The sequence below is a fragment of the Bacillus sp. ISL-45 genome (assembly GCF_018613195.1).
In the GTDB taxonomy this organism is placed as follows: domain Bacteria; phylum Bacillota; class Bacilli; order Bacillales; family Cytobacillaceae; genus Mesobacillus.
Genome location: NZ_JAGGQQ010000019.1, coordinates 57,672 through 173,014, shown reverse-complemented (window position 1 = coordinate 173,014; position 115,343 = coordinate 57,672). Strand labels below are relative to the sequence as shown.

General features: G+C 40.2%; 120 protein-coding genes, 1 pseudogene and 1 riboswitch (2 of these 122 cut by a window edge). Of the genes and pseudogenes, 24 read left to right on the top strand and 97 right to left on the bottom strand.

Annotated elements, in window-relative coordinates:
- The 9 genes from J7E35_RS20010 to J7E35_RS19970 all read right to left on the bottom strand — a co-directional run.
- On the bottom strand, positions 1-119 hold the beginning of the coding sequence (locus J7E35_RS20010) for a VOC family protein (RefSeq protein ID WP_214783065.1). Its footprint begins 301 nt before the window's first position; the window shows 119 of its 420 coding nt (coding positions 1-119); its start codon is at positions 117-119; its stop codon lies beyond the left edge, outside the window.
- Between the two features lie 262 nt (positions 120-381).
- Positions 382-846: a GNAT family N-acetyltransferase gene (locus J7E35_RS20005; RefSeq protein ID WP_214783645.1), complete on the bottom strand. Its 465-nt coding sequence runs from the start codon at positions 844-846 to the stop codon at positions 382-384.
- Positions 847-1,016: 170 nt separating this feature from the next.
- Positions 1,017-1,316, bottom strand: a complete 300-nt coding sequence (locus J7E35_RS20000; RefSeq protein ID WP_214783062.1) for a hypothetical protein — start codon at positions 1,314-1,316, stop codon at positions 1,017-1,019.
- 467 nt (positions 1,317-1,783) lie between these two features.
- Positions 1,784-2,197 carry a DUF4279 domain-containing protein gene (locus tag J7E35_RS19995; protein WP_214783060.1) on the bottom strand — a complete coding sequence of 138 codons (414 nt, stop codon included), beginning with the start codon at positions 2,195-2,197 and terminating at the stop codon, positions 1,784-1,786.
- A 98-nt stretch (positions 2,198-2,295) separates the two neighbouring features.
- Positions 2,296-2,763, bottom strand: coding sequence for a UPF0158 family protein (locus J7E35_RS19990; protein ID WP_214783057.1), 468 nt, complete (start codon positions 2,761-2,763; stop codon positions 2,296-2,298).
- A 123-nt stretch (positions 2,764-2,886) separates the two neighbouring features.
- Positions 2,887-3,327: a MarR family winged helix-turn-helix transcriptional regulator gene (locus J7E35_RS19985; RefSeq protein ID WP_214783054.1), complete on the bottom strand. Its 441-nt coding sequence runs from the start codon at positions 3,325-3,327 to the stop codon at positions 2,887-2,889.
- A gap of 19 nt (positions 3,328-3,346) precedes the next feature.
- Complete coding sequence (locus J7E35_RS19980) at positions 3,347-3,823, bottom strand: glutathione peroxidase (protein ID WP_214783051.1); 477 nt, start codon at positions 3,821-3,823, stop codon at positions 3,347-3,349.
- Between the two features lie 346 nt (positions 3,824-4,169).
- A complete protein-coding gene (locus tag J7E35_RS19975) occupies positions 4,170-4,985 on the bottom strand; it encodes a PP2C family serine/threonine-protein phosphatase (RefSeq protein ID WP_214783048.1) in 816 nt (271 codons plus the stop codon).
- The gene (locus tag J7E35_RS19970) at positions 4,978-5,430 is read right to left on the bottom strand and encodes an HIT family protein (protein WP_214783045.1); all 453 of its coding nucleotides are present in this window, start codon (positions 5,428-5,430) and stop codon (positions 4,978-4,980) included. The genes J7E35_RS19975 and J7E35_RS19970 overlap by 8 nt, the downstream gene beginning before the upstream one ends.
- A 100-nt stretch (positions 5,431-5,530) precedes the next feature.
- Here J7E35_RS19970 and J7E35_RS19965 point away from each other — a divergent pair, with 100 nt between their 5' ends.
- A complete protein-coding gene (locus tag J7E35_RS19965) occupies positions 5,531-6,055 on the top strand; it encodes an NUDIX hydrolase (protein ID WP_251041111.1) in 525 nt (174 codons plus the stop codon).
- A gap of 109 nt (positions 6,056-6,164) precedes the next feature.
- Here J7E35_RS19965 and J7E35_RS19960 read toward each other — a convergent pair whose 3' ends face one another.
- Positions 6,165-6,425, bottom strand: a complete 261-nt coding sequence (locus J7E35_RS19960) for a GNAT family N-acetyltransferase (RefSeq protein WP_214783042.1) — start codon at positions 6,423-6,425, stop codon at positions 6,165-6,167.
- 91 nt (positions 6,426-6,516) lie between these two features.
- A complete protein-coding gene (locus tag J7E35_RS19955; protein WP_251041169.1) occupies positions 6,517-7,599 on the bottom strand; it encodes a DUF2515 family protein in 1,083 nt (360 codons plus the stop codon).
- Position 7,600: 1 nt separating this feature from the next.
- On the opposite strand from J7E35_RS19955, the gene J7E35_RS19950 reads away from it, so the two are divergent.
- The 3 genes from J7E35_RS19950 to J7E35_RS19940 all read left to right on the top strand — a co-directional run bounded on the left by J7E35_RS19950 (position 7,601) and on the right by J7E35_RS19940 (position 10,328).
- Positions 7,601-7,750, top strand: coding sequence for a hypothetical protein (locus J7E35_RS19950; protein ID WP_214783693.1), 150 nt, complete (start codon positions 7,601-7,603; stop codon positions 7,748-7,750).
- Positions 7,751-7,769: 19 nt separating this feature from the next.
- A complete protein-coding gene (shc, locus tag J7E35_RS19945) occupies positions 7,770-9,656 on the top strand; it encodes a squalene--hopene cyclase (protein WP_214783039.1) in 1,887 nt (628 codons plus the stop codon).
- 126 nt (positions 9,657-9,782) lie between these two features.
- A complete protein-coding gene (locus J7E35_RS19940) occupies positions 9,783-10,328 on the top strand; it encodes an HXXEE domain-containing protein (RefSeq protein WP_214783036.1) in 546 nt (181 codons plus the stop codon).
- Positions 10,329-10,461: 133 nt separating this feature from the next.
- Here the strand turns inward: J7E35_RS19940 and J7E35_RS19935 are convergent, their stop codons facing one another.
- The 31 genes from J7E35_RS19935 to J7E35_RS23795 form a co-directional block, all read right to left on the bottom strand.
- Positions 10,462-11,241 carry an SDR family oxidoreductase gene (locus J7E35_RS19935; protein WP_214783033.1) on the bottom strand — a complete coding sequence of 260 codons (780 nt, stop codon included), beginning with the start codon at positions 11,239-11,241 and terminating at the stop codon, positions 10,462-10,464.
- 351 nt (positions 11,242-11,592) lie between these two features.
- The gene (locus tag J7E35_RS19930; protein ID WP_214783030.1) at positions 11,593-12,198 is read right to left on the bottom strand and encodes an FMN-binding negative transcriptional regulator; all 606 of its coding nucleotides are present in this window, start codon (positions 12,196-12,198) and stop codon (positions 11,593-11,595) included.
- 67 nt (positions 12,199-12,265) lie between these two features.
- Positions 12,266-13,915 carry an amidohydrolase gene (locus J7E35_RS19925; RefSeq protein WP_214783027.1) on the bottom strand — a complete coding sequence of 550 codons (1,650 nt, stop codon included), beginning with the start codon at positions 13,913-13,915 and terminating at the stop codon, positions 12,266-12,268.
- A 70-nt stretch (positions 13,916-13,985) separates the two neighbouring features.
- Entirely contained in the window at positions 13,986-15,452 is a 1,467-nt protein-coding gene (locus tag J7E35_RS19920) for a sodium:solute symporter family protein (protein WP_214783023.1), read from the bottom strand.
- Positions 15,452-15,673, bottom strand: coding sequence for a DUF3311 domain-containing protein (locus J7E35_RS19915; protein WP_214783020.1), 222 nt, complete (start codon positions 15,671-15,673; stop codon positions 15,452-15,454). Before J7E35_RS19915 ends, J7E35_RS19920 begins: the two co-directional genes overlap by 1 nt.
- A gap of 35 nt (positions 15,674-15,708) precedes the next feature.
- Positions 15,709-16,956 (bottom strand): M20 family metallo-hydrolase, encoded by a 1,248-nt coding sequence (locus J7E35_RS19910; protein WP_214783016.1) that lies wholly within the window; start codon positions 16,954-16,956, stop codon positions 15,709-15,711.
- Positions 16,957-17,097: 141 nt separating this feature from the next.
- Positions 17,098-18,453, bottom strand: a complete 1,356-nt coding sequence (locus J7E35_RS19905) for an aspartate aminotransferase family protein (protein WP_214783013.1) — start codon at positions 18,451-18,453, stop codon at positions 17,098-17,100.
- 39 nt (positions 18,454-18,492) lie between these two features.
- Positions 18,493-19,956: a CoA-acylating methylmalonate-semialdehyde dehydrogenase gene (locus J7E35_RS19900; protein ID WP_214783010.1), complete on the bottom strand. Its 1,464-nt coding sequence runs from the start codon at positions 19,954-19,956 to the stop codon at positions 18,493-18,495.
- Positions 19,957-20,097: 141 nt separating this feature from the next.
- Positions 20,098-21,717, bottom strand: coding sequence for a PucR family transcriptional regulator (locus J7E35_RS19895; protein ID WP_251041110.1), 1,620 nt, complete (start codon positions 21,715-21,717; stop codon positions 20,098-20,100).
- A gap of 524 nt (positions 21,718-22,241) precedes the next feature.
- Positions 22,242-23,639, bottom strand: coding sequence for an LVIVD repeat-containing protein (locus J7E35_RS19890; protein ID WP_214783004.1), 1,398 nt, complete (start codon positions 23,637-23,639; stop codon positions 22,242-22,244).
- A 464-nt stretch (positions 23,640-24,103) separates the two neighbouring features.
- Positions 24,104-24,712 carry a histidine phosphatase family protein gene (locus J7E35_RS19885; RefSeq protein WP_214783001.1) on the bottom strand — a complete coding sequence of 203 codons (609 nt, stop codon included), beginning with the start codon at positions 24,710-24,712 and terminating at the stop codon, positions 24,104-24,106.
- Between the two features lie 3 nt (positions 24,713-24,715).
- Positions 24,716-25,435, bottom strand: a complete 720-nt coding sequence (locus J7E35_RS19880; RefSeq protein WP_214782998.1) for an ATP-binding protein — start codon at positions 25,433-25,435, stop codon at positions 24,716-24,718.
- Between the two features lie 38 nt (positions 25,436-25,473).
- Positions 25,474-25,965, bottom strand: coding sequence for an ECF transporter S component (locus J7E35_RS19875; RefSeq protein WP_353050384.1), 492 nt, complete (start codon positions 25,963-25,965; stop codon positions 25,474-25,476).
- A complete protein-coding gene (locus J7E35_RS19870; protein ID WP_214782992.1) occupies positions 25,955-26,551 on the bottom strand; it encodes a cob(I)yrinic acid a,c-diamide adenosyltransferase in 597 nt (198 codons plus the stop codon). The genes J7E35_RS19875 and J7E35_RS19870 overlap by 11 nt, the downstream gene beginning before the upstream one ends.
- A gap of 12 nt (positions 26,552-26,563) precedes the next feature.
- Complete coding sequence (locus J7E35_RS19865; protein WP_214782989.1) at positions 26,564-26,992, bottom strand: bifunctional adenosylcobinamide kinase/adenosylcobinamide-phosphate guanylyltransferase; 429 nt, start codon at positions 26,990-26,992, stop codon at positions 26,564-26,566.
- Positions 26,926-27,555, bottom strand: a complete 630-nt coding sequence (locus J7E35_RS19860; protein WP_214782986.1) for a histidine phosphatase family protein — start codon at positions 27,553-27,555, stop codon at positions 26,926-26,928. The genes J7E35_RS19865 and J7E35_RS19860 overlap by 67 nt, the downstream gene beginning before the upstream one ends.
- Positions 27,513-28,298, bottom strand: a complete 786-nt coding sequence (cobS, locus tag J7E35_RS19855) for an adenosylcobinamide-GDP ribazoletransferase (RefSeq protein ID WP_214782983.1) — start codon at positions 28,296-28,298, stop codon at positions 27,513-27,515. The genes J7E35_RS19860 and cobS overlap by 43 nt, the downstream gene beginning before the upstream one ends.
- Positions 28,285-29,787, bottom strand: a complete 1,503-nt coding sequence (locus tag J7E35_RS19850; RefSeq protein WP_214782980.1) for a cobyric acid synthase — start codon at positions 29,785-29,787, stop codon at positions 28,285-28,287. The genes cobS and J7E35_RS19850 overlap by 14 nt, the downstream gene beginning before the upstream one ends.
- A complete protein-coding gene (locus J7E35_RS19845; protein WP_214782978.1) occupies positions 29,784-30,365 on the bottom strand; it encodes a bifunctional adenosylcobinamide kinase/adenosylcobinamide-phosphate guanylyltransferase in 582 nt (193 codons plus the stop codon). The genes J7E35_RS19850 and J7E35_RS19845 overlap by 4 nt, the downstream gene beginning before the upstream one ends.
- A complete protein-coding gene (cobD, locus tag J7E35_RS19840) occupies positions 30,344-31,420 on the bottom strand; it encodes a threonine-phosphate decarboxylase CobD (protein ID WP_214782975.1) in 1,077 nt (358 codons plus the stop codon). The genes J7E35_RS19845 and cobD overlap by 22 nt, the downstream gene beginning before the upstream one ends.
- The gene (gene cbiB, locus J7E35_RS19835; protein WP_214782972.1) at positions 31,377-32,360 is read right to left on the bottom strand and encodes an adenosylcobinamide-phosphate synthase CbiB; all 984 of its coding nucleotides are present in this window, start codon (positions 32,358-32,360) and stop codon (positions 31,377-31,379) included. Before cbiB ends, cobD begins: the two co-directional genes overlap by 44 nt.
- Positions 32,357-33,178 carry an adenosylcobinamide amidohydrolase gene (locus J7E35_RS19830; RefSeq protein ID WP_251041109.1) on the bottom strand — a complete coding sequence of 274 codons (822 nt, stop codon included), beginning with the start codon at positions 33,176-33,178 and terminating at the stop codon, positions 32,357-32,359. Before J7E35_RS19830 ends, cbiB begins: the two co-directional genes overlap by 4 nt.
- Positions 33,144-34,118 (bottom strand): ABC transporter substrate-binding protein, encoded by a 975-nt coding sequence (locus J7E35_RS19825; RefSeq protein WP_214782969.1) that lies wholly within the window; start codon positions 34,116-34,118, stop codon positions 33,144-33,146. The genes J7E35_RS19830 and J7E35_RS19825 overlap by 35 nt, the downstream gene beginning before the upstream one ends.
- Positions 34,119-34,288: 170 nt before the next feature.
- A riboswitch (cobalamin riboswitch) is annotated at positions 34,289-34,485 on the bottom strand.
- 284 nt (positions 34,486-34,769) lie between these two features.
- Positions 34,770-35,213 (bottom strand): hypothetical protein, encoded by a 444-nt coding sequence (locus J7E35_RS19820; protein WP_214782966.1) that lies wholly within the window; start codon positions 35,211-35,213, stop codon positions 34,770-34,772.
- 52 nt (positions 35,214-35,265) lie between these two features.
- A complete protein-coding gene (locus tag J7E35_RS19815; protein ID WP_214782963.1) occupies positions 35,266-35,463 on the bottom strand; it encodes a hypothetical protein in 198 nt (65 codons plus the stop codon).
- Positions 35,464-35,521: 58 nt separating this feature from the next.
- Positions 35,522-35,908, bottom strand: a complete 387-nt coding sequence (locus J7E35_RS19810) for a hypothetical protein (protein ID WP_251041107.1) — start codon at positions 35,906-35,908, stop codon at positions 35,522-35,524.
- Between the two features lie 10 nt (positions 35,909-35,918).
- Entirely contained in the window at positions 35,919-36,422 is a 504-nt protein-coding gene (locus J7E35_RS19805) for a PGN_0703 family putative restriction endonuclease (protein ID WP_483297670.1), read from the bottom strand.
- A 24-nt stretch (positions 36,423-36,446) separates the two neighbouring features.
- A complete protein-coding gene (locus J7E35_RS19800) occupies positions 36,447-36,815 on the bottom strand; it encodes a hypothetical protein (protein ID WP_214782957.1) in 369 nt (122 codons plus the stop codon).
- Positions 36,816-36,831: 16 nt separating this feature from the next.
- Entirely contained in the window at positions 36,832-37,878 is a 1,047-nt protein-coding gene (locus J7E35_RS19795; RefSeq protein WP_214782954.1) for a hypothetical protein, read from the bottom strand.
- A gap of 225 nt (positions 37,879-38,103) precedes the next feature.
- The gene (locus J7E35_RS19790; RefSeq protein WP_214782951.1) at positions 38,104-39,396 is read right to left on the bottom strand and encodes a hypothetical protein; all 1,293 of its coding nucleotides are present in this window, start codon (positions 39,394-39,396) and stop codon (positions 38,104-38,106) included.
- Between the two features lie 2 nt (positions 39,397-39,398).
- Positions 39,399-42,167: an AAA family ATPase gene (locus J7E35_RS23795; RefSeq protein ID WP_214782948.1), complete on the bottom strand. Its 2,769-nt coding sequence runs from the start codon at positions 42,165-42,167 to the stop codon at positions 39,399-39,401.
- A gap of 209 nt (positions 42,168-42,376) precedes the next feature.
- Here J7E35_RS23795 and J7E35_RS19780 point away from each other — a divergent pair, with 209 nt between their 5' ends.
- Together J7E35_RS19780 and J7E35_RS19775 are read left to right on the top strand one after the other, a co-directional pair.
- Positions 42,377-43,363 carry a hypothetical protein gene (locus J7E35_RS19780; protein WP_214782944.1) on the top strand — a complete coding sequence of 329 codons (987 nt, stop codon included), beginning with the start codon at positions 42,377-42,379 and terminating at the stop codon, positions 43,361-43,363.
- Between the two features lie 88 nt (positions 43,364-43,451).
- A complete protein-coding gene (locus tag J7E35_RS19775; protein WP_214782941.1) occupies positions 43,452-43,865 on the top strand; it encodes a (deoxy)nucleoside triphosphate pyrophosphohydrolase in 414 nt (137 codons plus the stop codon).
- A 5-nt stretch (positions 43,866-43,870) separates the two neighbouring features.
- Here the strand turns inward: J7E35_RS19775 and J7E35_RS23790 are convergent, their stop codons facing one another.
- From J7E35_RS23790 to J7E35_RS19745, 6 genes are all read right to left on the bottom strand, one after another.
- Positions 43,871-46,684, bottom strand: coding sequence for a DEAD/DEAH box helicase (locus J7E35_RS23790; RefSeq protein WP_214782938.1), 2,814 nt, complete (start codon positions 46,682-46,684; stop codon positions 43,871-43,873).
- 114 nt (positions 46,685-46,798) lie between these two features.
- On the bottom strand, positions 46,799-49,231 hold the full coding sequence (locus J7E35_RS19765) for a DEAD/DEAH box helicase family protein (protein ID WP_214782935.1): 2,433 nt from the start codon (positions 49,229-49,231) through the stop codon (positions 46,799-46,801).
- Entirely contained in the window at positions 49,224-49,550 is a 327-nt protein-coding gene (locus J7E35_RS19760; RefSeq protein WP_214782933.1) for a nucleoside triphosphate pyrophosphohydrolase, read from the bottom strand. Before J7E35_RS19760 ends, J7E35_RS19765 begins: the two co-directional genes overlap by 8 nt.
- A gap of 521 nt (positions 49,551-50,071) precedes the next feature.
- Positions 50,072-50,368 carry a hypothetical protein gene (locus J7E35_RS19755; RefSeq protein WP_214782930.1) on the bottom strand — a complete coding sequence of 99 codons (297 nt, stop codon included), beginning with the start codon at positions 50,366-50,368 and terminating at the stop codon, positions 50,072-50,074.
- A 38-nt stretch (positions 50,369-50,406) separates the two neighbouring features.
- Entirely contained in the window at positions 50,407-50,691 is a 285-nt protein-coding gene (locus J7E35_RS19750; protein ID WP_214782927.1) for a helix-turn-helix domain-containing protein, read from the bottom strand.
- A gap of 868 nt (positions 50,692-51,559) precedes the next feature.
- A complete protein-coding gene (locus tag J7E35_RS19745) occupies positions 51,560-55,669 on the bottom strand; it encodes a phosphodiester glycosidase family protein (RefSeq protein ID WP_214782924.1) in 4,110 nt (1,369 codons plus the stop codon).
- 289 nt (positions 55,670-55,958) lie between these two features.
- Between J7E35_RS19745 and J7E35_RS19740 the strand changes: the two genes are divergently transcribed.
- On the top strand, positions 55,959-56,600 hold the full coding sequence (locus J7E35_RS19740; RefSeq protein ID WP_214782921.1) for a pyridoxamine 5'-phosphate oxidase family protein: 642 nt from the start codon (positions 55,959-55,961) through the stop codon (positions 56,598-56,600).
- Between the two features lie 308 nt (positions 56,601-56,908).
- Here the strand turns inward: J7E35_RS19740 and J7E35_RS19735 are convergent, their stop codons facing one another.
- From J7E35_RS19735 to J7E35_RS19720, 4 genes are all read right to left on the bottom strand, one after another.
- Positions 56,909-57,817, bottom strand: a complete 909-nt coding sequence (locus J7E35_RS19735; RefSeq protein WP_353050383.1) for a proline dehydrogenase family protein — start codon at positions 57,815-57,817, stop codon at positions 56,909-56,911.
- Between the two features lie 318 nt (positions 57,818-58,135).
- Positions 58,136-58,720 carry a GNAT family N-acetyltransferase gene (locus J7E35_RS19730; RefSeq protein ID WP_214782918.1) on the bottom strand — a complete coding sequence of 195 codons (585 nt, stop codon included), beginning with the start codon at positions 58,718-58,720 and terminating at the stop codon, positions 58,136-58,138.
- 36 nt (positions 58,721-58,756) lie between these two features.
- Positions 58,757-59,395: a PAQR family membrane homeostasis protein TrhA gene (trhA, locus tag J7E35_RS19725; protein WP_214782914.1), complete on the bottom strand. Its 639-nt coding sequence runs from the start codon at positions 59,393-59,395 to the stop codon at positions 58,757-58,759.
- Between the two features lie 143 nt (positions 59,396-59,538).
- A complete protein-coding gene (locus tag J7E35_RS19720; protein ID WP_214782911.1) occupies positions 59,539-59,811 on the bottom strand; it encodes a hypothetical protein in 273 nt (90 codons plus the stop codon).
- 140 nt (positions 59,812-59,951) lie between these two features.
- Between J7E35_RS19720 and J7E35_RS19715 the strand changes: the two genes are divergently transcribed.
- Together J7E35_RS19715 and J7E35_RS19710 are read left to right on the top strand one after the other, a co-directional pair.
- Positions 59,952-60,302: a DUF2200 domain-containing protein gene (locus J7E35_RS19715; RefSeq protein WP_214782908.1), complete on the top strand. Its 351-nt coding sequence runs from the start codon at positions 59,952-59,954 to the stop codon at positions 60,300-60,302.
- Positions 60,303-60,435: 133 nt separating this feature from the next.
- The gene (locus J7E35_RS19710) at positions 60,436-60,867 is read left to right on the top strand and encodes a hypothetical protein (protein ID WP_251041105.1); all 432 of its coding nucleotides are present in this window, start codon (positions 60,436-60,438) and stop codon (positions 60,865-60,867) included.
- A gap of 104 nt (positions 60,868-60,971) precedes the next feature.
- Here J7E35_RS19710 and J7E35_RS19705 read toward each other — a convergent pair whose 3' ends face one another.
- The 14 genes and pseudogenes from J7E35_RS19705 to J7E35_RS19640 form a co-directional block, all read right to left on the bottom strand.
- Positions 60,972-61,835 (bottom strand): GNAT family N-acetyltransferase, encoded by an 864-nt coding sequence (locus J7E35_RS19705; RefSeq protein ID WP_214782905.1) that lies wholly within the window; start codon positions 61,833-61,835, stop codon positions 60,972-60,974.
- Positions 61,836-61,920: 85 nt separating this feature from the next.
- Positions 61,921-62,109, bottom strand: coding sequence for a hypothetical protein (locus J7E35_RS19700; protein WP_214782902.1), 189 nt, complete (start codon positions 62,107-62,109; stop codon positions 61,921-61,923).
- 79 nt (positions 62,110-62,188) lie between these two features.
- Positions 62,189-62,656, bottom strand: a pseudogene (locus J7E35_RS19695) (GNAT family N-acetyltransferase).
- 75 nt (positions 62,657-62,731) lie between these two features.
- Positions 62,732-63,157 (bottom strand): DUF3995 domain-containing protein, encoded by a 426-nt coding sequence (locus J7E35_RS19690; RefSeq protein ID WP_214782899.1) that lies wholly within the window; start codon positions 63,155-63,157, stop codon positions 62,732-62,734.
- 191 nt (positions 63,158-63,348) lie between these two features.
- The gene (locus J7E35_RS19685) at positions 63,349-63,825 is read right to left on the bottom strand and encodes a DinB family protein (RefSeq protein ID WP_214782896.1); all 477 of its coding nucleotides are present in this window, start codon (positions 63,823-63,825) and stop codon (positions 63,349-63,351) included.
- A 276-nt stretch (positions 63,826-64,101) separates the two neighbouring features.
- A complete protein-coding gene (locus J7E35_RS19680; RefSeq protein WP_214782893.1) occupies positions 64,102-65,574 on the bottom strand; it encodes an amidase family protein in 1,473 nt (490 codons plus the stop codon).
- 190 nt (positions 65,575-65,764) lie between these two features.
- The gene (locus J7E35_RS19675; protein ID WP_214782890.1) at positions 65,765-66,391 is read right to left on the bottom strand and encodes a class I SAM-dependent methyltransferase; all 627 of its coding nucleotides are present in this window, start codon (positions 66,389-66,391) and stop codon (positions 65,765-65,767) included.
- A 383-nt stretch (positions 66,392-66,774) separates the two neighbouring features.
- On the bottom strand, positions 66,775-67,425 hold the full coding sequence (locus J7E35_RS19670) for an HAD family hydrolase (RefSeq protein WP_214783624.1): 651 nt from the start codon (positions 67,423-67,425) through the stop codon (positions 66,775-66,777).
- Between the two features lie 186 nt (positions 67,426-67,611).
- Positions 67,612-68,178, bottom strand: a complete 567-nt coding sequence (locus J7E35_RS19665; RefSeq protein ID WP_214782887.1) for a histidine phosphatase family protein — start codon at positions 68,176-68,178, stop codon at positions 67,612-67,614.
- 185 nt (positions 68,179-68,363) lie between these two features.
- A complete protein-coding gene (locus J7E35_RS19660; protein WP_214782884.1) occupies positions 68,364-68,963 on the bottom strand; it encodes a hypothetical protein in 600 nt (199 codons plus the stop codon).
- 246 nt (positions 68,964-69,209) lie between these two features.
- Entirely contained in the window at positions 69,210-69,731 is a 522-nt protein-coding gene (locus J7E35_RS19655; RefSeq protein ID WP_214782881.1) for a hypothetical protein, read from the bottom strand.
- 158 nt (positions 69,732-69,889) lie between these two features.
- Positions 69,890-70,333, bottom strand: a complete 444-nt coding sequence (locus J7E35_RS19650) for a hypothetical protein (RefSeq protein ID WP_214782878.1) — start codon at positions 70,331-70,333, stop codon at positions 69,890-69,892.
- A 124-nt stretch (positions 70,334-70,457) separates the two neighbouring features.
- Positions 70,458-70,730, bottom strand: a complete 273-nt coding sequence (locus J7E35_RS19645; protein WP_214782875.1) for a hypothetical protein — start codon at positions 70,728-70,730, stop codon at positions 70,458-70,460.
- A gap of 76 nt (positions 70,731-70,806) precedes the next feature.
- Positions 70,807-71,418, bottom strand: coding sequence for a group-specific protein (locus J7E35_RS19640; RefSeq protein WP_214782872.1), 612 nt, complete (start codon positions 71,416-71,418; stop codon positions 70,807-70,809).
- Positions 71,419-71,808: 390 nt separating this feature from the next.
- On the opposite strand from J7E35_RS19640, the gene J7E35_RS19635 reads away from it, so the two are divergent.
- Genes J7E35_RS19635 through J7E35_RS19620 form a run of 4 tightly spaced genes read left to right on the top strand, consistent with a single transcriptional unit; the run spans position 71,809 to position 76,433 of the window.
- On the top strand, positions 71,809-73,929 hold the full coding sequence (locus J7E35_RS19635; protein WP_214782870.1) for an MMPL family transporter: 2,121 nt from the start codon (positions 71,809-71,811) through the stop codon (positions 73,927-73,929).
- 50 nt (positions 73,930-73,979) lie between these two features.
- The gene (locus tag J7E35_RS19630; protein ID WP_214782867.1) at positions 73,980-74,651 is read left to right on the top strand and encodes a response regulator transcription factor; all 672 of its coding nucleotides are present in this window, start codon (positions 73,980-73,982) and stop codon (positions 74,649-74,651) included.
- Positions 74,648-76,042 carry a sensor histidine kinase gene (locus tag J7E35_RS19625; protein WP_214782864.1) on the top strand — a complete coding sequence of 465 codons (1,395 nt, stop codon included), beginning with the start codon at positions 74,648-74,650 and terminating at the stop codon, positions 76,040-76,042. The genes J7E35_RS19630 and J7E35_RS19625 overlap by 4 nt, the downstream gene beginning before the upstream one ends.
- 4 nt (positions 76,043-76,046) lie before the next feature.
- Positions 76,047-76,433 (top strand): hypothetical protein, encoded by a 387-nt coding sequence (locus tag J7E35_RS19620; protein WP_214782861.1) that lies wholly within the window; start codon positions 76,047-76,049, stop codon positions 76,431-76,433.
- A gap of 736 nt (positions 76,434-77,169) precedes the next feature.
- Here J7E35_RS19620 and J7E35_RS23595 read toward each other — a convergent pair.
- From J7E35_RS23595 to J7E35_RS19580, 9 genes are all read right to left on the bottom strand, one after another.
- Positions 77,170-77,298 (bottom strand): hypothetical protein, encoded by a 129-nt coding sequence (locus J7E35_RS23595; protein ID WP_285290819.1) that lies wholly within the window; start codon positions 77,296-77,298, stop codon positions 77,170-77,172.
- Between the two features lie 26 nt (positions 77,299-77,324).
- Positions 77,325-78,059, bottom strand: coding sequence for a phosphatase PAP2 family protein (locus J7E35_RS19615; RefSeq protein ID WP_214782858.1), 735 nt, complete (start codon positions 78,057-78,059; stop codon positions 77,325-77,327).
- 302 nt (positions 78,060-78,361) lie between these two features.
- On the bottom strand, positions 78,362-79,384 hold the full coding sequence (locus J7E35_RS19610; protein ID WP_214782856.1) for a DUF3231 family protein: 1,023 nt from the start codon (positions 79,382-79,384) through the stop codon (positions 78,362-78,364).
- Between the two features lie 186 nt (positions 79,385-79,570).
- On the bottom strand, positions 79,571-80,077 hold the full coding sequence (locus J7E35_RS19605; protein WP_214782852.1) for a hypothetical protein: 507 nt from the start codon (positions 80,075-80,077) through the stop codon (positions 79,571-79,573).
- A gap of 149 nt (positions 80,078-80,226) precedes the next feature.
- Positions 80,227-81,054, bottom strand: coding sequence for an STAS domain-containing protein (locus tag J7E35_RS23785; protein ID WP_214782849.1), 828 nt, complete (start codon positions 81,052-81,054; stop codon positions 80,227-80,229).
- A 129-nt stretch (positions 81,055-81,183) separates the two neighbouring features.
- Positions 81,184-81,678, bottom strand: coding sequence for a DMT family transporter (locus tag J7E35_RS19595; protein WP_214782846.1), 495 nt, complete (start codon positions 81,676-81,678; stop codon positions 81,184-81,186).
- A gap of 18 nt (positions 81,679-81,696) precedes the next feature.
- Complete coding sequence (locus J7E35_RS19590) at positions 81,697-82,395, bottom strand: Crp/Fnr family transcriptional regulator (protein WP_214782843.1); 699 nt, start codon at positions 82,393-82,395, stop codon at positions 81,697-81,699.
- A gap of 26 nt (positions 82,396-82,421) precedes the next feature.
- Entirely contained in the window at positions 82,422-82,847 is a 426-nt protein-coding gene (locus J7E35_RS19585) for a DMT family transporter (protein ID WP_214782840.1), read from the bottom strand.
- A gap of 139 nt (positions 82,848-82,986) precedes the next feature.
- Positions 82,987-84,006 (bottom strand): STAS domain-containing protein, encoded by a 1,020-nt coding sequence (locus J7E35_RS19580; protein WP_214782837.1) that lies wholly within the window; start codon positions 84,004-84,006, stop codon positions 82,987-82,989.
- Between the two features lie 244 nt (positions 84,007-84,250).
- Here J7E35_RS19580 and J7E35_RS19575 point away from each other — a divergent pair, with 244 nt between their 5' ends.
- Positions 84,251-84,796: a CBO0543 family protein gene (locus J7E35_RS19575; protein WP_214782834.1), complete on the top strand. Its 546-nt coding sequence runs from the start codon at positions 84,251-84,253 to the stop codon at positions 84,794-84,796.
- A gap of 159 nt (positions 84,797-84,955) precedes the next feature.
- Here the strand turns inward: J7E35_RS19575 and J7E35_RS19570 are convergent, their stop codons facing one another.
- The 4 genes from J7E35_RS19570 to J7E35_RS19555 all read right to left on the bottom strand — a co-directional run bounded on the left by J7E35_RS19570 (position 84,956) and on the right by J7E35_RS19555 (position 88,747).
- Complete coding sequence (locus tag J7E35_RS19570; RefSeq protein WP_214782831.1) at positions 84,956-85,963, bottom strand: FecCD family ABC transporter permease; 1,008 nt, start codon at positions 85,961-85,963, stop codon at positions 84,956-84,958.
- Positions 85,960-86,940, bottom strand: coding sequence for a FecCD family ABC transporter permease (locus J7E35_RS19565; protein ID WP_251041103.1), 981 nt, complete (start codon positions 86,938-86,940; stop codon positions 85,960-85,962). The genes J7E35_RS19570 and J7E35_RS19565 overlap by 4 nt, the downstream gene beginning before the upstream one ends.
- A 90-nt stretch (positions 86,941-87,030) precedes the next feature.
- Positions 87,031-87,951: an iron-hydroxamate ABC transporter substrate-binding protein gene (locus J7E35_RS19560; protein ID WP_214782828.1), complete on the bottom strand. Its 921-nt coding sequence runs from the start codon at positions 87,949-87,951 to the stop codon at positions 87,031-87,033.
- A complete protein-coding gene (locus J7E35_RS19555; RefSeq protein WP_214782825.1) occupies positions 87,902-88,747 on the bottom strand; it encodes an ABC transporter ATP-binding protein in 846 nt (281 codons plus the stop codon). Before J7E35_RS19555 ends, J7E35_RS19560 begins: the two co-directional genes overlap by 50 nt.
- A 180-nt stretch (positions 88,748-88,927) precedes the next feature.
- On the opposite strand from J7E35_RS19555, the gene J7E35_RS19550 reads away from it, so the two are divergent.
- From J7E35_RS19550 to J7E35_RS19530, 5 genes are all read left to right on the top strand, one after another.
- Positions 88,928-89,974 carry an NAD(P)/FAD-dependent oxidoreductase gene (locus tag J7E35_RS19550; protein ID WP_214782822.1) on the top strand — a complete coding sequence of 349 codons (1,047 nt, stop codon included), beginning with the start codon at positions 88,928-88,930 and terminating at the stop codon, positions 89,972-89,974.
- 20 nt (positions 89,975-89,994) lie between these two features.
- Positions 89,995-90,762 carry a PD-(D/E)XK nuclease family protein gene (locus J7E35_RS19545; protein WP_214782820.1) on the top strand — a complete coding sequence of 256 codons (768 nt, stop codon included), beginning with the start codon at positions 89,995-89,997 and terminating at the stop codon, positions 90,760-90,762.
- 297 nt (positions 90,763-91,059) lie between these two features.
- Positions 91,060-91,806 carry an endonuclease I family protein gene (locus J7E35_RS19540; protein WP_251041101.1) on the top strand — a complete coding sequence of 249 codons (747 nt, stop codon included), beginning with the start codon at positions 91,060-91,062 and terminating at the stop codon, positions 91,804-91,806.
- Between the two features lie 796 nt (positions 91,807-92,602).
- Positions 92,603-93,907, top strand: a complete 1,305-nt coding sequence (locus J7E35_RS19535) for a DUF2254 domain-containing protein (RefSeq protein ID WP_214782817.1) — start codon at positions 92,603-92,605, stop codon at positions 93,905-93,907.
- A gap of 359 nt (positions 93,908-94,266) precedes the next feature.
- Positions 94,267-95,085, top strand: a complete 819-nt coding sequence (locus J7E35_RS19530) for an MBL fold metallo-hydrolase (RefSeq protein WP_214783615.1) — start codon at positions 94,267-94,269, stop codon at positions 95,083-95,085.
- Between the two features lie 59 nt (positions 95,086-95,144).
- Here the strand turns inward: J7E35_RS19530 and J7E35_RS19525 are convergent, their stop codons facing one another.
- Together J7E35_RS19525 and J7E35_RS19520 are read right to left on the bottom strand one after the other, a co-directional pair.
- On the bottom strand, positions 95,145-96,002 hold the full coding sequence (locus tag J7E35_RS19525) for an alpha/beta fold hydrolase (RefSeq protein ID WP_214782814.1): 858 nt from the start codon (positions 96,000-96,002) through the stop codon (positions 95,145-95,147).
- A gap of 94 nt (positions 96,003-96,096) precedes the next feature.
- Entirely contained in the window at positions 96,097-97,299 is a 1,203-nt protein-coding gene (locus J7E35_RS19520; RefSeq protein WP_214782812.1) for a translocation protein TolB, read from the bottom strand.
- A gap of 176 nt (positions 97,300-97,475) precedes the next feature.
- Between J7E35_RS19520 and J7E35_RS19515 the strand changes: the two genes are divergently transcribed.
- The gene (locus J7E35_RS19515; RefSeq protein WP_214782809.1) at positions 97,476-97,670 is read left to right on the top strand and encodes a hypothetical protein; all 195 of its coding nucleotides are present in this window, start codon (positions 97,476-97,478) and stop codon (positions 97,668-97,670) included.
- A 79-nt stretch (positions 97,671-97,749) separates the two neighbouring features.
- Positions 97,750-98,127, top strand: a complete 378-nt coding sequence (locus tag J7E35_RS19510) for a hypothetical protein (protein ID WP_214782806.1) — start codon at positions 97,750-97,752, stop codon at positions 98,125-98,127.
- Between the two features lie 62 nt (positions 98,128-98,189).
- Here J7E35_RS19510 and J7E35_RS19505 read toward each other — a convergent pair whose 3' ends face one another.
- Both J7E35_RS19505 and J7E35_RS19500 read right to left on the bottom strand, forming a co-directional pair.
- Positions 98,190-100,781, bottom strand: coding sequence for a polynucleotide kinase-phosphatase (locus tag J7E35_RS19505; protein WP_214782803.1), 2,592 nt, complete (start codon positions 100,779-100,781; stop codon positions 98,190-98,192).
- Positions 100,778-102,130 (bottom strand): 3' terminal RNA ribose 2'-O-methyltransferase Hen1, encoded by a 1,353-nt coding sequence (locus J7E35_RS19500; protein ID WP_214782801.1) that lies wholly within the window; start codon positions 102,128-102,130, stop codon positions 100,778-100,780. The genes J7E35_RS19505 and J7E35_RS19500 overlap by 4 nt, the downstream gene beginning before the upstream one ends.
- A 215-nt stretch (positions 102,131-102,345) precedes the next feature.
- Here J7E35_RS19500 and J7E35_RS19495 point away from each other — a divergent pair, with 215 nt between their 5' ends.
- Positions 102,346-103,119 (top strand): FixH family protein, encoded by a 774-nt coding sequence (locus J7E35_RS19495; protein ID WP_214782799.1) that lies wholly within the window; start codon positions 102,346-102,348, stop codon positions 103,117-103,119.
- A gap of 318 nt (positions 103,120-103,437) precedes the next feature.
- Here the strand turns inward: J7E35_RS19495 and J7E35_RS19490 are convergent, their stop codons facing one another.
- The 4 genes from J7E35_RS19490 to J7E35_RS19475 all read right to left on the bottom strand — a co-directional run bounded on the left by J7E35_RS19490 (position 103,438) and on the right by J7E35_RS19475 (position 106,573).
- A complete protein-coding gene (locus J7E35_RS19490) occupies positions 103,438-103,914 on the bottom strand; it encodes a hypothetical protein (protein WP_214782796.1) in 477 nt (158 codons plus the stop codon).
- A 144-nt stretch (positions 103,915-104,058) separates the two neighbouring features.
- A complete protein-coding gene (locus J7E35_RS19485) occupies positions 104,059-104,478 on the bottom strand; it encodes a hypothetical protein (protein WP_214782793.1) in 420 nt (139 codons plus the stop codon).
- Positions 104,479-104,557: 79 nt separating this feature from the next.
- The gene (locus J7E35_RS19480) at positions 104,558-105,103 is read right to left on the bottom strand and encodes a hypothetical protein (protein ID WP_214782790.1); all 546 of its coding nucleotides are present in this window, start codon (positions 105,101-105,103) and stop codon (positions 104,558-104,560) included.
- 777 nt (positions 105,104-105,880) lie between these two features.
- Positions 105,881-106,573, bottom strand: coding sequence for a DUF421 domain-containing protein (locus J7E35_RS19475; RefSeq protein ID WP_214782787.1), 693 nt, complete (start codon positions 106,571-106,573; stop codon positions 105,881-105,883).
- Between the two features lie 255 nt (positions 106,574-106,828).
- On the opposite strand from J7E35_RS19475, the gene J7E35_RS19470 reads away from it, so the two are divergent.
- Positions 106,829-107,578, top strand: a complete 750-nt coding sequence (locus J7E35_RS19470; RefSeq protein ID WP_214782784.1) for a L,D-transpeptidase family protein — start codon at positions 106,829-106,831, stop codon at positions 107,576-107,578.
- A gap of 51 nt (positions 107,579-107,629) precedes the next feature.
- Here the strand turns inward: J7E35_RS19470 and J7E35_RS19465 are convergent, their stop codons facing one another.
- From J7E35_RS19465 to spxA, 3 genes are all read right to left on the bottom strand, one after another.
- Positions 107,630-107,962, bottom strand: coding sequence for an IDEAL domain-containing protein (locus J7E35_RS19465; protein WP_214782781.1), 333 nt, complete (start codon positions 107,960-107,962; stop codon positions 107,630-107,632).
- Between the two features lie 73 nt (positions 107,963-108,035).
- Complete coding sequence (locus tag J7E35_RS19460; RefSeq protein ID WP_214782778.1) at positions 108,036-108,458, bottom strand: RrF2 family transcriptional regulator; 423 nt, start codon at positions 108,456-108,458, stop codon at positions 108,036-108,038.
- Positions 108,459-108,536: 78 nt separating this feature from the next.
- The gene (spxA, locus tag J7E35_RS19455; protein ID WP_214782775.1) at positions 108,537-108,932 is read right to left on the bottom strand and encodes a transcriptional regulator SpxA; all 396 of its coding nucleotides are present in this window, start codon (positions 108,930-108,932) and stop codon (positions 108,537-108,539) included.
- A gap of 234 nt (positions 108,933-109,166) precedes the next feature.
- On the opposite strand from spxA, the gene J7E35_RS19450 reads away from it, so the two are divergent.
- A complete protein-coding gene (locus J7E35_RS19450; RefSeq protein WP_214782772.1) occupies positions 109,167-110,042 on the top strand; it encodes a LysM peptidoglycan-binding domain-containing protein in 876 nt (291 codons plus the stop codon).
- Positions 110,043-110,326: 284 nt separating this feature from the next.
- Here J7E35_RS19450 and J7E35_RS19445 read toward each other — a convergent pair whose 3' ends face one another.
- The 7 genes from J7E35_RS19445 to J7E35_RS19415 form a co-directional block, all read right to left on the bottom strand.
- Positions 110,327-110,611 carry a hypothetical protein gene (locus J7E35_RS19445; protein WP_214782769.1) on the bottom strand — a complete coding sequence of 95 codons (285 nt, stop codon included), beginning with the start codon at positions 110,609-110,611 and terminating at the stop codon, positions 110,327-110,329.
- A 27-nt stretch (positions 110,612-110,638) separates the two neighbouring features.
- On the bottom strand, positions 110,639-111,136 hold the full coding sequence (locus J7E35_RS19440) for a glycine/sarcosine/betaine reductase selenoprotein B family protein (protein WP_214782766.1): 498 nt from the start codon (positions 111,134-111,136) through the stop codon (positions 110,639-110,641).
- Positions 111,120-111,410 carry a hypothetical protein gene (locus tag J7E35_RS19435; RefSeq protein ID WP_214782763.1) on the bottom strand — a complete coding sequence of 97 codons (291 nt, stop codon included), beginning with the start codon at positions 111,408-111,410 and terminating at the stop codon, positions 111,120-111,122. Before J7E35_RS19435 ends, J7E35_RS19440 begins: the two co-directional genes overlap by 17 nt.
- A gap of 261 nt (positions 111,411-111,671) precedes the next feature.
- On the bottom strand, positions 111,672-112,748 hold the full coding sequence (locus J7E35_RS19430; RefSeq protein ID WP_214782760.1) for a copper resistance D family protein: 1,077 nt from the start codon (positions 112,746-112,748) through the stop codon (positions 111,672-111,674).
- 1 nt (position 112,749) lies between these two features.
- Positions 112,750-113,292, bottom strand: a complete 543-nt coding sequence (locus tag J7E35_RS19425) for a copper resistance CopC family protein (protein WP_214782757.1) — start codon at positions 113,290-113,292, stop codon at positions 112,750-112,752.
- A 101-nt stretch (positions 113,293-113,393) separates the two neighbouring features.
- Positions 113,394-114,026 (bottom strand): class I SAM-dependent methyltransferase, encoded by a 633-nt coding sequence (locus J7E35_RS19420; protein WP_214782754.1) that lies wholly within the window; start codon positions 114,024-114,026, stop codon positions 113,394-113,396.
- Positions 114,027-114,068: 42 nt separating this feature from the next.
- Positions 114,069-115,343 carry the 3' portion of a heavy metal translocating P-type ATPase gene (locus tag J7E35_RS19415; protein ID WP_214783609.1) on the bottom strand. It continues 846 nt past the right edge of the window, so the window shows 1,275 of its 2,121 coding nt (coding positions 847-2,121); its start codon lies off the right edge, out of view; the stop codon is at positions 114,069-114,071.

Genomic DNA, 115,343 nt, shown 5'->3' with positions numbered 1-115,343 from the left:
CCTTTATCCTCGTTTTTATAACGTTCTAGCAATTTCCCTCCTAACACATTTATATAAAGATTAATACTGGCGTTCAAATTACGTACAGCTATTCCTATATGGTCTATTTTTTTATCCATTTTTTCACACCTTTCCATCCGACTCAAACTGAACATTTTTTTAGTTGTTACATAGCTTTCATCATCGTGTCAACAATAAACGGGGCAAAAATCAAGCATTCACTTGTTGAACTATTGCTTTAATTCGCTTTTCAATGTTCAAATAAAAACCCCTTTTAGTCTAATTGCTTATTGAGCTAATCTGCCTCGTTGAATAAGGAATTCAATAAAGAAGGTGGTTAATCCGTTTTAGCTCACCGCCCCCGTTGGCTGAAGAATAAAATTAACATTCATATGTCATTTTTAAGAATTCAAAGGTGCTACCATTTGTATCTTGCATAAAGGTTCCACCATCTCTAAATCCCGCTTTTCTATAAACTTTAATAGCTCTTTGATTAAATGTTGCTACTGATAACATAATTTTCGCAGGTCTATGCTCAGATTGGACAAAATCCAACACTGCCTTTAAGAATTCAAAACCCTTCCCTTTTCCGGTTATATCTGGTCTCATTCCTAAGCCGGTATCAAAAACACCATCATTTACCTTATTAACAGAAAAAAAAGCCATCAGTTCATCTTCTTTTGTTACAGCAAACGTAGAGTTACCTCTTTTGTCAGGGTCTAAAAATTCTTCAAAATCTTCTCTGTCAGCTTCAATATTATAAAACGAATACTCTCCGTCGTAATGCCAGTTAGTCGCAATATCTTCAGCCTGCTCTTGAGTCATAATAGTAAACTTATAAAGCATTTTAAACTCTTCCAAATCTAAAAACTCAATTCTCTACTTAAAAATAACTGCATCGTTATTCAATAAAAATGAAGCTGCCACAAGAACTCCTGGTCTTCAACTAATGTTCAAGCAGATTTTTTTCACAGACGAATTTCAGACCTAATCTGTTTAACCATCTCTGTTATTCATTAATCAGTTTTAATTTCATAATCTGTCACTCTGTCTTTATCGTCAAACCAAATGACCAGCCATTCACTGTCTATACTCATAAAACCTCGCTCGTCACCTAAATAATATACGATATTGTTTGGTTCCTTAAAATAAGCCCTTTCTTCTTCCTCGCCCAGAAGCTTTATAATCTCAGATTTAGTCTTTCCTTTTAACTCCACTTCTGAGAGCATACTATCCACCATACCAACTCTTTCCGCAGGCTTATTTATCCATTTCTCTTGGTTGAATTCATCAGGTGAAAATAACAAAAATAGCACATGAACTATTCCGCCTACAATAAGTAAGAGTGTTCCAAAAGTAAATGCGATGACTTTAATGGATTATTTCACTTAATTCCCCCGCAATTAAAACTTTAAATAAAAAAGGATTTTCTAAAAAAAGGCGTTAACCCCTTCTACATCTATGCACACAATTAGTTAAATTACAATATACTGATTATTCAAGAATCTTGGTAGTTATCAAATGTGATGCTATTAAAGAAAGTAGTATACATACTGGTTCAAATTCGTCAAATATCCCTTTAAATGAGATAGACTCAACAATAAGGTATATTGCAATTGCTAGAAATACCAAGGTAAAAAGATAAGTTAATTTACGCTTAATTTCCAAAATATCGCCTCCCCTAAAATTTTTTCTGCGCCTTACCCCTTTCGCTTCATAAGCATTTCAACAAAAAAGACACTTAATCCTGCCTGGCTCAACTCACCCAGTTTCAATAACCACTTTAAAAAGGATTAGCATATAAATCAAAGTCAATTTCAGCTTCAACGATTGAAGCAAATTTAATAAATTCCTTAGATAGATACAAAGCGGGTGTTTCTCCCGCCTCAATTTTAATGACAATAAAGAATTTACAATCTAGGGAGTATGCCTTCTTTAATTCATGAATATATAAGGATTTATTTTGCAGCTGCTCCATAATTTTTTGGAGCTGGTCATTTACATCCTCTGTTTCTTCGTACTCAGTACCATATTCCCAACACGTCTCTTTTCGGTAAAGCGTAGTTGAACGATTGGGAATTATATCGCCTTTTCTATGTGAATTAGTGGGTTGTATTTTGAGTTTATCCGTTACGTAACCGACTGGAAAGTCATCACCAAACAGGCTAAAACAAACCATTACTTTCGTTTGATCCAATTCCTTCTCTCCTTTATGTATTATTTATTAACCTGCTTTTTTTTCTTTAATAAGAAAAGGAGATTACCCATTTAATAAGTAATCACCCTCTATCATACCTATTCAGTATAGTTTATTTTATTTTTCTGACACCAATCAATCGCAATTGGCTTAAAACACTCGTCACAGTATGAAAACCATTGTTCTTCCATATCAAATTCTAATATTTTATCCTTGAACCTTCTAAAGGCACCCTTCCCTCTAATGGCCCTTAATAAAGGTTCCTGTTTCCGTTGATCACTGACTGTTAAGCAAAAGTTTTCCATAATTTGATATTCATCTCGTTCCCATTTAGTGGGTAACTCTATATAAATTTCAAAGTTTTCTACTACATCCATTGCAATCCTTCTATTTTCTTGTTCCCATTCAGGTAAATGATCAAATGGTTCTTCGTCTTCTGCAGCTCTTAAGTCCTCCGATGTTACTAACACGATTACGCCCGTTTTAATATTTAGTAATGAACGTGACTCTTCAAACTGTACTTCCATTTCCTCAATTATATCATTAAGTTTTATTGTTATATTCACTTTTAGATCACCTGTGTTTTGGCCTATTGCAGTCGTGTGTTTAAGAACATTCCTTCAAATAACATTACTTTTTACAAAATTGACTTTTGGAGCCCGAGCCCGTTAGTCGAATACCCGCGGTTTTTAAGGCCGGTTATACGTTTTCAATTTTTCCCGCAAAACGCTTAACTGCTTCATCAATTGTTCATACTCTTCATATTCAATATTGCATAGCTTTAGTTCTGCGGCAATTTTCTGTACGATCTTTTCCTTTTGCTCAACCGCTTTAGGAAGAAGGGTGATGGAAACCTTCCGTTCATCCTGTATCGAACGCTCCCTTTTCAGCCATCTATTGCTTTCCATCCGTTTGACCATCGGTGTCAAAGTCCCTGTACCGAGATTTAATCTATCACCCAGCTCTTTAAGCGTAAGCCCATCCTTTTCCCAAAGCGCCAATAACGCTAGATATTGCGGATAAGTAAGTCCGAATGAATCTAGTGCTTTTGTATAAAGCTTGGTAAACTGGCTTCCCGCGTCATAGACGGCAAAGCACAATTGGTTTTCCAATGTTAAAAAGTCGTTCAAGTAACTCATCCTTCAATGATTAGAGTAATTTAACAAGATCATTCTTGATTTTTTCCGGCTCAGTAGTTGGCGCATAGCGTTTAACTACCTGCCCATTTCGGTCAACAAGGAACTTAGTGAAATTCCATTTGATATCCTTCGTCAGCACTCCGCCTTTTTGTTCTTTTAAAAAAGTAAAAAGCGGATCAGCTTTCGCTCCATTCACATCAATCTTGGCGAACATCGGGAATGACACACCATAATTCAACTGGCAAAACTCAGTCGTCTCCTCGATGTTATCAAACTCCTGGTCATTGAACTGGCCGCATGGGAAACCTAAAATCTCCAACCCCTGCTCCTGGTATTCGTCATACATTTCCTGAAGCCCCTTAAACTGAGGAGTCAAACCGCATTTACTTGCAGTATTGACAATTAACATTGGTTTTCCTTCATAATCACTTAAACTTTGTTCCTGTCCATTTGGCTTCTTTACCGTAAAATCATATACATTTTTCATATATAGTCACTCCTCTTACTAATTAAATCGTGTACGATTAAATCGTAACAGATATTTATTTCATAAGCAAAGATGAAGGTTTTATACAGCTACTAATGTGAGAACGTGTATTAAATGATTTTTATTTAGATGGTTGCTTCCTGCACCACACAGTAAAAATATTGAAAGTGCAATAAAAAAAGACCTCATATAATAAGGTCAATTGCCTAAATATTCTGGTGGAACTATGCCTATAAAATACTCCACTTTCATTGTGCCTCCTTCCCTTTATGTCAATTTTTATTAACTATCCATCATCACGACAAAAGTTAATAAACGAAAGACGCATGACTATACCGAATTAAATCTATTGATCACTAGGCATGGTGGCTTCCTTGAATACATCCACATTCCAGGTAATGATAGTCGTGCTATCCCTCACTTGCTGATCCTTAATCGTTTCCAACATGGAAGTAATGATGCCTTCATCCGCTTGAGTGTCATTAAAGGAATGATATATGCTGGCAGGGTCTGCGTAAGGTTCATTTGGACATTCAATCAACCCATCTGTCGTAAGAAAAAGGCGGTTCTTCCCTGTTCTTAATTCCCTTACACCAACACTGTAACAAGGAACATCCAATTCAAACGTATTAACCTCGCCGATCCATTCATAGAATTGTCTTTGATTCAACTGATACTGGCCCATCGCAGCAAGTTCCTCATGGAATAAATAGAGCACACTATCACCAATCGAAAACCACCAAACATACTGACCCTTCCTGGCGACAATCAAACAAGCTGTTTCACCTGTAATATTTCGGCAAGCTGACAGAACTTCTTCTGCTAAAAATAGGCTTAATACCTTCTCCTCAATCTTTTTAAAAGTCAGATGTTTTGCCGGCAGAGACAAGAGATGTTTTATTTCAGATTCCGCAATTTCGAATAGCTTAATAACTAACTCTGCACTTTCCGCTGTATTATGAGCGTCAAGAAGAATAGCAAACTCCCAATCTTGCTGCTCATTCAACCATACCAAACACCCATCTTCATTTTTATACGAGCCAGAGCTCGAGTTACCACCGTAACGCCCAACCACAATCTCACCAAGCTTAACAGTATTCAGTTGGTCAACGAAGTTTACCTGACTCCCTACCCAGCTAAACTCCTGGCTGCGCTTATTCATCTGCATGATTCTCCAGATATGTCTGGATACGGGTACAAAGTGCAACCACATCATCGTTGTCACCCATTGGCGCACCTTCCCAGTCATACACAGCATTCGGTCCCCAATATTCCTTTGGAGTGCCCGGATAGCGCGGAACCAGGTGCATATGAAGATGTGGCACGGCATCCCCCAACACATAGGAATAGATATGCTCAGCACCCTCACTTACCATGAGAGCCTTACCCACTTTGGCCATCATCATGCCAAACACTTTTGCTTCCTCCATGTTCAGGTCACCAAGTGTCGGTACATGCCTTTTTAAGTCAATCATAATATGGCCTAAATAGTTCGGATCCCCATTCCGGTCAATATGGCCGACATACACATAATCATCCTCGTAAATCGTCACACCGGAAGTTTGGATAGTACCAGCATGTTTATTACAGATAAAACAATCGTTCACAGGAACCCCACCTTTTTTGATATTTTTAAAAGTATAATATATTTATATAAAAATTGGTATAATTTTCTAAAGGGAATTAAACAGTGGAAGGATGCTTTAAATGAAAACCATGAACTTCAATATGACAATAGGCGAACCCAACAGGATTAGCTATAAGAATACCATCGAGAGAATAGCAGTAAGAGCGGTTATTATAAAGAATCATCACATTCTGCTAGTTCAATCAAATAGAGGAGATTTTAAATTTCCCGGTGGCGGAGTAGAAAAGAATGAAAGCTATGAGGAATGTCTAAAACGAGAAGTAAGAGAAGAAACCGGCTATATTGATTGTGTTGTAATGGACAAGGTCGGGAGAATTATTGAACGGAAAAAGGACGAGTCCGAAGAAGATACATTATTTCAAATGACTTCACACTACTACCTTTGTGATCTGGCAACAGAAGAAAAAGACGGGCTCCAATTGGATGAATACGAGGCCGAGCTGGACTTCACTCCCAAATGGGTTACACTCGACGAAGCCATATTTCAAAATGAAAGCCTAATTGACACATTTGAGCATAATAGCTGGTTAAAGCGCGAAGCTTATGTGTTAAAACAGTTAAAAGAAATGGAGTCTTTCTATTGAAAAACTGAAAGATCCCCTCAGAAGCACGTCTGCTTCCGAGGGGATTAAATAATAATCTAATAGCATTTAGGGCTGCTCATTTCTCAAATGACTATAAACAATCAAATCCTCATAATGATCGTATAAGACTCTTTAAGCTGATTGTGATGATCCCTTTACCTTCACTATTCTTTGAAATAAAATAACCAATGCTCTCAGTCCGATTTCCCCAATCAAACTGGACGCCAATCATGCCAACAAGCTCACCATTATGCCTGATTCCAACATCGAACCCTTGGTTATTAGCAAGGTTTTCTAACCAATACCTAAACACCGGCATCATATCTTCTGCCGTTTTCCGTTTATCAACCCACAGCAGCAAATTGTACACAAATCGAATAATAGATATTAGGACTATATTTTTTGGCAATTTATTACCCTGGCATTATTTTAACAGTATCAGGACCTCCGCTCGTTATTGATTATTCTTCTTCTCGTAGCAGAAGGGCTTCCTTCGCCATAACCGCAAGTTCGATTCTTTCAATGGTTTTGCAATAATTATTTAAAATCTCTCCATCCAAACTGACTTCTTTATGAAAATAATCCAGCACATGCCAATCCTCAAACCAATCTCCGCTCTCCGCCTTTTCATGAGGGGTATTCGGCCAGGCGTATTTTAAAGGCGGGCTGTACAGCCGCTCGGCACCCTTTCTCAACTCGCAATTCTTCACCCGTCGCTTATAAAGGGACCGGGGAAAAGATTCATTTATATCATTAAACAAATCTGGCCAATAATCTTTTCGTGAGCCGGTGTGAGGGTGTTCATGGGCCCATTTCAAGACCCCAGATAGAATCTTTTCCTGCTGAAAAAGAAGCGAATACAATTTTTTTCCGAATAAAATTCTTTCGTGAAGAGAAGTGAAATACCGTAAGGCGGCGCCGGCAAGCGAGGCTTTCTCCCTCTTATCCCCTGTGCCATAGGGAAAAATAGTGTTATTGAGGTTCAAAAAATCATACATCTTAAAGCTGACCGTACCTGTTACGATTTTTTTATAATGAGGATTTTGAATCAATCTTTTTTCCAAATAGCTTTGTTCATTTATAACCATCGCAATCGCCAATGCAGATTGATCCCCACTGTTCCAAAAATACCGCCACATCGTCTCCATGAAGGTCGAAGTGTGAAAATGAGGTAAAAGATGAAACATTTCTTGCCTGCTCCTCACACTCAGTTCATATATCAAAAATTGTGGAAACACATCTTGAAAAATCAACCAGCTGCCGCGTTCCAAAAAGGAGTAAAAATCTTTCTGATCACTTTCAGGCAATAGCTTTGTAAGTAACTCCCCTTTCAAATCCGTCATGTTCCATCCGACGTTTCGTGATACCATATGCCCGAGAAATGCCCAATGTATTTCAGGGTGCTTAAGGTAAAACTGAAAATACGCTTTCGTCCGTGTAACATTGTTCTGATTAAGCTGTCTCGTCTGTTCTTTTATAAGGTGAATCCATCGTTTATCTCTTTCCGACAAACGGGGCAAATGGCTGGAATTTTTCTTTTTCATCTTGTTTTTTAATTCTTTTTTCACATCTGAGAAAGAGTTCAGCAAAAACGGCATCATCCTTCATAAAAGTTCATTTTTAGCGGATCAGTCATTCCCATCAAAGGAATGCATATTCATTTTGCTTACGGAATATGAATACAAAGATGAATAATTGGGAGAGGATGGGTTAAATGAGGCATCGGGTACATAAGGAAATGGAAAGAATCGCCACTCAGTTAATCCAGGACCAATCAGAAGACGGTGCCTGGCGTTATCCTTTCGAGACCGGAATCGCATCGGACTGCAGTATGATCATCTTATTACGGACATTGGAGATAGATGATGAAGGATTCATAAAAGAATTAGTTGAACGTATTGCCGGACAACAGCAGGAAGATGGATCCTGGAAGCTCTTTCATGATCAGGATAAAGGAAATCTGACCTCCACTGTGGAAGCCTATTATGCCCTTCTTTATTCAGGTTACCGGGATCGAAAAGACGAGGATATCCAGGCAGCCAGGCGGTTTATTATGGCCAACGGAGGGGCCGGGGAAGTCCATATGTTTTTGAAAATCTTGTTGGCTTTAACAGGACAATGTGAGTGGCCGCACCTCCCCATTAATATTGAAGTGATGCTTATACCGGACTCCTTTCCAATCGATCTTTTTGACCTCTCCGTATACGGAAGAGCCAACATTATCCCTTTTTTGATTCTCGCCAATACGAATTTTCGTAAGAGAACGTCCCGATCGCCCGATCTCTCCGATTTGTTTCAAAACAAAGAAGTTCGTTTTTTTACAGAGGATCAAGAAGAAGAGGCCCGCTCGCTAATCAAATGGATTAAACAAGGGATTCAGGGTCTGAAATACCATGGAAACCTTCGCGAAATGGCATTATATCGTGCGGAAAAATATATGCTGGACCGAATCGAACCGGACGGCACCTATTTAAATTATTTCAGCACGACCTCCCTGATGATTTTTGCCTTATTGGCGAGAGGCTATCATAATACCCATCCAGTGATTACTCGTGCAGTGCAAGGTTTAAAAGCAATGGCCTCCCGGATTGACGGAGAACTTCACTGCCAGTACACAACGGCTACGGTCTGGAATACGACATTAATTAGTTATGCTCTGCAAGAATCCGGTGTTCCGTATTCATCCAGCACTGTTCAAAAGGCAAATCAATACATTCTCTCCCGCCAGCATCTCAAATACGGGGATTGGGCCATTCATGAACCAAACGTATTACCAGGAGGCTGGGGGTTTGCAGACTTGAACACTTTCCACCCGGATATTGACGACACAACTGCTGCTCTGAGGGCCATCCGAACTTTGGCCACAGAACAAATGGATTGTCGGCAGGCATGGGATCGAGGAGTAAACTGGCTCGTTTCCATGCAAAACAATGACGGAGGATGGGCGGCATTCGAAAAGAATGTGGATAAGAAAGTGTTGAACTTGTTACCGATAGAGGGCGGAAAGGATTTACTGATTGATCCATCCACGGTTGATTTAACCGGGAGGACTTTAGAATTCTTCGGCAACTATACCAACTTGGATTATCACCATCCGATGATAAAAGATGGAGTTCGCTGGCTGCTTCGGCATCAACAGTCAGATGGTTCCTGGGTGGGGCGTTGGGGCGTGTATATATATGGCACATGGGCAGCCGTAACGGGAATGATTGCAGTTGGGGTTTCCCCTAAACATCCAGCTATTCAAAAAGCTCTAGCATGGTTGCGGAAAATCCAGAACCCTGACGGCGGATGGGGAGAGTCCTGTAAAAGTGATATCAAGAATTCTTATGTTCCGTTGGGCGTAAGTACCCGCACTCATACCGCCTGGGCTCTTGACACACTCATCTCAGCGGCAACTGGAGTTACACCTGAAATTGAAAAAGGTGCAGCTTTTTTAGTGGATCGGAAGGAACAAGATTGGACGTCAGCCTACCCAAAAGGAAGAGGAATGGCCGGCTCCTTTTATATCAATTATCACTGTTACGAATATGTTTTCCCATTGATTTCCCTGGCCAATTATCAAAAATTAGCTGGTGGAGAACTCCTGACTGGTAAATAAACCAACAATATTAGTATGTTCATAACCTCTCTTGATTCGCCTTTAGCATATTATTCTATCCTGTCCCATAAAATGAACAAAACACAATAGACGGCAGTCTTGGAACCACAAGGAGGTAGACAAAAGATGTTAGCGGAGCTCCACCAATTTATAGATCTGAAAACATTAATCTGGCTGCTTCCCATCGTTTTCATTTTCCATGACTTAGAAGAAATCATCACCATCGAATCTTCCATGGCTGCAAACAAAAACAAATATCCGAAGACTAACTTCGTCGAGATGACATTTAGAATGAGGGAAAAGCTAGGTTCAACCGCTGCTCACCTTGCTGTTTCGGCTACATGGATTTTACTATTCATCTCATTCACTGCAATAATGACAGCCCAGTTTTCATCTAACGGCGGGGGTTTTCTTTTATTTACAGCCATCCTTAATTTATTTGTTTTGCAGGCATCCATGCATATTGTTCAAAGCATTATGTTCAGGGGCTACACGCCTGGCATTATAACGTCCCTGTTCCTTCTTATCCCTTACTGCCTCATTACATATTATTTTTTAATCGAAAATGGAAAAATCGACTGGCATTTCTTTTTCACCAGTCTTCCGGTTAGTTTGGTCATGATCCTGGTTTTCCTGGTTGGCAATCTTTTAGGCCGCTATTTTATTCGATAACTGACCCCTCTACTTTTTTATCAAGTCACTTGACACTCTCAGAAACAAAATGTGCATAGAAAATAACCTGATTCCTTCGTGTTTAGCAAGAAATCAGGTTTATTATCTTCCAAAATAGCATTCTTATATTCAATTATTTACCCAAAAATCCTCCCTCAGATCTTATAGTCTGTCCCGTAATCCAGCCAGAATCATCGCTGGCTAAGAATGTTATTAACCGTGCAGCATCTTCAGGAACTCCAATACGTCCAGATGGAAATAATGGTAGTAGCTGTTCTCTCAATGCTTCATCCATCCAACCGGAATCTGTGGGGCCAGGATCTACGGAATTTACTGTGATACCAATGGAAGCTAATCCAACTGATAAGGGTTCGGTTATGGCAATCATCATACCTTTAGTTGCTATATAGGCCAGATTGTCAGGATCAGGCCCTTTAGATACCATATTTATGATTCGTCCATCTTTCCCCTCAGGAAATGACTTTTCATACCTTTTCGCAAATTCCAGAGACAGCATAAGTGTTCCACTGTTATTCACTTTATAATGCTTGTCCAGAATTTCTCTATTTAGAGTTCGAAAACTGGCTGGCGATTCAAACGTAGCATTATTCACTAATATACTAGGTGTCCCTAACACTTCTTCAACTCGGTCCATAATAAGACTGGATGATTCGCTTTCACTCAAATCAACCTCCATATGAGCAGCATTAACTCCTATAGTTCTTAACTCTTTACATAACATATTGGGAAAATCCTTATCTAACCCATTACCACTAATCTCATCAAATGGTGACCAATGTGTAAAAAATACATCTGCCCCAGCATTCGCAAGTGAGCGACAAATCGCAGCCCCGATTCCCTTTGAACGACTTGCACCAGTAACTATTGCAAGTTTTCCTTTAAGACTAGTCATTATGATCCTCCGGAATATAAATAATTGTTTTTGATTACAGGTATCGAATTTTACAAATTCAGGTACTTGTCTTATGAATGAAAAACTATCGATTTTTTCTAATATTCCCCCAGATGCACCTCATCCCCCCTTCATTAAAGTGCAGTAACTAAATCTTCGGCTAACGTATACGCAACTACTTGCCTATTCATTTCTAGAATATCAACATTTATAGATTGAAACATTCCAAAAAAGGGATATTCTTTTCATAAAACTACACATTATGTTACTGAAACCATATTAGCATAAATAACCAGTTACAAAAAAAGAAGCACTTCCGAAAAAGTGCCCTTTGCTGTTCATAAATATTTATCACAAGTTTTCCTTCATAATGGAGGCTACCTGTAAATCATTTTGATCAGGAGATCTTTCTAACTGCTCAATGATTAACTCTTGCCTTTCCACTGGATGATTTTGACTTAGCTTAGCCTTTGCCTCAATTTTAGTAATGGGGATTTTAAACGCAACAATGCCTTTACTCATTCCATCTATATATTTGGAGTCTACATTTTTCAAATTGTATGGACTATGAGGCTTTTCATATTTATTTACCATATCATTTAAAGAATCAAATATTACTTTTTCATTTTCAATGATTTCCAACTTTCCGTATATATGAATGGACACGTAATTCCAAGTAGGCACCGCCTTGTTTGTTTCATACCACGAGGGAGAAATATAACTGTGAGGCCCTTGGAAAATGGCAAGCACTAATTGATTCTCGATATCCCTCCACTGGCTATTTTGACGGGCGAAATGGCCATATAAAGTATTTTCTTCCTTATTAAAAATTAATGGCATATGAGTAGCGTAAGGTTCTCCTTTATGGTGAGAAAATAAAGTGGCAAAGCTGTACTTTTCAATAACCTCATGAATGATTTCTTGGTCACTAATTTCAAAATGTTTAGGTATATACATAAAATGCTTCCTTCCACCTTGAGTTTTTACGGTTAGAATTCCATGATTCTATTAAACAGCTTGGATTTCAGTTTGAATAAACTTCATTTTTTTCATAAATTGAATTTTTATTTGACGAGTACAAAATTTCCCCGTCAATCATTGTCATTTCGACTTTCATTTCTTTGATTCTGTTTTTCTCTTCTTTTAAAATACTGGAATTCAACACAATTAAATCCGCTAGTTTACCAGGCTCGATACTTCCTTTAATACTCTCCTCGAAGCTGGCATATGCACCATTCCATGTATATGCCTTTATCGCTTCCATGATTTCAATGCACTGATTCTTGCCAACTGGCTGGCCATCATTCGATTCTCTATTTACCGATGCATGAATTCCTAGCAACGGATCTAAATAAGTTACAGGTGCATCAGACCCAAATGCTGCAACAATTTCTTTGTCGATAAAATCCCTGGCAGCATACATGTAATCCACACGCTCTCCATAGTATTCGAGATACTTGTCGCCGTTTGCATACATAAAAACAGGGTTTGGGGTTACAACTACACCAAGCTTCTTTATTCTCTCCTGTAAGTCAGGGGAAGATATACCCGCATGTTCAATCCGGTGTCGGTGATTCTCACGTGGGTGTTTGGTCAGCGCTATTTCATAGCAATCCAAAAGCATTTCAATCGCCCGGTCACCTTGGGCATGTGCTGTAAGCTGGAAACCTTTCTCGTGTGCTTGACCTAGAATTCGATTGAGCTCATCCTGGCTATAATAAATAATCCCTCTGTCATCAGGATTATGAGTATACCCCTCTCGTGTAGCTATAGTGGGGCCGACGCTGCTTCCATCAGTAAACAACTTGGCGGGACCAATCTTAAAATGGTCATTTCCCAGTCCTGTAATCGGTCCAGCTTGAACCATCTTTTCAACAAACTCGTGAGAATTGGTCAGCGAACCAATCATCGCATATATTCTGATCTTAACTTCTCCTCCATTGATTGCCTGCTGCATGATTCGGATGATCTCGGCACCATCACCATACCCTCCTGCATCATGGATACTAGTAATGCCTGCTTTGATAAATTCATCTGAAGCCAGCTGCATCCCTTTGCGGATTTCTTCATTACTATAACTTGCATATTGAAAAACCTGCATATGGGCATTTTCGATCATTCGTCCCGTAAGACTGCCATCTTTATTTTTTTCAATTATTCCTCCTTCAGGGTCAGGAGTATTCTCGTCAATCTTCGCAATCTCAAGAGCCTTACTGTTTACATATGATGTGTGGTTGCATGTTCTGATAATGACAATCGGATGGTCCTTTGAAATTTCATCAAGCTCTTCCCTTGTTGGGTAACGATTTTCTCTAAGATTGGATTCCTTGAATCCCCAAGCTCTTACCCATTGCCCTTTGGGTGTCTCCTGAACTTTTTTTCGAAGATCAATAAACAAATCCTCTAACGATTGAATATGCGGCTCTATACAACTGACTCCTAATAAATTCGTTCCATAGATCGTCAAATGGATATGGGCATCGATGATACCCGGCATTAGCGTTTTACCTTCCAAATCAATAATAGTGGTGCTTGCTGATCTGAAATCTTCCATTTCCTCCGTCGTACCAACAGCGATAATCTTATTTCCTTTAACTGCTACAGCTTCTGCAATGCGATTCTTGCTATCTATTGTAATAACTTCACCATTGTTAAAAATATAGTCTGCTTTCATATGCCTCTCCTTTCAAATGGAAAAATCGCCAGACACATATTACAAAATCCTGTCTGGCGAATCTATTTTTTTATGCTACATCGACATAACGATTAACTTCATCTTCGGTTTGTGCTCTTGTTAAATAACTAACTGTGACCATTATGACAATGTTAGAAATTAACCCTAAAATACCCGCGTGGATACCAAAGGGAGTAGAAGTTGCAACTAGTTGGAAATAGTAATTGACGATTGTTCCTACAACCAACCCTGAGATAACCCCCTGAGTCGTTGCTCTTCGCCAAAAAAGCGCACTATACACTCCGGGAGCAAATTGGACAATGGAACCATAAGCACCTAATAACAAGGCGATCAATCCCTGCCCGCCAAATACGCTAATATAGTAAGCTAATGCTCCGATAACAAATACACCAACACGCATGATAAGAAGTGTTGTTTTGTCTGAGAGATCCTTCCAAATGGATTTGACTACTCCATCAGTAACCTCCAAAGAAGCACTATGGGTAATTGCATCGGCGGTAGACATGGCAGCAGCAAGCGCGCCAGCTCCGACAAGGCCATACAGCCAGCCAGGTAAATTCATGACCGTTGTAATCAAATATGGCAAAACCTGATCAGCACTTTCCAGTTGTCCAGAATCAACAACCCCTTTAGCAGCGAAACCTACTAGTAAAAGTGGAACTAAAAACAAGGCGAAAATTGGGTATGCAAGCACAGTCTTTTTAATCGTCCTGGAATTGGAAGCGTATGACTTAGAGAACAAATGAGGCCACATTAAAAATCCAATAACGGATACCAGAATGGTTGTTGTATAAGCAACAGTCCCCATTGAAGAACCTTCTTTCCCTATTTGAAGGAATTCTGGTGTCTCTCTCGCGATAGAAGCGAACATTTCAGTCGTTCCGCCATGCAATTGATAAACAATTGTTAAACCCACTATCCATGAAATCAGGATCATCAATAAACCCTGGAATACATCAGACCACGCAGCTGCACGCAGTCCACCAGTTGCTACATAAACAACAACGATTCCATATGATAACAGTGCACCAAGCCAGAATGGAATCCTTCCTTCGGTCATGATGTTAAAAATAATGGCCATACCCGACATCTGTGTAGCTAGATATTGAATGGATGCAAAAAGCGCAATCAATCCAACAAGTACCGCCAATGCCGGGCTGTTAAATCTTCCCTTTAAAAACCCTGCAACAGTATAAAGACGATATTTCCTGCCGATTTTCCCTATTTTTGGACCAATGATGTACCATGGGAGAATGGCAAAGGCAGTATAAGTAATGATATATAATGCCGGAGCTCCTTTTGAATACGCCCATCCTGGTGCTCCTAAAAATGAGAAAGCACTAAAAACAGCTCCTCCCATCAAGAACCACATCACAAACAAACCAAGCTTTCCGCCTGCTACCGCAAATTCATCCAGTGAACTGCCATCTCTGCCTCTTCCCGCCATAATACCCACAAAAAGAGCAATGACAAGGTAAAATATCATCATGATTAGAGCAATTTGCCATCCTGGCATTACACATCCTCCTCCTCATCCTGATCTGGATCTAAACGATAGAGTACCACCAATGCTACAAACGTAATGACAATCCACAGGATTACCCAGAAAAATGAGAAGGGTAAGCCGAATATAATCGGGGTTGCACGATTCGCAATCTCGAAAAACGGAAACACGAGCATTAAAAACGGTATCAGCCCGACAGCGATATAGAGCGTGTTAAATTTAGATTTGCTCATCTTTTTCAACTCCTCTTCGGTTATAGGGAACCTTCCTATTCTGTCATTCTAATGGTTGTTCGATAGAGTAATTCTGTTCCTAAGGATATATCTTCAAATGCAGAAAATTCCTTAGGATTATGGCTGATTCCATCCTTGCAGCGAACGAAGATCATCCCATAATCGCACACATAGGACATAGCAAGAGAGTCATGGAATGGACCGCTCATTAATTCAATGGTATCCAGTCCAATATTTTTGCTTTCCTCTCTCATCAATTCGATTATTTCCTCGGAACAGTACCTCGGCTCACTATTCGTGTCCTCATGAATTCTGTAAGTAAGGCTGTGTTGATTTGAGATTTCAGCAATACACTCAAATAATCTCTCTTCGATCCGATGTCGTCTATTAATATCAATATCTCTTAAATCCACAGTGAAGGTAACTTTTTCAGGAATAATATTACGAGAATCCGGGAAAATACTCATGCTTCCCACAGTTCCTACTGTTGGAGCATCAGGATCTTCACCAGCAAGTTCATTCAGCGCCACAATGATTTTTGCTGCTCCCACCAGTGCATCCTGCCTCATTGCCATAGGCACAGAACCTGCATGGCCAGCAAAGCCTTCTAACTCTATTGTCAGCCATAAAGGGCCAGAAATTCCGGTGACAATGCCAACCGGGAGGTCATTCTTTTCCAGGATTGGGCCCTGCTCAATATGCATTTCCAGGAAGGCAGAGATACTTCCCTCTTGATATTCTGATTCTTTTAACCTATCAGGGTCACAGCCAAACTCCTTCAATGCCTCGCGCCTGGTCATTCCATCTTTATCTTTTCTCTCCAATTCGCCTTCTTCAAGCTGTCCAAGGATTCCCCGGACTCCAAATAACCCTTTATTAAAGCGGCAGCCCTCCTCATCACTAAACGCAACAACCTCAATTGGCATTCGCGGTAAAACATTTTGCTCCTTCAACGTTTGCGCGACTTCTAACCCGCCCAGCACCCCGATGACACCATCAAACCTTCCTCCATATGGCTGGGAATCAATATGGGAACCAATCATTAATATTGGAGAATCGGGATCTTTACCTTCAAGCCTCCCAATCAGATTGCCAAAATGGTCTATTCTTGTTGTAAGACCTGCTTCTTCCATCCAGCTCTTTACTTTCTCTACTCCTTCCCTGTCCTCTTTCGATAAGGTCAATCGGCAGACACCAGTGTCCCCAATCTTGCCTATTTCTGCTAACTCATCAATACGCTGCTCCAAACGCTGTTTGTTAATCGTAAAAGTTTGCAGTTTCATCTTTCCCCTCCTCCTATTTTTAAAAATCCTTTCAGTCAAAGCGTAGTGACAGCCATGTGCTGAAAAATCCCTCAGTTTTTTGGATTTTGACAAAACACTCGTAATCCCAAAATGAAATTACGAGTGTCTTCGGTGGTTGTTTTACTGTATTTTCTGTAATTCTTCCGTGAGTGTCTGAATGATAAAATCTAGGTCTTCCAGCTCTATATTGAGTGGCGGTGACAAAGTTAAAATATTATTGTATCCCGCAACAGTCGCCCCATTTTTTCCGATTATCAACCCTCTTTCTTTACAACCATTAATGACCTTATTTACAAGACTAGCATTTAGTGGCTCTTTCGATTCCTTATCAATGACGAGTTCAATACCAACCAGCAGCCCTTTCCCTCTTACATCTCCTACAAAAGTGTGATTCTTCAGCCGGTCATAAAGACTTTGTTTTAAATAATCACCCAACTCTCTCGAACGATCGAACAATTTTTCATTTTCCATGATTTCAATGTTCTTCAAAGCGAGAGCGCAAGCCGCAGGGTTTCCGCCAAACGTATTCACATGCCGAAAATAATCATATTCCTCAGACCCTTTAAAAGTTTCATAGATTTCTTTCCGGACCGCTGTAGCGGAAAGCGGAAGGTAGGCGCTAGTAATACCCTTGGCCATTGTGATGATGTCTGGTTTAACACCATAATTCATGAAACCAAATGGCATCCCCGTCCTGCCAAATCCACAAATCACTTCATCCACGATCAGCAGGGCACCATGTTTTTCACAAACCTCTTTCACACCTTTCATATACTGCTCTGGTGGAACGATGACCCCGCCTCCAGTAATGATCGGCTCCATTATCACTCCTGCAATCGTCTCGCCAAGCTCCCAAGTCATCACACGGTCGATGTCCTGGACTGACTGAAGGTTAGCTGCTTCGGTGTCATCTTGATCTGCGCCACGATATAGATCTGGCGGAGCAACATGTAGGAATCCAGGTGCCAATGGCTCATATTTAAATTTACGCTGTGCCTGCCCCGTTGCCGCGAGTGAGCCCATCGAATTTCCATGATAGGCCCTGTATCGAGAAATGAATTTGTACCTGTTGTGTTCACCATTTTGCTGATGATACTGCCTTACCAGTTTAAAGGCAGTTTCATTTGCTTCAGATCCACTGTTGGAAAAAAAGAAAACATAATCATCTCCCAGTAAATCATTCAGCTTTTCAGCCAGTTTAATCGCCGGTATATGACTCTGGCTAAGAGGAAAATAGGACATTTCCCTTAATTGTTCATAAGCTGCATCGGCCAGTTCCTTCCTACCATAACCAACATTCACGCACCAAAGCCCCGCCATGGCATCGAGATATCTTTTGCCGTTATGGTCCGTCACCCATGAGCCTTCTGCTTTCTCTGCTATAAGGGTACTGTCGGGGTTATATGGCTTCATTGAATGCCAGACATAATCCCGGTCCTTTGCAAGAAAATCCTCTGCTTGTTTTGTCTTTGTCATGCCCGCCTTCCTCCTACGCTTTGGGTTTTGTGGCTAAATTTAATAATCAAAACGAGTAGTAATCATTTTTTTGCGTGTATAAAAGTTCACACCATCCTTGCCATTCACATGGAGGTCTCCATAAAAGGAATCCTTCCAGCCGGAGAATGGAAAGAAAGCCATCGTGGCTGGAACGCCTACATTGACTCCAAGCATTCCTGTGTCAGCCTCTTCCCTGAACTGCCGGATTGCTTTTGCATCCTTCGAATAAATTGTCGCTCCATTGCCAAAACGGGATTTCCGGAGGTACTCCAGCGCATCATCCAGATTCTCAGCACGAAGTACACTCAACACTGGTGCGAAAATCTCCTCTCTGGCAATCGTCATGTCAGGCTCAACATGATCAAATATTGTCGGACCAAGGAAGGTACCGTCCTTTAATTCGTCCAACGCACTTCGTCCATCCAGAAGCAGTGAAGCTCCTTCTTCTACTCCCTTTTCGATATATCCCAATACCTTCTCGCGATGTGATTCTCTAATCACTGGAGTAAGCAGGACCTCATCATCTAAACCATTTCCAATCACCAGTTCGCTAGCCTTTTGTTTTAATGCCTGTACAAATTCTTCTCTGTCGCCGACAACAACTACCGCACTGCACGCCATGCAGCGCTGGCCAGCACTTCCGTAGGCGGAACTGATGATATTTGTTACTGCCTTTGCCACATCGGCATCAGGCATGACAATATGGTGGTTCTTCGCCCCTGACAGTGCTTGAACCCGCTTTCCATTGGCTGCCGCTCTTTCATACACATACTTAGCAACCGGCTGGGAACCAACAAAAGAAATGGCTTTGACGTCTTCATGGTCAAGCAGTCCGTTCACCACATCATGTGCTCCATGAACAATGTTCAATACGCCTTTTGGAGCACCCGCTTCTGAAAATAGTGCCACAAGTTCATTTGCCAAAAGTGGCGTTCTTTCGGAAGGCTTCAGTATGAAAGTATTTCCACAGGCAATGGCTAAAGGGAACATCCAGAGCGGAACCATCATCGGAAAGTTGAATGGAGTAATTCCTCCGACTACCCCAAGTGGATACCTGAACATTTCAGAGTCAATCTCCTCCGCTATATTGGACAAGCTTTCGCCCATCATCAGCGTTGGTGCCCCAGCGGCAAACTCTACACACTCAATGCCCCGCTGCACTTCCCCATAAGCTTCCTTATAGGCTTTACCATTTTCCTCTACAATCAACCTGGCCAGCTTTTCGTGATTCTCAGTCAGTAAGTAATGATACTTATATAGAATTCGTGCCCTTTTTGGCACGGGAGTGTTTTTCCAAGATTCAAACGCGGTTTTGGCAGCGCTAACAGCTTTATCTACATCTGCCGCAGAAGAAATAGGAACCCTTGCTAATATTTCATTCGTAGCTGGATTGGGGACCTCAAGAGTTTCATTGGACTGGGCATCTACCCAATCACCGTTAATATAGTTCTTTAATACATCCGTTCCGCTGATCACATTCATTGGTTGATAGCCTCCTCTATTTTCTGAATTTTTAAACTATGTAAATTATCTTGTATTTTTGACAAGGTTTCATTAGACACTTTGTAAAAAATCTAACGGAGAATGTTTTACATTTTGAAAAAAAACCTACTTTTCTGCAGGCTACAATAATTCTTGTCCAGATTCTTTTACCTGCCTGGATGAAATCAAATAGTCATAAGAATAAATCATAAACTCAATCGCCAGCCGTTTTTCGTGATTCATGAAGTCCTCACCAAGCAGATTTTCCAATTTATCAAGCCGATGATAGAGAGTCTGTCGAACAACATAAAGCCGTTTCGCTGTCTCTTGCTTTGAACCATTACATGACAAATAGGTTTTCAAAGTTTCCATCAGCTTCGCATTATACTTTTTGTCATATTCAATCACTGGTTCCAGGTACTCCATCACAATTTCCTTTAACTCTAAATGCTCGTCCAGCTGGGATATAAGTCTGTATATATGCAGGTCATCATAGAAATAATAGGATTCTTGCTCGCTCCAGCGTGTCTGGATTCTGAGTGTCTCGGCAGCTGTTTTATAACTCACGCCAATGTTTTTCAGTTCCTGTACGTATTTCCCAATCGCAAGCATATGTTGGAATTTGTATTTGCCGATTTTAAGATTGCTTTGCAGCATTTTGTGAATTCCCTCTGTCATCCTCTTCTTCCAGGTGGCTGTGCTTCTCTTATCCAAGAAAATAAAGGCCAACAAACCATTCTTCTCTATCGAATAAAAAGTAAATCCTTGCTGCTCAAAGATTGTCCTTGCATAAAGTTTAAAATAGGTTAAATCGAGATTTGAAAATGAATCAGCTGTCCCCAGCCTGCACAAGCAGACAAATCCCCCATTTGGCTCCACTGGCGGTGAATGATAGGCTATGTAATCTTGAATCGCATCTTCACTGCATTCTCCCTCCAGCCAGTTATTCAGGAATTCCGTTTCCTCGTTCCGCCGCTTCTCCTCGAAATAATGCTTTCGCAAGAGAAACTGTGCAAGAGCAGTTGCCGTCCGATCCAGAATCAGCCGGTCAAAATCAGTAATATCCCTGCCTTTTGAAAGAAGGAACAGCTCAGCTTTATTGTCGCCGAGCAGCTGGATTGGAACGCTTGCTATCGAAGTTGATAAGTGGTCTGGTACATGGCTATTCATGATAGGCAGAAGTTCATTCTTCTCATTTTCATCTACATTTGGAATAAACTGAATATCAGAAGGATGAAAAAGGATGGCTATTTGAATTTTTAAATACTGTTGGATAAAAGTGAGGATTTCTTGATGATTTTCAATTGTTAATAGCTTCTTGTTCAGCTCTTGTGAATAGCCTTCAAGGTCAGAAATCATCTGGTACTGATGGTTGATTAGAAGGGTGTGGATGTCCTGGGTAATCTTGACGAAAGGAACTTCTTGTTTAAAAAGGATAATAGGGAAATGATGTTCATTAGCGAGATCAATAATTTCCTGCGGCAGAATCGAAGTGTAAGTACCAATCTCAAAACAAAGAGCAGCAGCCTGCGATTCAATTAACTGCTCAACAACAGAATAGAACAAATTCTTGTCCTCTTTCCATGCGAGCCCGGTAGACAAAATTAACTCTTTCCCATTCAAAAGGTTCCTGATTTTAGTCACATCCATCACATGGACCCATTTAACAATGCGACCCAGGCCCTCATGCCCCGCAACGACTTCAATATTCTCAAAGTACTTTCTCTGTAAAAGATCCTCAACCGTGATATATAAAGACAAGGTAATTGCTCCTTTTTTATACAATATTGAAACTGTATGAATTAAAGTTTTTGACGCTATATATTCTGTATATTTTAAATATTCTATCTTCATTATGGGTTTACCTGCATATTTCCCTTATTTCTCAGTACCAGAGTTAAGGGAAATAGGAGGATTGACGCATTTGGTAAGAGACCACTATAGTGACCTATTGGAAAAATAGTTTTATAATCTAGCTTAAAATGTACCCTGTGAAGCTGACTTGTTGCACAGGGTCTTTTAAATGGCTCTTTTCTCAAACTTTGTTGCTATTGACTACAAAAAAGGATTGAATTGCCTATTTTTCTTCCCAAAGTTAACTCTTTTGTGAGAAAAGAGCAGGCAAACTTAATACGACCAGCAAAATGCCTTTTAATTACAAGCCCCCCATTAACTAGTATGGTGGGATATAAAAAAGATGATCCCTGTCAAAAACAGAGATCATCATCCTACTTTACCTAGTATTTTTAAGCAGATCAGCAATTTGGCTATACTGCTGTTCCTTCTTAGCGTAACCCTGTTCCTTTCTTCTGAAGCACCTTCAACCCCTGGCCCATATCTGAAGCAAGTATATAATTCCTGTCGACAAAAACTCCCCAAACATTTGCCTTATCGGATACATATGAACCGACTTCAACTGGGTTGCTAGGATCTGTTAGGTCAACCATTCGAATCCCGTCTGAGTAATGGGACAGATAAAGAGTGTTTCCTCTGACTTTTGGATCGTGAACTGTATAGGTTCCTGGCTGTCTTTCGCCTGCTTTAATCTGAACAGCCGAATTCAATGTTCGGAATGTGCTCAGCAATACTGGATTGCTCTTGTCCTTAATATCATAGACTCGGACATAGCCCCATCCTCTCTCGAATGCTGGATCATGTGGATCCGGATTAAACACTTCCCTTGTTTCGATGAGAATATTCCCGCCATGTGCAAGTGCAGCTGAATGGGCAGCTCCTTGAACATCACGTTCAAATTTGGTACGGCCCACAAATTTCGGATTTGCCGGATCTTCAATGGCTAAAATAATCGTACCCAGATCCCAGTAGGACAGATACGCATACTTACCAGTCTCGTCCGCAATCACACTGTGAAGGAATGCAGTCCTTGACGCTCCTGTCTCATCCTTATATGTATAATTGCCGTCAAAAGCACCGCCTACTTCAGTTGGATCCCAGTTGGACAACTCTTTTGGCTGAGTTGGATCTGTTACATCAACAATGGAGAAGTCATTCACTTTAACTCCCTTGTCTTTATATCTTTTAGCCTGGTAGTTGGTTGCCAGCAGAATTAAACGGTTGTTTTGCTCTGTCAGCCAGAATTCATGAGTTCCAGTTGGCAGTTCAGAAGGAGTTTTCCAAAAGCCTAATTTCTTCGGTGACGCAGGATTGGTAACATCGTAAAGAACCACTCCGCCATTTGGAGATGTTTCCCCTTCATAGCCATATCGTTCCTTATCCACTCTTTGGACACTGATGGCAGCTATATCCCCTTGGAAAGACGGGGTACTGACAGATCGAACAATGACTTTTTCCTGCCATGTTCCTGGAATGTCATTTCCGATGACGGCTACTTCCTTAGGATTTGCAGGGTCTTTCATGTCAAAAATTCTGACTCCCTCGTTTGTCATCTTTCCTCTGTGAGTTCCGAGGTAGGCAAATCCTTTATGGGCAAACACATCAGCAGTCGTCACTGAAGATCCCTTCAGCTCTTTTAAAGGCACTGCGGCTGTTTCCTGCAGATTCATGAAGTTTTTTGTCCCCTTAACAAGAGGAATTCCTCCAAATGTGGAAACTCCAGCTTCAATATAACTTTTTTGCCCATCCTCACAGGCCCAGGCAAGACTTGTTCCTGCCAGGGTAATAGCCAGAGTTCCGGCAAGAACCTTTGAAGATAATCTAAACATTATATAACCTCCTTTTCCTATTTATTTACTAAGGATATAGTAGAATTAAAGATTGGAAAAGGATATAAAGTACCTTTTTGATTATTTTGTAAAAATAGGAAACTATTCCTAAAACAGGCTGTTTGATCTTCTAAACGATCTTTTAGACTGATTTTAATTGGGAAATTCTAAATGCACTTTTTTACTGCTGGAGGGTAACCCTTTTTCAGTAACTGAGTACAAAACTGTTTTCCGGATTATTTATTTAAAATCTGTTCCCAACTTGAAACTCCACTGCATCGTCAAGTGCCTAACAAAAAAAGCCAGGCACCCTTTTCTAAAGAGTACCTGACTTTTTTCTGAGAAAATTACCCGAATCCTATTTTTAATATGGGAAATAATCTCATCGAGGCGATGAGTACTTCTAATGGTCAATATACCTATTTCCTATGAAAGTTTTACACCCTCCACTAGTGATATCATTATTAGGAACAATGAGAAACACAAGCTTCAAGCTGCAGTTCTTTTTTTCCAGCATCCAGTTTTAAAATCGTTAAGCTTGTTCCATGGATAAATGGCGGCTCCCATAAGTGTTTTAATAAAGAATCCCTGCTTAGCAAGTATAAAGTCTTAATCACAACGCCGTGGGTAACAATGAGGACATTTCCATCTCTCACGGTCTTCTCCAAATCGTCCAAAAACTCCATCAGCCTATGCTGGACCTGTAAAAAGGTTTCCCCGCCAACGCTTATATAGCATTCAGGCTTGTTCCAGTAGGTATCGAATTCTTCAGGATACAGAGATTTAATTTCGTTTTCTGTTTTTCCCTGCCACGACCCTAAGTCAATTTCCATTAACCTTTCGTCGGTGAACAGGGGAATCATCCGCTCCCCTTTTACCAGCCTGACTGTTTCCATTGTTCTGCCGCTTGGAGAAGAAATGATTTGGCGAAATTCTGTGTCCTGAAGCCTGGCTCCCAGTGAGCGGGCATCTTCTTTCCCTTTATCAGTAAGGGGAGAATCAAGGCGGCCCTGGCTTCTTTTTTCTTTATTCCATTCTGTTTCCCCGTGTCTGATTACATATAAATGAAGCATGTTTCACCCCAAGTAGTTCATTTCATGAAAATAGCGGCCGCAAATCGATTTTAATTTATGTAGTATTTCAATCGGAAAAACCGCCACAAAGCAGGTCGATGGGCCGGAAGATTTTAATAGCGGAAGAGTTGTTTCCACATTTTCTTCAGTAACTTCTATATTCTCAAACAGAGTATTCAGCTCATGAAGAATTCCTTTGGAGCCAACAGGAATCGTGACGACTTCTTCCATGCAGCTAACCTCCTTAAAAACCGGCAAGGGCACAATCTGTTCTTCCTTTTCCATCACCTCTGATCCGACCAGAGGGGAGCCAATGACAGCTATCCGTGTTTGGGAATCATAAGTCAGCTTTTCAATTTTTGCATTTGCCTTTCTTTTTCCGAGTACCGAAAGGCCAACAGCAGATTGGTTTAACATAAAATTGCTTTCCGTGCTCCCGGTAACCTTTATGTCCACCCTTCCAAGCTCACTAATTCCTTGTTCAATCCCTCGCAATAATTCATCCCAGGCATCTTCACCACAGAAATTCTGAACGACTGCAGCAAATGGTTCCCCGCCCGCACTTAGGCACTCCATGACAGCAACCCTGAAAGAATAGTATGCAACGGTCTTATACGGAACATGAACCACGTCACCATCCTTCATCCCGATGCTGCCGCTGTTATCACTGGCGATCACAAGGTTTTCTTCTTCAGTTAAAGGAATCATTAAAGTGTCTCTCACCTGCTTTTTCCCTCCCTAGCTGCCAAGTTTTTCTTCGTTCATGCCTGTCTTGAAAATGGAAGGCTGTCACCAATAACTCTAGCAACCCTCGGCAAAATAACAAAAGCAAGCGCTGTATTTAAAATGGAACCGAGAAACAAGGATGGCACAATAGCTATGTAAAATGACGTTCCCATTAACATAATAAACGGAAGCGGGGCGGCGAAGCTGTTGCCCATGATAAATAGTGCGCCTGCTGGCCAGCGTTTACCGTTTTTATATAAGATGCCGAACAGATATACCAGCAGGGCCATTTCACCGGCAGCCAGGAAATGAAAAGGTCCGAGCGGCATTCCAGCAGCCATCGCAGATACCAGATGACCAATTCCGCCGACGACCGCTCCTGCCGGTCCACCCAAAAGTCCTGCTGCCACCAACGCAGGCAAGGCATCCAAAGCTACACTGTCAATCACGGCTGGAATCTTAATGAATGCGCCCGCGGCTGAAAGGGCGATGAACATGGCAAGCCAGGATCGTTTCCTATTCTTCACCTTGCTGATCCTCCTTGCGCTTTCCCTCCCTGAACACCTTGGCACTTCGAACGTATTCAACATCCTGCAGATTTAGCCTTGAGTTGATTACCCTGGCAAGAGCAAAGAAATAATCGGACAATCGATTCAAGAATTGCAAGGCGGTTTCTGAAACGTCCGGGTCAGCTTTTAACAATGAAACGACTAATCTTTCAGCCCTTCTTGTGACCGTGCGTGCTAGATGGATGGAAGCGGCAGCAGGGGCTCCTCCCGGCAATATGAATCTCTCAAGCTTCGGAGCTTCGACAATCAGCTCATCGATTTTCTTTTCAAGATATTCAACTGATTCCTTTGTCAGTTTAAGCGCCCGGCTCTTCGTTACATTTGCTAAATCTCCGCCGCAGTCAAAAAGCTCATGCTGAATTTTTTCAAGATCTTCTAGGATATCCGCAAAAATCTCAGGATCCAGCTGGGTAACCGCCTGGCCGACAAAGCAGTTCACTTCATCGACAGTTCCGTATGCTTCGACACGAATATCATCTTTTTCCACCCGGCCTCCGATAATACTCGTTTTCCCTTTATCGCCTGTCCTCGTATATAGTCTCATGTCCATACCCCTTTATTTTAGTTTTTGACTGATTCCATACCAAATCACGTCTACCCGGTCAGCAGCTGAAACAATGTCCTGGTAAACCCAGCCGGTAATGTCACGCCATACTCGATCTTCAGCTGCCATGGGAACGATTCCTTTTGAAATATCACTGCCGATCAGCACCAACTTCCGCTGCTGATCCTCACTTTCCCATTTCAACCACTTTCGAATTAGTTCCTTCAAATTTTGCCGGCTCTCATCTGCTTGGACATTCTGAGCCATTTGCCGGATCCACACTTCGAGGCCTTCCAAAACGATGATTTGCTGCCTATTCAGCTTCGGGATTTCATCCCCTTTATATGCTGAGTTCCACGAGTGATCAAGGTCATCTAACTGATAGTGCTTCCTGACCCAGTTTGATTTGCCATTAAAGGCACCTCCTGTAACGAAATGCACCGTTCTCCCCTCCTTAAACCTTCTCTGCTCCAGGTCAATTGATAACCGCGGCCATACGGAATGCTCCATTCCCAAAAATCTTTCTCTTCAGGAGCATACACAGTTAATAAATAGCGAATCACTCCCCCATGAGTGACCACTGCTGCTGTGTTGATTTGATGTCCAACCATATTCCGGGTAATTTTCTCCCACCCTTTTTCCACGCGATGGGTAAAGGCATCAAAGGATTCCCCATTCGGCGGGGATATCTTAAAAGGTTCAGATAGCCACTTTTTATACATGCCCTCGTTCTTCAGCTGTTCATAGGTCTTTCCTTCCCAGTCGCCAAAATTGATTTCACGGAGCTCTGGTACAATTTCCGCCACTGCTTTTGGAAAAAGAACGTTCGCAGTTTCCCTGCACCTGCCAAGATCGCTAGAATAAATCTGTTCAAAGCTGTCAGGAATCTCAGGAAAGTTTTGTTGAGCCACTAGAGGGGAATCTGTCCATCCCAGATAGGCCTGTCGTTTATTTTCCACTGTCATCCCATGGCGAAATAATGCAATAGCCACAATGTCATCCACAACAACACCTCCGTCAGTTCGACACTCGCTCCGAGAGTATCCCCTGTCATTCCTCCAAACCATTCGACGATTTTTTTCCTTAGAAAAAGGACAATGAAAATGGCTGCGAGAAAATAGACGGCCATGCCAATATATAAGCCGGTTAAAATCAGTACCCCTGCTACACCTAAAAGATAAACAGGGTAGATCCATAAGGTGCTTTTTGATGAAGCATTATGGAACATCGCCCCAAGCCCTTCGTTTTTTACAGGCCTGACCGTAACGAGCAGAATCCCCATCACCATTCTGCCGAGAATTGGGATAGCGAGCGCTAGCAGATAGGTAGCGCTTTGCAGCATAACGACAATTTCATATAGAAAGAAAAGCTTCGTACTTAACAGCACAAGGACAGACAAAACACCAAACGCCCCGGTCCTCGGATCTTTCATGATTTCTAATCGTTTTTCCTGATCCCGATAAGAAAAATAGGCATCACTGGAATCAATCCAGCCGTCAAGATGGATTCCTCCAGTTAGGAGAATCGAAGCAAGCCACAATACAATAGCAGCAGTCATAGCTGAAAAGGGTGTCCACTCGACAATAGCAAAAAGGATGCTTGCATAAATGCCGCCTTGCAGAATCCCAAGTAAAGGAAATGTCTGTACCGCTCTCTCGAGATGCTTTCGATCCATCGGCAGCTCAAAAGGAATCGGGATTGTGGAGAAGAATTGCAGGTTGATCAGGAAACCCTTAAACCATTTCATGTCTGCTTCTCCATTTTTCCGGAATTTCTTTCAGCCTGTTCCAGTCTAGATGATTCATAAGATGGCTGGCCAGTTCATCGTACTTCTGGTCCTTTAGCTCGCTTATATAAACCGGATTTCTCTCTGGCTCCCCCTTGGCCTTGCGGATCGAGTTGAGCCAATGATTTCTCCATTCATCATTGTGGAAAAGATGGTGCAGGTAGGTGCCGATGATGCGGCCATCTTTCCCATAAAATCCTTCCTCTTTGTCCTCGCTTATCAGCAGTAACGGCTGGCAGATTGAAGTCATTTCAGTTTCGCCAAGATGGATTTCGTACCCTCTTGCTGAAAGGGAAATTCCTGTGGCCGGATGAAAAATCCCTTCTGCCCTTGCGGTTGTTTTTACCCTGGCAAAGGTAGTGACAGCCGGAATGATCCCGAACCCGTCTTCCTCGGAATATTCTGAACCTGTATCACTCCCAAACGGGTCAATGAGCTTCTCGCCAAGCATTTGATAGCCTCCACAAATCCCAGCGATAAATCTGCCGTTATCAGCATAATCGCGAAGCCAGCTGAAAAGCCCTGCCTTTTTAAAATATTGAAGATCCTTGATTGTGCTTTTTGTGCCAGGAAGGATGACGGCATCAGGTTCTCCGATTTCTTCAACCGAACTCACCCATCGGACCGACACATCGTTCTCAAGGTAGAAAGGCTCTATATCACTGTAGTTTGAAATATACGGCGGCTTGAACACCGCAATATCAAGACCCGCCCTGTATTTGGAAGCTGGTATCGATAAGGAATCCTCGCCATCAATCATATGGTTTTCGAGAAAAGGGAGTACACCGAGAACGGGAATCCCTGTCCTGGATTCCAGCCATTTAATCCCTTCTTCGAACAAGGATTGGTCACCGCGGAATTTATTGATAATCAATCCTTTTACCCGCTGTTTTTCTTCCGGGGACATTAGTTCCAAAGTGCCGATAATGCTGGCAAATACCCCGCCTCTGTCAATATCCGCGACCAGAACAGCTGGTACATCGGCGATTTCCGCTACCTTCATGTTGACTAGCTCACGGTCCTTTAAATTGATTTCCACAGGGCTGCCAGCACCCTCCATAACAATCATTTCATACTCCTGGCCAAGCTTTTCAAAAGCTGAACGGATTGCTTCAAGTCCCTGTTCGTAAAAAACATCCCTATATGCCTTCCCTGACAAGGTGTGAATCGCCTTCCCAAATAAGATCACTTCCGCGTCCTGGTCGGACCTCGGCTTTAGCAGAATGGGATTCATCCAAACCGTTGCCTCTGTCCTAGCTGCCTCTGCCTGGATTCCCTGGGCTCTGCCGATTTCTTTACTATCAGCGGTGACATACGAATTGTTGGACATATTCTGCGACTTGAACGGCGCTACCCGTACGCCCTCATTTGCATAGGCCCGGCAGATGGCAGTGGCAATCAGACTTTTCCCAACATCAGAGGCTGTACCAAGAACCATGATTCCATTCACGGAGAACCCTCCCCCTTCATCATAATCGGCACCCCAGCTTCAACTAAATAAGCATAATCCGCCTCTTTTACAATAGCTTGATGAAGCTGGCCGAGCACTTTAGCATAAGTAAATACAAGCCCTTCATCCAATATCGCTTCCCCATGGACCTCATTGCTGACAACGATAAATGTTCTTGCTTGTTGAGTCACTTGATTCAGCTCATTCATGATCTTAGTTACGATCATTTCTGGGAAACCATCACATTCCCACTGCCCATCTTCATGAAAAAATTCATTATTCAACAGCGTGGTCAGGCAATCCAGCAGGACGATATCATTTTTTGTCAGAACGGTTGAAAACGGGGAAAGATTCCTGGGGATTTCCCAGGTTCTCCAATTCAGCCCGCTGAGTTCCCGGTCCTGCTGGTGACGCATGATTCTCTCTTTCATTTCATGATCGCTTGGCTGTCCTGCAGCGACGTAGTGGAGCTGTCCGGAATATTTTGCTTCCGATTTCCCCGCGAGGATCTCGGCAAAACGACTTTTGCCGCTGCGGACACCACCGCTGATAAAAATCAAAGACGACTGTCCAGCCATTCAGCCACCGCCCCCATCAATTTGTCATTGGCTTCAGGTCCCTTGATGGCAAATCGCAGCCATTCACCCTCAAGTCCAGGAAAGTTCAAGGTATGTCTTGGGATGATTCCCCTATTAAGAAGGTATTGCAGGAATGGATACTGGCCTTTAAGAGACGGGTCCTTTAGAAGATAAAAATTAATACGGGATGGAGAAACCAGCAGGTCCCGTTTTTTGTAAAAACGGAAAAGACGTTGTCTTTCCTGTTCGATTAAGGCAATTGTTTCATTTATGTATGATTCACTATCGAGGCACCATTCACCTGCCTTCAAGGCAATCGCATTTGTGCTCCAATGCGGCTGGAAGGCTGCAATCTCCCTAATGGCTGCTGGGTCTGCGAGCAAATAGCCAAGCCTCAAGCCAGGTATAGCAAACATTTTTGTCATCGACCTGATGATAAGTAAATTCGGATATTCCTCTATGTAATGGGTGATCGATTCGTATTCTGCAAGGAAGTCGTAAAATGCCTCATCGACAATCAGCAAGCATTGATGCCTTCTGCACTCCTCCAGCAAATGAACAATGATCGATTTTGGATAGTAGGCACCGGTGGGATTATTAGGATTGCAAAGGAATAAAGCATCCGCTTTCTGGAGCTTGTCACTTAAACCCTCTTCCATCCATGCCCAGCTGGCTTGCAGGTGGTGGTGCAGTACCTGGCAGCCGTTTACCCTGCAAGCTTCTTCATATTCCGAAAAAGCAGGCTGGACAATCACCGCCTGTTTTCCAGCAAGCATCCGGCCAATCAGGGAAATGATTTCAGCGCCCCCGTTCCCCAGGAGGATCTGGTTTTCCTGCAATCCTACCGTTTCAGCGATCTTTCTTTTTAAAATCGTTCCGTTAGGATCCGGATATTCAGTGACCGACTCAAGGAGCTGGCCCCAATTCTCTTTTAACACAAGAGGCGGACCCAGTGGATTAATATTGGCACTGAAATCCAGCTTTTCTTCCGGAACTGGCAGATTCATTGCTTCATATAAATAATGTGGATTGGCACCATGAGCCGGCCATTTCAATGAGAATCCCCCCAAGCCACAGCACTGCCAAAAAGAGCGGAACAGTCGCTGTCACGATTTTGTTTGCTGCTACAATATGCTTTTTCTCAAGGGTAACAAGTGCTTCACCCATCGTGGCGCGTTCAGAAATGACACCTTTATAATAATTTATGCCTCCGAGCTGGACACCCAGTATCGCCGCCACAGCAGCCTCTCCCCATCCGCTGTTTGGGCTCGGGTGCTTTTTGGCATCGCGCCTGACCATTTTCCAGGCGTCAATTCTTGTAGTGTAAAGCGGGCGGTTCATCACTACCATACAAAGCGAAGTAATCCGGCTTGGAATCCAGTTCACCAGATCATCAAGTTTTGCCGACGCCCAGCCAAAGTCAAAATACTTATCGTTTTTATAGCCGACCATCGAATCACAGGTATTGATGGCCCGATATAAAAGCGCAAGCGGAGCTCCTCCTATCACTGCCCAGAAAAGCGGGGCAGTAATGCCATCGCTCGTGTTCTCTGCTACCGTTTCGACAGCAGCCCGGACAATCTCTGGTTCCTCAAGCTGCTCTGTATCGCGGCCAACAATCCAGGACAGCTTGTGCCTTGCCTCTCCCAAATCATTGTCTTCAAGCGGCTCATAGACTGATAGTCCGGCTTCCTTCAGGCTTTTTTGGGCAATCGCAGTCGAAATCAGCACTGCTTCCATCAGGATTCCCGCTACTGGATGCAGGAAGTAAAATAATGATGTGATAAGGAAAGCGATGCTTCCGACAGTCAGCAGGACGGAAGCGACCATTGCAATTCCCTTTGCTTTTCTGCCGCTTCCTTTATTCATTCGCCTGTCCAACTTCGAAATAAGCGTGCCCATCCACTTCACAGGGTGCGGCCAGTCCGGCGGATCACCAACAAACCAATCAAGGATGACTGCAAGTGTCACCGCGATAAGGTGGTTCAGAATCATATCTTCACCCTTTTCTTGCTGTTCGTGATTGCTTCAACTGTACATTCATGGACACCCTTGCCAATAGTCCGCCCAAGAGGAGTAATCGTGCCGGCGTATTCCAGCATTTGTCCCCGCTGGGTAGAAGCAACTAAGATACTGTCAGTAGATGTACCCGTTGCCACTGAACCTGACAGACTATCCCTTATTTCCAGATCGTGCAGAGCCTTTGTCTTCGCTTCAGTAGCTGTCATAATGCTCTGGATGAAAGCTTCCTCAGTCAGTTCCCCGCTGACGAATATCCAAATGTTAATGGTGCCAGGTGACATGTCATAGGAATAATACTCGCTGCTTTTCGAGGCGTCCACCGCATTGCCGGTACCTGCCGTAACGACGATAAACACTGAAAACTCTTCATCCTGATAATGCTTATAACATACATCCTCCACCATAACGGCAGTCATCATCCCGACCGTTTCGTAAGGCTCGAATCCCTGTTCCTTCAAATACTGGATCATTTCTTCCCGGTGATCACTGCAATCATAACTCTTGTCCACATGCCGGTTCACGAAGGTGCTGTGCCAGCCGGTTCCCGCACCGACCACTCCCGAAGACATAGTTTTTAATGGAATAGGAGAATGCAGGACAACGAAGTCTTCTGTCATTTTCAGATAGCTTTCTCCTATTTCCACTGGTGTTGCATTGTATGGGTGGGCAGCAGGAAACAAACTTGGTTCCTGCGACGCTCCCTTATATTGAGGCTGTTTTTTATTGCTCCTCCGCAAGACACGGGAAATCACCTTATTATTTAAAAACATCCGGGTAAACCGCTTTTGCAAGCTCTTCTACTCCTTCTGTCAGCCTCGGGCCTGTTCGTGTCACCTTGTCTGAATGAACATCGACTACACGGTTCTCTTTGACCGCCGTAATTTTGTCCCATCCTTCACGGCTTGTTACATTTTTCACCGGCTCAGGTGTATAGTAACCGTGGGTCGTGACAATTACCTCAGGATTGCTTTCAATAATGGCCTCTGAATCCAGCTTAGGCCATCCCTCTTCTTTAACGGTGTTTTCCGCATTAATGATCTGCAGCATTTCGTCAATAAAAGTATTTTTCCCAGCAGCATAAACTTCAGGCGCCGGCGAAACTTCAACGAATACTGACTTTCTATCTTCCTCTTTTATTTCCTGGGCTTTTGTTTTGACCTCTTCAATTTTTTTCTTCATGTCCGCAATCAAAGCATCTGCTTTTTCCTTTTCGCCTGACGCAGTACCAACCATGCTGATTGACTCATAAACTTGATCGAATGTCGTCGCATCATTAACGACAAGCACGGTAATACCCGCATCTCTAAGCTGCTGAAGTCCAGCTTCAGAGGAATGCGCACTTGAAGCATGCGCAAGAACCAAATCAGGCTTTAAAGAAATGATTTTCTCGACATTGAACTCCATGCCGCCAATTTTCTCTTTATCCGCCACTTCTTCTGGGAAATTATCAAAATCAGAAACTCCGACAATTTGCTCATCAAGACCCAATCCGTAGGCAATTTCCGTATTGCTCGGAATCAGGGAAACGATTTTTTCCGGTTTCGATTCAATGGTCACTTCCTGTCCTGTTCCATCCGTGATGCTGACAGGGAATTTCGCTTCTGCCTGCTGGGCTGTTTCCGTTTTCTTTGTATCTTCTTGTTTAGTCTTATCAGCATTGTCGCTGCCACACCCAGCCAGCGCACCAATCGTTAATAATAAAGCAAATAAAAATGCATTCAATTTCTTCATCTTTCATTCCTCCGAATTATCTTTTGTAATAGTTCTCACTTTTTGCATAACAAAACAAAACCTGTCTATAAAACTAAAAAAACACCTCCATTTTACTCATGGAGATGTTTGTGTCGGTTCCTCTTATAAAAAGCCAGAATCGTTCCCAAACACCTCCTATCCTCGTAGGTTGTGGCGCGAAGAATCAGGCAGGTCTCCTGGCTTCTGGTCATTGCTATCAAGCGCCTTCCCATACAAAAAGTACAGTGGCATCAGGCTTGAAGCTCCCAGTTACAGTGGCGGGACCGCGTTGGAATTTCACCAACTTCCCTATTAAGTCTCTAAACTAGTAATTCGTTTAGAAGACACCAGATTCTTTATGTATTAAATTTTCCGCTGGTTTTAATTATACACAAATAATGTCGAGTGGAGTAATAAATTGTATGAATTAGCTAAAATTTATTCTTCACTTTAAATTATAGTACCTAATCTATTTACCAAGAATTATTTACTACTTTTACAGGTTAAATAATTGGCTCCTATTACTGCCTCATAGAATGACTTCAAAACATTACTTTTTATGACTTACTATTTTAAAAGGAAAATACCAAGCTTATATACTCAAAAGACTGTTTTTTCACCCGAGGCCTGTTGATTTAAATAATTTAAATTTTATTTTATTACCGCATGATCTAACCTTAAATAGTACGCTTCATCAATAAATGGGATAATTTGATCTAAGTTATCCACCCATTCTAGCCTTATGTATGCTTCTCCAGGAGTTAGCTTTATCGAGTCACTATCAATATATTTTTTATTTAACAGCCGATCGATTTTTTCCTGCATCTCCACAGCTGTGTCTGTATGAAGTTTCTTTCCCAAGTGAAGTACCAAACATGTCTTCCTTGCAGAAGTTAACGAAACAAATTTATATAACCCTTCCTTGCTAATGTATCCTATACAATCTGTCCTTTGACCATTTTTCCTGCTTTCATGATAATCCTCTACCTCTGCACTATAAGGACTATTATGGTAAATATATTCATCAATACTTCGTGCTAATGCTCTTGCTTTTGTTGTTCTGAACAATTCAAAATAGTATTCTTTTGTTTTCATATGTTTCCACGCCTTTATTCATTCTTCTGTCCAATAAGATTCATTCACAAACTCAATTTACACTCTTGTACTCCCGATAATACTTTATTGTTCTTTCATACTCTCCAGCTTTATTAGCATATTTTTTATTAATCTTTTTTGTTATTTCTTCATTCAGCATACTCTTTCCATCATAGATATTTTCTCTGATCATACTATTGAGCCTACTATTATATTGCTTAGCGGAAATTTCAGAGATTACTTTTTCCACCTTGTGTATTATGCCTAACTTGAAGGTATTGTATAAAGTTCATAGTCAATCCCCCCTTCTAAATTCTTATCCCATTCTTTAATACATGAATATAAGCATTGCTTCTGGGCCATTTATCAAAGGTAAAGAATAATCTTTCTAATTCCGCCATTAATTCCAGGCTTTTCTGAGACTCTTTAGGAAGTTTAATAAACCATTGTTTCAATTCTCGTTCTGTATCTACACCTGTTTTTCTTTTACCTCTGTCATACCTTTCAGTATCCATATCTTTATAGCCTATATATTTGCTTGGACCGAAAGAATCTATTGATGGAATGTAATACCAGTGTTTAAATTGCGTTAATTGATTAACGATATCTGTTTGTGCTTTTAAATCTTGGTTAAATTGTTCAATGTTGCTTTTTACTTCAGCTAAGGAGGTAACGAGGTCATCAATAATTTTCACACTCCTCTAATTAATAGTATCGCTCGATTAAATACTGCTTCAGCTTGCTATCAGTCAATCTATCTAGACATTTATCCCAATAACCCGATTTAAAGTGATTTCTCTCGGCTGGTGATAGAATCGTGTTTGCCCAGACATCATGTAATTGCTTACCCGTTTCATTCCGTAAACCTGGTGTGTTTATCGTATGCTTTTCAGCAAGAATATTTAACTTTTTATTATGAGAATGCGTTAAGTGTAGTACACGATAGTCTTCTACCAGGTAATCTTTTATTTTTATTGGTGTGGTAATTCTCGCCAGCAATGTGATTCTTAACAGTTGGTAAAATGGTTCATAACCAAGATCGTACAAGCCTAGTTGTGACTTATCATTGATATTGAATGGGTTGTTTCGCCTCAAATGGGACAACACTGAGGAGTATCTTCTCAATCTTTCAATACCTTGGTCACCACTGAATTTAGATCTTCCACTGTAAGATTCATCAAACTTCCATTCTATAAAAATTTGAGTCACTTTATTATCAATTAAAGCCAATATCTATGCATCAACACTCGTCCTGTTATGTCCCCTTCCACCACTAATTTCGTATATTGGAGATTGTCTTGGACCAATCCACTCAAACACAACAGGACCTTTATCGTCGTAAATTTCACCTTCGACATTAGCTGCGTTAGGGAAAGGGAGAATCTTTTGTATACCTAAACCAAATGAATTTAAGTAATTTTTAAGATCAAAGACATTGATATTCAAGTTTCCTAATACATTTAAACATGCAGCAGCACTGCTTAAAGTACTGGTTATTGCATTATGAAGCTTTACCTTATCGGATACATTTTCATTAGTAAAAGTTGGCTCAAACAAATTATTATTTATCCATTTATCCTGACACTTGTGAGTTAACTTCATTAACTTCACCCTCTCACTAAACTGTTATAGGTTCTTTCAACATGTATCTAACAACTTTAGTGGAACTCTTACCGCTAGGTGTATCTTGGATAATCACCCCTTTATAACCCGGTATTGAAACCATAGCGTTACAAACTGAAGGCATACAATTATGCAGCCCCATATTTTTATGAATATCGCCAGATCTAAGATCTAAGCTTTTTTTTCCCTCATTCATTGCAATTAGCAACCGAGACTGGATGAACTCTCTTATTTCAGCAGTACCAGGATTCTTAACTGTATTATTCAAAGAAACCCTAGTCTGGTGTGACGGATTTCTATCCTTACAATCTGCAATAATATATTTTTGTGCAAACTCTGCAATTCTCTTTATATCCTGCTGGAACATCCCTTTCTGCTCCATCATAAATCCAACCTGCCAGAAGTACATATCAATCAACTTCATTGGAGTAAATTCGATTCCATCATGACTGAATTTTACTCTTAAACTCTCGAACTCCAGGTAATTTTCGTTGTAAAAAGTTTTCAGCTCATTTAAGGAACTTTCATTAAATTGAGTATTAATTCCAAACAAACTCAGTCCATCTTTAAAATAACGATCATATGCAGGTACGTTACCATATACTCCTAATAATATTTTTGAAGCCAATGTATCAGTAACATTAATTTCCGTTACTTCTCCATTTATCTCCTTTACATTTTCCATATATGACCTTTTAGTTTCTTTTATAAGATTATTTATTCCGGCTATATCCCGATCTTCAATTATGTTCTTTTCTATACAATTAAAATACTTTTCGTTAACTGGATTCATGACCACATTTTTGAGAAAATATAGATGTACTTTATAATCTTTTTGCAAAAGAAACGAACTTCCCCTTAACATCCCCCAGCTAGCCAAGTAAAAAGCCAAATGCAAGCTCGCATGATCAAAGACAAATTCATTGTGCAATTTAGCTCGATTGTTAGAAAAGTAGGAATAACAATGCTCCCACGATTTATAACGATGATGAGGGTCATTTTTGGAAAGGCTATGATATTTAGAAACAATTTCAGTTATCAAGAGTGTGCCTCCGCTCTAAAAAGATTTATAAGAAATTCCCATTATAAAAAAATTCGACAAGAAAATTCCTTACCCTCCAAAATAACAGGAAATTTTTTCTAATATATATATCATTCATGCTTTACAGAGTTTGCGCTAAAGTGTTAATCATAAATAAAAAAAGCGCCAGAGTACGTGATGTACAACCTGCGCTTAAAAATATTAGGTGGGAATGAAATTCAGGGATCAATTTACAGTAACAGAGTTATTCTGATGATTAACTATCGTAATATTCTCAAATTCACTCTGCTTCACATAAACATTATCCAAAAACAGCATTCCTTTGATGTCAACTTCCTTACTTACTGTCAGATATTGACCGGAAGACCCTCTTATAAATTTCATATAATCCACCAATTCGCGTAAACCTACTTTGGCATACTCAATATTGCTTGTATGCTTCACTTCTCCAATGACTACTTTTACAAGCTCTTCGGTATCCTTGTTATAAACTTCAACCAGTAAATCCGGCCGTCCATTCCAAAGGGAACCTTGATCAAAGGAACTGCCAAAAGCATGCGCAGAAACCATTGAGGCTTGAGCGATGGATGCGATCTTTTTTTCAATAAATGGATGGTACACTTCCCTGGCTTCCTCAATACCTACATGAAAAAGAAGGTTCCTTGATCCGGCCGAGTCATGATACAACTCGTATCTATAGCGTTCGTCACTCCAACTGGCAAACAAGTTCTTCCGTCCATCAAGTAACTCAAGCTTGGCATTGTTTCCATTCTGCTTGATTAGCTGCACGGCCCAGTATAATTCAAAAAGGACTGATGGTTCATCTGGTGTAACAAACGTCTGCTGTAAGAGTTTTTGAATTTCTTCTTCATTTAACTTTTTAGCATGCAGCCTTCTGTATAAAATAAGCAGTCTTGCTGCTTCACTATATAATGGATTCCGATGCTTCGAGGTCTCCTGTAGCATCCTATCTGTGATGCGAACTTTATCCAATGATACTCGCTGCATATAGATATTCTTGTGTAGGACATCTTCGACAAAGTGTTTTAAATCCCGCCATTCAGCGAACCAGGCATATTTCATAAATCTTTCAGATTCAATTTTGTGATTCAATAACTGATCAATCAATTGAACGAAAGATTTTAGCACGAGGTTTTCTTTAATGTTGTAATTACGGGATTGCTCATTACAGGAGAAAATAGTTCGGTCCCGATTTCCACTTTTCAATCTTTCCTTCACAGTATTTTGCCAGTGAATCTGTCCCCTCACTTGTCCATGATAGGTTTCATTGAAAACAGTGGTAGATGTCTTGAATCTTCTAACCAGCCGTGGAAGTTCTCTAACGAATCCCTTTACCTCATCTTTTAATAAAAAATGAATATTGATAAGCTGTTCCAGCTCACGAATATTTAAATGCGCCTTACGGATAAAAGAATTGAGACTAACCTTACCAGACTTCAGATAGACAACCAGAAAATCACTGATTTCTTCGATAAGTTCATCAGTATTTCGTTTCATGATTACTCCTTTATATCGAAAAAGTCTCTAGTAAATTCTATAAGCCTATCTTTTTCAATACCATCCAGTTGTCCCAATTTATCAACAAACTCTGTTATTTCAAAGTCATGCAGACCTTCGAATTGTGGCAAAACATAAAGAATGACAGCCGATGTAAAATCTCCATCTTCTTCGGTGAACTTAGCTAAATCCTCAATAATAGCCGGCCCGATTTGTCTGTAGTCGTTAATATACGCCCAGACCTGAGCGAGAACTTCGGAATAGTTGTAATCATGAATTCCCCATAACGGCAAATAGGAATCAACAAGTTCCTTACTAATATTCTTTGGTACTCCGACAGGAATGAAAGCGAATCGTCTCATAAAAGCGTAACTCATTTCATATAGTGATGCTTTATCAATGGTGTTCATCGATCCAATTAATCGCCAGTCTTCTGGGATAATATATTCATAATCATTAGGAACAACTTGATTCACTCTTTTTTCCGGAACCACCGAGATGTTCTGTCCGCTCTTCCCTTGAAAACTAAGGGTAATCTTATCTCCAGTTAAAGCAGAAAACATTGCACCAAATGCCTTATCGATATCTGCCCGGTTCATTTCATCAATGATTAGCCACTTGTTCAAAGGCTTGTTAGTCTTAGAGTCCTTGAAACAATTCAAGAACAAGCCTTGCTGGAAAGACAGGGTTCCATCGGAATTAGGACGGTTACCACCAATGGTTTCATAAGTCGACCAATCTGAGGTTGCAGTTGTCATTTCATAACCAACATCAAAGCTACGGCAGATTTCTTTCGCCATTTTTGACTTTCCCGTTCCCGGAGGACCAATCAGAATGATGTTCTTACCTTTTGACAGAGCATTCTTAACCTGCTTAAGGATTAACTCTTTATCTTCGAAATGCAGCCCGTTTATCTCAACTTCTCTCGAAAAATCAACGGAAGGAATCTCAACTTGATACTCTTCCGCGACTGGCTCTTCGATAGCAAGAATAGCTTCATATTCCTCTTTCATAAGAGGGAACAGGCTTCCTTGTGCTGCACTTTTCACTGGTGCACTTTCCTGTAGCTCTTCTACATTTATAATTTGCTCCCAAGTAATCGGTGAAATATCTTTTACAAATCTGAAACTGACTCCCTGTACTGGTTCTGAAAAACCAGGCTCTGACTTACTGTGGAGGCCTTTTGTAACCACACCTTCTGCTACTATTTCCCTCCTAGGAGTTGATTCATAGAAAATGATTTTATCACCAGGCGCAGCAACTTCAAAGGATTGAAATAGCCTTCTTTTATTCCCCTTCTCATTGTATGCTGTATAAAATGCCTCACTTCCATCCTTTATATTATCTATCGTCCAAATAGAAGGGTTTGCAGTCATCCAAAAGTATTTAATGCCATTCCCCTCCTCGATTCTAAAATCCTCGCCCGATTCATGAATCTCTTCATCGCCTGGCAGCTGGTTTTCTCTCAAGAACTGTTGATGAACTTCCTGAAATTTCGTCTTTAATTTATGGTATGTAAAATCATTAATATCTTGAAGAGTATCAATAACCCAAGCTGCTTCCCTTTTTGGGTGTTCTGAACCGTAGCCAAGCCCATAACGAATTTTGCCAGCGTCAATACTGAGAAAAAGCTGGGCAGCCTTCTTGTGGCTTTCTTTTGCTTTTGGATAAACAGCCAGCCAGCATTCCGAGCCACCATAATTCTGATTCCAACCAAAGCCATTAAGAGACTTATGCTCGTCGAATTCCACGTCATTGAAACCTTCAATTTTTCGAATGCATTCATGAAGGTTAGCCAGTGAGCTTTGAACTCTCTCTTTGATAGGGTGATAATAGATTTGAAAAAGGATTCGAAAATTATTCCAGACCTGCAGGATATTTGTATCGTATTCTTCATTCACCTGCTGCTTAATCCGTTCCAAATCATCCAAAGTCAATGTTTTCTGTTCTAGCCATTGATCAAGCAACAGAAAACGAATACGGTTAACCTTGATTCCTGTTCTGTAAAAGCTTCTCCTTTCCTCAAGATCCTTCTCATCCATTTCTTTTATCTCATTCAGGAACAGCTGGTCATTTTCCATGAACTCACGGAAGTGAACCGCAATACTATACAAATATTCCGCAGAGACTTCTGCTTTCAAAGCATTATAATGAAACACGCTGAACAACATGTCCTGGACATCTAACATAGTGAAACCATTTCCTTCTTTATGCACATATTCCTGCAAAATCTGGCAAATCTCATAAAAGAAAAAATAGTTTTCACTAATAGTCCCTAGCTTTTTATTGATACCGAAACTCTTTTTTAAGAATTGTAGTACATCTTCTTTGTATAATGGATATTTCTTATAATCATATGCTGCAAGCAAATAACCAAATAAAGGAGCACCAAGCGTTTTATCGTGATCTTTACCTGCACGGTAAAATTTTTCTATTCGTTCCTCCAATGATAGAGATCCATTATATAAATCCATTAGAAGATTAGCAGTAAGACCAGGCTGCTCTTCAGCAAACTTCAGGAGATTATCAATCGAACTCCAATGAGTAAAACTGCCAGCCTGCGGATTCTTGCTTTTTATATACTTGATAACAGAAACAATGTTCTCAGCTGAAATTGACGTTTGCTGTAAATATGTATTCAAATCACCAAGGATATCCCATTTATATTTTTCATCGTACATGGGGTTATCTTGAAATTGTAGATACCGCTTTAATAGAAAATCAAAGTAGTTATCTTTTAATAAAATTCTCTTTAATAAGTTATAGTCCACTACTATCCCTCCCAATGATCTACACTATAACTTAATACTAACTTAGTTAAAATTTAATTAAAAACATAAAGCTAGTTTCCGGATAGATGAACTTTCTCATGAATACCAAATAGAGAAAACCAATCTCCTCAACATTTACCATTATTAGTGATATTCTTTAATTGTATGTTGAATCTTTACATAACAATCTTTCGAAGCGAGGGTTTACAATGTATAAAATCTCTAATTTAAAAGCAGAGAGTATTGAGCCTGTGACATTTTTCGATCTAGGAATGCAAGAAAGTGACATTGAGGAATTGTTGAGGACTAATATTGAGATGATAGCTGATGAGGAAAAATCGATGCTCATTGTTGGCCAACAAGTGAGAAATGTTCACTACGGACGCAGTGACTTAACAGCAATAGATAATAACGGTGACATCGTTTTAATTGAGATAAAAAGAGACAGCAAGGATATTGAAAACCGAAAAGAATCCTTTGAGTTTCAGGCTATTCGCTATGCAGCAAGTTATGCAACCATCAAAGATCCTGAAGACCTGGTAACAAAAATTTACGCTCCCTATATTGAAAAATACCGTCGAGATTTCGATATCGGATCTTTAACCAGCTTCGAATTAGGCAGCAGAAAATTATCAGCCTTCCTTCAAGAACACAATGCCATTAACAGTTTCAATCAAAAACAAAGGATTATCCTGGTCGCTTCTGACTTTGACGAACAAACTCTTTCAGCAGTAGCCTGGTTAAACAGTAATAATGTAGATATCAGCTGCATTAAATTAACCCCTTACAAGATTACTGAAGATATATATTTAAATGTCGAAAAAGTACTGCCACTGAACGATTACGATGATTATTTCGTGAATTTCCTAGAAAAATCATCTCCGTTATCCAAACCGAAAAACACAAACATTTCTAAACGAGCATTACCAAAGATAGACTCCATGCTTGAATGGGGCGTAGTTAAAGCTGGCGATGTAATAAAGGCCAAAGATTTTACTGATGAAGGAGTCCTTTTATCAAATGGCAATATTCTTATAAATGACACAGAACAATCCATGCAAAAATGGTTAAAAGGATTATATGGTTGGTCCAGTATTCAAACGTACGTTTTTGCGATTCATAAGGAAACAGGAAAAAGTCTATCAGAGATCCGCCATGAGTATATGGAAAAAATGGATGCGGATATTACGAACTAAACAGAGTTCTAATTTAAAATGAACTAAATAGATAACCTTCATTCCTAATGCTATTATAAGCGTAGAAAAAAACTTCACGGAGGAACAAATGAAAAAGCTAGTCAAAGTTGTTGCTGCAATTATAGAAAATAACGAAAATGAAATTTTATGTGCACTTAGATCACCGGATATGGCTATCCCAAATATGTGGGAGTTTCCAGGTGGTAAGGTGGAAGAAGGCGAGGATATCTACACTGCTCTTAAAAGGGAAATTGAAGAGGAATTGCATTGCAAAATCGAAACCAATACTGAGGTTTTTAATGATAATACTCATGAATATGATACATTTACCATCAATTTAATTTCCATCAAGAGTAAGATTATTTCAGATACACCAACTGCCAGTGAGCATTCAAAGCTAATTTGGCTAAAACGAGAAAATTTAGAGTCTCTTAAATGGGCTCCGGCAGATCTTCCAGCTGTAAATCAATTAATTCACGAAAAAATAGTCTTCTCAAAGTGAGAAGACTATACTTTTTTCGTGAATTCAGTATATAAATTTGCTGGTATCTCGTGTTCTAGTTCAATTTGAACTGTAATAGGTTTATTCCCTTCAAATTGAACCGAATTTCCTTTGCCAATGTAAATATATGGCTCTGTTTTACCATCTAACTCTCGGTATTTTCTGATGAATAAATGAAGGTTAACACCACGTTTTTTATTGAAAATGATATCTTGTCCTCTATTAGATTCCTGGCTGGTATTATTAACAGACTGCCACTGGAACAAATGTTGGTTGATAAACTTATCCTTGTAATTAATACTCTCTTTAACATCCGCCTCTTTGTGTAAGTCCACAAATAAGAAAAATTCTTTCCCATTGACAAGTAATCCTGATCCTCTGAATGAGCTATGAATTTTCCTGTAATTCGAGAGTAAAGCTGCATCAACCATTTGATATTGTTCGTATAATTTGAAGTGAGGAACCCCATAAAATTCATTTCGGAATTCCTTTTCATATCGAAAGATTCCGTATGAAATTACATCTTCAATATACTTATAATACTCCACGCTCTGCAGTAAAGTCGAAAATAACTCACTCTTAGTTAGCCCTCCATTCCTATATTGGACTAACTTCGGTTTAGACTTTAGATGGCCAGAATCATAGTAATCCTGGTTCAGCGTCTCAAAAGAATGAAGTATTGTATCTATGTCGACATTTTTAACTACTTTTAGAATTTGTTCCTTTGCAGTTTGTAGACTAATTGATTCATGAGTTAATAGATACTTTAGAATCACAAAATCATGAATTCTCTTTATCGGTAGCTTACTTGATAACTCCTTAAGAGTAGCTTCAAAGTTTTCATTAAGAAGCAGCTTTTTCAATTGATCATGCTTCTCAACCTTAGCGACAAACTGTAAATAGGATTTCTCTTTATTAATAAATTTCACTGGATCTGGTGCCCCATCATACTTAAGATAATCCACAAGAAGGAACGGGATACGACCGGAATTTAGCTTCTTGAATTCCTGGTACTCTTCCTTTAAATATTTCATGGAGTTAAAATTTTCTCGATCAATTTGCTCTAGAATTCTTTCTTGGGAGATCTTGTCCATTTGGATATGAGTCGCACCAGGAATATTGGCAAAGCCGGTAGCGATTGCTACCTTCAAACTTTCTTTGTCATAATATCTGCTTCCATTCAATGCTAATGCAATCAGGAAGGTTTTACTGTGGTTTCCAATAAAATCGAGCACCGTTAAAAAGCTTTTATTAGGATTTTTCCTAAGCCCTCTTCCTAATTGCTGGATAAAGACAATTGGGGAGTTTGTGGGTCTTAGCATTAACACTGTATTAACGGACGGAATGTCTACCCCTTCATTAAAGATATCGACACTAAAGATAAACTCAAGGTCATCGTTGGGATCTTCTAATTTATTGATGAACAGCTGCCTTTTTTCTGAAGAATCTCCGCCATGAAGGATAACACTCTTGTAGCCTCTTTTATTAAATTCGGAAGCCATATACTGAGCGTGTTCAATGCTGGCACAGAAACCAAGGGCTTTTCTCTTAACCCCATCGTGGCCGTAAAATTCCATTTTAGCAATAATGAAATCGACCCTTTCATTGACCTTCAATCTCTTCGTAATCTCCGCAATGTCATCAATATCAACATCACTCAAGTCAACACTTTCAATGTCAGTAATACCAAAATAATGGAATGGGATAACCAACTCATCATCAAGCGCTTCATGCAGTCTCACTTCTAAAGCTACATTATTGTCAAAGATGTCAAAGATATTGTGGCTGTCACTTCTTTCAGGTGTTGCCGTCATTCCTAAAGTGAATTTAGGCTCAAAATAATCAAGAATTGTTTGATAGGTTGGACTAGCTGAGTGATGAGCTTCGTCAATGATCATGTAATCAAATTCGTCTTTTGCAAATTCTTGATAACATTTAGAGATCGTCTGAATTGTTGTAAAAACATAGTCTGCGTTTTTTTGTTTGTGGTTCCCTGTTAATAGTCCAAATGAGTAGCCTTCATTAGGTAGTAGCAACTCAAAAGTCTCTTTGGCCTTTTTCAAAATTTCTTCTCGATGCACAATAAATAAGAGTTTACGAGGATTGAAAGATTTCACATCAAATGCAGACATATAGGTTTTTCCTGTGCCGGTTGCTGCAATGACCAGTGCTTTATTCTCTCCATAACTTCGTAACCGTTCTAGATTCTCAGTTGCTCGTCTCTGCATCCGGTTTGGAACTATATATTTTCTATCTTCATATATAATATTTTGAGAAGGATTTGATTTCTTAAATGCCTCTAGAAACTCTTCATAACGCCTAATAAAATCATGATCGGCTTCGACACTCATATCCCATAGATTATTGTACTCTTTTATGACTTCCTTAATAAAATGGGCTTCCTCTTTAGATATTATTTTAACATTCCATTCAATATTACTTTTCAGAGCGCTCTGCGTAATATTGGAGGACCCAATAATTACCTTGAAATGATCTTTATATTCAAAGATGTACGCTTTTGTATGGAAACCAATTTCCTTATCTGTCACAAAAACCTTTAATTCAACATTAGAGAACTCTTTTAACCGTTCCAATGCCTTAGCATCCGTAAAATTTAAATAGGTAGAGGTTATAATCTTTCCTTTAATCCCTTTTTCTTCAGCTTCTTTTATCGGATCAAGCAACAACTGCAATCCACTAAAATTTATAAACGCCACACTAAAATAAAATCTTTCACATTCCTGTATGGATTCTACTAACTCAGTTAATAGATTGCCAGCTTCGGAATTTACGATTAATTCCTTTTCTACTACTTCCACGCTATCACCTTAATCTCTTTCTTATTTACCTATATGTAAAATTGTACTATAAATGGATAAATTCAAGAAGGAGTTTTTGATATGAACTTGGTCAATATAAAACAGCACTCCTAATTAATGAGTGCTGTTCTTAGCTCTTCTTTCAAAATGTACATGTAAACGATATTCTGCAATTTCTCTTGTCCAATAATAAAGAGTTTTTTGATCCTCTTCTAGGACATCGGAGTTTATACTGAACTCTCCATCTGAAAAACTGGTTAACCCATCTGCTCCACGATCCCACATTGTCATAGGCATCGTTTCAATGAGCTTACTAACAGCCTTTTCGTTGTATTCCCAAAGTTTTTTCGATGATTTATCGGAGAAGTCGATTCTCTTTCTATACTCTGTTTCGGTCAAATAATGATGAAAAAATGGTGCTACTTCTTTTGAAGTAATAGGTTTGGACCATTCAGTAATTCCTCGATTGAGCATTGCCAGCAGCAAAACCATTTTATAGCTTTTGGACATGCTCGTTTTTTCTACTTCGACCAACCAATTCTCATACCGCTCAAAGGTAACCCTTTCTTGCTCGCTTAACTCATTGGCCCAATCTAAGAAACCTACATAGGAGTTAAATTCTTGCTTATAATGAGAGGAATCAGAATGCCCCTTTAGATGCAGTTCAAGATATGTAGGTCTTCTGCCGAGATCATGTTTAAGATCGAAGTAGTCATTAAGTAGCTTTTCTTTACGTGGTGATCTCTTCTTAGCCATTTCTTTAAGAAGGTTGACCACCTGTAAATCCAGGTTCAATTCACAATTTGAAGGAACTCTTGGTTCAATCTTCTTGGACTTACCTTCACCTCTTTCGGTATCAAATAAGCTTAACTTAACATCCGCATTACGATAATTTCCAATCAAGTCGATAATCACACAATGGTCCTTACCAGGAGCTAAACGTAGACCACGCCCGATTTGTTGAGTAAATACAGTTAATGATTCTGTCGGCCTCACAAATAGAAGTGTATCTACTGGGGGAATATCCACACCTTCATTGAAAAGATCGACCGTAAAAATGATGTCCAGTTCTCCTGCTTTAAGCATTTTTATGGCATTCGCACGGCCTACTTCTTTTTGTTGAGAATGGAGGCTGACTGTTTTATACCCCTGTTTGTTAAAAAAGCTAGATAAAAAGTTTGCCTGTCTAATTGAAGAACAAAAACCAATTGTTCTTGTCTGTTTTTTGTCTTCCCAGGCTTCTAGAATTTTCGAAGCCATCTCTTCTTTTAACTGTAAGTCAAGTAGTTCTTCTTCATTATAACGTGTTCCTAACCATGTAATTTGAGTATAATCAGTATCATCATAGACTCCATAGTATTTAAATGGAGCAAGCCATTCACGATTAATAGCATCCAGGAAGTCTAACCTGTATGCTACGTTCCCATCACAAATAGCGTATACATCCTTATTGTCATTACGATGAGGAGTTGCCGTAATTCCAAGTAAGAATTTTGGATTAAAATAGTCCAATACTCTCTGATAAGATTCAGCTGCAGCATGATGAAACTCATCCACTATAATTAAGTCAAACTCATAAGGATTGAATCTCTCAATATGTACCTTCACGCTTAAGGTATAAATGGAAGCGAAAATAGCATCTGCTTCGCTATCCTTGTACTTTCCGTTGTATATCCCATACTTTTTGTTAGGCATTATATTCTCGAAAGATTTCCTCGCTTGGTACAAAATCTCTTCCCTATGTGCTATAAATAAGACCTTCTTAAAATCCTTAGCAAAGAACCCGGCGAGATAAGTTTTACCCAAGCCTGTCGCCATTACCACAAGTGCCTTTTGGTATTCTTCTTCCCTAGTCTTATCAAGCTCTTCAAGTGCTTCAATCTGAGCAAACCGTGGCTTTATATCTCCATAAGTTTCACTTATCGGTGGATCATGGATAATTTCAGGCTGGACAGGTAAGTCTTTTTGAGTAGGTAACATCAAATCCAGTTCTTCTGTATCTGACCAAACCTTAGCGATATTGTGGTTTTCTTTATGGTATTGGTCATAAGCTTCTTTATAATCCTTCAACGTTCCATCATTTAACTTAACAGTTTGGTCAGCATAAAATACCTTTAGGAACTCATCAAGAGCATCGTTGAAGACTGCCTCATCATTGCTTACTGAAAGGTTCCATTCAACCCCATTATTAAGTGCAGATTTCGATAGATTCGAAGAACCTATAAACAAGAAATCCTCAGAATCGGACTTAAACAAATAAGCCTTTGGATGAAAAGAAACACCATTGCTCTTCCAAAGACGAATCTCAATATTGTCATCAATAGCTAGTAATTCTGCAAGACCTTCAGGCTGAGTGATATGAAGATAATCCCCAGTACAAACCTTAATATCAGCACCTGCCTTTGCAGCACTTGCCAAAGCATCCTTTAAAAACGCAACACCAGATTTCATTACAAAAGAAGTTAGAATACATATTGTCGACGCCTTTTCAATTTGACGCAACAAATGACTACCCAAGTCATTTGTAATTAACTCAATTTTACTCATCTTCAACCTCAATCAAGAAAATCTTCTCCTTAAAACCACCGCGCTTCTGTGCCTTCAGCTTACGAATTTCTTCTACTTCATCAATAGAAGAACCATGATACTCAGACAGAGCATGGATAATTTCTAATAAATCTGCAAGTTCTTCAACAGCATCTCTCTTGTTATCAGTGTTGACGTATTCATCTAATTCTTCGTAGGCTTTTTTCTTGAGTTGTTCTATGTATTCGATTTCATTTAAAATCCTTGTTGAGTATTTCTTTCCTGTGTTTTCAATTACCTCTGGAATATAATCTCGTACTAATTTATTATAAATTGACATAGAATCTCCTCCGATTTAACTAATTAAATTCACTTAGTATCATTATAGCTTCATAGATAATCTATTAATAGCGATTTATATTTGAAAAAATTAAATTTCAGGTAATGGAAACAGCCCTAAAGTCAAAATTAAATAACCACTTACCAATCACTTTTGTTGACACTCGTGGTCGGGGTCAAAATAACGGTCAAACCCTTTATACTACTGAAACAAGTATATGCCTAGTGTAGAATGTTTCCATACTCCACATGTGTAGAGTGTGAAAACAATAAACATTTTTTTATTAAGATATAGGTTACTGATTCTTTTCCTCACTATATGTTTCCAAATATAAACCTTTTAACGCCTTCCTATCAGCTCTCCTCGCACTACTTTTATCAGTCTCTACTCCAATAACATCCTTATAAGGCGGAATCAAAGACATGGGGACGGTTCTTGCGTCTCACTCGGGAAGCGAAATAGAAACTCAACCTTTGCTTTGGTCACCACTAAAAGAGCCTTTTCAGCAATGGATAAGACTTTCATTTTTTATGCAAGTGAGACACTACTAATGTTGGTTCCATTCGCAATAGGCCAATTCTTCTATTCCTCACTATATGCTTCCAAATATAAATCATTAATGCCTTCCTAGCCGCTCTCCTCGCACTCCGCCTATCCATCCCAGTCCCTATAAAATCCTTAAAAGGTGGCTCTTCCTGGCAAATCGTCACAACGACTTTATAATGATCTGGATACTTAATGATTTCCATCTCAATCTCATCGTTATACTCATTGATGAATTGCGATACTTTTCTGTCAATAAAATCTATTGTCTGCATAGTTACCTCCTGTGGGATAGGGATCTACCGCTTTTTTTTTACATAGCCTTTATTTCTTCTACTTCTTTTGTGGTGCTGATAAGGTAATTTTGGTTTTCTTCTACTTCATTACTCTCCTGACTCAGTCCCAAAAATGTTATGCTGAATGCTGCGGCTAGTTTATACAATGTATGTAGCGTCGGACTAGATACATCTTTCTCTAAATTGCTTATGTACTTTCTGTCCAAATTACTTAATTCTGCTAAATCTTCTTGGCTTAGGAAATGTTTTTTACGTAACGGTTTTAATTTGTGGCCGAATATAATGGTCTGTTTCTCTTTCAAGGCGGTTACCCCTTTTTAAAACCATTAGATACCTAAGGAAAAACGCTGACCACGCACTATAATGGCCATTTGTTTGTCTAGTGCAACATTTATGCTGAATAGCAAAAAAACGACAGCCTATAGATGTCGCTCAGTTATAAAAAATTTCATTTGAGGACAGCTTGGTTGTTCAGCCTGACCCCTTTCTTCTATCCAATTAATAATTGGAAAAATACTCCATTCTCTTCAGCAGCACCCCTCATGTTCTGTACTTCAGCTCAAAATTCCGAGTCTTTAGAAACGTTATACAGCTTGCTAAAATCTATAAAAAAAAATTATAAAACCTTAATTGGTTCTTAATTTTAACTTAAAAAACAAAAGCTAGAATGTGGTGGAACAATAAAAAGGAAAAACAAATATTATTCATAGAGGAAGGATGATATTTCTGTTAATTTCCTATAGGGATTATCAAGGCGGGAACAACAATTTAGTAGTTGTCGAAAGTTATGGAGTGATTACAACAAGTTTAAAGGATAAGCAAATAGCTATTAGAACACATAAAAGAAACAACAAACGATTAAAGACTAAACAGAAATGAATCATAAAAATGAGTAATATTTTTCAAGACCTTATTCAAGGTCTTATTTTATTGGTGAAAAACGGGGTCTATTCGAAGCAAATGAAATTAAATTATGCCTCCGTTCACTTCTTTTTCAATTCCCTGTCCAAAAGTTCTTCCTCTTTTACATCGACTATAAAATAGTCCAGTTCGGGCTGTTCAACTTATTTGGTAACCTAACAACATATCTTCAATTAATGTGATACAAAGCTAAATCATTAATAAAGGCCATCCCCCTGCTGATCAAAGGGCTGGCCTTATCTATGGAATTTATTCTTCTAAAAAATAATCTTCATTCACTACTGTAAATTCATCGATGACTTCTCCGTCTGATGTAACCGTCGTAAAGGTGATTTTGTCTTTATCGACCTTTGCCTGCATGGATACAGCGATGTTCTCCATGTTGACGTATTCAAATTTCTCATCAGCGACTGCGTCGTAGTGTTTTTTGCCAGTTGTTCCGGCTACTACATAAACGGTGCCATTTGAATCTTCCTTGCCGGCCTTCAGTTTTTTCGTCCTGCCGTAGGAATGGTCATGGCCTGAGAAGACGATATCAATTCCCAGCTCATCAACGACTGGAGGCAGTTTTTCCTTCATGATGTCATTTCCGCCAAATGGATTTGTAAAGTATGGCGGCTTATGGGTCACAAGGATTTTCCATGGCTTGTCTGAATTCTTCACATCCTGTTTCAGCCACTCAAGCTGCTGTTCCAGCACTTCTTTCTCGCTCGTGTACCCTAACACGCTGATGTGCATGTTATTGTACTCAACTGAATAGGTCCCGCCTCGATCGATTTCCGGCCCGTTTGCAGGTGAGTTAAAAATCGCTTTGGCCAGACTTCCATCTGCATCACCCATGTATTCATGATTGCCTAAGGTCCCGACGAAATCGGTTGTACGGATTTTATCGTATTGGTTTAGTGAGTTCAATGCGCCATCCCACTGACCGAACTTGCTTGATTCATCAATCAGGTCTCCAACATGAATCATGAATGATAGGTCTTTTTCATTCAGGTCTCCAAGGATTTTATTAAAATCAGTCAGGTCTGAAGGAGACTGGGTATCTCCCAGGACAGCAAACTGGAAGCTTTGCTTTCGTTTCAATGTCGTGAATTCATCAAAATCTGACCAGTTCTTCCCGTCACCTACCCGGTAGATGTAGGCCGTATCCTGCTGCAGTTTTTCTAGCTTCACTTCATTCACTCTGACAATTCCGTTCTTTTTGATATCCTGCTCGCCTGAGAAAACCTGGCTGCTTGATGATCCAGTAATGGTTTCAAGAGCAACTTCACCCTTTCTGTCATAGTCCTGTTTTCTGGCAAATTGAATCAAACTTTCTCCTTCTGCCAATGGACTGGACATCCAGGTCAACGCCTTTTCCTTATAAGGATCCCCTGTTGGAGTCGATAAGATGTTTTTCATTTCATCGATTTCTGCAAGTGCAGGATAGGTTTGTGTATTCCACTTGAACGAATACTTGCCATCCTTGAAAGCGTAAAGGGCAACTTTCTTTACCTCACTTGTCAGTGATTCAACTGCGAGCTTTCCTTCTTGATCTGTCTTCCCTAACAGAACAGGCTCAGTTACACCATCGACTAAAGCATATACTTCAATGCCTTTTCCCACTTGGTTCTGGTCATTTTTGACCGTCAGGCTGAATGGTTTTCCAATCAGGATTGGCTCCCCTTCAATGGCATAGGCCCCTTCCACATTAACGCTCATTGGTTCCATTGAATAGGTAGAAACAAAGTTTTCACCCCGAGGAGTCTGGTAGTTTAGGTCAGCTTCCAAAATCTCATAAGTTAACTTGCTGCCTTCCTTCACAGAAGCAGGAATCCTGATTTTAATGGATGCCGCATCTGCATCGGCAGCTAGTTCTCCGCTCTTGACGATGTTCATGGTCAGCAATCCAGTCTCTTTTTCATAACTGAATGTGCTTGTCTTGAATGCTTCAGCAAACTGGACATCTTCTACCGGGAAGTTCTTATCAACCTGGAGCTTAATAGCAGTCCCGGTGATCTCATTGGAAATCGTTGCCTTGACAGCGAGCTCAACCACATCTCCAAGAAGGGCTTTTTCTTGCTTCTTCAACAAATCGATTTTTGCTGAACCAGTATCAACGGTAAAATAGACTGTCTTAATTGCCTGGTTGCCGAATTGGTCAGGTACCATCAGCGTGACTTTGTGCGTTCCGTCAGCCCAGTTCAGTCCGCTTAAGGATATGCTTCCGTCCATATCATAAGAGAAATGGCCCTCTGTGCCGGCATAATTCTTGCCGTCGACAAATACATTGATTTTTTCCCAGTCAATTCCCGTTTTAAATGGATCATCTTCATACTCATTGACTTCTGCTTTCAAGTTCACTGCACTGGTCGTAAAATTGTTGCCTTCCACGTTAATGGATTGAATCTCCGGTGGATACAAATCATCCATTTTTTCACCGTAGACGGCACGGATGTTATCAACATAGATGGAGCCCTTTGTCATCGGGCCAGAAATCCCCGATTTTGTGGACATCAAGCGGATTGTCTGTGTCCCTGAAAGTTTGAATGGACCAGTAAAAGAATCCGGGATTTCCGCCTCAACGTATTTCCAGCCTATCCAGTCGATGCCTGGCTTCTCCCCGGTAAAATTGAGGGCCTGGCTTTTGTTATTTCCGTCTACGATGAGCATGCGCAGCCAGTAGCCTTGAGCTTCAGGCGTCCCATAAACCCACATTCCGATTCCTGTAGGATTATCATTGATTGTGGTATTCAAACCCGGGCCTGCATAAACGCCAAGTGTCGTCCCAACCGGTGAATTGGTAAAATCAAAGTCCAGCTTTAATGACTGATTGCCGAACCGTACTGGGGAAGGATATTTCGAAAGGCTGACAACCCCTTTTTCTCCGCGGTTGGCAGTGGCCGTCCTCCAGCTACCAAGGTCTTTTTCGAAATCGAATACCACTTCAGGAAGCTTCCCGACTGAAACCTTCATTTCTGCAGAGAGATCAGTCCCTTTTAGTCGGGCTGTTACCATCCCGGTTACATTCTGCTCTCCTGTTTGCAGCACGCCCGCTTCATTGATGGTTCCCATTCCTACCGGTATCTCAAATTCAATATCGTTTAAGTTCCAATCTACTTCCCGCTTTTGAAACTTTGTGATGAGTCCAAGATTCACTTCACTGTTTCTAGCTGCGGTCAGTTCAGCAGCTGAAAAAGCCATATCATCCGGCTGGGCAATCTCGATGATACTTTTGCCTACTTCTCTTCCTTCATGCTTTAAAACAACATGAAACTGGCCTGTTTTTCCATTAGAAACAAATGTGCCATTCTCAAGGATTGTACCGAATGAAGGGTCGGACAGCTCCCAGGTTATTCCCGTTTCAGGCAATGAAGCCGAAGCCAATGACTTGTCCCTGCCTTTTGCCGAGAAGGCTATCGTTGATCCAGGCGTGAACGACTGGTCATACGGATGAATATAAGCTGAATCGAAAACATGATCAGAAGGAGTATTGGAAACGATCAGCCACGAGTTGGCGACGCTTCTTTCTGCCCGGTCAGATGGCTTATTGTCAACCTCCAGCTGGTCTCCCCCTAATTCACGTGTTGTGAAGGTTGATGACCCGCCGCCATCAAGGTTAAGGGCACTCACCGCTCCAAGGTCAATCATCATTTGAGCCAGGTCGGGCATTGAAATCCCGGCCGAATAAGGCTCCTGCCTTCCATCTACAACGACAAAGAACACATCTCCATCCTGTTTGATTCCGACAGCTGTCCGCGGCTCTTTATCCGCACCTGTTTGAGGAGTCTGATAGACTTGGCCGTTTTTTACTAGAATTGCATTCCCGCCTAAAGCTTCTTTAATTTGGTCCTTCATTCCTTCAAATTCACCTGGAGTACCAATCACAGCCTCGCCTGATTTTTTAATCGCAAAGAATTCCTGAGATGACAGTGACGTGCCCTTAATGGCCTGTCCATCCTTATACACATAGCCAGATGGTTCTCCTGTTGCCATATTGTAAAAGTCAGCATTCACTGCAGCGACCACGGTATGGTTTTCACCGTTTGCAGCTTCCGCCTGCTTCCTGACCGGCTGCAAACCGAATGCAGTGCCATCATTAGGTGTACCCGCCTCAATGGCAACAGATGGGTCCTGCATGTCTACCTCAACAACAAAACTCTCAAGCTTTTTCCCTTCCTTGTTTTCAAAGCTGTAATGCTTTTCCGTGACTCCAGAGGCCAGATCGGCATTGTACTGATTGATCGGCGTCTGGATGACCGGCGAGTTTAATTCGAAGGTTCCCAGAGCTGACATTGATGATGGAGAAATCAACGTGCTCGCCATTACCGCAGAAACCAGAGTGGCTTTGAATCCCTTTTCCCATTTCTTCTTCATCGTTCTCCCCCTCTTAAGGTTGATTCAATTGCTATGTAATGCTCCTCTTTCCTTCTCCATCATATTTCGCCTCTATTAATCTAGTATTAATTAAATATTAAGTTATTTACATAAATGGAAAAGGGAGGAAAGACCTATTGGGAGTTGGGAAATAAGTCGATGAGGAACGATTAGAAAGGCTCAGAGATTGTGGTGGTAACTCATATTCAATGCTCACTTAAATTCACTGAAACTATAACATCAATAAAATGGTATTATTGGTATATATTCCATTTTGAAAGGTGATTCCATGACTATAAAATATCAACATATTATTTCTACTCAAGATGAATTTGAAGAATTTCGTTCCACTATCGGAAATCCTAGCCCACGTGCAGCCAATAAAGTCATCTCAATTGTGGATGAACATTGCAGGAACTTCATTTCGAAATCCCCATTTTTATCTTTGGCCACTTCGCATATAAACGGTCAGTGTGATGTGTCACCACGTGGGGATGCTCCCGGGTTTGTAGCCGTCCTTGATGAGAAGCATTTGTTCATTCCTGAACGGCCAGGAAACCGACGAATGGATTCTGTACATAATATTATGACTAATCCTAATATTGGCCTGCTGTTTCTCATCCCTGGATTAGGTGAAACATTAAGAATTAATGGTAAAGCCTATATTAGTCGTGATCCTGAACTGCTCGAGAAAAGTGCTGTAAATGGAAAAACTCCATTGTTTGGAATTTTAGTAGAAGTTGAAGAATGTTATGCACATTGTGCAAAAGCACTTATCAGATCAGAATTATGGAAGCCTGATTCATGGCTGGACAAAGAGGTTCTTCCCTCCGTTCCCAGCATGTTAGTCGCTCACTCAAAGATACCGAATGTTTCTGCTGAACAAGTGGCAAAGGAATTAAATGAAGGTTATACAAAAAGGCTTTATTGACAGCAACTTTTTTAATGGTGAAAAAATGAGTAAACGTATTTATGTGGTTCGCATATTAACGGGATAGATTTTAAAGGTGATCAAGATAGCTGTGTTATTCATTAATCGATATTCATTTTCTGTGGTTACATAAAAAGGCTGAACCAGCATCTTATCTGGTTCAGCCTTTTTTTCTCGATACCGCTTTCAATTAGCCGATCGTTCAGCATTGTGGTTGCTTTCATTTCATTTCGATCCACACTTCATATCCCCCATGCCACAAAATGAGAGTTTGCAGGCTAGGCGGCAAATCAATATTAGTAAGAAGTTTATTTCGCCACTAAACTTTTCAACACAAGATTCAAATTTTGTGGGCGTTCTGCCAGTCTTCTCATAAAATATCCGTACCAGTCATGCCCATATGGTACGTAGGTGCAGAACGAATATCCTTCTTCTACTAGTTCTAGCTGCATATCTGTTCGGAAACCATATAGCATTTGGAATTCAAACTTATCTTTCGGAATATCATTCTCCATCACAAATTTTTTAACTTCATTAATAATGTTGTGGTCATGTGTTGCGATCGATGTGAAACCTGGATGCATCAGTCGCTTTTTAATCAGTTTCAAGTAATTCGCATCAATTTCTTCCTTTTTTTGCAGAGAGACTTGTTCATTTTCCTTATATGCGCCTTTTACGAGTCGCAGCCGCATATGCTTTAGATTTTCAATATCATTTTCTGACCTGTAGAGATAGGCTTGAATGACTGTGCCGATATTATCGTATTCAACTTGCAGCTGTTTTAATATATCAAACGTCATTTGGAGATGACTGTAATCTTCCATATCTATATTTACAAATATTGCGTATTCTTTTGCTGCTTTCATTATATCCCGCATATTTTTCAAGCAAAATTCTTGATCAACATCTAATCCCAGTTGTGTTAATTTAATTGATAAATGTGCGTCTACACCTGATTGTTTAATGGCTTGCAATGTTCTTAGGACATTCTCTTTGGCTTCTATTGCTTCATGCTCATGAGTAACAAATTCACCTAGATGGTCTACTGTTGCACTAATACCATGAGAGTTTAGATTCTTCACTGATTGTATCATTCCATCTGTGTCAATTCCTGCTACAACTTTCCCCGCCCCGAGTTTAAATCCCCATTTTTTTGCACTAGCATTTAGTAACTGATTTTTTGACAACGCCATGAAAAAATCTCTCGCTATAGCCACTGCACATTTTCCTTTCTGTTTTATATTAGGAAAGCTTTCTTATAAGTTAGATACCCTTTTCACTTGTACAATAACTTATTAATTTTTAAGCAAAATGACTGCAGCAATAAAAAAGACAAGCCCTTTATTGATCACAAGGCTTGTCTGTTCTATTTTCCACCCAAAACATGATCAATTGATCTGGATTCGTCTTCCGTGCACATATAGCATAACGATCAGGTTCTGTGAGAACCCTACTCTCTGCCATTGATTATGCTTCTCTCTTTTTAATATCCAATCTATCTATCTGTACTTTTTTAAAACTTTTTTTGCAAGCTTTTACTCCATTCCTTTTTCATGATAATTACGATATCGACTCTGACCTGGTCCATTTATTTCTCTGACCTTTACTCTCCAAATCATATGATCAAAATCTTCACCCCAGTAATCCTCTAATAAGATTTCTGGTTCTCCAAATTTCTTTTTCCAGATTGATTGGGCCCTTTTATACCCACTATCCAACCAAAATTCTTTTATCCCTCTTTGATGTAAGGTGTCATACATTGCCTTCAAGAGTAAATTACCTACTCCATTCCTTTGGTAATCAGGATGAACAAATACTGTACCTACCTCAACAAGAACTTCATTGTTTATGCAATTTCTTATGATTTCATTTGCTAGGCCAAATTCAATAGAGCCAATGATTTTGTCACCATAGAAGGCAATTAGAAAATACCGGCTCTTACCATTGCTATCAAAATCACTTTCTAAGTATCTTCTTTTTGCTTCTATTTCTTCTTTAATATCATCCAATTGGTCCCCAATACCTTCTTTAATAAACGTATCGGTGATCACTGTTCTAAAAAATTCATTTAACAGTTCTTTATCCTCAGGTTTCGGCCTTCTAACCTCGACAGTAAGCATGCAAAGACCTCCGCTTTTATCGATATTTTTCTAGCTTCAAGGCAGCAAACTCAAAACCGCAAAAAAGTGCATAATCGAGCCAGCTAATACAAATACATGCCAAATTGCATGGTGGTAATGGAATCCGCGCCAGACGTAAAAGATGGCTCCTACTGTATACAAGACTCCTCCGATCACCAGGAATAATAGTCCTTGTGATGATACATTCTGTGTCAGTGGTCCCCAGGCAAAGACGATCAGCCAGCCCATGACGACATATAACACGGTGGATGTATGCAGGAAGCGTTTGACGAATAAGGATTTGAATACTGTTCCTGCGATGGAAAGGCCCCATACGATTCCGAACAGTGTCCAGCCTAATGCTCCTTTTACAGCGATGAACAGGAATGGTGTATAGGTGCCGGCAATGAAGAAATAGATGGATGAGTGGTCCATGATTTCAAAGAAGTCCTTTGCTTTGCCAGGCGGAAAGCTGTGGACAAGAGTGGATGATGTATATAACAGAACCATGGTCGCGCCAAATAAGGTGAAACTCACGACATGCCATGCTGTTCCGTACAGGGAAGCAAACACAATCAGGATAACAAGGGCAGCAATGCTTAATAATCCACCGATGCCATGGATAATTGCATTCGCGATTTCCTCTCTCTTCGTAAAATTATGTACATTGGCCATACTGTTGACTCCTTTGCTCTATATAACAAATCTGTTTCTATTATATTAGACCATTAGTATATCACCTATGACTTTGATTGGTGAAAGGATATGGGTCAGCTTTATTTGGATAGCTCTTAACACGAAAAAGCAGAGATACCCCTTCACCTTCTTCTCCCTCTCCATACACCCAACTGAAAAACAATCCCTGTATAGGTAACGAAAATCGATGTGGCAATGATGATTTGCTGATGAGTAGACCAGATATGCAGAATGGTTTTTTGAAGATTGTCTGTAAGGTGCAGATAGTAGATATACACCAATAAAAAGGAAAGAAATAATAAGAAGACAAACCGAAGCATACGGAAAAAAGAGCTTTCTTCGAAAAAGATTCTAGGTGTTTTACTTCCCTTGTTGGAAAGCACTGTCTTAGCCATCAACCACACCCCCAAATACATATGCTTTAATATTCTTTCCTAACAGGCCAATTTCCTTTGATTTCTTTAATAAAAACAAATCTGTACCAGCTAATTCTTCGTACTATAATGAAGAAAACAATTTTAAGGGAGTTTGTATCTTGAGTAAACATAAAATCTATACTATGAGTTTCGCAAGTGTCTATCCACATTACGTCAATAAGGCGGAAAGAAAAGGACGTACGAGATCAGAAGTCGATGAAATCATCACTTGGCTGACAGGGTATAACCAGGAAGAGTTAGAAGCAATACTGGAAAAACAGACAGACTTTGAGACCTTCTTTGCAGAAGCTCCTCAAATGAATCCATCGAGGGACTTGATCAAAGGCGTAATCTGCGGAGTCCGAGTCGAAAACATCGAAGAACCGACCATGAGGGAAATTCGCTACCTGGACAAGCTGATCGATGAGCTTGCAAAGGGAAAAGCTATGGTAAAGATTTTGCGGAAATAAAAAGAAATTCAAGAACACACCGACTATTAAAAAAGGTCGGTGTGTTTTTTTTGCCTATATTGAACATAAACCGCCTAGCGAAAACCACATACTTTTCTAGTTCCAGAAAATAATAACCCTATGAGGTGATATTATGTTAATTCCTAAAATGTTGATTTCCCTAAGCCTTTTTTGCAACTTAGGGATTATAACGGCTAACAGCCAAATTACTGTACCTCCGCCAAAAGTGATAAAAAGTATTCATACAAACATTCCCGAAACGAACAATTGGGTTACTGTACCAAAAGGTACTGAAGAATTAACAATTTATGTAGAAGCCGAAAACACAGAAACTGTTCTATTTTGGCTTATACCAACTGGTACTGAGACATGGTGGGAAAGAACTCTTATTGGATATGCAATAAATACAGAAAAAGAAAAAACTTTTAATAGTCCACAGACATTTTCGTTAACATGGAAAATTGACAAGCCTTTTCTTCACGACCATATAGAAGCTCAGCTTATAGGGATGAATGAAGTTACTGATGGTGGAAGCATTAACATTACCATGGAGAGAAAAGAATGATCTATAACCTTCTCTTTCGACTTTAACTATACGGAGCAAACCTGCTTATTGAGGATACGCACCCTTATGTTTAAGGGCATTTAGTCCCAATAATAATTATTTTTTTATCCAAAAATCTGGGCAGCAATTCCGAATAATGTATTGTTTCTAGGCGGCATTTCAGCAGAATGAATCACCATTACTGGTGGTTGACTCACTTGTTTAAATCCTCGTTGCTCCAAAAATAACATAAACTCTTCATTGCCTGAAGGCACATCAATCCTTAAATTTCCTTGGTGCCTAGAGGCTAATCTATCTACTAATAAAGCAGCTGTTTGAGAATCAGGTGCTACGATAGGTCCTAATATTAGATTAATTGGTCCTAAAATAGATATTCCAAAACCAATAATGTTCGCTTGGTTATCTCTAACTACTAAGCATTTTTCTGATTGATTAATTCTATTTTGAAGAAATTTGCTTCTTTTATCTCCAAATGCAGCCTTATCTAACTTTAAAATTTCTTTAAGATCATTACTATTGAACTCTTCAATAGTAACACTACCGCTTTTGCTAAATGGTTTATAGTCATCACAAAGAAACTTATGAACACAATCGACAGTTATAAAGCCCATTTTTTCATAAAGGGGTCTACCTTCTTCAGTTGCAATTAACATAATTGAAGTGTTGCTTAAAGTAAAATCTATACACTTTTGAGTTGCATCTTTCCCTAAACCCATTCCCCTATACTCTTTATGAACAATTACCATACCAATCGAAGCTAACTTAGTATCATATGGAATTAATGCAGCACTAGAAACAATTTTCCCCTCAAAATTTTTATGGCCGAATATTTTACCAGACAATAACACTGTTCCAATCTCATATTCATTATAATCCCACCCGACTGATGCTGATAACTCTATTAAACCCTTGATATCATTCTTATGAAATTGCACTAATTCTAATTCCGACTTTTTCAATATAGCCATGGCAGATTTCCCCTTTGTACCTTGATCTAATCACATTTTGATATCTTCTAGTTTATTTAACTATCCTTCTTCGTTCAATAAGGAATTAAGCTTTTCTGTTTATGATATGTTTAGAGTCTCCCCTGTTTTGTTCTTTCGACTTTTGCTTTTTTAACCCATTAATCTCTTTTTTCAATTCCTTTATTAAACGTGAGTCGTCTATGCCTTTTGTAACGGCTGTTTTAATAATTAGATAAAAAATAAATAAAAAAATAATGCCGTATAGTAATTCCATACTAAGCCCCCTTAACATTTCCCATCCTTATTTAGCACTTTATCTTCTACATTACTGCATCTTTAGTTAGATAAAAGTTTTATTTACATTCATATTCCATTTCAAGAAATTCAAAGGAGCTACCATTTGTATCTTGCTTAAAAGTCTTTTTATCAATAAAGCCAACTTTTCTATATAATTTAATTACCCTTTGATTAAAAGCTGCCACTGATTAGATGATTTTTTCAGGTCTAAATTCTGATTGAATAAAGTCCATACATTCTCTTATAAACCCTGTTCCCCCGCCTTTCCCGGTTAGATCGGGTCTCATTCCAAGTCCAATATCACAAGTTTTATCTGAAATTTTTATAACACTTAAGAACCCGACCAATTCATTTCTTACTGTAACAGCGTATTTAGAAGTTCCTCTTTTTTGGGGATTTAAGAATTCAGCTAAATCTTCTTCATCAGCTTCCATATCATAAAAAGAATATTCTCCGTCATAATGCCAATTAAATGCAATATTTTCAGCTTGCTCTTGTATCAAAAAATTAAATTTATAAGCCAATTTATATCACCTTAATATCTTTAAAATTTTCAACTCCTTCTCTCACTATCCTGCCACGTTCGCTAATAACAAATTTCATATAAATGATGCTAGCAAAAAAATGAGACTAATCCATACACATAGAGGTGAATAGAAGGCGGTATCTCGTTTTGCAAATCTTGTATGTTTGATTTTCTTAAAAAAACCTATATATTTTCCTTCACCAATAGCACGTAACAAGAAAACAAGTCCTCCAGCTATACAAAGCCATTTTGTAAGGGGGGAGGATTTGATGGCTATGAACCAATCTATTTGAACTAATAGAAGTACAGATGCAAAAAAGCAAAGAAATCCGATAAAAAGTGTACCTAACATTCTTGGTTGTAAAACTGGTAATTTACTGTCATCTCTAGTCGGAAGAGCCGAATTTACTCCCCAACTTCCTCCAAATGCCCAAAAAAAGTGTAACATACCAATAAATACAAATATTAGAGACGTTATTGCTATTAAAATCTTAATCAATTTACCACCTCTTTTGTATGTTAGCATTCTCCGAATTAAAAATGGACAGATCATTAGTGTATTATTTATCCAGCATTTTAGCACTATACCCACAATTTCATTCATTCTTTATCTAATTAAACTATTTCTTTAGTTCAACAAAAAAAGCTGCCTTTTGAGAGAAAATCTTAAAGGGAATCGTACGGTTTTTTTCAGTAAGAATGGACAGATCTTAACTCACGGCCAACCAAATTAGAGGATACAGGCTGTAGTTCCAATTCTCTTGCCCAAACTGAAAGCTGACCGATATGATGAATTTCGTGTGCAATAATATGGTGAAGTATATCATTCACAGTGTATCTTGCTTCATCCCAGGGTACACTGACACTCAGTTCCTTTAAGTCAGAAAGATCTACTTTTAAAAAATCAGCTATTTCAATACGTAATTGATCTGAAAGAGACTTAACCTTTTCAAGTGTATAATAATCAGCAAACTGAAAAACTACATCCTCTTTCCCCTGGATACCACGAATCCAACTATATTCCACATCAATTATATGAAAGAGTGTGTATAAAATATTTCTTACTCCTCCTTTACGATCCATTAATAGCTCTTCAATTGTTACTTGATCACACCAGTCAAACCACTCATCTCTTACCTGCCAGTTATATTCAAAGAATTTAATCATTGTACACACCCCAAATTCAGCTTAATAAAATATATTCTATTTAAAGACAACCATTACCTTCTGAACCTGTTTCGTTATTTCAATATCAAAAATGCCGCTCTTGAATGGCAGCACAATTAGGAACGCAACCTATAGCAGAGTGCAATTAATTCCACAGTGACATTAATATCTCCTTTTGATGAACTAGCCTACATAAAAGGGGTGTTATTCAGCACTTGATCAACCCTTTTGTATAAATACCAATGTTTAACTTTAATACTTTCAAGTTGTATTCAATCATTCTGTTCCAAAGTTCGGTTTTTTTCGAAGGTTAGTGGCCTGTTCAAAGGCATATGCCAATTTAATTAATTTCCCTTCACTGTAAGCTGTTCCTGCAAAGGTAATTCCAAAAGGCCGGCCGTTTTGCTTATATCCAGCAGGTATGGCAATGGATGGATACCCTGCCTTCGCACTAATTGTTGAACCTATATAAGAAGGAAAAAGAATTGAATCTAGATTGTATTTTCCCAAAGCAAGATCGATACCTTGATCCTGGGAAAAATACAGGTCTTCCAATTTGTTTAATATATAATCGGGATTCCTTAATGTATTTGGAAAAGAGACTCTTTGATCCAATTTATCCTGGCCATATTTTAATGCTTTTTCCTTGTTGTTTTGATTATATTGAATTAAATCTTTAATTGAATGAATAGGTAAGTTTGTTGGGAGTTGTGAAAGAAAATTATCTAAACTGTGTTTCAGTTCGTAGAGACTTACTCCCCACTTCCATTCCATATGAAAGGAAGGTATTTCTATCTCTTCTATAATGCCTCCCTGATTTTTAATAACTTGTATAGCTTTTTGAAACAAGGCCTCATCATACTCATCCGAAGTTAGAAAGTCATTGGATGGATTTTTAACTATGCCGATCCTGGCTCCTTTTAGGCCCTCGGAATCAAGGAATAAAGAATAGTCCTGCTCTATCCTTCCTTCACTTTTAAAGGTAGCAGCATCTTCCTTATCTATACCAGCCAGAACCCCGAGCAAAAGGGCTGCATCCGTAACATTCCTTGCCATTGGCCCAGCAGTATCTTGAGAATATGTAAAAGGAATAATACCGCTTCTGCTAATTAAACCTACGGTTGGTTTGATTCCCACCACTGAATTTTGTATAGCAGGACTAAGAATTGAAGCATCTGTTTCTGTACCTACGGATAAAACCGTAAAATTAGCAGCAACTGCCACAGCAGAACCAGAACTAGACCCGCCCACAAAAAGGTCAGGGTCTCCATAAGGGTTTAATACTTGCCCTCCTCTCGAGCAATACCCAGCCCACATTGTTGAAGACATTGCATTAGCTAATTCAGTCATATTCGTCTTACCTAAAATAACCGCACCTGCTTCACGGAGCTTTTCAGCAAGAAACGCATCTTTTTCCGCAATATATTGCTCCAATGCAATCGTACCTGCACTTGTATGCATAGAATCCGAAGTTTCAATATTATCTTTTAATAGGACAGGAATTCCATGCAACGGTCCTCTAACACCCTTAGTGTTTCTTTCGTGATCAAGGGCTTCGGCTAAAAAGATAGCGTCAGGATTTATTTCAAGAACGGAATTGATTATTGGTCCGTCCTGGTCATATTTCGCAATCCGATACAAATAGTACATTACTAATCCTTTTGAAGTTATGAACCCACTTTCCATGGCACTTTGAATCTCATTAATCGTTAATTCTTCCCTATAAAACTCATTAAAACTAATAGTCATAATAATGCCCCTTATTAAATTGCAAATTTACATTATTTTAACACTTTTATAAATATTTGGGTGCTATTTCATTAAACCATTTTTATACTAACTTGCCTATTAGTTAAATAAGGAATGAATTAAAAAGGTGCCTCAAACCTCATGGCTGAACGCACCTTTTATTGGAACAAAAAAGTATGAAAGGTTTAAGTTAATTCTTAATTCCCTTAACTGCAACTGTATGATACCCTCTTGAATCTGGACCTCTGACAAAAGATATGTCCCTAAATCCTGCCTTCTCCATATACGGAATTACTTGATTTTCTGTAATACCTCTAATGCCTTCCCAGGTTTTGTCTTCTTTCCCGTCAGAAAAAGTGAGAATTACTATTCCTTTTGGCTTTAGAACCTTAAATATTTCTGATAAGGTCGTAGCTATATCAGTCCAGAAATAAATAGTTTGGATACTAAAGACCGTATTAAAATTTTCATTATGAAAGGGCAACTTATTAAAATTCGCTTGTACTAGTTTTACTCTCTTCTCGTTTATTGCCTTTTTGTTTCTAATTCTTGCTGATCGAATAATTGTTGGAGAAATGTCCAAACCGACTATTTCTTCAGCTAAATTCCTTTCAAAAATCAATTTAATTGCATATCCTGCCCCACACCCTAACTCTAAAATCCTATCCCCTTTTTGAATATTCATTAGCTCTAATGACCAATTTGTTTCAGTCTTGTGCTGCCTTACCATCTTTTCACCAATATATGCACCTATAATTCCTCTTGGCGTTTTATAATGACTATCAATAAATTCTCTAATTATTTTGAAAAAACCCATGGTAACTCCCCTCGAAAAGTTCTAATCCCTTTTAATTCAATAAATGTAAGATTCATTGAGTTATAACCTTCTGAACAAACCTTATTAATTCCGTTTTAATGATTAATATCAGCCTTTTTCACTTCTATTATAAAAAACAACCCATTTCCTCTCTACTTTGCTATGTAATTTGTTTGGACAGAGTTACATAATCTAGGATCTGAAAGTAATGCTGTTAACCGGCTTAAATATAAATAGTGCTAATTGCTTTGCAACGATTCAGGTTCTTGCATATACTAATCAATTACGCTGTGGATAATGGGAAATCCTTCTTCAACTTGACTGCACCTTTCGTGCAAATACGAAAAAAGCCGCCTGATTTGGCAGCTAGTCAAACTTTAAACTCACTTTACCTTTTTTACTGAAAAGGAAGATATGAAATCATTGATACTCCTATAAACTTTATCTGGTTGGACATTGAAATCGATTGTCTGATAATTTGGCAGCCAATGTACTCCCACTGTAAGTACATTCGCTTTTTTACCAGCCATAATATCAGCGTCGCTATCTCCCAGGAAAACAGCCTCACTTGGTAAAACGCCTAGATTTTCCAATGCCTTATAGATTCCTTCTGGGTGAGGTTTTGGAAATTCTACGTCATCGCCCGTAATGATTACATCAAAAAAGTTATGTAACCCAAGATACTCTAAGGATATATCGAGACTTCTTCTTGCTTTTCCGGTCACTATCCCAAGTTTATACCCGTTTGTTCTTAGCAGTCTAAGTAAAGTGTTAATATCCTCATTATTCTGAACAACATTTTTATGTCGTTCGCTATAAATTTCATAATACAACTCAATGGCCTCATCATAATTATTATTCTTAAGGTTTTCGCGGATAATGCCAGTCTCTGACGGTCCGAACATTGCCTTAATTTCCTCCGATGTAACCTCTCGATTATCAAATTTCTTAAAGACAGATTCAAATGCCAGGAAACACACCGGTAACGTATCAGCAAGCGTACCATCAAAGTCAAAAATTACTGCTTTAATAATAATCACATCCTCTTTCTTTTCCGATACATTACCTTTTCTACACTATGTAATAATTTTCCTTCTTAAGCATTGCTGGACTGTATGTTTCAATAAGGAGTTCAAAAAAAAGGCGGGTAATCCTTCCTGGATCAACTAAACCCGTTAGCTTTAGAATGAAAAGTAATTTTTATTGGTTAACACCATTATTTAAACCCATAGTCTTTGAACCTTCACTAATTCCTTTTCATTGAATTCCATTCTATATATATCAGGCTTTGATGTGCAATGTAAAAAGTTTAAGTCATAAGCGGTATCGAAATATCCCATCATCAAGGTCATAACAGCTCCGTGAGTACCTATCAGTATTTTCTTATCTCTATAAGTTTCTAAAAGTTCTGTTAAGACTTTGATAGCTCTTTTTTGACAATCGGCATTTGATTCTCCTCCCTCTAAAGAGAAATTTGATTCAGAAAATGACTTTTCCAAAAGCGGTACCAATTCTTTATCAGAAAGACGATTGCCATCGGAAGAAAATTCCCTCTCTTTTAAATCTTCAAACACTAAAACTTCTTTTCCTATTTGTTGAGCTAAACTTTCAACAGTTAAAATTGAGCGTATGTATGGACTTGAAACAACTACATCAATTTCTTCATTTTTCAATATGTCAGTTACTCTCTGAGTATCTAAATACCCTTGTTCGGTTAACCCTCTTGTTCTTTCATTTCCTTCTGTTGGCGATTCACCATGTCTCACCATATAAACAAAGGTACTCATAATATTAACTCCCCCAACAAGTTCCTTTTTTTCAACAATCCTGCTGGATTAGCTCAATGAAATCAAAAAAAAGGCGGTTAATTCTTTCTGAATCAACGCACGTTATGTTTAAGTGCACTTTTTCACGACTATTGCTGAATTACTGAAATCCTTCCCGTTTGTCCAGCATGGTACTCTTAGATTAATTAGTAAAAACTCAATTGTATTTTCGTTAAGCTTTCCTCAATAGAATTTCCTTTATTTTCTTGCAACTCTTTCTCAAACTCATCCAACGGAATAATAATGTTCTCGCCCCCCACCATAGCTAAAGGGCCAAAGTTTGGATGATAGAAAAATTGCACTGCTTTTATATCTTCCATCAATTCTCTCTGGGATAGAAAATACAATATGCTAACAGCTTCGCGGGTTAATACTTCCTTATAACTCAAATTAATACCACTTATGGTATGGACATCTGTAAAACTAATTTGCAATAGTTTATTCCCGCTTGAGTGAGAAAATCTTAGCAGCGTTCTTCGATCATCTTCTAATAAATCATTAATGAAGTCTTTATCAATGGTCCATTCTCCAACATCATCTATCTTATATTTACCTTGATAAACGAAATTCAAATCATCACTTATCTGTTGTACACTTGTATATTTCTCACCTTCTAAAGTCACTGAATGAAACCATAATCTAATATCCTGGTAATTCCATGCAAAATAAAGAAGCAGTATGACAAATAACATTAGTAAAGCATTTCGTTTGCTTACGGTAATTTTTCCATCTTTTATCGAAATCACCTTTTATAGGCCCCTTTGAAGTTATTTAATATGTTTATAGCACAATTACAAGATTGACTACCATTTTCCAATTAAAAAGAGCAAGATGAACCAGATCGCTTTCGACAGCAATTTTTAAAGGGAGGACCCGTATATTCAATAAGTAAGGATAGATTTTAACTCTCTGCCAGCCAAATTAGATGATACAGATCGCAGAATTTTATAAAAAGAGCGTTTATCCTCCTGGAAAAACTCTCCCGTTATTTCTTAATAAGGTAATTCGTTGCCCTCTTTATCAAAATATTTGAAATCAGCTTGACTCATTAAATCAGGTTCTACACCGTGAAATAAAAATGCTTTCATATCTTTCTTATCCATCGTGATCAATTTAGCCTCAAGACTTCCAAAATGCACTTTATCTACTTCTTTTGTGGCAAATCCGACTATGTAATCATCCTTGCCTGAGACCATTCCCGCATTACTTTGATCAATATTTCCAACACCAATTATTTCATCAAAACGCCAGCCCTGTTTATTCTCTTTTATCTTTGCTGCGGCTAAGTAGTTCTTAGGCGTTTCACCTGCTTCTGAATAGTAAAAAACATACGCAACACGATCGTAGAGCTTTGTATCAATGATTTCCAAAACATCAATTGTGGGATTTTTAACATTACTTAATGCTTCTTCCGGTGTTGAAAAAGAATTATTCTTTTTACTATTCTCTAAATATAAAAAAGCGGACGCCACTATTATTACAATAAGTGCAATACCAAATTGTATTCTTCTCATCGTTTCCCCCTTCAGTGTTTATAAGGTTTCTTGCATTTAAAATTTAAAGTTACTGTCTCTTCCCAAATAAAGCTTTACGGCATTTTTTTCAATAAGGAGTTCAAAAAGAAAGGCCGTTAATCATCTCAGCACCAGGTTATTGACCAAGGATGCTTTTTTTATCGAAAGGACTCGGCTGTTTCAACCATTATTTCCTTGGTTCCGTTTTCTTCTGAATAGGATGTCAAGATGTAATGATAATCGCCATCCGTCCAATGAATCGAAGCTCCAGGTCCTTCTATAAAGAAACCGTCGTTACCGTTAACGGTCACTTCGTATCCCTCGAAATGGTATTCCACTGGCGGTGGTTGAATAGTCAATGAAAACTGCATTCCTCCCTCTTCCCCTTTGAAGATCACCTCGTTAATATTTGTTTCGTGAGGAGGGGAAACTCGTTCGTAACTTACTATGGTCACTGGAAATTTCGTCGGAAGCTTTGGGGCGATCCCTTCTTCTTTTAATTCTTTTTTAAGTGCCGTATGATCAAACTTTTCGTCATTTTGACTGCAACCCATTATAATAAATGGAACTAATAAAAATAACATATATACTATCCTTTTCATGAACTTTCCCCCTTTAATTAACTACGTTTTATTTAAGTAAACGTTTCATTTTAATCAAAAAGGTTAACGCTTTTTTCTCTAAATTGATTAAAAATTAACTCCCTTGTCAGGAAAAGGAATCACTTCACCGTTGTTTATTTCCTGAATTCAAATTCATCCATACGAATAAACTAGAAATAATAAAGACAAGAAAGCTCGATATAAAAAATCCACTTGCATAAGATGGGATTCTTTCCTCCGGTACTCTGTCATTTATCTCAATGGCAAAAAAATATACTCCAATGCCATCGCCATCAACATTTGTTCCAAGAGACCTTAAATCTAACCCTTTGTTAAATAATAATGCTGCAAATAAAAATAGAATAACTGCGATGATCCAGCGTCTAACCGTATTCATTACCCCACTCCTTATCATCACTTGGTACTTTGCCATATAAATCATCAACTTATAAAGTTAAGTCCTGCTTAAGCAATCATATACTTTTACAACTATTTAATAGATTTGATAGTAACTCTGGTCGTCTTTTATGTATAAAAACATCCTCTATAGGCACCACTGCATACCACGAACGTTCACTTCTTCCAGTTAAGACGGGGTTATCATAGCTCAAATGAATTCTTAATCGTTTATTGATCTTTATAGATTCAGATAACTCCCTATAAACCTTATCCATTCTGTCATGATCAAACACGCCTTCAATGGCGATCTTTCCATGAATCTCGCTCCACCAGGCTAAAAAGAACTTCACACTTTCTGAGTATCCGAATGCACCTGCTTCATTTTTATAAAACAACTTTTGATATAATTCATTGTCCAGATGAAATACTCCATTGTGATCATACATATGATCCTGGGAATTCTTATCGACAGCTACCTTCCAGACTTCAGTAAAAGTTTCTTCGAATTCTCCCTCTAAAAGTCCCCACGTTGAACTATTCACATAAGGAAATAACAGTCTTTCTCCTTCTGTATTTTTGCTGTTTAGATAAATGTTTTGGATCATTATTAAGTAATTTAATGAATAGGGTGCATTTATTTCCATCTCGAATCCAGTAGGTAATTCATTTTTAGTATCGTGCATCATTCCATTTCCCTCCAAATCTTTGAAATGCACTATAGTTTTTAGAGAGCGCTGCCACCTGTTTTAGACATGATCATCATAGGTGCTCCAACAAAAGAGGAGATTAGTTTTCTAAAAACATATCTTCTCCTGAACTTCCAAACATCCAAACCGTATTTTTGCTATAAACGATTGGCCCTCGCTCCTGTTTACGTCCCTCCTTATTCATTCTATTCCAGGCAGATAGATTCCTTTATTTTCCTAACCCCGTAATTTGTAACTGAAAGTTGAGGTTGTGTTTATTTTCATCGGTTATGATGTTCATTGTTCAGGGCTCATTCTGTAATTTTGATTTCTCAGGAAAGAGTGCTGAAGTTCGACTCATTTCAGTAAAGAACATAGGGGGCCATATTCATGAAGAAAATGCTTTTTTCCATCACGGACTGGGTTTCAACGAAACGCGGGATGTGGATTACCATTATTGCCTGGCTGGTGCTGATGCTTGGCTTAAGCGCAGGCCCGCAACTTAGCAATTACAAAATAAACAACTTTCAATCACTGCCGGATGAAGCAAAGTCCATCATCGCGCAGCAAAAAACGGAGGAATTTTTCCCGAAGGAACAGGGAACTCCAGGTATTCTCGTTTTCCATAACGAGAACGGGGACATTAATCTTGATGAAGTGAATCAAATTCTTGATGGAATCATTTCAGAAAATATCGAAGGAATAAGAAACATCGTAGACACACGTTCCCTTCCGCCGCAGGCGCTAAGTGGGTTTATCTCCGAGGACCAAACAACGATGATTGTCCCGATGGAACTTGAACAAGGGTTAGGCAATGATGAGTATGCTGAAATCAATGATAAAGCAACTGAAATTGGCACAGGTATTGCTGACAAGCTAGAAAGTACAGCTTTCTATATAACAGGTCCTGCCGGGATTTCTGGTGATACAATTAAGCTTTTTGAGCGGGCAGATTTCGTGCTGTTACTAGCAACGGTCGGCATCATCCTTGTCCTGCTGATTGTGATCTATCGCTCGCCATTGTTGGCGATCATTCCATTATTGGCGACGGCCATTGTCTATCAGGTCGTGAACCAGAGTGTGGCGCTTTTGGGGGCAGGCGGACTGGAAATCAATAACCAGACAACCTCAATTATGAGTATCCTGCTTTTCGCGGCCGTTATTGATTATTCTTTATTTGTATTCTCACGTTTCCGCGAAGAACTGAACCATTATGAGAATAAATTTGATGCCATGAAGCATGCAATGCGTGCGACAGGTGAACCGGTCTTTTTTGCAGGAGGAACGGTATTGGCAGCGATGCTTGTGCTGCTGTTTGCAGATTTCCGCGATTATCAAAACTTTGCCCCGATTTTCGGAACAGCTATGTTCTTCATCATGCTCGCTTCGGTGACACTTGTGCCTGCATTATTCACTTTATTCGGACGAAAGGCTTTCTGGCCGAAGGTGCCTAAGTATGGTGTTGAAACAGAGGTCAAGCATGGTGTTTGGGGACCGATTGCCAGATTCGTTGTCAACAAACCCGGGCTTTCCGGCGGTCTGGTCGCGATTTTCCTGTTTGTTTCAGCTCTGAACGTATTCAATCTGGAATATGAATTCGATATGGTGAAAAGCTTCCCAGAAGATTTGCCTTCACGAGTTGGCTATGAAATAGTGGAACGGAGATATGACAAAGGTGAGCTAGCTCCTACTACACTTTTGATAGTAGCTGATAACTCGTTAACTGAAGAAGATGCTATCGAAATCACCGAGAAGCTGAAGGATGATGAGGAAATCGCATCTGTCCGCTTTTCGGGAATAACGGAAAACAATGAAGCTGCCAAGTTCAGCATCGCCCTCGCCATGAATCCATACTCGGTAGAGGCGATGGATTATATAGAGGATTTGCAGGAAAAAACACCAGAAATTCTTGACGATTTAGGTTTGGATGCTGAGGCTTACTATAGCGGAGTCACACCTAAGCTGGTAGATGAGCGTGAATACAATAATGGCGACATTATCAAAATCGTACTGCTGGAAACGGCCCTTATTCTTGGATTGCTCGTTGTTCTGACTCGACGCTTGAAGATGCCAATCTATATGATGGGAACAATCCTGCTTTCCTACGTATCCGCTTTAGGTCTCGGAATATTCCTGATCGACGTGCTGTTTGGGTATGATGCCATCAGCACCCGTGTGCCGGTCTATGCATTCATTTTCCTCGTCGCACTCGGAATCGATTATAATATAATTTTAGCGTCCCGCTTTATTGAGGAATGTCAAAACCATAAAGTGAAGGAAGCACTGGAAATCGCGATTCGAAATACAGGCGGTGTTATTTCATCCGCAGGGATCATTTTGGCGGCAACATTTGCAGCCCTGACGACGATGCCAATCGCCGACCTGTTCATTTTCGGATTCATGGTAGCGATCGGGATCCTGATCGACACCTTCCTTGTCCGCGGCATGCTGCTGCCGGCCTTGATTCTTTTCTTTGAAAAAGACAAGCAAAACAGTCCGGAGATTCATTAAGGAATGGAGAGGGCCTCCTCTCTTATTCCCTTTTTAGGAGGCTTGAAAAAATGAGAATTTTGGTTGTCGATGATGATCTGAATATCCAAAGACTCGTGACCATCCATTTAACCCAGGAAGGATATCAGGTTTTCAAAGCCAATGATGCTGAGGAAGCTTTATCCCTGCTTGAAAAACAAAATGTGGACCTGGCGATTGTTGATGTGATGATGCCAGGGATGAACGGGTTCGAGCTGACAAAAATCCTGACTGATGACTGGGAAATTCCTGTCATCCTCCTTACTGCAAAAGGCCAGTTAAGCGATAAAGAAGAAGGATTCCTGTCGGGCGGCGAGGACTATATTGTTAAACCGTTCGAAGTAAAGGAGCTTTTATTCAGAGTGGCCGTTGTCCTCCGGAGGATGCAGAGGGTCATCGATTCGCTTATCCAGGCTGGGAATATGAAAATTGACCGCAACAGCTTTGAAGTGGAAATCAATCAAGAAACGATTCTTTTTCCTCTGAAGGAGTTCGAGCTGTTGAGCATCCTCGCCTCACGGATCAATAAAACCACTCCCCGCGCGTCATTGATTGAACAGGCCTGGGGAGCTGACTATGAGGGCAGTGAGCAAACGCTGAACACCCATATCAACCGGATTCGGGAACGGCTGAAAAAGCATCAAGCTACAGTTGAAATCCAGACCATCCGTGGAATTGGTTACAGACTCGAGGAATTGAAATGAAAACTTTGTACCGGAAATTCATCATCGCAACCCTTCTCATCCTAGGGATCAGTATCGTGATCGCCTTCATACTGGCCAATTGGGTCTATATGACCTCAACCAGAGAAAGGATTGACTCACAGAACGTAAGGGTTGCCGAAGAGGTCGCATCAAGTCTTGAGCAAATGCACTCAACATCCCATTTAAGTTTTACGGCTTATCTCGATTCGATCAGCAAACTGGGGTACCAACTTTATGTGCTAAGTGAATCAGGCGAGGAGTTCTTCTTTGGAGAACCTTTTTCGAAAAAGAACCTGCCAGATGAGGCAGTAAATGTGGTTGAAAATAAGGAAATCTACCATGGAATGGACAATTCAAACTCTCCATGGATGATGATGAGCCATTTTTCCAATCAACTGGATAATACCGTTGGGGTCCCCTTTACGATTGGAGAGGAGGACTATGGCTTGTACCTGAGACCAAATAACAAATTGTTATTTTCCGACGTCCATGTTATTTTCGCCTGGTTTTTCGTCGCGGTTTCAATCGTCAGTATCAGCGGTGTCATTTGGTTTGCCAAACACCTGATCCAGCCGATCACCAAGCTCACAGAAGCCACCAGGGAAATCACCAGGGAAAACTTTAACTACCCATTGAATATCCACCGAAGCGATGAAATCGGCCAGCTTGCCGAAAGCTTCAGCAGAATGCAGGTTCAATTGCAGCATAATGATGAAGCGCGGAAATCCTTCATCAATAATGTATCGCATGATTTTCAGTCACCATTGATGAATATCCAGGGATATGCAGAGCTGTTAAAAACCCAGGCGCTCGATGAGGAGCACCTCGAGTATGTCGATATCATTGACCAGGAATCGAAACGGCTGTCCAATTTAACGAAGCAGCTTCTGCTTCTTACCTCACTGGACCAAAAATCATATCCCATGAAGCTGGGCGTCACAAGGATTGACACACAAATCAAGGATACGGTCAGAAGGCATCAATGGCGGCTAGAGGAAAAGGAGATTGAAATCTCCTATCTTCTTCCCCCGGCCCCGATTCTCGCTGACCCGGAACTTTTAATGACGGTCTGGGACAACCTGCTTACGAATGCTATTAAATACAATCAAACTGGCGGCAGTATTTTTATTCAAATTTTCGGAAACGACGATTCTGCCACGGTCACCTTCAAGGACACCGGAATCGGCATGAACAAGGAGCAAGCTTCAAAAATCTTCGAACGCTTTTACCGTGTCGATGCGGCGCGAAAGAAAGACGGAACCGGGTTGGGCCTGTCGATTGTTAAACATATCATTGAATTACACAATGGAAAAATTGAAGTGGAGAGCGAGATTCAAAAAGGCACGACTTTTACGATAAAGCTCCCTAAAGAAAAACAGACGGAGGAATAAAAAAATGGAACAAACTTGGAGTATTCGGCTTATACGATTTGCAGCGATTTTCGGACTCATCGGAACATTCATGGGCTCACATATGGCGGGTGCCGGCGACTATGCCATGCGCCCGATCCACGCCCACATCCTGTTAGTCGGCTGGCTATCCGTATTCGCCTGGGGAATTTTTTACAAAAACTATCAAATCAAATCTAAAAAACTAGTAGCCATTCATTCTATCACCGGGATGATCGGTTCTCTTGGGCTAACGATTGGAATGTGGATGTACAATATCAACCCATTCAACCTCGGTGATACATTGGTGATGGTCCTATTCATCGTAGGCGGATCATTGCTGCTGATTGCGTTTATCCTGTTTGTGGTGGTTACCTTCTTTATTGAGAGGTAAAAGAAAACCATTTAGATTTAGGATTGAAATTCTGTACAATTAATGTAACAGAGCATCCGGCTGCTACCGGAGACTTAATGTATAGCAAGCTGCTTGACGTGCAGCAGCCAAATATGGATAAGAAATGGTCTACTCAAACATTGTGGATTGCAGGGTAGATCATTTTTTTATTTGAAGAAGTACCTAATGCGCCGACGGCAATGACTAAAGTAGCAAAATTAATCATTATGTCCATTGCTTCGTCCGTAACCTTCAGCGGACCCCCTTTCCTAAGAAAGTGAGGAATGGGTGCTCCCACCCCGCATTTGCTGTACATAGATAAGTATATCAGTGGAATGTATGTTCGTATATTTTATAGTATGATTTGGGACAAGGAGAATTAAATAGATTCGAACCCTCTTCTGCTTTTTCCGTACACTTGCTTCTGACAACTTCCTGTCCTGGACCTGGGCCAGTAATTTTGTCCGAACTTACCCTTACTTCGGACAACTGTTGCTTGATTGCCTTCAATTTTGTCCAAACCTGCCACTACTTCGGACAAAATCTTACGTTTATACCGCTATTTTGTCCGAAGTCACCTCGGTTTCTGACAGCTTTTCGCTTCTGCCCTTCCATCTTGTCTGAAGATGCACCCTCTTCGGACAACTTCCTGTCCTGGTACGGTAATTTTGTCCGAACTTACCCTTACTTCGGACAACTTTTGCTTGGTTGCCTTCAATTTTGTCCGAACCTGCCACTACTTCGGGCAAAATCTTGCGTTTATACCGTAATTTTGTCCGTAGTCACCTCGATTTCTGACAGCTTTTCGCTTCTGCCCTTCCATCTTGTCTGAAGATGCACCTTCTTCGGACAAGTTCTTGCTCATTTACCTACAATTCCCTAAATAGTCACCTAAACCCTGCTGCTCAACTGCTTCCCAATAAACTTCTTAAATGCCTTCATCGGTTTTCTTTGTGAAGTACTCCTCCACTTTACATATTCCAACGCAAGAATACAGAGGATGAGCCAGATGCTTCCTGCCAGATAGCCGGCGATGACGTCGCTTGGATAATGGGCTCCCAGATAAATCCTGCTGATCCCGATGAACATAATCAGCACACCACATATGTACAGCGCGACCCCCTTGATTCTTTTTCGAAGGCTGGAACGAAACAGTAAGTAACTCAGAAATCCGTAAAAAATTAAAGACCCCATTGCGTGGCCGCTCGGAAAGCTGTAGCCGATCGCGTCAATGGTTTCATCGATTGAAGGTCGTTCCCTTCTATAATAGTATTTCAAAAGTTTGGTCAGGAGGCCTCCCCCGCCTATGCCGATAATGAAAAAGAGGATGCTCCATTTGTCTCTCTTTTTAAACCATAGGAATGAAATGATCATGATCGAAAAAATGGTCAGGAACCAGACGGAACCCAACTCGGTGAAGATAAACAAGATCATATCTAACACATTATTTTCTATATGATAAAGGAATTGAATAATGCTTTCATCGAATTTTTTAACCTCGGATTCCAGCAATTCTTCCGCCAGCTCGGCAAATAAGTAAAGAAAAGCAATCGATGTTCCTAAACCTGCAGCAACCAAAAGGATCGGAAGGATCACGTTTTTTGCCTTTGTTTTGTTTGCAATCATATAGCCAGAACCCCTTCCATTACAAACTACATAATAGAAGTTCCCCTCTTGTATTTACGACAAACAAAATACAGCAGCGATTATCGTCTGAAGTAAGTTCGATATATTGGTACCTTCCTTGAACAGACCCTTGCAAGCAGTTTGGAAAAGTAAAGCACAAAAAAATGCCCGGGTCCATATACTTTGGTCCCAAGCATCTTAATATCAGTCCATATAGAAGCTGGAAACTTTTCACTAGCTATCGGGGGAAGATACATAAAAGAAAGGCCGTATGGATATATACATACGGCCTTTGAATCGATCTATAAATGATTTTTTCTCCTTATTAATTCATCTCGATCGGATGCCATTGGAGGCTGTTCCAGCCAGCCATTTTTTATCATTATATTAGCTCCATCTTCAGAATACATCTGAACTTCCATTGATAACCTGTTATACATCGCCCCAATATCACCTCTGGGACTTTGACTGGTGGCTGTACCGTAATAGCCTACGCTCAAAGAAATCAAACCAGATGTAAAAAACATCATAAGTTTATCAGAAAATGTATGCGATGTACTATTTGTTATTTCTGAATCCCAGCCCATTGGTGCAGGAAGTTTACTTTCCTCTAACTTAGCTCTAAATAATTTTATATGTTTATTGCCAATTTCTAATCCTTTTAAAAAGAATTGTTTTACATCCTTATTTTGCGCAACCTGACTAAATCCAGTAAGAGTTGCCACCCCCAATGCATTTCTTTGGAGATTAGCATATAAATGATCTACTTCAGCAGCTATTAATGGCCTTTTCTCGCCAAACACATCTAATATAAACCATTGCTTTTTCACAAATTCAACTTTTTCTAAATTAGGCAAACTGGGAGACCTGATAAACAATCCTTTTGACAATAATAAATCGGTTGATTTTTTATATAAATTCATCGTTTCGGTAAGGCAATCCATATAATAGGTTTTGATGTCGTCTCTTACAGATGTAGATAGACTGCCAGCATAGGATGTAAGTCCAACCTTAGCCATTTGGTGTAGAAAATTAAGGACATAACTGTCTGAATAAAGCCTGGGGGCAGTCAAGTCAACATCCTCTTTTATACTATATCCATATGGCACAACATTTTTTTCCTCTGTTAAAATCGCTGTGATTTTTTGAATATGTAATTGAGATAACCCTAAAGCAAATTTAATGAGAGGCTTAATTTCTTCATCCTCAGCTTTTTCTAAAAAATACGACAGAATACATATACTTGCGCTATCATTCAAGTATTGAATCCAAAGTTGAGCAATCTCACCTGCTGTTAGCCTGATCTGGTTTCCCTTTCCCTCCATAAGTAACCTCCAAAAAAGATATACTAAAAATACCTTCCCCATAAATAACCTATAGTATGTATAAGTTGCATTAATAACCAACCGTTCAGAATAAGAGCTGTGTTTTCTAAAGTTCATAATACTTCTATGGATATTTTATTCAAATGAAAGGTGAACTCAGTTTAGAGCGCACCTTTCTCTTTGAGTTTAATTCATCAACTTTTCAGTTAATTCACCATCATTCAAGTATTGAATATGAGTGATTTTGCCTTCCTCATTGAATTTGGCTCGGCCTGTAACCTCAGCAGAATTCTGACCGCTGTCTTCCTTTCCGTACAATACGGTCACTTTAAAATTATAAGTATCTTCATCCTTTTCAACACTTACTTTATCAACCTTTATTTGCTTATCGTTATTATGAGCGACATGGACATAATGGTAAGCTAAGGTTGCAATGAAGCTATTGTACCTCTCTTCTGTAAAATAAGGTTTATAGCGTTTTTCATAATATTGTTCAAGTTTTTCTATGTTGTCCGATCCTTCAATAAATTCTGGATTAGGTCCTGTGAACTGATGCTCTAAAACTGTCTTGATAGCACTGATGTTTGGATCTTGTGTTGTTGACTTAACAGGTGAAGAGCAGCCAGCGACGAACAAAACAACCCCGGATAAAAGAAGTGACAACACGATTCTAGAAATTTTGATATCAAACACCTCCATAATCCTAATACGAACAAATATGTAAAAATGTTCCGGTTAGATAAAAGTTTTCCGAAATAAAAAAAAGACCAAATCTAATGTGTGAGAGATGGTCTTTTTACATCAGGAGTCCGGTAGATGTACTCTTTTCCCCTACCTTCCTCCTATGCTCTATTCGCCAGAATCGCCTGCTGTACGGTTCCATAAGTGTTTAATTGAGAGAAATCAATTCCTGTGTTAATGACATCGACTGCGAGTTCAGGTCGAATGCCTGTCAGCATCGTTTCGATTCCGATCAGTCTCAGGACTTTATTGATATTGAAGATGCGCGCGGCGATTTCTGCATCAATCATGGCGATACCAGAAAAGTCGATGATCAGATTCTTGATTCTGAGTCCACTTATTTTTGGGATTACATCGGTTAAGATATGGTCACTGCGTTCGAAATCAAATTCGCCGATCAATGGCAGGATGGCCATGTCCTCTGCGAGCGGAACGATTGGGGATGATAGATTTGTGATGATTTTTTGGTTCTTAGTGTTCTCTTCATTCGCGAGTTTTTCGCGTTCAATCATTGTTTCCGTAATACTCAAATCAAGCAAGTAGCTTACCCGGTTATTGACGAACACTACTTCTTCGGTTGAAAGCCCCTCTCCGATTGATATTTTCGTCATCATTTCGATCAGTTGGAGCCGTGTTTCTGCATATGGCTTAAGGATACTTGCAAGTTCTTCATGGCTGAATTGATATTCAGGCTTATTTGCTTGTCTAACTTCATACCAATCAATAAATTTCTCAGCCACTGTTTCTTTTGACAGTTTTAATGTCTCACCGAGAAACTCCAGAAAGGCTATGTTTGTATTTATTGTTTGTTGGATAATTTCTTCAGGCAGATTGATTTCAAGCTTTTTCAGGTTATAATCTGTAATTTCCCTACTGATCGCTTCTGCATGGTCAATGAGGTATTTAGAAAATCTTTCGATGGAATTCACAAATTCAGCTCCTATAATTAAATCCGCTTTTTCTTTTAAAGATTATACCACGTTTAGATAGTTATATATAATTTCAACTACCTTCAACAAAAAAAACGGCAGTTAGCGAGCTGCCGCGAAAGTTTTTCATTAAGAGATTTCTGCTTTTTTATCGAGCTTGGAAGTGATAACATTAACCTTTTCTTTGCTTCCTTCGCTCCATTTAAAGACGATCACTCCTGCTGTTATAACAAGTACACCAAGGAACTGCTGCCAGGTAAAAGGAACCTTCTCCAATCCCATCCAGCCTAAAGAATCCCACAATACTGCGAATCCAAGTTGCGAAGTCAACACAATCGATATCGCAAAAGTCGGCCCTAGATACCTTATAGCTTGTACGATGCCGGCAACGACCCCGATTCCGAGCAATCCGCTGAACCAGTACCATCTTTTCATTTCCTGCAGATTGAACATTTGGCCGCCTTCAAAGAACAGTCCAAGGATGAAGGATGCCAGGAAACCCAATCCCAAAACTAATGTGGTTGTCATCCACGATCCCGCTTTTTCATTGACCTTGCTGTTAAAAATATTCTGTATACCAACAAGCGTGCCGGCAATTATTGCAAATAGTAAGCCTACTAGCATAGTTTGTCCTCCAAATTTTTACTCATAAAGATCTTCCTTAGCCAGGGACTTTAATCCCTCCAGATCCTTGATTACAATTGCACCGTTATTCCGCTCCACAAGGCCCTTTATACAGAAATCCTTTATGACTCTATTAAGATGCCTGTAGCTTGTTCCAATTAAATTAGCAATGTCGGTCAGGTTCGATGTACTGACCTTCCCGTTGACGAGCGCTTCGTTTTCATCATAGGCGACAGACACGAGATAGCTCGCTAACCGGGTTTCAACCGGGTAAAGGATGTTATGTCGCATGAACTGGGATTTAATATAGAATTTCCTTGTGATGATTTTTAACAAAAATTGCAGGAACGGTGAGTGGTCTTTTAAAAATCTTCGCACCACAGTTTGGCGGACTCCAATCATGACGACCTGAGAAACAGCTTCCACCGTATTGATCGTGTCGATTTCCTGTACGTATTCAATATCTCCTATGACTTCTATTGGAGTTTTAAAGGAAAGGATTAATGTCTTGCCATCTTCTGAAGTGGTAAAAATCTTCACTTTCCCCTTTACCAGTATATATAGGTACTCAACAGGCTCACCCTGCGAACAAATCTGTTCGCCTTTTTCAAATTCGAATAATGTTAAGTATCGAATAATTTCGTCAGTAAATAATGTTTCAACCTTGTAAGACCGCAAATATCCTTCTATCTTTTCCGTAGCATGTAATTCCTTCATACAGCTTTCCCTGCCTTTTTTTTCGATTACCAGCCCAGGATGACCACACCTGAAACCATCATTATAATACCAATCAGCTGAGGCATCCTCATTTTTTGCTTCTTTACCTCGAACCATCCATTACGGTCAATCAGGAAGGTCATCCCCAGCTGGGCAATCAACATCGCGGAGACCGTTAATGTAACGCCAATGTAATGGATCGCCGTAACGTTTCCAAAGACAACAATTGCACCAAACATCCCGCCAATCAAGTAAAGAGGCTTCACTTTCCTTAATCCCTGCCACTGTCCCTTTGCAGCAAAGATCAAGACAAAGAATGCAGTCAAAAATCCGGTAAGCTGTGTAAGCGAAGCCGTCTGCCATGTACCAATATCCTGGCTGATTCTCGCATTGGCCACACCCTGCAGCGTAATAAAAGCTCCCCCTAATAAAGCAAAAATCAAACCTTTCATCTCTCTCTCCCCAAACCTTATGTTTGTAATAATTAAATGACAGAACAAGCTAGCTAAGGAAGGACATATGTCCTAATATGTAAAAAGTTTCATTTCAGAAAAAAGCTGAACCAGGAAATTCCCGGTCCAGCTCGAAAAATTATTTCTTTTTAACCAATTCATATCCATTCTGCTGGATGGCATATTCCACGCCCTGCTGCAGATTCGAGAAGGATTGAATCCCCTCTAAATTAACATTTGAACCCAGGATTTTGAGGCTCAGCTCCGCGGATACTCCGACAATAAAGCATTGGCCTCCAATCAGGCGAACGGATTGGATCAGCTTTTGAATACCATGGATTGTGTAAGGATCGACATGCTTAATACCGGTTAAGTCGATCAATAAGTATTTGGCCTTCAGCCTCTTGAGTTCCACCAAGGCTTTTTCCATCAGGCTGCTGAGTCGATCTTCGTTATATTGTCCAATCAGCGGAATGACCAGAATACCATTCAAGACTGGGATGACTGGAGAGCTGAGCTCCTGAACGAGAGAGTTAAGCTCTTTCGTTCGTGCTTCTACTTTCTGCTCCAATTCCATGATGCTTTCCTGTTCTTTCTTTCGGGCTAGCTTATGGATGTTTTGTGAAATGGTCACGGATGAAGGAAAAATCTCCACTTCATCATAATCATGGCCTTCGTGCTGGCTTTTCACCATTTTATACCACATGTCCTGCTTGAAGAGCCCGCTGAAAATGCCTGCCCAATGGCTTGGAAGCAGGACACCGGCTTTATTTTTACCAGCCACCTTGAAAATTCGATGTTCCCAGCTGTTACGAATCCTGACGACCGCCCGTTTCTCTTCATAAGAGTACTCTTGAATCTCAGCGACTCCCCAGCCAGCACTTTTATATATATCACTGTATTCACTCAACAGCTTAACCACGTCTGTCCTGCCTTCGTAATAGGAACTTACAAGATGCCCCATCCGGAACCCGGTCACTTCATATACGGTCTTCGATACATCATTCCCGGAAATTTCTTCAATCGTATTCAAAAACAGCTCGATGGCTGAATCCCAGAAAAGCAAAGCAGGAGCACCATCAAATGTCAGCTCCCCCTCCTGTAAATTCCAGACAAACTCATTTTTGTTCACTTTTATCTGATGGTTAGAATTGACCATTATAAGACTCCCTTAATATTGTGAATTAGTTTAATTCTATCTGAAATAAATGTGGAATTCCAATCTAATGGTCTAAACTCGTTTGTTTTCAATGACCTTACCAAATAATCATTATTCATACTGTAAGGAAACGAAGGTTTTATGTTTCTTCAAACCATCGATTAAACAACAACTCGAGGAATAAATATCGATAATATGCCCATAATGATAAGGCTTTAAATTCTTTCACAATTGGGTGGGAATATTGACTACAATAGAAAAAATGGATCATTACTCAAGAGAAACTCACGAAATTGTCCAACAGGTTATTGAGCTCTGGATGAATGAAAGTCTTTTCACCTGGCGGTGGTGGTTCGGTTTATTAACTACAATCCTTACTTGGTTATTCTGGTTTAAATACCATAAAAAAGAGAGTCGATATAGATTGCTTACTGCAGGATTCTTCGTGATGACAATTTCTGTTTCCTTTGATGCCATAGGTGTACAACTAGGATTATGGTCCTATCGATATGAGGTTTTCCCTTTCATTCCCGCATACATTCCCTATGATTTGGCTTTAATGCCGGTTATTATTATGTCTCTAATACAATTTAAACCGAGATATTCACCAATTAAAAAAGCATTATCCTTTGCTTTATTAACAGCGTTTATAGGCGAGCCTTTACTCGTATTTACTGATATTTATAAGCCCCTGAATTGGAGATTTTATTATTCCATTCCAATATATCTTGTTATATACCTTATCGCTCATTGGCTCACTGCCCGGAAGAAATTCGATGAAGTCTCATAGTATATACTTTTCAATACCCATTCATGGTGCATCCTTGGTGGGTTTTTTGTTTTCCTATTTGTGATCCCCATAGCATTTTTTAAGAGTGATAGGATCTGACAATAGATATACTTCAAATAATACAAAAGCTGCCGGGCTTTTTCCCGACAGCCTGTCTGCCTATTTTCGCAGTAACAAATACACAAAATATGGTGCTCCTATCAGCGCAGTCATGATTCCTGCCGGGATTCCTTCCGGCTCTAGCAGGTTGCGGCCGATGGTGTCTGCGAACAGCAACAGCCATCCACCGATCAATACCGCTATTGGCAAAAATAATTGGTTCCTTGGACCAATCATTGCTTTGGCAAGGTGTGGAGCCATCAACCCGATGAAGGCGATTCCGCCTGTTACCGACACAGCTGAGGCGGCCAATGCAACAGCCGTCAAAAGCAGGACAATCCGTTCTTTTTCAATCGATACCCCTACTCCGATGGCGACAGGATCGCTTAAGCTCAAAAGGTTCAAGCGATTGGCTTTAAACAGGGTGAATGGGATCAATATTAATAACCAAGGCAAAAGTGCCCATATAAACGGCCAATCTGTTCCCCAGATATTTCCTGCAAGCCAGCGGGCGATGAAATCAACTTTTTGTCTCTCCGCTGCGGAAATAATGACTATCATAGCTCCTGACAAAGCCATCGAAAACCCGATTCCTACAAGAATCAATCTTACAGGCTGAAGCCCGATTCCCTTTTTATAAGAAAACAAATAAATGAGAACAGCCGTCAGCAAAGCACCAGCGAACGCGACCAATGGGAGCATATAGGCAAACGAAGCAGCATCAATTGGGAAGAAGAGAAAGAACACGGCAATTCCCAGGCCTGCTCCGGAATTGATGCCGATGATTCCCGGATCCGCCAGATCATTACGGGTCAATCCTTGTAAAATCGCCCCTGAAATTGCCAGGGCCATCCCGGCAAGGAGCGTTACAATAATCCTCGGAAGTCTGATCTCAAACAAGACAAACTCTTCTTTAAAAGTGCCATTTCCCAATATCGTTGGCAAAATCCGGTCATACGAAACGGAAGAATAACCAAGGCCAAGACTCGCAATCATGGTTAACACAATTAAAAGGAGTAGAATCACAACTATGAATCTTTGTTTCTTAATAATGGATGGATGGATCATGTGAAGCTCTTCCCTCCTTTACGGACAATGAACAGGAAGAACGGCAGTCCGAGCATGGAAATGATCGCATAGATCGGCGTCTCATAAGGAGCGTTGATTGTCCGGCCTAATGTATCCGCAATAAGCATGAAGGATGCTCCAAATAAAGCAGACATCGGAAGGACAAACCGATAATCTGTGCCGACAATCATCCTGACGATGTGCGGGACCATAAGACCGATGAAAGCCATGTTGCCGACTAGCGCTACAGCTGACCCTGCCAGTAAAATAATTACGATGAATAAGATCAGTTTAATCAAGTTGGTCTTCTGGCCAAGCCCTACTGCTACTTCCTCACTCAAGCTCAAAATCGTCAATTGCCTCGACAGGTAAAAAGCAGCCAGCATTCCGACGAGGATAAACGGCATAATAATTTTCAATTGTGCCCATGAAGTACCCATCAGGCCTCCGGCAGTCCACATCGAAACATCCTTTGAAATTTTAAAATAGAGACCAATTCCTTCTGCTACCGCAAACAGAAAGGCTGACACCGCAGCTCCGGCCAATACAATCCGTAATGGAGAGAATCCGCCTTTTTTTAACGCGCCAATCCCAAAAACAAGAATGACACCAACTGCAGCCCCGATAAAACAAGCAATAGTGATGGCAAGGTAACCGGCTCCAGGACTGAGCGCCATAATCAAAGCAAGTGCAGCATTGGCACCTGCGGTCAGTCCAAGCAGACCCGGATCTGCCAGCGGGTTTCTCGTCAAGCCCTGCATGATTGCACCCGCTACCGAAAGGGCAGCCCCTACGAAAATGGCGCCAACTTCCCTCGGCAGGCGTATTTCCCTGATCATGGTAATGGTATCTGTTTTAACAGTTGAAGTAAGCGCCAGCCAAATCTCTTTGATGGTCGTGTCAGCCGCCCCGAAAACCATGGCCGTCATGAAACTGGCAGCCAGGACGAGTACACCTGCAGCGAACTTTATGAGCATGGAAAGCGAGCTGTTTGGGGTTATCATCTGCATCTCATCTTTCTGATAGCAAGAAGAGGAATTCCTTAAAAGAATTCCTCCTGCTTCTTATTATTGTTCCAAGAATGAATTTTTAAAGAATTCAAGTTGGTATTCAAGTGTTAAAGGATCATTGAAATAGAATTCCTTTGCATTCACTTCAAATACACGGTTATTCTTTACGGCAGGAATATTTTTATAAGTCTCTGTTTGCTGGAAGGAAGTATCTCCCTCAGCATTCTTGCTGAATATCACGTAATCACCGGCGTATTCAGACAGAACTTCAGGCGAAATCGCATAGTAACCAGGCTTAAGTGCTGCATCTTTTACTTTTTCAGGCATATTCAAGCCCATTTCCTGATACAGGATTTCTGTTCCTCGTGCCCAGTTATCACCGAATACATACAGTTCTTTGTCGAAGTTCTCAATGACAGAAACCGTCGCATCTTCTCCGATTTTTGCTTTGATCTCTTCTCCGGCAGCTTTTGAGTCGGCCTTAAAGTTATCGATCCACTCCTGGGCTTCTTTTTCTTTATTTAAAACCTTCCCGATTTCCAAATGCTGCTCAAGATACCCTAGCTTTCCGTAGGTAAAAGTAACAGTAGGCGCGATTTCTTTCAGCTTATCGACATTCTTGATGTTAGATAGACCAATGATCAGATCTGGATTTAGCTCAATAATCTTCTCCAGGTTTTCATCTGTTACTTCTTCAACATCCTGCAATTCTTCAAAGCGCGGATTCATTTTTGACCATGAGTCAACTCCCACGATTGGCACATCAAGAGCCATTACATTTCCGGCAAAGGAAGAAAGGACGATGACTCTTTCTGGATCTGCAGGTACTTCTACTTGGCCATTTTCAGATTCATAAGTAATGGTTTGAGGCTTATCTTCTTCCTTTTTCTCACCTGTATTTTCTTGCTTTTCTTCTCCTCCGCAAGCACTAAGAACAAGCACCAGCATAAGCAGGAATGGCATAAGTAATTTCTTCATTGTCTTCTTCTCCTTTTAGTAAGTTGTACGTGATGCAGATTGGTTTATTCGTGCGCGGATCTTTGCCGATTTCAGCGTCAATCTGGAAAACTTCCCTGAGTACTTCCTTTTTGATGACCTCTTCACTTGACCCAGTTTTCACGATGCTTCCCGCTTTCAAGGCGACCAGGTGATCGGCAAATCTTGCAGCATGGTTTAAGTCATGAAGCACCATTACTATTGTCCGGCCCTGCTCTTTGTTCAGCTTTTGCAGGAGCTCAAGGATTTCAAGCTGATGTGCCATGTCCAGATATGTGGTCGGTTCATCAAGGAAAATCATTTCTGTTTCCTGTGCGAGGGCGAGTGCGATCCAGACACGCTGTCGCTGTCCACCAGATAACGAATCGACAGGCTCGAATTTGTAACTCGCCGTGCCCGTTACTTCAAGGGCCCAATCAATGGTCTCGATATCCTTTTTCGTCAGCCTTCCGAATCCTTTTTGATAAGGAAAGCGTCCATATGAGACTAATTCCCCTACCGTCAGGCCAGCTGCGCTTTCGGGGGTCTGGGGAAGAATGGCCATCTTTCTTGCCAGGGTTTTTGTGTCTTCTTTTGAGATACTCGACCCATCCAGGAATATAGAACCAGACTGATGGGGAATGATTCGTGACATCGATTTTAGCAAGGTCGATTTTCCGCACCCATTTGGGCCGATGATAATCGTGATTTTCTGATCAGGGATCTCTAAAGTCAGGTTTTTCACGATTGTCCGTTCCCCATATCCCACTTTTAATTGGTCTGTGTATAAGCGGACCATCATCATTCCTCCAAAGTTTTTCATTTTCTCGTTGATAATGATTATCAGTGTCGTTTACAATGTATACTATAAAGCTATTATTTTTCTCAGTCAATGACAGATTTGTGAAAATTTCATTTTTCATGATTTCTTTACCGTATACAAAAAGGATTTGCACAATACTTTCAAGGAGTGTTTCCAATGGAAAACATTGAAGTCTATGATATTACGATTATTGGCGGCGGGCCTGCCGGATTATATTCAGCCTTTTATGCTGGCTTGCGTGAAATGAAAACAAAGATTATTGAAGCCCAGTCCGATCTGGGAGGAAAAATCCATGTTTATCCTGAAAAAGTAATCTGGGATGTTGGCGGCATTGGACCGATAACAGGCGCAAATCTAATTAAACAATTAAAAGAACAGGCGATGACATTCAGCCCTGATGTCGTACTGAATGAAAAAATAGAATCCATCAGCAAGGATCAGGATTTATTTTTACTAAAAGCTGTTTCTGGAAAAGTCCATTATTCAAAATCGGTCATCGTTTCTATTGGAAGTGGAATTTTAAAGCCACAAAAACTGAAGCTCGAAGGGGCGGAAAAATTCGAGGTGTCCAATCTGCACTATATGGTCAATTCCCTGAAGTATTTCAAGGATCGGACAGTTGTCATTTCTGGTGGGGGCAATTCTGCAATCGATTGGGCCAATGCGTTAGAACCGGTAGCAAAAAAGATTTACCTAGTGCACAGGAGAGAATGTTTCTCCGGCCATGAATCACAGGTCACACAGTTGCTGAACAGCTCTGTGGAATGTTTATTCCATTCATGTATCAGCAGTTTAAATGCTGATGAAAACCGGACATCCATTGCCGAAGTCGAAATAACAAACCAGATTACCGGTGAAGTTCTTCGCCTTCCTGTTGATGATGTTTTGGTCAACCATGGATTTGATCAGGATGCATCCTTGCTTGAGAATAGCGAGCTTGAACCGAGGATGATTGATGGTTTTTACATTGACGGAACACCTACGAGTGAAACGTCCGTACCTGGCCTGTTTGCTGCAGGGGATATTTTAAAGCATGAAGGCAAATTGAATTTGATTGCCGGGACATTCCAGGATGCAGCCAATGCGGTAAATAAAGCAAAACAGTTCATTGAACCGGCAGCTTCTCATTCTGCCATGGTGTCATCCCATAATAAAGTTTTTTCAGAGAGAAACAAGGAAATGATTCTTGAGTTAATCAATTGATTTTTAAGGGGGGATTGCTCTTGCGGGAAAAACAAACAGGAAAACTGCTGGCCGATTATCATTTGGAAACATTTCTGCAATGTCCGTACAAATTTTATCACCGATTCGTGACCGGCAAGAAGTTAAGCGAATATAGTTGGCGCCAGGTCGTACAAAATTCAGTTAATCTAATTGTCCATCAATACTATAGTCTGCCACATGGCGCAAGGAGCAAAATCGCTGTACTAAGATTGATCCAGCAGTACTGGGACCAAATCCCTCTTCATTTATTTCAGGATAAAGCTCATTACTATACAACTCTGGCAAAAATAACGGATCATTTGCTGCAGGCCTTGGCGAATAGGGAGATTGAAAGCTCCCCTCTATTCCTGTATGATCAATTCCAAACCTCCATTGAGGAAATCAATGTTTCAATCAAATTTGAGGTCGGGAATTGGAGTGACCGCAGCTTCACCGTTACAAAATATCTGCTGGATGCAGATGATTCAATGGTAAAACTGTATACATATTTAACAATACTGTTTTCCAATTCAGCTTTCGGGGTGCTCCCTGAGAAGGTTGAAATCATCACCCTTCTTGATGGCACTCTTTTTCAATATAACCCTGAAGAAAACGATGTCCAGCTAGCCAAAGCTTACTTTAATGAACTCAAAGAGAACATAAGAAAGCCCAAAGAATATACCAATATCGTTTCCTCTCAGAATTGCAGTCAATGTGTATTCGAGGATGACTGCAACTTTAAAAATGAACTGAGAGACGAAAAGAAGAATTCTGGTTACTTGCATTAATCATTAAAAACTCTAAGTCCAAGCATTTTATCCCCCTCAGGTCTTTGAAGGACAAACTTTTAAAGAGTAAAATAAGGATACGATGACGATAATAAGGAGTTTGTTATGTCTTAATATAAAAAGCTACGGCAACAGGAGAGCTGGGAGCACAAGTACGATTCGCTGGACCTGAAAAAGCTGCTGACAATTCTGAAGGAAAATCGCCGCGACATTCAGAGCAATCAGCAGCTATACTACGACCCTGACCAGGATGAGCTTGATATCAAGAAATATTACCGCGGTGCACAGGATCTTGATTTGTCCGGTCTGGCCCTGTTTTACAAATTTCATACAATCGTATTCCAGTCACATAAGAACCAGCTCCCCTACTTCCTTGCAAAGGATCTGTATCTGTACACCTGGGTCGATTTATATCCTGATGGATCTGCTAAGAGTATCTATTCAAGCCAGATGAAGGATGCTGAGTCATTGCTTATTGAGGATAATGAAACTCTAAGAGAGAAGTACGATGAGTTTAGAAGGCGTTCCCGGAAAATCCAGGTGAATGGCTTTGATTCAATTAAGGAACTTAAGGTATTTGAGGATCATTTTAAGATGAACACCGAGCATATTGTCACGCAATCCTGGTTCGAGGGTGCTGAACCGATGAAGGGTGACCTGCATCACCTGTTTGTCTGCGATCCTGATTGCAACATTTCCCGCTCCAACTACCCGTTTGCCGACTTTGATTTCTATAACCCAGAATCGGGAAATGAACCTATACAGAATAACTGCGGAGTCACGACAGGATTCGAATTCGAACCTGAGCACGGCAAAGGAGCTTCCGCCCGGGCGATGCTGTACTTTTTCCTCAGGTATCCAAAAAGAGTGAAAAGAGAATTCAAAAAGAAGGTCGACATCGCGCTGCTCACTCGCTGGAATGAAGAATTCCCGCCCACCCTTTATGAAAAGCACCGGAACCAGGCCATCTACTATATCCAGGGAAACCGCAACCCGTTTATCGATTTCCCGGAGTTAGCAAAGAAGATTGAATTTCCATGGTAAAGCTGTGCCAATATGTTCTGGTTCAGCTTTTTGTATTTATTAGTTGCGTATAAGTCACTTTTCAATACTCTCGTTAATTTTCCTTCGGGCACATGTTCCGCCAACTTCTTACCGAAATTCATGAAGCCTCTTCATTTCGGGCACATGTTCCTTCAACTTCTTACCGAAATTCATGGAGCCTCTTCATTTCGGGCACATGTTCCTTCAACTTCTTACTGAAATTCATGGAGCCTCTTCATTTCGGGCACATGTTCCGCAAAATAAAAAGGCAACAAAAAAACGTCAATCCTTCCTGGATTAACGCATTAGAAACAATTATGAGAATAACAGAAAGAAGGCTCCTGTCATAAAACCAAATCCTAATAGGAAAATCAAAATTCTCTTAATTATAGACGGAAATAGCATATAAGGAACCATTAAGAAAAACTCGACAACATTTGTTGGTATACCTGGACCAACCTCTTTTAGGTCCTTTTTTTTAATGAAGATTGCCGTCATTATACAAAATATACCCAATACTATTAAAAAGACTGAAAGGAAAACTATTTCCATTTAAATTCATCATTCCTAAAATGTTAATCTGTTCGTAAGATAATTATTATGCGAATTAGACTTTTAATAAAGTGGTAAATTTCCCCACGATTCCATTAGGAAAAAACAATAAAAAACGAATGAATATAAAGATAGACTTATATTGACAACGCCTCACATTAAAGATATATCAATATACGAGTTTACGATAACTCAATGATGGCTATAGTTCTTCATTAGTCAATTTGTATTGGGAGGTTTGGACTTGAATAATCAATGGTATTTGGGAGTAAAAAATAAAATTTGGGTGGTTCCCGCCCTGTATACTCTTGCAGGATTTATCCTTGCTGCAGTATCCATCCAGCTTGATATACACTTTTTCAACGAAGGGCATAATACCATCCTAAAACACTTTCTGGTGGATGTAAGTCTTGCCCGGATTGTTTTATCAACGATCGCTGGCTCCTTATTGACAATGACTACTATTACATTTTCCATCATTATGGTTGTATTGACGACCTACTCTTCACAGTTTTCCCCGAGGACACTGCAAACCTTTATTACAGATTCTGTTACTAAAAGGGTAATGGGGGTTTTTATTGGTGGGTTTGTCTATTCAATAGGAACGCTTTTATTTATGAAAAATGATCTCGTGGAAAACAAAACGTTCTCTCCTTCTATTGGAACACTGGTGGCTGTCGTTTGCCTTGCCTTTTTTGCTTATTTCATCCACTATGTTGCTACCTCCATTCAGGTTAATAAACTAATAGAAAAAATCACCGCTGATCTCAGCGAGACGATCGCAAGCGGATTAAATAAAATCGAGGAGACCGACCGACTTTCCCTATGTACCAGTACTCCCCAAAAAGGAGAGCATTATACGGACTGCTTAAATTTGACTGCAGACATTTTCGGGTATATTCAGTTAATACAGGGTGACGAACTGGCAGATTGGGCCAGGGAAAACAATAGTTTCATTGAAGTAACCAAACCTGTCGGCAGTTATATTTCCCGCTCCTCTGTAATTATGAAGATTTATTATAACGGCCAAAAGCCGCCTCGCTATTTAAAAAAGAAGATTAGTGTAGGGAATAACAGAACAACAATGCAGGATGTTGGCTTTGGGCTTCAAAAATTGGCTGAGATCGGGCTTCGGGCCATTTCGCCAGGTGTGAACGACCCCAACACTGCTATAGAGTGTATTCAACATATGGGAAGCAGCCTTAAGGAGGCAGCTAAGCTGGATGGTTGTTATCTAAATTACAAGAATGATGAGAATCAAACTATTGTTTCAGTCCCGCAGAGACCATTTGAAGAGCTTTTAAGACTATCCTTTTACCAGATTATTCACCATGGCAAAGATGATATTTCTGTCGTTCTTGCCATTTATGATAGCTTAATAGAAATTGCCGAGGAAAACACCTATTCTATTCGGAAAAAGGTAAAGGACTTTAGTGAATATGTTATGGAAAAGGCGGACGTTGATTCATTTCCTGAATTGGATAAGGTACTTTTAGATAAGAAAAAACAACGGGTAGACAAACTGTATAGCCTGTTAATGATTAAGTAATTTATGATATCTTTCAACACTGTATGGCAGCTTATATCCCTAATGCAGTTCAAATAATCTTCAAAACAGAAACCTAAGCCTCCCGCTTAGGTTTCTGTATCCACTCACCATATAATATCTTTTCTTTCTACAAACCTTTCAAAGCCGTGTCATGACAATGCCATTTCAATTTCCCCATTGGATTTCTCCGTTCAGGATTATTCTGCGATTTACCGTAAATGGATTCCCAACACGAATCTCGAAGGTCCTTTTTACACCGAACATGTAGCATACTAGGGCCTTACACAGGGTATACTCAAAAAGATGCTCATATATGGGAGGTTTTACTAGTGAAAGAAAGCTCTTCAACCGAACGTTATATGCCTATGACTTCAACAATGAGCGGGATGATTCAGAATGGTGCGGCAGGTGTATACAGCCTTACTGTCCAGATTGTAAACGTTTGTTTTGTCCGCGTTTCCGAAGAACCTGGTGACTGGGTGCTGATTGATGCCGGAATGCCAAAGTCCGCTGATAAAATCATCGATGCCGCTGAAGAGATTTTTGGTGAAGGAGCAAGGCCAAAGGCAATCATTTTAACACACGGACATTTTGATCATGTAGGCGCAATAATCGACTTAGTCGAGCGCTGGCAGGTTCCTGTCTATGCCCACCAGCTTGAGCTTCCATTTTTAACAGGACAACAAGATTATCCGAAGCCGGATGCCAGTGTGGAGGGCGGCCTGGTTGCTAAGATGTCCCCTGCTTTTCCGCATGAGGGAATTGATCTTGGAACCCGTGTACAAGCTCTGAACGAAGATGGAACGATACCGCATATGGCCGGTTGGACATGGCTGCATACTCCGGGGCATACACCCGGCCATGTGTCACTGTTCAGGGAGTCCGACCGAGTACTGATTGCCGGCGATGCTTTTGTCACAGTCAAACAAGAATCACTGTACAGCGTGCTGACTCAGGACCAGGAAATAAGCGGTCCTCCCCGCTACTTGACGACCGATTGGGAAGCAGCCCGCACTTCAGTCCAGAAGCTTGAGGCCTTGCAGCCTGCTTACGCCATCACCGGGCACGGAATCCCGATGGCAGCTGAGACTTTAAGAGAAAACCTCAGAAAGCTCGTTGATGAATTTGACGATATCGCCATCCCCGATTACGGAAAATATGTGGATGGGGAAAAATAGATGGGTTAGAAAGGCTTGCCTGCATTAAGGCAGGCCTTTCTCTTTACTCCATCTCAATCTCAAGTTTGAAACCCCTTGCTCATTTCATAAAAAACCTTAATCATTTCTTTGAAATTTCCCTTTTCCTCCAGGAAGGGGGAATGATTGCTTTTTTCAAAGACATAAAATTTCGAAGCAGGGATCAGATGGTGTATTTCTTCTGAAAAAACAAGAGGACATTGCGAGTCATGCCTGCCGCAATAAACAATCGTTGGCGTATCGATTTTTGAAATGGCCTGTCTAATATCGAAAGATGGAAGTTCTTTATACGAAAAATAATCCAATCGCTGCTGAACCACTTTTCCACTGCTTGGCTTAGAAAAATACTCATCAAAGCGGCCTGGATCAAACAATGACATTTCGGTCCATTCTCTGCCCGCCTCCATTCTTGCTTCTCTTGTTGAGTCACTTGATTTAAGAATGGAGAAGATTTCCTTCAATCTTTTATTTACAGGGTTTTTAGCACTGTAAATGCTAGCTCCATGCTCCATATATTGATTTGTAGCTGATGCCCCGCCTACTATCAGACTTTTTAATGAACCAGGATGTTGAGCAGCATACGCCAGCCCTAACATCCCGCCGGTGGAATGTCCACCAAAATTCCATTGTTCAAAACCGATGGCCTTCCGAATCGCTTCCAAATCCTCAACTGACTGACTCATGCTTAGCTCTTCTTCCTCTTGTACTCTCGCAGACTTCCCTGCTTCCTTCAAATTCACAAGATAGACTGTGAAAAAGTCAGCAAACAAATCCGCAAAATAATTTCCCCGATGATTAAACTCGCTATACAGATGCGTCACACAAAGCGGTGCCCCCTCACCTGCCACAAATACCTCGAACTGTCCCCTCTCCGTCTGAATCAACCGTTGTTCCCACATATCCTTCTCCTTCTTGATATAGTTCTATAAGTAAAATAATTCCACAGAAACAGCGTTAATCCTCCATTGGGACTAACGCATTTGTTGGTTATTCTTATGGCTGTAAAAAGACAGGCCCTTCTTCAATGTTCTCGATCCATTTATACTCCTGGCCATCCAATCCCTTTTTCATCCATAAATCAATCTTTTTACCATCCTGACGAAGCCAGGTAATATTTGTTCCGACTACTTGTGGCTGGCGATCGAGTTCGTTCTTCTTTGGATGAGAAATTTGTGTCTGTTCATCCGTTTTTATATCGATAGCATACAGTGCCGTGAACATCGTTGGAACAGGGCCTTCATCCCACTCTTTGTTTTCTTTCGAACGAGCTACAATCACTTTATCAGGAGAGTACCAATCTAAATCAAGATCAACATAGCCTTCAGGTGTGTACTGTTTTTGCTGGATTGCAGCCGGCATGTCCGCAATGGTGGTTTTCTTGTTTTCTACATAAAAACGTCCTTCACCAGAAATATAGGCAAGTTGATTGGCTGATGGCGCCCATTTCATCCAGTCTTTAAAGCCCAGCATATTCCCTACCGATTGAAATAGTTTTCCCTCGCTGGAAAGGACACATAATGTATTGCTATCCATCGACCATGAAGCCGTCGGAATCAAAATGAAGGCAACCCATTTTCCATCCTGACTCCACTTGAAAAAGTCAGCATTGATTCCGAACAAATCGGGTTCACTTGTTTTAATAGTATAAAATGATTCCATTTTATTTTTATCCAGGTTTGCATTGATCGGTATTTTATACAGTGGAACTGGTCCCCACCCTGTTGGCCGCAAACTGGATGGAGAGGAAACGATGAATTCCTTTCCATTCGGGAACCATTCAAAGCCACTCACTCCCAGGGCCACATTTTCGAAGCCCTTTGGCCTGCCATCCTTCATTTTCGTAACATTCAATACACCATGAGTATTATAGGCTAATTGGTTTTTAATCGGTGACCATTTATAATCAGACGTCTCAATTTTATACGGCTGAAAGCTCTCTTTTTCCTTCGTATCGTAAATGAATAAATCCGATTTCTCACCATGTGCATCTCCGTCAATATAGGCAATAAACCGCCCATCATGGGACCATTTCGGCGTTTGCACATATCGCCCCTTTGTCACCTGAACCTCTTCTTCTTCGGTTTTGATCCACAACTGATGGTCACGGACAAAAGCAGCAGTCAGCGGTGCTTCAGCATTTACTTCCATTGGTAAAAAATAAATGAACATTATGTACAATAATATCCTCAGTCTCAAGAACATCCCTCCTGTTAATAGAATGTCCTGTGCATTGGGGAGGATTCCTATTTAGCAGGTTATTTTAATTCAAAAAAGGGTAAATAAAATCTATGCTAGCCGGCTTGCTTGCTAAGTACTTTCTGCTGAGCTTTCCTTTCTAAAGGGGTAAGGAGGGTTTTGCGGGAGGTGGTTAGGTGAGCAAAATCTATGGGATACCCAACCTGGTCGCATACCTGGCCTCGGCAGGCTATCCGCTGACCGAGGAACAAATCCAGCAATTCATTACTGAGAAAGACATCCCGCACCTCAGACCTACTAAAAATCTATTTGTCTTTAACTCAGACCATATTGATTGGTGGATCCAGACGAAGCGGCTGGACCATAGATAAAACCCTGCATTTGCAGGGTTTTATACTTTCATTGAAAATTAATTAGCAAAGCAACAGATTCATTTTCCATATGTAACCGATGCATCAAAAGTTTTCAACTGAGCCACTTTTATATCCTTTCCTTGTAAGAAAGCATCATTGTTTAGGAAAAAAACTAGGTTGCGCAAATTTTACTTACGGTTCAAACTCTTTTGCTTATGGTTCCTGCAGGTTTATTTACGGTTGCATCAGTTTTATTTACGGTTGCGTTAGTGTTATTTACGGTGCATCAGTTTTATTAACGGTTGCAATAGTTTTATTTACGGTTGCAATAGTTTTATTTACGGTTGCAATAATTTTATTTACGGTTGCAATAGTTTTATTTACGGTTGCAATAGTTTTATTTACGGTTGCAATAGTTTTATTTACGGTTGCATCAGTTTTATTTACGGTTGAAGTATATTCTTGGTTGGAATGACCTCATCTGGTTGCACAAAAAAGCTGAACCGTGATGAACCTGGTTCAGCTTCAAACAATCTCCTACAAACGCGGATCCACGGCATCTTGTTCCATTGCCAGGGTGGCAAGGACGCACTCGTGAACTCTCTCGATGGATTCTCCGTTCACGAATCGGCGGATTCCTTCGATTCCAAGCGCGAATTCTTTCAATGCAAGCTTCTGTTTTTTGCCGGTATTACGCTTTTTTAGTCGTTTCAGATTTTCCGGGTGCAAATAATCCATTCCATAAATGATTTTTAGGTATTTGCTGCCTCTCACCTTGATTGCTGGCTGAAGCAATTGACCTCTGCTTCTCAAAATATATCGCTCCGGCTTGATGACGATTCCCTCATGTCCATCCTTCGTCATCTCTTCCCACCACTCAATCACTTCTGCCTCACTGGCCGAACTGTCGATAACTTTGTATTCCGTAGCGACAAACAAGCTTGAATAGAGAGCAAACTGGTGATTCATTTTCATATGCCACTCATGCGTTTCATCAAAGAACGTCCTGCTGCTGTGGGCGAGCACATGGAACGGAGCAATCTGGATATCATCAAGTGTGACGACATCCCAGCAGTACCCCTGGAAAACTTCCGCAAACTCTTTTGCATTGCTTAATTTTCCCTTGTATTCATCGACCCAGGCTGCCAAGTCCTGTTTATCTTTTGCTGCTTCCGTTAATTTTTCGATCATCATCGACCGATCCATGATCGCATTCTCGGCGACATGTGCATACTGCTTGCTGATTAATTCCTTTGCTTTCAGGTTCCAGGGCATGATTTCAGCGTCCAGCAGGACATAATCCGTTTGATTACTGCAAAAATAATCGTGACGATGCAAATCCTCGTTCAGTTTGCGAATAATCTCTTCCTCAAGATCCTTCTCGAAAAACCTTCTGCCCGTCCTTGTATAAATAACACCAAGTGTTTCGGATCCAACGTGTTTTTTCGCTGCTTCAAGATCCCTGAACAGCAGCAGGATTCCACGGCTGCCCATATGCTTTTTCTCGGCAACCATTTTTCCGATTCCGTTGCTTCGATAATAATTAATGGCTTCCTGAGGATGTTCCAGGAATTGTTCCAAATTTGAAGGCACCGGCGTCGGGCTCATCGTTGGCGGAATATAGAGCAGCTGCTCGATCGAGATTGTGTGGTGCGAGACTGCATCAATCGCGGGTTTGACCGTTTCAGCCGGAACTGCCACCTCGCCAAATTCTTCGGTCAGCACAGAATAGCCATTCAGGAATTTGCCGATATTCGGCTGGTTCAGACGGCTTTTTTCCCATTCACGGAGCGGATTATCGGAGACTCCAGAATAATCCTCCTTCGCCTGTACGGAAACAATCTGCTTCTCCGGATAACGGAAGGCCGTGAGCTTTCCGCCGAAAACAACACCCTGGTCAATATTGAGACTATTATTAATTTTCAGCGGCTGAGGCTTCGGATCATGGCCCCAGACGATCAGCTGGCTTGTGCTGTGTCCGATGAACCAGTCTTTCCGCACCGGTTTTCCTTTTTCATCAAAACCATCAGTATCTCCATAACGGCAATAATCACTGATTTCCGGCGATTGCTTGCCAATAAACTCATCTTTAATACCTGCATGCGCACAGACTACTGCAGGAATGCCGTTCTTTTTCAGAATATAATGCGACGGTGCTTGAAGAAGAAATTCCTTCAGCTTGCTTTTCCACTCTTCTGCCGCTTCTGCCCCACTCTCTTCTTCATACTGCAAAAATTCTTGCTCAACCTTTTCATCGCCATGCGACAGGGTGACTTTTCTTCCATCAAGCCACCTGGCAATCTTCCAGCCATGGTTGCTGTCGATCATATAGGCCAGCCCTTTCTGGACATGGCGGTAAAAGAACATCATGCTCTTAAGCGATCCCGGACCGCGGCTCATGACATCCCCAATAGAGAGGAACTTCCTGCCATCCGGGTGCAAATAAGAATCCTCATCATCTTTTTTGTAGCCGAGTTTTTCCAGAAGTTCGATCAACTGATCATAACAGCCGTGGATGTCCCCTATGATGTCAATCCCAGCATCTGCTTCCAGTTCAAGTGGATGGCTGCGTCTTGTCAGTTCAAGCTGGTCGATTTCCTTCACAAAGTATACGGACCTGATTCCTTCTTTTTTCATAAAGCGTTTTTCCCGTGTGAAGACCTGATATTGCTGTTTGACCCGACGTTTACCGCGGGGATTCTCCCGCTGCTCGTCCCTTTCCAGCAGAACTTTTTCAGGCACATCGAGAACGATGGAAATAATCGGGACATGATTCTCCCTGGCCATCGCGATATATCTTTTTCGATCATCTGGCTGAAGATGGGTAGCATCCACAAAGGTTAGCTTATTCAGTCTGCACCTGGTGCGGATCATGCTGTCCATCATGGTAAAAGCTTCTTTCGAGATCAAGCTGTATTCGTCAAACAGGATGTCTGCTTCTTCCTTCGGCATGTTTCGCCAGTCCATAAACTCCTTGTCACTGACAAGCGCGCGGAATTGATCGGAACTGACTACTTCGGATGGCGCGATGACTAATTCGTCCTTCCATTTTTCAAGCAATGTTGTCTTCCCGCTGTTGGATGGTCCAACAAGCAAAACGATTCCTGCGTGCGGCACTGAAATTCTCATTCCGAAACCTCCTTTCTTTTAAAGATACACATTTGAGTTGGAAAGCCGAATTGTTCGTCCAACTCGCCAATTCCGTCGAAAATCAACTCATAATCTCCTTCGGTATTCCTGGCGCTGCACCAGGCCTCGAACTCTTCCCTTGTCCACTCAAAACGATGGTCGCCATGCCTGAATTTCGTATCCATTTCATACAGAGCATTATATTCCTTGTTCGGTGTGGTCACCACGAGGTTCTTTGGACGATAGTCTTGCAGGATCGTCTGGAACACTTTCGGAAGCCGGTCCTCATCGATATGCTCAATCACTTCACATAAAATGACGACATCTTTCCCTTTTAACCGCTCATCATAGTAAAATAGCGAACCCCATAGCTGGGTTGGTTTGATAAAATCATCTTTCCCCTCTGCCTGGGCGAATCGCTCCATCGCCCGGATCGATGCGTCTTCTGAAGGCTCGACAGCGAGAATTTCTTTCACACCAGGGATAAAGCCCAGCCTTGTGCTCAGCTTGCCTTCACCAGAACCAAGGTCGACGATGCTTTCCTTATCCTCAAAATCCTTCACAGTTTCCACGATTTTTTCATAACGCATATCATTTAGACGGATTTTTTTCATCTCAGGAGCAGCAGCGTCTTTTTCCTGTCCTTCAACCAGCTCATACACATTTTTGAATCGCAATGCCTTCTTTAAAATAAAGGATTTTTGCGGGTGGTCATCCAGCCAGCCCTCTCCATAACGTTTAAGTTTCTCAATCTCTTTTTCATCGATAAAATAATGCTTGTAATTGTCCAATACGGGGATGAGCACAAAAATCTGCCGCAAAGCCATTTGCAGTGTTGTCCTGCCTTTAAGAGTGATAAACCTGACAGTGCTTTTGGATTTCAGCTTGAAACTATACTCAATTTTTGGCCGGTTGATGCTCACATCAAATCCGAGCGGTTCGAATAAGTCAACGATTTGCAGATCCGATAGTCCCGAAGCCACCGGGCCAAAACTTATTTCAAGATCAAATGGATGCTTCACCCACTTAATGTAGTCTTCCTTTGGCTGTCCATTAAGCGCAGTCCCAAGTGCATTCCTGATTAATGAAATGAAAATGCTGCTGACCGCAAACTCCCGGTCATTTATGTAATGAGTTATATCATATTGATTCCCCTGGTTTTTTACCAGTTCAAGAGAGTCCGGTGCAACAAACACCGTTGCTTCAACCTCCCGTTCCGTAAAAGAGCTGAAAAACAGCCTAACAGCATGGCCTTTCTGATTCCGTTCATACAAATTATTTGGATTTTTCGCCAACAAGTGAGAAATCACCTGAACATTCTCACCAACAGCCCGTATCGTTAACTGCATAATGCACCTCTTTTCGTCCGTTTCTTTATTTTAATATAACTGCGTAACTACAAAAAAGAAAGAGAGTGAACGCTGCAAAAATACAGATTTCAGCCTTTTTCTTTGACTAATCCACGGAACTCTAAATTTTACACTTCTGAGCGATTTCACGTATTTATCACATTTACAACTTATTATTGTTAAGAACCTAAATAGATGAATGGAGTCCGAAGATTATGAAAAAAAGTTTTTTTAGTATGATTATCTTATTGTTGTTAACAGCCTGTTCTGCTGGCCAAAATCATGAAAATGGGTCACTTGAAAAGATCCCTGAACTTCTGGAAGTATCAATTATTACTCCAGAGAAAATCGAAACAAATCAGGAAGTTACAATTAAAGCGAAAATCATTCAGGGTGAGGAAAACGTAACGAAGGCAGATGAGGTTAAATTTGAAATATGGAAATCTGGTCAAGGAGACCATGAAATGATACCGGCTCATAACGAAAATGACGGTACCTATTCAATCAAGAAAACCTTCAGCGAAGGCGGGAACTATTTTATCGTTGCACACATTACCGCAAACCGGATGCATAGTATGCCCAAGGAAGAAGTGACTGTCCTCGGCAGTGAGTCGGAGGACGATCAAGGATCGAACGAGGAAATTGAAAAAACGGATCAACATACCGACCATGAACATCACGATCATCATAATAGCAAGGTTTCATTCGAATTTCTTGCGCCATCGGTGATAAAAAGCAACCAGCCAGCTAAGCTGACTGTCAACGTAACTCAGGAAGAACATATTATTTCCGGTGCAAGAGCCCGCTTTGAAATCTGGGAAGAAAACGAAACAACACATAAGTTCATCGATACGAAGGAAGCTTCACCCGGCACTTATTCCGCCGATTACACCTTCCCTGTAAAAGGACGTTTCAATGTGAAAATACATGTAGAAAAAGGCAATATCCATGACCATATCGAAAAAACGGTTGAAGTAGTTCCACAATAAAACAACTAAGTTATGTCACCTATCACATAAATGAAAAAGAAAATGGCGTGTGAACTAACATAAGTAGGACACGCCATTTTTTGTACATCTTATTTTTTCGCTTTTAAAAAAGGCTTTTCCTACATAAGCACCCATTTACTTTAAGTTTATTTCTTCACAAGATTGGTTGATCATGAAAAATCTAGCATATAAAATAACTCCACATACACTAGCCACTTTTTTATTATTTAATAACGTTTCATTATTTGATTCCCATTTTAAATTACCTTAATGGCTTACATATGAAATTGGATGAGGTATTTTTGTTGCTCATTTAGATTATTGCGATACCTTTTTATCTATCAAGTTCACAATAATTTGTACATCTTTTTTGCTAAGTAAGTACATTGGTCCAGTGTAATTTTCTCTTTGGATTCTCCCTGAATTTCTGTCAGGATAGAGCCATAAGAGTATTATGTCAGTGGTATCATCTTTGTAGGAAAGTACTAGTTGGAAATTTTCACCTTCATCAGTCATTGGACCCGAATGAGCGGAGGCATCCTTTATTGCTTTTAAAATAACTTCGATTTCTTCAGTTTGTTTAAATACTACTTTTCCCTCCTTTAGCTGGTCCTCAGTTTCTGAAAATAAACCTAAACCGTTCCCGGTTATTGATATCATATTAACATCCTTGGTCACATCAATTCTTTCTTTTTCCCTGCGATTTTCATTGTCATTAAAAGATTTATCTTCGGATGAGCAAGCAGCTAAAATCATGATGATTCCAAATACTATAAGTGCACTATTCTTTATCATTATATCCCCCATAAATTTAGACGATATCTCATAGCTTGGATATCTCTAACCTTGCACGCACAATCCCAAGCAGGATAAAAAGGAGTAGAACCTGCCTTATGATGATTGCTATCCTGCATGCTAGTTTAAAAAACTCACACTCTTTCAGTTATTGTCCACATAAGTCAAAATAGACATCAGCTTTTGTGAATCTTCCTCACTTAACTTTGCATACTTTTCACTATCGGATAGAATTCCTACCATCATATCATTAGGTTGAACGTAAAGTTCGTAAACTGCAGAGGGTGCTTGTTTTCCTTCTGTTTCGTGTTGATCCAAGAAAAAATAGATTATATAAGCAGGATCTCTTGTAGTAGCCCAATTACCATCCTGCCACTTAACTTCATTAAGTATGTTTTTGACTTCCGTTACTTCGTCTGAATTCATGATTGTTTTTACAGTTTCATATTGATCATTTTCCTTATTTCGCATATCTACCCTGATAATTTCTCGAGGCTCACTTACGCAGCCCGTCAACAGTAAAGTCAGTAACAGCAATCCAAACACAACTTTATTAACGTACATTGTTTTTCCTCCCCCGCTATATATAAACAGATGGAATTTTCCGGATTAGTTTCCTTATGCGGTATAAAATAATTTCAATTTATAATTCCTCAAGGATTTTTCCATCCTTAGATATACCTAGAATGGTAGCACCTAACAGTTCTTCCCCTTTGGAAATCAAGAACCAAAACCGCTCACTATTGTTGTATTCAATAATCCTAGCTTCGTATTCATTGCCTTCTTTCGTAACAACTTTTACTTTCTCAATCTCAGGTGATAAAATCTTACCTCTAATCAAATCTGTAAAATCCCCAAATCCATCTTGTTTTACGCCGGAGTAGCCCCAATCTAATTTCTTGTCTTTAGGTATCTGACTGGAAAATGAACCTACGGATTCCCATCCCAATATTCCTTTCTTAAAAATAGCTGTTCCAAAATATAATTCACCTGTTGGAACCGTTTCATAAAAGGCAACGGCATGGTTTTTATCCAAAAATTCCACATGTGCCATACTCAATAAAGGTTCATTAATTGTATGGACAATCCTTTTGATTTCTTTAGTATCATCTTTTAAGTGTATGTTTAGAAAATATCCTCCAAGGAAGGCAATACCTATAATCATAAGAAGACGAATTCTTTTAGTCATCGTAAACTCCTTCTCCCTTAATACTCACCTTTTCGTCAGTTTCGTAGAATTCCTTACAATCTATCAAGATTTAAAAGATACTGCCTAAGAAAACTTAACGCGAATATAATACTTTTATTTAACCATAATTTGTAAGCCTGCGTGAAGTCTAAGTTTATAAGCACAACACTAAAACCTCTAATAACCAATTCATGCCTCCAAAAGGCGGATGGATCACTCTTTTTTCTGCATTTCCGCATTTTTGCGCCTCCATAGGGCGGATAGATAACGCTTTTTCTGCATTTCCCCCATTTTCGTGCCTCTATCAGGGGGATGCGTGGCGTTTTTTCTGACCATATCCAAGTAAATGGCAGAAGTTCAGATATTACTAAGTCAGCTAAAAAGGATTAGTGTCTGTAACCATTACTGGTTTGTGCGATTTTTTCTTAATACTTCTTATACTCTGCTGTTATTTTAATGGATAAGCTCATAAACAGTAAAAAGCTGAACCTTGGTTCAGCTTTTTGTGTTTCAACCCTTAATTCTTTGAAATTTTACGATTGGCAGCGTTATTTATAGGGTTGGCATGATTAATTTAACGGGTGGCCAGATTTATTTAAGTGTTAGGCCAACTTTGCCCCGGTTGAACATGATATATTCCTGGATGAACCAATTATATTCCCGGTTGAATAAAATTTAATTCAACTTAAACCAATTCAGGTCAATAATTAAAGAAGCAAAACTTCAAAATAGCGCATACCAAAAGGCTGAGTCAGCAAGCACCTGACTCAGCCTAGCTCAATTCGCCTTCTTCTCATATTTCAAAACATAAAGTGGCTCATTCTGCATCCATTCGGCAAATAGCACATCTTCAACTTGATGGATTTTCTGTTTCTCTAACTCATTTTTCAGCCATTGCTCATCGACACCGGCTTCTTTAAGATTTTCTCTAACCACTTCTCCATCAAGGATCATGTTGACTGGCAGGCTTGGATCGTCTGCTTTGATTTTCATATCGCTATTTTTAGGCGTGTCATAATCCGCTTTGGGGAGGACACTGACCATTCCGTTCGTTTCGATGATGGCATATTCCACTTCGCGAAGTGAAAAATAACCTTGCTGTCTGACAAGACTTTGCAGTTGATTGATATCCAGCTTTGCTTTTTTCAAGGCCTCGAATTTAATCTTTCCCTTGCGGACCACAATGTTCGGCTCGCCCTCAAGTAATTTCCGCGAATAGAGAAATTTTTGCGTAACAGTCTCTGTTACATAAACTAGCACTCCCCACAATGCAACAGCAAAGGCAATTTCGCCTATTTTCACTTCGTGGTCATAAATTGCATTTCCTACCAGTTCACCCAGGATAATAGCAGAAATAAAATCAAACGGTGTGATTTGAGAGAACTGCGTCTTCCCCTGCAATTTTGTCATGATAAATAAAAAGACAAACCCGCTCGTTAATTCTACTGCGATTGATAAGTAATGATTCAACACTCCCACTCCTTCTTTCCCATTATGGGAAGATTTTTCGAAATTGAACCGCTATTTTTAAAAAATCCTTCATAAAACGACAAAATGTGTTACATATGTCATAAAAACAAGAAACAAATAAATTCCACATAACGGTAAAACATGTAACTTTTATGAGGAAAAACCGTTTATAAAGATGTAAATACCTTTACTAACACCGCATGGCCATAGACTGTTAGGCAAATGGGCCTACAAATGAAAAAAGGGGGATGGGGAATGAAAAAGTGGCTGGTATCATTGATGCTTCTTGTATCTATGGTGTTCTTTGAGGCACCTGCAGAGGCTGCCGGCGGGGATTTGATTATCATAAACAAGTCTATCAATCAACTGGCTTATTATAAAAATAATAAACTGGTAAAAACGTTTAAGGTGGGAACCGGCAGGAAAGCATCCTATACGCCTGAGGGCAAGTTCAAGATCGTTAACAAAATCAAGAATCGCCCATATTACAGTGGAAAGATCCCTGGCGGGGACCCAAGAAATCCGCTTGGCGACAGATGGTTGGGGATAAATGCTAGAGGAACATGGGGAACAACGTATGCGATCCACGGCAATAACAACCCTAAATCAATCGGCGGATACGTCAGTGCCGGCTGCATCAGGATGTACGACAACGAAGTGCAATGGCTTTATGACCAGGTTAAGGTAGACACCCCGGTTGTCATCACATCATCCAAAAAATCCTTCAATGCGATTGCGTCCGCTAATGGTTATAAAGTTACCGGTCAGGCTTCCGTACCAGTGTCAGCCGTACCAACAAGCACTGTCCTTAAAAAAGGGATGCGAGGTCCAGAAGTGAAGCAGCTGCAGCAGGCGCTGACAAACAGAGGATACAGTACTAAAGGAGTCGACGGAGTATTCGGTCCAGCTACGGAAGCAGCCGTAAAGAATTTCCAAAAAGCGAATAAGCTCACGGTGGATGGAATCGCAGGGCCAGCCACCAAAAAGGCACTCGGAATAAAGTAGCATCAGTATAAAAAGAGACGGTCCCTCCTAAAGGAAGGACCGTCTTCATCTTTACACACCTTTAACAAGCTCTCTCATCGAGTTCAGCTTCTCGGAAAGCTCCAAGAACCATTCTTCATCGCCAGTGGCAAGGGCCAGATCAATGAGATATTGAATTTGTTCTTTGTTTTTCACCTTCGGGTCGGGCAATTTTTTTACTCCGTTTGTGGCCATTGGAATCGTCTTGCCTATCATTGATTCATCATCACTTGATGTGATTGTTGCATTTACTTTATCATCCAAAATATCAAGTGACTCTATATATCCGATGAATAATTCTCCATCCCTGGATTTCCCCTTGATCCAATCGCCTACTCTTAAAATCGTGTCATTATTGGAAAACATATATGTCACCTCATTTAATAGAATCTGTAATATTTTTCATTACATTTACCAGCTAAGAAGGCCAGCGTGCTCCTTAGTCACAACAGTTCGTTTCTTTGACCAGGTCGACTATTTCCTTTATGGAATACTGCTTCAAATATTCTCCCAAATGTTCTTCAGCACCCAGGAAAATAGCAAACAGCACTTTGTGCATATTCGCCCCGACAACACATTTTTCATTAGAGTCCGGACACTTAGGCTGCAGTGCCCCTTCGGAGGTCAATTTATAGATATCCCAGAGGTTCACCTCATTTAAATCCAGTGCAAAAATGAATCCGCCGCCAGTTCCCTCTTTTGATTTGATAAATCCATGTTTTTTTAACAGGCCCAGCACTTTGCGGATCCGTACAGGATGAACCCCTGCACTCTCCGAGATCGCTTCGCTTGTCGACATTCTGTCCGGCTGCAGAGCAAGTAAGGTTAAACTGTGAATGGCAAGAGTAAAATCGCTGTTCATTGCCTGCCTCCTAACAGATTTGTTATGCTACATTCTACATTTCATCCAGATAAATTCCAAGCAAAAAGTATTAAAGAACTAATTCGCGATGTTTTCCCACTCAAAGCTGGGGAATGTACGCAGCTTGCGTGGCAAGAAACTGCGAATTTCTTCCTCATTATACCCAACCTGCAATCGCTTATGGTCCTGGATAATCGGACGGCGCAGCATTTGCGGATTTTTGATGATTAAATCGTATAACTGATTCAGCGGAAGAGAGTCAATATCCATATCCAGCTGCTTATAGGTTTTTGAGTTTGTCGAGATAATGTCTTCCGTTCCATCCTCAGTCAGCCGAAGAATGGATTTGATTTCATCAACGGTGAGCGGCTCTGACACGATATTTCTTTCAGTATATTCAATCTGATGTTCCTGCAGCCATGCTTTTGCTTTCCGGCAGGAAGCACAGCTTGATGTGATATATAAAGTTACCATAATCCACAGCTCCTTCGTTCAACTGTAAAAATAAAAATTACAGATAAACTGCAATAGGTTCTCTTTTTTATCTAAAATAGCGATACTGTAATATTAAACTTTACAGTTAAAAAAGTCAATAGTCGTTTCTTTCCCCCTCCCATTATGACACAATTTTTTATCTCATTAAAAATAGGCTTATTCGTTCGAAACTCTGTCGGAATCCACTCGTCAAACTATTTGAGGTGATAAAAAATGAAGAAAATAAAACGTTTTATGCAATTCGGTTTGAGTCTTTTGTTGATCGGTTCCTTACTCTTTTTTACCAACGGTTCTGGCTATGCAGATGATCATGCAGTCACTGTTAAAAAAGGCGATACGTTATACAGCCTTTCTAAGAAATACAACCTGACTGTCGAGGAGTTAAAGGGTTTCAACGGCTTGAAGAACAATACGATTTATATTGGCCAAAAATTGCTGCTCCCTAGCTTTACCGAATCGGAGCTAATGTATGCTGTTGTGGGTGGTTCTTTTACCAAGAAAGTCAATGCAACAAAGCAGATCGCTTATCTTAAAAAGAAAGGAATTGAAGCAACAGTCATTACAAAGACCATTAACGATAAAACCTTTTACCGCATTCAGGCTGGAGTTTTTTCGGAAAAAGCAAATGCTGAGAAGCAAAAAGAGCTGTTACGTAAAACCGGTATTAAAGATGCCTACATCGACACGAATAAGAGCCTTCAAGTTCATGGTGTTTACATTGGTTCCAACTACAGCCAGCTTTTGCAGCAATTCGGGAAGCCAGCTAAAATAGAGGACCAGTTGAATATCAGATCGTTGTATTACACTGGTGAAGGTGCCGGAGTACGCGTGAAGTTCAACATGGAGAATGGTTCTGTATTCGGGCTGCAAGTTTACCCAGAATTTTTAAAACTCAGTACCCTTCCGACCCAGAAGAGTCAAGTAATTAATGAGTACGGCTATCCAAGCCAAGTGCATAACGTCACTTGCTACGAAAGCGCGGCTTGCGCACAATTCATCTACCAATTTAACAAGAACAAGCTGACCATCCAATTCGACCGGGATGGGAAGTCCGTTCAATATTATGACTTAAGCAGATTAGATAATTAGAGGAAAGGCCGCCATTGGGCGGTTTTTTTGTTACTTCACATCGGTACTGCAGCCTGCTAAACCTCATTGTTGAAAGCTTGAATTTACCTTCTAGGAAAAACCATTATCCATATTTGGTTACTGATTTTTTTGTTAAGTATACTTCCATTAGTTTTTACAAGTGCCGGCGTCTGGAGAGCCTCTTAATCATCATGGGTTATCTTTTCATATTGTAAGTTATAGTAAATTAAAAAACCTGCGCAGTTGACTTATTTAAAAAGCCTGCTGCACAGGGAACAGTTTATTTATTTTAATCCCATTGATTTCTTAATTTTAATACCTTCTTTTCTTGCTTCTGCCCAGGTAAAAGGAGGAAATTTAATCTCTCCACTTTTCTTTGCCTGCACTAAATGTTCTAGAGACTCAATAATAATTTTTCGCTGAAGTTCTTTGTGATATGGCACTCCAAAATGGTGTCCCATCATGAAAGGTAAAAACACTGCTCTTGGGGGCTTAGCATGCTCTGTTATATCCAGGGCTACAGATAGTGAAACAGTTGGAATTCCCCTTCGTTCTAAAGCGCGCTGCACGAGCGCGACAGATTGATGTCAAATCGGTCACGCAGGGCTTAATAAAGCTATATCCGCATTATCTTTCACTACCGCTTCAGCGATATCTTCCGCTAATTTTCGTTCAAGTTGTTCAGGGTCCATATTATATCCAATAAAAGAAAAAAAGTTTTCCGTGAGTCCTCCTATGACTCCTTCTTCAGCTAATTCCTGTAACCGTTCAATGGGAAAAATCACATTTATATCCTGATTTGCACCTATTGTGGGGTACTTTAATTGATGAATTTCCAGCTGGTCAGGTTTTAAATGGGTTGGAACCTTTCGATATGTATAATCTCCTATAGGATGAACAGTGTCAAAAGGCATTGTGCCCACGGGCTGTACACCAGCTGAACTTACGAATGTTAATTTAGATTCTGATAATGGCTTATCCAAAAAGGCTAACGGGACAAAATCATCTTTTGTTATCATCGATCCAGGATAACGCTCGTTAACTGTATTCCACACGCCGGGACGCAGTTGCCCTTTTTTAGAGGTTTCCGTCATGTATCCATTCCCCCGATCTTTTTAGCAGATAAAAATGCAGACTAAAATATAAATGCGCTAAAGTTTCAGCATCTTTATTTTCAAGTGTATCATAAATAAATTCCCGGTCTGTCTCGGGTGATTCCAGCAATAGTTTAAGGGCCTCAATCCAAGACTTATCAATCTCTTTCCGCCCAGCATCTTCATTTCCATCACCAAAGTGCAGCCTTACATAACGAATCAACTTTTCATTATCGCCATTCTTTATAGCTTCTTTTAAATAAGGGAGTGACATTGGTATACTCCTTTCTTCAATTTCCGTAATAGTATCACTTTTCAAATAAAAAGAACAATAATTTGTTGCTTAACTCCTGGTCAATTTTTGGCTTCTACAGCCCCGATTAAATTTTGAAAATAATCTTCATGATGCCAGTCAGCAAAAAACAAGACGGAGATTGACTCGGATTTATGCCTTAACAGAATAGAAACTCCCTTTAAAAGCAAGCCGCAAAAGCCGGCTTGCTTTTCCCTGGCTTTAAGGAACCCATCCTAAAAATCAAAAAGATAGAGACAGCAATAAGCCAAAATACATGGCAAAAATAAAACTTAGTCCAAAGAAAAGGGCAACCAATGGTTTTACCTTTTTGAAACTAATGAAAATAAGGGTTAAAAACAAGATTGAAATAATGAATAGCAGTATGGATGGCAGCATTGGGATAAATTCAAGTGTCTGTGTTGAAAGTATATTAATCCCCAGGATCCACTCAACCCAAGGAAATGCACCCTCTGTCTTGATTGTAAAGTCCACCTCATGTGGCGGAGACAATGTTCCCAATATGGAAGTAAAATAGAACGCCATCAAGATCATAATACTTTCAATTTTCAGCCAGGGACTCGGATCAAAGTAATCACTGAATCTGGATTTTCTCGCCAGCAGGCCGTTCAAAAATGCGAAAAATAAGATCGGAATAATGCTTATATGTTTTAATAGCAAGGTGTGGCCATACGGCACAGCCCAGGAACTGACATAGTCTTCGGGCTTAACTACATAGGACATAAGAGTCAGGCCGCTTATTAAGATAATCAAAAAGCTAGTGATTGCAAAAGGAGTAAACCAGCTTAAGAAACTTGACCAATTGGATTGATCTTTGGCAAACCAGGCAACATGAAATAATATCCCTATCCAGAGAGTAACCGCCAGAAAGTGGATGGAATGGGATGAGAAGCCTGCCCAACCCGAAAGCGAAGCGACATGGCTTGCGTATCCAACCGCCAGAATCATTAACAGCAGTATGGCTGCCTGTATATATTTAGATGCATTAAATAAAAGGGAAAACCATAAAAGAACAGACATCAATCCAATAAACAGCCATGCCTTTCCCACTTCAAAATCCGTCAAAACAGAATATACTGCGAGTGTAAACCCAACACTGCCGCTGAAATAGGATATCACTTGGGCGACTGGTCCAAAAGTAAATAAATAAATGCCTAAACAGGATAGCAGTAAAACTTTTTTAGGTATATGAATTGCCGGCTTCTTTGATAATGGCACAAATTGCAAAGCCACATGTCCAGCTAAAATAGAAAAGACAAGATAAGAGCCTAATTCTGAGAGCGGGGTCAAAGCAATCATTTTATCTATTCCTTCCAAACAGGAAGAACAGCCCTAGTCCCAACAACCCAAGTGCGACAATCGGGATAATGTATCCAGCGGATGTCATTGGCAAGTTAGGCTTAGTTAAAGGATGTTCTATACCCTCTTTCACTTTCTCTGTATCTATTTCCTGTCCTCCGCCTGGTTTCTCAATATCTGAGTCAACCGCCGCCCCCTGTTTCTTTTGGACAGTGAAAGGAATTTTACCAGTGATTGGATGGCCATCCTCCCCAGCAATTTCCCAATTAATGATATAAGTTCCTGATTCAAGAGGTGTTTCCAAGAACCCTTTCATTTGATTGCCTTGTATACTAATATTCTTGAAAGATTGCTCCCTGTTATCCTTAGTTAACGTCATCGTGCTTAATGATTCAATTTTCCCTGCAAAGGTCAGACTCACTTCATGTAGATCTTCGGTCAGAATCTGGTTCGCCTCCGGCATCGAAGATTTGAGTTCAGAATGTGCATATGCGGAAAAAGGTATTGTTAACAAAAGAACGAGTAAAAAAAAGGTTTTTGACATTAGGTGCTCCTGACATGTTATTTAGATTGTTTGCAAAGCAAGATTTTAAGATTACTCAATTTTTATATTATACTATTATAAATCCATAGAAATACAAGGATTTAAATTCCTTTCTCTCTCCTCTTAACTCCTGTGATTCTCCGGTATAGTCCGTTTAGCATTACTTCCTCATCTTGTAAGATTATTGATTCATCCGAAACAGGGGCGTGGATTAAATTAAAATCCAGTCCAATATCGGTTCCGAACAGTTTTACCAAAGGCCGAAGCAGCCGTTGCCGAACGGGGACTTTTTTATTGGCAGGGACGAACTTATCGAAGATTAAAAATCTACCATTGCTTTTTAATACCCTAATGATTTCCCTGAAAGCTTGCTGAGGATCGGGGACTACGCTTAATATCAAGCTGCCAATGACAAAATCAAAGGATTCTTTTTCAAAATCGAGATGTTGGGCATCCATCCGTAGAAATGTAATCGAAGAGTCCCGATAGGTCTCTTGCGCCATTCTCAACATATCCTCTGAATAATCGATTGCCGTTATTTCATGCCCATTATTCAATAAATAGGGCAAGTCAGCCCCCGTTCCAACGCCTACAAATAGTATCTTACTTCCAGATTTCACGTCAATATCTTTAAATATTTGCTTTCTTGCTTTTAAAAATATCCCCGAATTGAAAAGTCTGTCATAAAACGGTGCCGCGCATTTATATATAAACCGGTTCCATGTGTTGTTCATATATTCTCCTCCTACAGGAAAGGCTTCCCAGTGTAGGAAGCCTTACTTATCTTTTACTCCAAGAAGCCGCAATGCATTGAGTGTTACAATCAGAGTCGCCCCCATATCGGCAAAAATCGCGATCCATAGCGTTAGCCAGCCAGGAATGACAAGCAACAGAGCAACCAGTTTAATCCCTAATGAAAAGGTAATGTTTTGTTTAATGATATTTAACGCTCTTCTGCTTAATTTCACCGTGAAAGGAAGTTTGCCTAGGTCATCTGCCATTAGGGCAATATCAGCAATTTCCAGCGCTGTGTCTGTTCCGGCTCCTCCCATGGCAACTCCAACCGTGGAAGCCGCAAGTGCAGGTGCATCATTCACACCATCCCCCACCATTGCAACCCGATCATACTGACTTCTAAATTCTTTTATATAACTCAATTTATCTTGAGGAAGCAGGTCTGCTTTAACATCCGTAACCCCGGCTTCTTTTCCAATCGCGCGTGCTGTACCTTCGTTATCTCCAGTCAGCATGATGGTCTTTTGAATGCCCAAATCATGTAGACTCTTGATCACTTTATGAGTGTTCTCCCTCATTTTGTCAGCCACTGCAATTAAAGCCAGAACAGATTGGGATGTTCCGGCAACCATTACTGTTTTGCCTTCGTTTTGCAAACTTGATATCTGTTCTTTTATGCTGGAAGGAATGCCGTTCAGCTCTTCAAATAAATTAGGGCTGCCCACATAATAGGCTGTTCCATTGACCTCTCCTTTAATGCCTTTGCCTGTTATAGAGTTAAATCCTTCTACCGCCATACCTTGGTAGGATAGGTTCTCTTCCTCGGCTTTCCTCATGATGGAGGAGGCCAATGGATGCTGGGAATTGTTTTCTAGGGCAGCAATAATCTTTAATAATTCATTAGAATCTTCGGCTTTTTGCGGCAGATAATCTGTGACAACAGGAACGCCTTTTGTCAAAGTGCCGGTCTTATCAAAAGCGATTGCTTTGATTGCACCCATTTCTTCCAGATGGATTCCACCTTTGATCAGCACCCCGTTTCGCGCTGCATTTCCGATGGCAGTCACAATCGAAACAGGTGTAGAAATGATCAGGGCGCATGGGCAGCCAACAACCAATACTGCCAGACCTTGATAAATCCATGAGCTCCAATCTGCTCCTGATAACAAAGGAGGAACTATCGCAACCCCTAATGCAATCAACATAATTAACGGAGTATAATATTTTGCGAACCGGTCAACAAATGCCTGGGAAGGAGCACGTTCTGCCTGCGCTTCCTCGACAAGGTGAATGATTTTAGCAATAGTTGTATCATC

What these genes read in the sequence shown, in the direction of transcription:
- J7E35_RS20005 (WP_214783645.1), bottom strand. Translation starts at nt 846, where the DNA reads ATGCTTTATAAGTTTACTATTATGACTCAAGAGCAGGCTGAAGATATT.
- J7E35_RS19980 (WP_214783051.1), bottom strand. Translation starts at nt 3,823, where the DNA reads ATGAAAAATGTATATGATTTTACGGTAAAGAAGCCAAATGGACAGGAA.
- J7E35_RS19975 (WP_214783048.1), bottom strand. Translation starts at nt 4,985, where the DNA reads ATGAATAAGCGCAGCCAGGAGTTTAGCTGGGTAGGGAGTCAGGTAAAC.
- J7E35_RS19965 (WP_251041111.1), top strand. Translation starts at nt 5,531, where the DNA reads ATGAAAACCATGAACTTCAATATGACAATAGGCGAACCCAACAGGATT.
- J7E35_RS19955 (WP_251041169.1), bottom strand. Translation starts at nt 7,599, where the DNA reads ATGAAAAAGAAAAATTCCAGCCATTTGCCCCGTTTGTCGGAAAGAGAT.
- shc (WP_214783039.1), top strand. Translation starts at nt 7,770, where the DNA reads ATGAGGCATCGGGTACATAAGGAAATGGAAAGAATCGCCACTCAGTTA.
- J7E35_RS19940 (WP_214783036.1), top strand. Translation starts at nt 9,783, where the DNA reads ATGTTAGCGGAGCTCCACCAATTTATAGATCTGAAAACATTAATCTGG.
- J7E35_RS19935 (WP_214783033.1), bottom strand. Translation starts at nt 11,241, where the DNA reads ATGACTAGTCTTAAAGGAAAACTTGCAATAGTTACTGGTGCAAGTCGT.
- J7E35_RS19930 (WP_214783030.1), bottom strand. Translation starts at nt 12,198, where the DNA reads ATGTATATACCTAAACATTTTGAAATTAGTGACCAAGAAATCATTCAT.
- J7E35_RS19925 (WP_214783027.1), bottom strand. Translation starts at nt 13,915, where the DNA reads ATGAAAGCAGACTATATTTTTAACAATGGTGAAGTTATTACAATAGAT.
- J7E35_RS19920 (WP_214783023.1), bottom strand. Translation starts at nt 15,452, where the DNA reads ATGCCAGGATGGCAAATTGCTCTAATCATGATGATATTTTACCTTGTC.
- J7E35_RS19915 (WP_214783020.1), bottom strand. Translation starts at nt 15,673, where the DNA reads ATGAGCAAATCTAAATTTAACACGCTCTATATCGCTGTCGGGCTGATA.
- J7E35_RS19910 (WP_214783016.1), bottom strand. Translation starts at nt 16,956, where the DNA reads ATGAAACTGCAAACTTTTACGATTAACAAACAGCGTTTGGAGCAGCGT.
- J7E35_RS19905 (WP_214783013.1), bottom strand. Translation starts at nt 18,453, where the DNA reads ATGACAAAGACAAAACAAGCAGAGGATTTTCTTGCAAAGGACCGGGAT.
- J7E35_RS19900 (WP_214783010.1), bottom strand. Translation starts at nt 19,956, where the DNA reads ATGAATGTGATCAGCGGAACGGATGTATTAAAGAACTATATTAACGGT.
- J7E35_RS19890 (WP_214783004.1), bottom strand. Translation starts at nt 23,639, where the DNA reads ATGTTTAGATTATCTTCAAAGGTTCTTGCCGGAACTCTGGCTATTACC.
- J7E35_RS19885 (WP_214783001.1), bottom strand. Translation starts at nt 24,712, where the DNA reads ATGCTTCATTTATATGTAATCAGACACGGGGAAACAGAATGGAATAAA.
- J7E35_RS19870 (WP_214782992.1), bottom strand. Translation starts at nt 26,551, where the DNA reads ATGAGACTATATACGAGGACAGGCGATAAAGGGAAAACGAGTATTATC.
- cobS (WP_214782983.1), bottom strand. Translation starts at nt 28,298, where the DNA reads ATGAAATGGTTTAAGGGTTTCCTGATCAACCTGCAATTCTTCTCCACA.
- J7E35_RS19845 (WP_214782978.1), bottom strand. Translation starts at nt 30,365, where the DNA reads ATGGCTGGACAGTCGTCTTTGATTTTTATCAGCGGTGGTGTCCGCAGC.
- cbiB (WP_214782972.1), bottom strand. Translation starts at nt 32,360, where the DNA reads ATGATTCTGAACCACCTTATCGCGGTGACACTTGCAGTCATCCTTGAT.
- J7E35_RS19825 (WP_214782969.1), bottom strand. Translation starts at nt 34,118, where the DNA reads ATGAAGAAATTGAATGCATTTTTATTTGCTTTATTATTAACGATTGGT.
- J7E35_RS19820 (WP_214782966.1), bottom strand. Translation starts at nt 35,213, where the DNA reads ATGAAAACAAAAGAATACTATTTTGAATTGTTCAGAACAACAAAAGCA.
- J7E35_RS19800 (WP_214782957.1), bottom strand. Translation starts at nt 36,815, where the DNA reads ATGAAGTTAACTCACAAGTGTCAGGATAAATGGATAAATAATAATTTG.
- J7E35_RS19790 (WP_214782951.1), bottom strand. Translation starts at nt 39,396, where the DNA reads ATGAAACGAAATACTGATGAACTTATCGAAGAAATCAGTGATTTTCTG.
- J7E35_RS19780 (WP_214782944.1), top strand. Translation starts at nt 42,377, where the DNA reads ATGTATAAAATCTCTAATTTAAAAGCAGAGAGTATTGAGCCTGTGACA.
- J7E35_RS19775 (WP_214782941.1), top strand. Translation starts at nt 43,452, where the DNA reads ATGAAAAAGCTAGTCAAAGTTGTTGCTGCAATTATAGAAAATAACGAA.
- J7E35_RS19765 (WP_214782935.1), bottom strand. Translation starts at nt 49,231, where the DNA reads ATGAGTAAAATTGAGTTAATTACAAATGACTTGGGTAGTCATTTGTTG.
- J7E35_RS19760 (WP_214782933.1), bottom strand. Translation starts at nt 49,550, where the DNA reads ATGTCAATTTATAATAAATTAGTACGAGATTATATTCCAGAGGTAATT.
- J7E35_RS19755 (WP_214782930.1), bottom strand. Translation starts at nt 50,368, where the DNA reads ATGCAGACAATAGATTTTATTGACAGAAAAGTATCGCAATTCATCAAT.
- J7E35_RS19745 (WP_214782924.1), bottom strand. Translation starts at nt 55,669, where the DNA reads ATGAAGAAGAAATGGGAAAAGGGATTCAAAGCCACTCTGGTTTCTGCG.
- J7E35_RS19740 (WP_214782921.1), top strand. Translation starts at nt 55,959, where the DNA reads ATGACTATAAAATATCAACATATTATTTCTACTCAAGATGAATTTGAA.
- J7E35_RS19730 (WP_214782918.1), bottom strand. Translation starts at nt 58,720, where the DNA reads ATGCTTACTGTCGAGGTTAGAAGGCCGAAACCTGAGGATAAAGAACTG.
- trhA (WP_214782914.1), bottom strand. Translation starts at nt 59,395, where the DNA reads ATGGCCAATGTACATAATTTTACGAAGAGAGAGGAAATCGCGAATGCA.
- J7E35_RS19720 (WP_214782911.1), bottom strand. Translation starts at nt 59,811, where the DNA reads ATGGCTAAGACAGTGCTTTCCAACAAGGGAAGTAAAACACCTAGAATC.
- J7E35_RS19710 (WP_251041105.1), top strand. Translation starts at nt 60,436, where the DNA reads ATGTTAATTCCTAAAATGTTGATTTCCCTAAGCCTTTTTTGCAACTTA.
- J7E35_RS19705 (WP_214782905.1), bottom strand. Translation starts at nt 61,835, where the DNA reads ATGGCTATATTGAAAAAGTCGGAATTAGAATTAGTGCAATTTCATAAG.
- J7E35_RS19700 (WP_214782902.1), bottom strand. Translation starts at nt 62,109, where the DNA reads ATGGAATTACTATACGGCATTATTTTTTTATTTATTTTTTATCTAATT.
- J7E35_RS19685 (WP_214782896.1), bottom strand. Translation starts at nt 63,825, where the DNA reads ATGATTAAATTCTTTGAATATAACTGGCAGGTAAGAGATGAGTGGTTT.
- J7E35_RS19680 (WP_214782893.1), bottom strand. Translation starts at nt 65,574, where the DNA reads ATGACTATTAGTTTTAATGAGTTTTATAGGGAAGAATTAACGATTAAT.
- J7E35_RS19675 (WP_214782890.1), bottom strand. Translation starts at nt 66,391, where the DNA reads ATGGGTTTTTTCAAAATAATTAGAGAATTTATTGATAGTCATTATAAA.
- J7E35_RS19665 (WP_214782887.1), bottom strand. Translation starts at nt 68,178, where the DNA reads ATGAGTACCTTTGTTTATATGGTGAGACATGGTGAATCGCCAACAGAA.
- J7E35_RS19655 (WP_214782881.1), bottom strand. Translation starts at nt 69,731, where the DNA reads ATGAGAAGAATACAATTTGGTATTGCACTTATTGTAATAATAGTGGCG.
- J7E35_RS19650 (WP_214782878.1), bottom strand. Translation starts at nt 70,333, where the DNA reads ATGAAAAGGATAGTATATATGTTATTTTTATTAGTTCCATTTATTATA.
- J7E35_RS19645 (WP_214782875.1), bottom strand. Translation starts at nt 70,730, where the DNA reads ATGAATACGGTTAGACGCTGGATCATCGCAGTTATTCTATTTTTATTT.
- J7E35_RS19640 (WP_214782872.1), bottom strand. Translation starts at nt 71,418, where the DNA reads ATGATGCACGATACTAAAAATGAATTACCTACTGGATTCGAGATGGAA.
- J7E35_RS19635 (WP_214782870.1), top strand. Translation starts at nt 71,809, where the DNA reads ATGAAGAAAATGCTTTTTTCCATCACGGACTGGGTTTCAACGAAACGC.
- J7E35_RS19630 (WP_214782867.1), top strand. Translation starts at nt 73,980, where the DNA reads ATGAGAATTTTGGTTGTCGATGATGATCTGAATATCCAAAGACTCGTG.
- J7E35_RS19625 (WP_214782864.1), top strand. Translation starts at nt 74,648, where the DNA reads ATGAAAACTTTGTACCGGAAATTCATCATCGCAACCCTTCTCATCCTA.
- J7E35_RS19620 (WP_214782861.1), top strand. Translation starts at nt 76,047, where the DNA reads ATGGAACAAACTTGGAGTATTCGGCTTATACGATTTGCAGCGATTTTC.
- J7E35_RS23595 (WP_285290819.1), bottom strand. Translation starts at nt 77,298, where the DNA reads ATGAGCAAGAACTTGTCCGAAGAAGGTGCATCTTCAGACAAGATGGAA.
- J7E35_RS19615 (WP_214782858.1), bottom strand. Translation starts at nt 78,059, where the DNA reads ATGATTGCAAACAAAACAAAGGCAAAAAACGTGATCCTTCCGATCCTT.
- J7E35_RS19610 (WP_214782856.1), bottom strand. Translation starts at nt 79,384, where the DNA reads ATGGAGGGAAAGGGAAACCAGATCAGGCTAACAGCAGGTGAGATTGCT.
- J7E35_RS19595 (WP_214782846.1), bottom strand. Translation starts at nt 81,678, where the DNA reads ATGCTAGTAGGCTTACTATTTGCAATAATTGCCGGCACGCTTGTTGGT.
- J7E35_RS19590 (WP_214782843.1), bottom strand. Translation starts at nt 82,395, where the DNA reads ATGAAGGAATTACATGCTACGGAAAAGATAGAAGGATATTTGCGGTCT.
- J7E35_RS19585 (WP_214782840.1), bottom strand. Translation starts at nt 82,847, where the DNA reads ATGAAAGGTTTGATTTTTGCTTTATTAGGGGGAGCTTTTATTACGCTG.
- J7E35_RS19580 (WP_214782837.1), bottom strand. Translation starts at nt 84,006, where the DNA reads ATGGTCAATTCTAACCATCAGATAAAAGTGAACAAAAATGAGTTTGTC.
- J7E35_RS19570 (WP_214782831.1), bottom strand. Translation starts at nt 85,963, where the DNA reads ATGATCCATCCATCCATTATTAAGAAACAAAGATTCATAGTTGTGATT.
- J7E35_RS19565 (WP_251041103.1), bottom strand. Translation starts at nt 86,940, where the DNA reads ATGCTCATAAAGTTCGCTGCAGGTGTACTCGTCCTGGCTGCCAGTTTC.
- J7E35_RS19560 (WP_214782828.1), bottom strand. Translation starts at nt 87,951, where the DNA reads ATGAAGAAATTACTTATGCCATTCCTGCTTATGCTGGTGCTTGTTCTT.
- J7E35_RS19555 (WP_214782825.1), bottom strand. Translation starts at nt 88,747, where the DNA reads ATGGTCCGCTTATACACAGACCAATTAAAAGTGGGATATGGGGAACGG.
- J7E35_RS19550 (WP_214782822.1), top strand. Translation starts at nt 88,928, where the DNA reads ATGGAAAACATTGAAGTCTATGATATTACGATTATTGGCGGCGGGCCT.
- J7E35_RS19530 (WP_214783615.1), top strand. Translation starts at nt 94,267, where the DNA reads ATGCCTATGACTTCAACAATGAGCGGGATGATTCAGAATGGTGCGGCA.
- J7E35_RS19525 (WP_214782814.1), bottom strand. Translation starts at nt 96,002, where the DNA reads ATGTGGGAACAACGGTTGATTCAGACGGAGAGGGGACAGTTCGAGGTA.
- J7E35_RS19510 (WP_214782806.1), top strand. Translation starts at nt 97,750, where the DNA reads ATGCATCAAAAGTTTTCAACTGAGCCACTTTTATATCCTTTCCTTGTA.
- J7E35_RS19505 (WP_214782803.1), bottom strand. Translation starts at nt 100,781, where the DNA reads ATGAGAATTTCAGTGCCGCACGCAGGAATCGTTTTGCTTGTTGGACCA.
- J7E35_RS19500 (WP_214782801.1), bottom strand. Translation starts at nt 102,130, where the DNA reads ATGCAGTTAACGATACGGGCTGTTGGTGAGAATGTTCAGGTGATTTCT.
- J7E35_RS19495 (WP_214782799.1), top strand. Translation starts at nt 102,346, where the DNA reads ATGAAAAAAAGTTTTTTTAGTATGATTATCTTATTGTTGTTAACAGCC.
- J7E35_RS19490 (WP_214782796.1), bottom strand. Translation starts at nt 103,914, where the DNA reads ATGATAAAGAATAGTGCACTTATAGTATTTGGAATCATCATGATTTTA.
- J7E35_RS19485 (WP_214782793.1), bottom strand. Translation starts at nt 104,478, where the DNA reads ATGTACGTTAATAAAGTTGTGTTTGGATTGCTGTTACTGACTTTACTG.
- J7E35_RS19480 (WP_214782790.1), bottom strand. Translation starts at nt 105,103, where the DNA reads ATGACTAAAAGAATTCGTCTTCTTATGATTATAGGTATTGCCTTCCTT.
- J7E35_RS19470 (WP_214782784.1), top strand. Translation starts at nt 106,829, where the DNA reads ATGAAAAAGTGGCTGGTATCATTGATGCTTCTTGTATCTATGGTGTTC.
- J7E35_RS19465 (WP_214782781.1), bottom strand. Translation starts at nt 107,962, where the DNA reads ATGTTTTCCAATAATGACACGATTTTAAGAGTAGGCGATTGGATCAAG.
- J7E35_RS19460 (WP_214782778.1), bottom strand. Translation starts at nt 108,458, where the DNA reads ATGAACAGCGATTTTACTCTTGCCATTCACAGTTTAACCTTACTTGCT.
- spxA (WP_214782775.1), bottom strand. Translation starts at nt 108,932, where the DNA reads ATGGTAACTTTATATATCACATCAAGCTGTGCTTCCTGCCGGAAAGCA.
- J7E35_RS19450 (WP_214782772.1), top strand. Translation starts at nt 109,167, where the DNA reads ATGAAGAAAATAAAACGTTTTATGCAATTCGGTTTGAGTCTTTTGTTG.
- J7E35_RS19440 (WP_214782766.1), bottom strand. Translation starts at nt 111,136, where the DNA reads ATGACGGAAACCTCTAAAAAAGGGCAACTGCGTCCCGGCGTGTGGAAT.
- J7E35_RS19435 (WP_214782763.1), bottom strand. Translation starts at nt 111,410, where the DNA reads ATGTCACTCCCTTATTTAAAAGAAGCTATAAAGAATGGCGATAATGAA.
- J7E35_RS19430 (WP_214782760.1), bottom strand. Translation starts at nt 112,748, where the DNA reads ATGATTGCTTTGACCCCGCTCTCAGAATTAGGCTCTTATCTTGTCTTT.
- J7E35_RS19425 (WP_214782757.1), bottom strand. Translation starts at nt 113,292, where the DNA reads ATGTCAAAAACCTTTTTTTTACTCGTTCTTTTGTTAACAATACCTTTT.
- J7E35_RS19420 (WP_214782754.1), bottom strand. Translation starts at nt 114,026, where the DNA reads ATGAACAACACATGGAACCGGTTTATATATAAATGCGCGGCACCGTTT.